Genomic DNA, 115343 nt, shown 5'->3' on the forward strand with positions numbered 1-115343 from the left:
TGGCCGCGTAGCTTCGACGCCAGCCGGGCGGAAAGCGTCGGCTTTGCCGCCGACAAGAGCTTTGCCGATATCATCCGCGCCCACATCGCCCACATCGCCGACGCGGCGAAGCGGGATTAGGGGCACCGGCCGGGGTGACATCCTTGTGGTCGAGACGAGGCGGCCCGGCGCACGCAAAGACAGGAAAGGCGAGATCATGACGGATCGTCCCAAGATCGGGTTCATCGGTGCCGGGCTGATGGGCCATGGCATGGCGAAGAACCTCGTCGAGGCCGGCTACGAGCTGACTGTGCTCGCCCATCGCAACCGCGAGCCGATCGAGGATCTGAAAAGCCGCGGCGCCCGCGAGGCGGCGGATGCTGCCGCGATCGCCAACGGCGCTGAGGTGGTGTTCCTGTGTCTGCCGGGGAGCCCGCAGGTCGAGGAGACGGTCTTCGCCATCCTGGCGGTTGCGGGGCCAGTCACGACCATCATCGACACGTCGACCGCCAATCCGGTCTCCACCCGGGCGCTTGCCGAGCGCTGTGAGGCGGCCGGCATCACGCTTGTCGACGCGCCGCTGTCGCGCACGCCGAAGGAGGCCTGGGCCGGCAATCTCGACATCATGGTGGGAGCGAGCGAGGCGGTGTTCGCGCGCGTCAAACCGCTGCTCGATGTGATCGGCGGCAAAGTGGTGCGGGTCGGCGACTGCGGCGCCGGCCATACGATGAAGCTCCTCAACAACTTCATTTCGCTCGGCTATGCCGCGCTTTATGCCGAAGCGCTGGCGATCGGTGCCAAGAACGGCATCACGCCCGAGGTCTTCCACAGTGTGATCGGTGGCGGGCGGATGGATTGCGGCTTCTACCAGACCTTCATGGACTATGTCGTCGGCGGCAATCCCAACGCCCATCCGTTCGCCCTCGCCAATGCCCATAAGGACATGCGCTATCTGGTGTCGCTGGCCAATGAGAGCGGCATTGCGAGCCACGTCTCGTCTGCGGTCAAGAACGGTTTTGCGACCGCCGAGGCGATCGGCAAGGGCAGCGACTATCTGCCGACGCTGGCCGACATCGTCGGCGGACTGAACGGGATTTCGGGACAGAAACTGTGAAAGGAGGGACGGCGGCGTCCGCGACGTCGGCCGCCCGAGCGATGCCATGGTGGAGATGAAGACGACGCGCCCAGACGACGAGAACGAGGCCCTGGCGACTGGTCCCTCAGAGGCTGCGCGCGGGCGAAAAGGCAGAGGAGCGCTGGCGCCGTCCGGTTCGCGGCCGCGTCCGACCTTGCAGGGCCTCGCCCGGCTGCCGGCCCGCGACCGCGCCTATCACGATCTGAAATTCCGTATCCTCGAAGGCCGGCTGCCGCCGGGGACGAAGCTCCTCGAAGCCGAAGTGGCCAATCTCCTCGGTCTGTCGCGCACGCCGGTGCGCGAGGCGCTGATCCGGTTGGAAGAAGAGGATCTCGTCGAGGTGCGGCCGCGCCACGGCATCACCGTCAAATCCCAGTCCCTCGACGATCTCGCCCAGATCTACGACATCCTCTCGCCGCTCGAGGTCAAGGCGGCCGCGCTGCTCGCCCGCCGCGGCCTCAAGCCGGATGAGGCGCGGCGGCTGTCGTCGCTGCTTGACCAGATGGAGCGCGAGACCGAGCGCGGCGACATCGTCCAATGGTCGCATCTCGACAATCTGTTTCACTCCGATCTCGTCAGCCTGTGCGGAAACGGCCGGCTGCAGGTCGCCCTGCGCCTGTGCTGGGACCAGCAATATCGGGCCCATATCGCGATCATCAAGCTGAGGCCCCGGCCGACCCAATCGGACCGCGAACATCGGGCGATCTTCGAGGCGATTCGTGAGCGCGACGAACGGCTGGCCGCCCATCTGCACGCCCAGCACCGCGAGCGCGCCGATCGCAATGTGCTCGCCATGCTGCGGCGGCAGGCGGCGGGCTTTGCTCCGTCGCCCTGAAGTCTCGGCGCGAGGGAGCGTGACGGCTGCGGGATCGCAACGGATAGGTGATTTGCGTCGACGGCGCGGTTCGGCCGGGAGGGCGTCGGGCGCGCCGGATTTGATGGGCGGCCGGGAGGACAGGGACCATGAACCGGATCGATCTTGAGGGCCGCAGAGCCGTCATCACCGGCGGGGCGCGGGGCATCGGCTTGGCGACCGCCGCGCGGATGATCGACAGCGGCGCGAGGGTGATCCTGTGGGACGTCGACGGGGCGGCGATCGACGCCGCCGTGGCCAGCCTTGGCGATCCAGCGAGCGGCACGGTGGTCGATCTTACCGACGAAATTGCCGTCGAGGCCGCGGCGACGGCGGCGCTCGCGGATGGCGCGGTGGACATTCTCGTCAACAATGCCGGCATTACCGGCGGCAACGGCAAGACCTGGGAGCTCGATCCGGCGATCTGGCGCCGGACCCTCGCGGTCAATCTCGTCGGGCCCTATCTGACCGCCCGCGCCCTGGTGCCGGCCATGATCGCCGCCGGCTACGGCCGCATCGTCAATGTCGCCTCGATCGCCGGCAAGGAGGGCAATCCCAACGCTTCGCATTACTCGGCCTCCAAGGCCGGGCTGATCGGTCTGACCAAATCGCTCGGCAAGGAGCTGGCCGGCGCCGGCGTCCTCGTCAACTGCGTCACGCCCGCGGCCGCCCGCACGGCAATCTTCGATCAGATGAGCCAGGAACATATCGACTATATGCTGTCGAAGATCCCGATGAATCGATTCGTCGAGCCCGCCGAGATCGCCGCGCTGATCGTCTGGCTGTCGTCGCAGGACTGTTCGTTCTCGACCGGTGCGGTCTTTGACATTTCCGGCGCCAGAGCCGTCTACTGACGCGGTCGCTGGATCCCGTTTCGTCTGCCTGAAAACTTTGAAAGGACACCATGAAACTCGTGCGTTACGGCCCGCTCGGCCAGGAAAAGCCCGGCATGATCGATGCCGACGGCAAGATCCGCGATCTCTCCAGCCATGTCTCGGACATTGCCGGCGACGTCCTCTCTCAGAAAGGCCTGCAGGCGCTGAAGGCGATCGACCCGGCCTCGTTGCCGGTGGTCGACGGCACTCCGCGCTTCGGGGCCTGCGTCGGCGGGGTATCGAAGATCCTCTGCATCGGCCTCAACTATTCCGACCATGCCGCCGAGACCGGTGCCGAACCGCCATCGGAGCCGATCATCTTCACCAAGCAGATCAATGCGTTGTGCGGCCCGAATGACGAGGTCGAGCAGCCGCGCGGCTCCGACGCTCTCGACTGGGAGGTGGAGCTGGCGGTGATCATCGGCTCGCGCGCCAAATATGTCTCGCAGTCGGAGGCGATGGACTATGTCGCCGGTTTTGCGGTGATGAACGACATTTCCGAGCGCAGCTTCCAGATCAAGCGTCAGGGCCAGTGGACCAAGGGCAAGAGCCACGACACCTTCGGCCCGCTCGGCCCCTGGCTCGTCACCCGCGACGAGGTCTTAGATCCGCACGATCTCGACATGTGGCTCGACGTCAATGGCGAGCGGCGCCAGACCGGCAACACCAACACGCTGATCTTCAATGTGCCGCATGTCGTGTCCTACGTCTCGCAATTCATGACGCTGATGCCGGGCGATGTCATCACCACCGGCACGCCTCCGGGTGTCGGCATGGGCATGAAGCCGCCGCAATATCTCAAGCCCGGCGACGTCATGACCCTCGGCATTGCCGGCCTTGGCGCGCAGAAGCAGACGGTCATTCCGGCCCGCGACTGACGGTTCGGCGGTGGGGCGCTTTGCGGGTTTTTTACGCCGGCAAAGCAGCGCCGCCGCTGTGACCCTGCTCGCGATGCTTGCCGGGCGCCTTGCACGGGCGTCCGACAGCGGGCTGATATGCCGTCGCTTTCCGCGCCCAAACGGGCACGCTGGTCGCAGGCGGAGTATCGCCGCCGGCCCGTGACGCCGCTTGGGCCGATGGCGGCGGCCTTTTCGAACGCACCATCAGGGACTTCTTTGCCATGACCAAGCCCGATCTTTTGCAAATCTGCCCCTATGCCGATCCGATCGTTCAGGCACTGGAGGACGACTTCACCCTGCACCGCTATTTTGCGGCCGAAGACAAGCCGGCGCTGCTTCAACGCTTGGCGCCGACAACTCGGTTCATCGCCACCGACGGCCATCACGGCGCCTCCAAGGCAATGATCGACGCCCTGCCGAAGCTCGAGCTGATCGCCTCCTTCGGTGTCGGCTACGACGCGGTCGACGTCACGGCGGCGAAGGCGGCCGGGGTGTCCGTCACCAACACGCCAAACGTCCTGAACAACTGCGTCGCGGAGGTCACCCTCGGCCTGATGCTGGCGCTGTGCCATCAAATCCCGCAGGCCGACCGTTATGTGCGCCAGGGGCGCTGGGCGGCGGAGGGGAATTTTCCGCTGACCGATGAGCTGACCGGCCGGCGGGTCGGCATTCTCGGCCTCGGCCGCATCGGCAAGGCGATCGCCAAGCTGCTGCAGGCGTTTCAGATGGAGGTGGTCTATCACGGCCGCAACCGGCAGGAGCACCAGCCTTACCCATATTATGCCGATCTCGAAGCGATGGCCCGCGACGTGGACTGGTTGATTGTTATCGCTCCCGGTTCGGCTTCGACCAAAGGCATCGTCGGCCGCGCGGTGATGACGGCGCTCGGACCGGCCGGCAAGCTCGTCAATGTCGCTCGCGGCTCGCTGGTCGACGAGGCGGCGATGATCGCGCTCTTGGAGGCCGGCGAGCTTGGCGGGGCGGCGCTCGATGTCTTTGCCGAGGAGCCGCAGGTCCCTGAGCGGCTGCGGACGCTCGACAATGTCGTCTTACTGCCTCACCAGGGCTCGGCCTCGCACAAGACGCGGAGCGCCATGGGCCAGATGGTGGTGCGCAATCTCAAGGCTCAGCTTCGCGGCGAACCGCTGATCAGCCCGGTGGTTTGAGCGCTTCGGCCGCTGAAATTGCCGATTTTACAATTTTTGATCGCATCACCGATAGAATACACGATAATTTATGGTCGCATCTTCGAAAAAACACTTGGATAAATAGTAGAATCATCTCATGTTCGGCCAAGCGTGGGGCATGGCATGGCGAAGGAGCGCAGTCGGAGTGAGCAAACGGACTCGGGTCGACATGATCCGCGAAGTCCTCGCCGAACGAATCGTTGAGGGAAAGATGAGGCCGGGCGAGGGCCTCGACGAAGTTGGTCTTGCAGCTGAATTCGGTGTCTCGAGAACCCCCATCCGCGAAGTGTTGCGGCAACTGGAATCGTTAGGACTGGCCTTTTCGCGACCGCATCGCGGCGCGATCGTCGCTCGTCTGTCGGCCCGGCAGGTCTCTGAGACCTTCACGGTTCTGGCCGAGCTTGAAGCGGTCTGCGCCAGGCTGTGCGCGCAAAACGAGGGCACGTTCGATGAAGCGGATTTTCGCGCCGCCTCTGAAGCCTGTGCGCAAGCTGCAAAAAGCGGCCAGATTCTTGTTTATTATAACTGCGATGACCGCTTTCACGGCTTGATCCACAGCGGGGCGGGCAATGGATTTTTGCGCGAAACGGTGATCGGCATCCGGCGGCGGCTGGTTCCGTTCCGCTATGCGCTGGCGCCGGCCGGTGATCCGTCGCTGATTTTCGAGGACGGTCATCCGCCGATCACCGAGGCGATCTTGCGCCATGACGGCGAAGCGGCCGCGACCGCGATGCGCGATCACGTTCTGTCCGTGCGCGACGCGGTCCTTGATCGTCAACCGCGCTTTCCGTTCGACTGAGCCTGGCAGGGCCTGACCGGCGCACGATCGCCGGCTTGCCATATCGCGCCGGAGGGGCCGGTCCATCGCCATCCCGATCGATGGGCCTCAAGGAAAACCACCGTGCATTGCAGACATGCGGATTCGATATGCTTTCGCAATTGACAGGACCACATATCTTGTGCGGCTTTGGCGGCATGAACGACGACAGCATCGGCGAGAAAATCGAAATCGATTTTCGGCAAAGCACGACGCGTCGAATCCATAAGAAAGCGCGTCCTTTGTGTCTCCTACCGGACATACGGCGCGCTAGGCGAAGGATCGTGACATGGGCGCGAATCAAGCGGACAAGCGCCTCGACATCCACAATTCCGAGGTGCCGGTCGTCTGCCGGGCCTGCGAAGCCCGTCATCGCGGCATTTGCGGGGCGCTGACGCCGGAGCAGCTCAGTCATCTCAGCCGCCACACCACCAGGCACCGACTGTCGCGAGACGTCGAGGTCACGGTGGCCGGCGAGGACGTTCATCACTATTCCAACGTCCTGTCGGGGGTCGTGAAGCTGACCCGGTTGATGGCCGATGGCCGCCAGCAGATCGTCGGCTTGCAATTTGCCCCGGATTTCGTCGGCCGGCCGTTTCGCCCGACAGGCGAGGTGACGGCGGAGGCGGCGACGAATGTCAGTCTGTGCAGCTTTCCCAGGGTGGTGATGGACGACATGATCGCCCGCTCGCCGGATCTCGAACGCCGACTTTATCAACAGGCGCTCGATGAACTCGACGAAGCCCGCGAATGGATCCTCACCCTCGGCCGCAAGACGGCCGCTGAAAAGGTGGCGAGCTTTTTGCTGATGATTGCCGAGAATATCGAGCCGGAAGCGGCCGAATCCAACGGTTCGATCTGTTTCGAACTGCCCTTGAAGCGGGCCGATATCGCCGATTTTCTCGGGCTGACCATCGAGACGGTCAGCCGCCAGATCACCAAGCTCAGAAAGGCCAGGGTGATCGTGGTCGAGAACAACCGCTCGGTGACGGTGCCGGATATCGAACGGCTGCGTGCTCGCTGCGAGGCCGAGTAGGGCTCGTTAACAGCCTCGGAGCAGGCTGGCGCTTGCGATGGGAGCTTTACCGAGCATCGGCAACAGACCGGCTGCGCCTTTTCGATTGGACGGCGTCTCAGACCGCTTTCGAATAGCGCGCTTCGCTTCGCTGCAGGTGGGCGTCGAACCAGGAGGCGACGATGCGGGTCAGGCTGCGCGCCTGCGGGCGAATGACGAAACGCCGCCTCTCGATCGTCACGAGCCCGTCCGGATCGCTCGCCGCCGGGCCGAACCGGCGTCTTCACGTCGAGCCCGGCGCAGAGTTCCGCTCGCAGCGCCGGTCCCGCGCCCAGGGTGAAATGCGGCGCCGTAGCGCTGGAGGACGGCGCGATGGTCGATCCGGTGCGGGGTCATGGCATCACCCGATCCTGGCGAGAAGCGGCATCACATGCTCTGACTCGAAGGCGATGTGCCGGCGCAGGCCCTCGAAGAAACCGCGCAGCATATAGCCCAGCGCCTCGGCATTTTGCGACGGCCGATGACGGATGTAATCGGCGAGCTTGTCGGCAAGTTCGTCGGCAAAGCTTTCGTCTTCCCAATGCTCGAAATGCAGCCGTTCGAGGGTCGCGCGCAGATCGGGATGGGCCGAAAAGTGCTGGGTGAGCAGCGGAAAAATCGTCTCTTCCTCGAAGGCGTGGGCGCGGCGAATGGTCGGACCGATCAGCCGCGCGACATGCAGCGCGCCTTGGGTATTGAGGTTATCCGGCAAAGCATCGGCGATCTCCTCCAAGGCGGAACACAGCCGGCGCTGGAGCGAGAGCTGCTGGCGCAGCGCGTCCTGAATATCGTGGCGCTGAAGCCGGTCGGTCGGTTCATCCGAGCCGATGGCGCCGGTGAGGGCGCTGACCATGTCGGGACGCGGCTGGATCGCCGGCCGCAACAGAACGACCGCGTGGGTTTCGTCGTCGTTCGAGATGATCGCCGACGGATCGGCGGAGCAGGCAGACCGATGGGGAAGCGGCATGGATCGACTCCGATAATCGTGACATTGCCAGGTCCGTTGTCGTCCGCCGGCCAGCGGGCCGCCTTGATTTATGTCAACGGCTTGAGATTCCCTGGCGTCTCGGGGTCCTCCGGGACAGGCCCGCCGCCTGCCTCGGCGACCAGCCAGTCGCGAAACCGCCGGAACGACGCATTGTCGGCCTGTTGCGGCGGAAAGATCAGCGCATAGGGCGATCCGCCGTCGATCGTCTGGGACGAGGCGCGCACCAGCCGGCCTGTCGCGATCTCCTCTTCGACAAGGATCGCCGGCACCAGCGCGGCGCCCAGCCCAGCCCTTGCGGCCGCCAGCACCATGCCAAAATGCTCAAAGCGCGGACCCCTCAGAATGCGGACCGCGTCGAGCTGCGCCTCCTGAAACCAACGTAACCAGAGATCGGGCCGGGTCGCCTGCTGGATCAGCGGCAGCGTGGCGAGCGCTTCGTCCGGCAGGTCTCCAGAGTCTCCAACGATGCGCGGGCTGGCGACGACGATCAGACTCTCATCAAGCAACGCGATCGCCTCGGCGCCGCGCGAGCGCAGCTCCAGCCGCTGGATCGCGGCGTCAGCGGGCGCGCGGGAAAAATCGACCGGCTGCAGCGCCGAGGTGACATCGACGGTGATGTCCGGCGCGAGTGCGGCAAAGCCGGCAAGCCGCGGGATCAGCCAGGCGCTGGCGAAGGTCGGCAATGCCACCAGGCGCAACAGCTTTTCCCGGCCGCCGAAGGACATGACGGTGAGCGCCGCGCCGTCGAGTTCGGCGAGGATGCGGTCGGCGTCGCGCAGGAAGGAGCGGCCGGCGTCGGAGAGGATGAGCCGCCGTCTAACCCGGTGGAACAATCGCACGCCGAGCCGCTCTTCAAGGCTCTGCAGCGACCGGCTGATGGCGCTCTGGGTGAGGCCGAGGGTCTGGCCGGCGCGGGTCGCCGATCCGGCTTCGGCAAGGGCGCGAAAGGCTTCGAGTTCGCCGATCGTCGGCGTGTAGGCGCGTCGCATGCGGATCGTTCCATGGCCAGCCAAAGCGGGCCCGACCGGCGCCGCCACTGATCCGCGCTTGGGCGCGGATCAGTGGCGATAGCGGGCTGAGCTTTGCTCGTACTTCATGAGAAATATTCATGAGACTGCAAGTCCAATGCGTTTGAAGCGCCTGGTATGCCGGTGCTATCACAAGGGCAGTTTTGGATGCATCTGGGAGAATAATCATGGCCCATACGCCCAAGGACGCGCCGGATCTGGGCCGCTTCGACTGGTCGGATCCGTTCCGTCTTGCCACTCAGCTCTCCGAGGACGAGCGGATGCTTGCCGAGGCTGCGGCGAATTTCGCCGCAAGCCGCCTCGCCCCTGCCGTCACCGATGCGGCGCGCGAGGAACGGGTCGACCCATCGGTGTTTACAGCGATGGGGGAAATGGGCCTGCTCGGCGTCACCATCCCCGAAGATTATGGCGGCATCGGCGGGTCTTACGTGGCCTATGGCCTCGTCGCCCGCGAAATCGAGCGGATCGATTCCGGCTATCGCTCGATGATGTCGGTGCAGTCCTCGCTGGTGATGTATCCGATCTATGCCTATGGCTCGCAAGAGCAGCGCCGGCGGTATCTGCCGAAGCTCGCCTCGGGCGAATTCATCGGCTGTTTCGGCCTGACCGAGCCCGATGCCGGCTCCGATCCGGGCTCGATGAAGACCCTCGCCAGGAAAACCGATGGCGGCTATCTGCTGAACGGCTCGAAGATGTGGATCTCCAACGCGCCGATCGCCGACGTCTTCGTCGTCTGGGCGAAATCGGAGGCCCATGGCGGCAAGATCCGTGGCTTTGTGCTCGACAAGGGCACCAAGGGGCTGTCGGCGCCGAAGATCGGCGGCAAGCTGTCCCTGCGCGCCAGCGTTACCGGCGAGATCGTGCTCGCCGACTGCGAGGTGTCGGAAGACGCGCTTTTGCCCAATGTCGAGGGGCTGAAGGGGCCCTTCGGCTGCCTCAACCGGGCCCGATACGGCATTTCCTGGGGCGTAATGGGCGCCGCCGAGGCCTGCTTTCAGGCCGCCCGCCAATATGGCCTCGACCGCAAGCAGTTCGGTCGGCCGCTGGCGCAGACCCAGCTGTTCCAGAAGAAGCTCGCCGACATGGAGACCGAGATCGCCCTCGGCCTGCAGGCGTCATTGCGGGTCGGCCGGCTGATGGACGAGGCGAATGCCGCGCCGGAGATGATCTCGCTGGTCAAGCGCAACAATTGCGGCAAGGCGCTCGACATCGCCCGTATGGCCCGCGACATGCACGGCGGCAACGGCATCTCCGAGGAATTCGGCGTCATGCGCCACATGGTCAATCTGGAGACCGTCAACACCTATGAGGGTACCCACGACGTTCACGCGCTGATCCTCGGCCGGGCGATCACCGGGCTGCAGGCGTTCTTCTGATGCCGGATGCGCCGCTCAAGGGACTGAGGGTCGTCGAGCTCGCCCGCATCCTCGCCGGGCCCTGGATCGGCCAGACCTTGGCCGATCTCGGCGCCGAGGTGATCAAGGTCGAGGCACCGGAGGGCGACGACACCCGCAGCTGGGGCCCGCCCTTCATCGAGGACGAGACCGGACGCAGCGCCGCCTATTTCCACGCGGCGAACCGCGGCAAGACCTCGGTCACCTGCGACTTCAAGGATGGCGCGCAGCTCGCCGCGCTGAAGCGGCTGATCGGCGAGGCGGACGTCGTCGTCGAGAATTTCAAGGTCGGCGGGCTGGCGCGTTTCGGGCTCGATTATGAGAGCCTGGAGGCGAAGCATCCCGGCCTCGTCTACGCCTCGATCACCGGCTTCGGCCAGACCGGACCGGAGGCGGCGCGACCGGGCTACGACTTTCTGATCCAGGGCCTTTGCGGGATTATGGATCTGACCGGCGAGCCCGACGGCGCGCCGCAGAAGATCGGCGTCGCCTGGATCGATATTTTGACCGGGCTTTACGGCGTCATCGCCGTTCAGTCGGCGCTGCTCGAGCGCCAGCGCTCGGGGCGCGGCCAGCATGTCGATCTGGCGCTGCTCGATTGCGGTGTCGCGGCGCTCGCCAATCAGGCGATGAACGCGCTGGTGTCGGGCCGCTCACCAAAGCGCATGGGCAATGCCCACCCCAATATCGTCCCCTATCAGGTCTTCGCCGCCAAGGACGGCCATGTCATCGTCGCCTGCGGCAATGACCGCCAGTTCGCGGCGCTCTGCCGAGTGCTGGATCTCGCGGCGTTGGCCTCCGATCCGGCCTTCGCCACCAATCCGGCGCGGGTGGACAATCGCGAGCGGCTGACGGCGCTGCTTGGGCCGGCGATCGGAAGGCTCGACCGGACCACAATCATCGCGGCGCTCGAAAGCGCGGGCGTTCCCGGCGGGCCGATCAACACCGTGGCCGAGGCGCTGGAGCAACCGCAGATCGCCCATCGCGGCCTGAAGATTATGGCCGGCGGCGTGCCGGGACTGCGCACCCCGATCGTCTTTTCAAGAAGCGCGCTGTCGACCGACAAGCCGGCCCCGGCGCTCGACCGCGCGGCGAGCATCGCCGCAGTTCGGTTTGGCGATTGATCCCGAAAACCCGCGCATTGAGGCGCGGCCGGTTTGCGGCCGGCCGCGCCGGCAGGACCGGAGCGGGCTCAGCCCTTGTCGGCCGCGTCGTTTCTCGTCACGGTCGGCTGGGGTGAAGCCGGCCGTCTCGGGCGGGGTGGAAGCGCAGCGTAAAGGTTGCGCATCGGCTCGCAGAGTTGTGCGATCAACTCATCGGGAAGCTTGGCGAGAATGTCCGCATAGCCGTCAAGCGTTGCCGCCGGCAGCTCTTCGAGCAGGGCGCTGCCCTTCGGCGTCAGGCTGATCAGCTTCTGGCGGCGATCGGCGGGATTTTCGACGCGGTCGACATAGCCGCCCTTGACCAGCCGGTCCACCATCCGGCTTGCCGCGGCATGGGTGAGTTCCACTTCCTTTGCGATACTCGCGACGCTCTGCGAGCCGGCGACCCGAATTTTGAACATCGCCACGAAGTGCAGGAACGAGATCTCCTGACCTTTTAGAATCCGCGCCATGTGGGGAAAGACGCGCGCCATCACATTCGCGTGGAGGCGGTGAAAGGCGGTCACGATTTCGCTAGGGGCGGGATTGTTCATCTCGTCTTTCTTGCAACATATGCAATCTTGCATGTAATGAGCCGGGCGCGCCGGTTCGTCAAGTCGGCGTCGCTGTTTCCGAAGGGGACGACAGGCATGAAGCGACAAGTCGTATCGAACAAATTCCACCCGGCGAGTTTGGCGCCGCGCCGCACGGGCCGCGTTCTCGCTGTCGCGTTGATGACGATGGCGCTTGCGGCCTGTTCGGAAAGCGGCGAGAGCGGCGGCAAAGGGCAAGCGGCGGCCCATGGCGGCCATGGCCGAAGCGGCCCGGTGAAGGTCGGCGTCATGACCATCGAACCGCAGCCGGTGGTGATCACCGCTCATGTCGCCGGCCGGGTGGTCGCCTTCAAGACCGCTGATGTGCGCCCCCAGGTCGGCGGATTGCTCACCGAGCAGCTGTTCGAGGAGGGCACCGAGGTCAAGAAGGGCCAGGTTCTCTATAAGCTCGACGACAAGAGCTATAAGGCCGAGGTCGATTCCGCCGAGGCGACGCTGCAGAAGAACGAGGCGGCCGCGGAATCGGCCAAGCTGCAATATGAGCGTTACAAGAACCTGTCGGCCTCCAATGTCGTCAGCAAGCAGAATCTCGACGATTCCCTGTCGACGTATCGCCAGGCCCAGGCCGATATCGCCGTGGCCCAGGCGGCGCTCGAAACCGCCAAGCTCAATCTCAATTACACCTCGATCGAGGCGCCGATTTCTGGCCGTGTCGGGACCAACACCGCCAATCCCGGCAATCTCGTCACTGCCAATCAATCGACCGCGCTGGCGACGATCCGCCAGATCGATCCGGTCTATGTCGATTTCACCGAAAGCTCCGGCAATTTGCTGAAATTCCGCGACCAGATCCGCAAAGGGGGTCTGCAGCCTCTGGTGGGGCCAGCCCACAAGGGCCATACCCAGGTGTCGATCCAGTTCGCCGACGGCTCGAGCTACAATGAGACCGGCACGATCGACGCCGCCGATCAGTTCGTTTCCCAGACGACGTCGAGCTTTACCGTCCGCACGCGCTTTCCCAATCCGCACAACGTCCTGCTGCCGGGCATGTATGTGCGCGGCACGATCCGGCTGGCGATCGATGAGAAGGGCTTGCTGCTGCCGCAGCGGGCGGTTTCGCGCAATCAGAAGGGTGATCCGGTGGCGATGTTCGTCAAGCCGGACGGCACCGCCGAAGAGCGGGTGCTCGACGCCTCCACCGATATCGGCACCAACTGGCTGGTGACCAAGGGCGTCGCGGCCGGCGACAAGCTGATCGTCGACGGGCTGCAGAAGGTCCGGGCCGGGGCGAAAGTCGAGACGGTCGCGGTGACGATCGACGCCAAGGGGCTCGCCGTTCCGGTGACGAAAGGCGACGGCAAGGCCGCGACGCCGGCGATGGCCACCGATGAGATGACGATGGACGAGACGCCCTCGGCGACGGCAGCCGCCTCAGCCGGCGCGGCGGCCAAGCCGTCGCCGCCGCAGCCGCGCGGCGAAGCGGCTGCGGCGACGCCGGCATCGGCCAAGATTGGGAATGCGCAAGGGGCCGGGAATGCGCAAGGCAGCGACACGGGCGGTGCCAAGTCAGCCGCCCGCGGAGCGAAGGAGTAGGGCGGATGGCGACATTCTTCATCCGCCGGCCGGTCTTTGCCTGGGTCATCGCTATCGGCATTATGCTGTTCGGCGTGTTGGCCCTGTTTCGCCTGCCGATCGCGCAATATCCGAATATCGCCCCGCCGTCGGTCTCGATCACCGCGAGTTATCCGGGCGCCAGCGCCGAGACGGTCGAAAATTCGGTGACCAAGATCATCGAGGAGAACATGACCGGCCTCGACGGCCTGATGTACATCTCCTCCTCCTCGACCAATTCCGGCCAGGCCAATATCCGTCTGACCTTCGAGACCGGGACGGATCCCGACATCGCCCAGGTCCAGACCCAGAACAAGCTGTCGATGGTCGAATCGCAGCTGCCGGAATCCGTGCAGCAGCAGGGCGTGACCGTCACCAAGGCCTCGGACGGCATCTTGATGGTCGCGGCGCTGACCTCGAAAAATCCGGACTACACCTCCACTGATCTTGCCGACATGGTCGCGACCCGGTTGGAAGACACGATCCGGCGGGTCGACGGCGTCGGCGACCTCAATATCTTCGGCTCCGGCTATGCCATGCGGATCTGGCTCGATCCGGCCAAGCTCGCCGAATTCCAGCTGACGCCCTCCGACGTCACCACCGCGGTGAAGGCACAGAACACGCAGGTGTCCGTCGGCCAGCTCGGCCAGCTGCCGCAGGTGGCCGGCACCCAGATGAACTACACGGTGACCTCCCAGAGCCAGCTGGAGACGCCGGCGCAGTTTCGTTCGATCATCTTGAAGACCGAGGCCGACGGTTCGCTCGTCACCCTCGGCGATGTCGCGCGGGTGGAGATCGGCGCCAAGAGCTATCAGAGCGAGGCGCGCTACGACGGCCATCCGGCGGCCGGCTTCGGCGTCTCGATGGCGACCGGGGCCAACGCCATCGACACCTCGGCCGGCGTGCGCAAGGCCTTGACGGCGCTGAAACCCTCGCTGCCGGCCGATGTCGACATCGTCTATCCCTACGACACGACGCCCTTCGTCCAGCTGTCGATCGACAAGGTCTACGAGACCCTGTTCGAGGCGATCGGGCTGGTCTTCCTCGTCATGCTGGTCTTCCTCCAGAACTTGCGGGCGACGCTGATTCCGACCATCGCCGTGCCGGTGGTGCTGCTCGGCACCTTCGGCGTATTGTCGGTCGCGGGCTTTTCGATCAACACGCTGACGATGTTCGCCATGGTGCTCGCCATCGGCCTGCTCGTCGACGACGCCATCGTCGTCGTCGAGAATGTCGAGCGGGTGATGTCGGAAGAGGGGCTCTCGCCGCGCGATGCGACGGAGAAGTCGATGGGCGAGATCACCGGCGCCCTGGTCGGCATCGCCCTCGTCCTGTCGGCGGTGTTCCTGCCGATGGCGTTTTTCGGGGGGTCGGTCGGCGTCATCTATCAGCAGTTCTCGATCACCATCGTCACCGCGATGCTGTTGTCGGTGTTCATCGCCATCGTTTTGACGCCGGCACTCTGCGCAACCATGCTGAAGCCGGTTCACGGCAAGAAGAACATCGTCTTCCGGATCTTCGACACCGGCTTTGCAAAGCTCACCAACGGCTATGTCGCCGGGGCGGGGGGCGTCGCGCGACGGCCGCTGCGGGCGCTGATCGTCTTCCTGCTGATCGGCGGCGGGACCTGGTGGTTGTTCACCAAGCTGCCGACCTCTTTCCTGCCGCAGGAGGATCAGGGCGTCCTGATGACGATGATCCAGTTGCCGCCGGGATCGACCCAGGACCGCACCAAGGCGGTCGTCGAAAAGGTCGAGAATTACTATCTCGGCAAGGAGAAGAGGAACGTTGCCAGCGTCTTTGCCGCCCTCGGCTTTTCCTTCTCTGGAACCGGGCAGAACAATGCACTCGTCTTCGTCAAGCTGAAGGACTGGGGCGAGCGGACCGGTCCGGGCCAGAGCGCCAGCGCGATTGCCGGCCGCGCCATGGGGGCCTTCTCGCAGATCCGCGACGGCACGGTGCTGGCGCTCTCACCGCCGGCGATCCGCGGTCTCGGCGCTTCGGGCGGCTTCGAACTCTATCTGAAGGACACCGGCAATGCCGGTCGGACCCAGCTGAACCGATCGGCCGAGGATCTGATCGCCAAGGCCAATGCCGATTCGGATTTGACGCAGGTGCGCCGCAACACCCAGGCCGATCAGCCGGAATTCAAGATCGACATCGACAATCGCCTCGCCGGGGCGCTGGGCGTCGGCGTGTCCGACATCAACGCGGCCCTGTCCACCGCCTGGGCCGGCAGCTACGTCAACGATTTCGATCAGGATGGCCGGATCAAGCCGGTCTATGTCCAGGGCGACGCACCGTTCCGTATGGTGCCGAGCGATATCGACCGTTGGTATGTGCGCAACGACAAGGGCGAGATGGTGCCGTTCTCGGCCTTTACCCGCAAGAGCTGGAGCGAGGGCGAGCCGCGGCTGGAGCGCTATAACGGCGTCGCCGCGGTGGAGATCCAGGGCCAGCAGGCCGACGGCGTCAGCTCCGGCACGGCGATGGACCGGATCAGCAGCCTCGTCTCCGATCTCGGCCACGGCATGACCATGGAATGGACCGGCGCCTCCTATCAGGAGCAGCTGTCCGGCTCGCAAGCGGGCCTGCTCTACGGTATTTCGGTGCTGGTGGTGTTCCTGTGTCTCGCCGCGCTCTATGAAAGCTGGTCGATCCCGTTCTCGGTGATTCTCGCCGTGCCGGTCGGCGTCTTCGGCGCCATGTTGGCCGCGCATCTGACCGGGCAGAGCAACGACATCTATTTCAAGGTCGGGCTTTTGACGACCATTGGACTCGCGGCGAAGAACGCGATTCTGATCGTCGAATTCGCCCGCGATCTGCGCGAGCGGGGCGAGGGGCTGGTGGAGGCGACGCTGCACGCGGCGCGGCTCCGGCTCCGGCCGATCCTGATGACCTCCTTCGCCTTCATCCTCGGCGTCACCCCGCTGGCGATCGCGACGGGGGCCGGTTCGGGCGCCCAGCGGGCGATCGGTATCGGCGTGATGGGCGGCATGATCTCGGCGACGGCCCTCGGCGTCTTCTTCGTGCCGCTGTTTTTCGTCGTGGTGATGGGCGTGACCGGCCGGCTGAAGCGGGACCGCAGCGCCGGCGACACGGACGCCGTGCCGGCCGAATAGTCGCGAAGGCGCCCACGTCGACATGTCAGCGCGCCGTGCGTCCGACAGAACGCACAAAGGACGCGCGATCTGACTGATTCAACGCATTGGCCCGAAAATCGATTCCGATTTTCGGGCCGATGGCCTTTTCAAGCCAGGCTTTGAAAGCTGATGGCCCCGGGGTGAGGCACTTCGGTCAGAGGTGGCTGTGCTCCTCGTCCGGGAAGACCGCGACGACATGCGAACTTGCGGCCAGTTCCGGCACGAATTGGCGGCGCCACGCCGACGACCCGGCGCGGTGCAGCTCGACCTTCAGGGGGCGCTGATTGCCGACGCCGTTCAAGACGATTCGCGTCGATTCACGGCGGCTGTTTGCCGAGCGGCCATGCAACAGCCGACCGATGCCCGCTTCCAGGGCATAGGTGTCCTCGCGATTGGCCAGCCGCAAATGGTCTTTTACGAAATTCGGGCGGAAATAGCGGGCCTCTTGATGCAAGGCTTCGGCGGCGACGTTCATCGCGCCGATCGACAATTCGGCGTCGAGCAGCATTGCCGGGGCCGGCAGCTGGTCCCAGACGTGTTCGATCAGTGTCCGGCTTGGCTGATCCGGGCTGCCGATCGCATGGGAGACGGTGAAGGCGTTCAAGAGATCGGGCGCCAGCCGCTGCAGGAAGATCATGATCGATGGCATGAGAGTGTGTTGCAGGCTGTCCGCGGCGCAAAGGGTCAGCACCCAGCTCTGCTGAACACAGTCATGCAGCACCAGTCCCGCCCCGACGACGCCGGCCGGTGGCGAAAGCTCGGGAAAGGCCGGATCATCGGTCTGATCGAGCCGCAAAACCACGCCAGGCTCGAAAGCCGGATAGCCATCGTCCCGATAGCCGTTTTCGGTGTATCGCAACCGTGCCCGGTTGGCCACGGACAGCGCCTGGCTGGATTTGAGGCCGCGAAGCGTCACATCCCTATCGATCCGCTCCAGCCGGGCCTCGACGCCCGGCAGGGTGGATTCCATCGCGCGCGTCAGGCGAGGCCAGGAACAGGGGCATAGTGAGGACTGGCAGACACGCTCGCGAACGAGGTCCAACCGACCTGGAAACTGAATTAACATTATTGCATGCCGTCAATAAGCCCCACGGGCATCATCCCACTCCCGACCGAAAATTACAAGTCGGTAATATTATGCCGGTTCGAATTCGTGTCGGTCGGTCGGCGCCGAGTTTGGGGCGCGATTTTTCGAGATTCAATGCATCATCCTGTCGCGGCCGCCGGGTCCAAAAACCTGCGCGGGCGCCCCGGAACGGGCCACGGTCGAGGGTCTGCGGCGGCTTGGCGGATCGGCAGGACAAGGCGATCGTCCGGTCTGACATCGACCGTGCAGAAAACCCGGCGGCGAGTCGGCGATCGAACGGCAAGGTCTTGATGGGGGTCTTGATGATTGACGCCAACCGGCGTATACCCGCCCCATATTCTCTGCGGTGATGTCGTGAGAGTGGGTCCTGCCGGTCCCGCTCTTTTTTGTTTCGTCAGACGTCTCATCACGGCAGTCATGCCTGGGTAAAAGTGCCCGGTGAAGACTTCGGTTGCGGTTTGCAACGGCTGCTTCAGCCGGTGGCGGCTCCCGATTGTAGCGAGTGAGGTAGCGTGAGCGAAAGCGAACCGCGCATCGTTGAGGAACAGGGCCTCGAGGCCAAGGTCGCGAGCGTCGTCGAGGCGGCGATCGAGCAGGCGGGATATCGCCTGGTGCGCATCCGCATTTCCGGCTTGAACGGGATGACCGTCCAGATCATGGCCGAGCGGCCCGACGGCACCATGACGGTCGAGGATTGCGAAGCCGTTTCGCGGGCGATCTCGCCGGTTCTCGACGTCGCCGATCCGGTGGATCGGGCATATCATCTCGAAGTCTCGTCGCCGGGAATCGACCGGCCGCTGGTGCGCCGCAGCGATTTGGAGACCTGGGCCGGCTTCCTGATGAAGCTGGAGACCAATCGGCTGATCAACGAACGCAAGCGCTTTCGCGGCAAGATCGTCGCGGTGACCGACGAGACGATCCGCCTCGAGCGCGACCAGCCGGCCTATGGCGAGCCCGCCGCGGTCGAGATTCCCCTCGATGCGATCGGCGAAGCGCGGCTCGTCCTGACGGACGATCTGATCGCTGCCTCGCTGAAGGCTGACAAGGCGGCGCGCAAGCGGCGCGGCGAGCCTGAGGACGGTGCGGATGGCGAGGACGCGGGGTCGGTGAAGGGCGCTCGCCCCCACTGATCCGGCGGGATACCGAAACAAACCGGCCGAAACGGATTGGCCGATATGAACTGGATTGCGGCGATCGGCCAAGATGGCGACGCGGCGGCGAAGAATGAGAGCGGCCGGGCGATCAGGGCGACAGCGGCGCGGCATCTCAGTCAGGAGAGATGAACCATGGCAGTCAGTGCGAACAGGCTCGAGCTTCTGCAGATCGCGGATGCCGTTGCGCGGGAAAAGTCCATCGACCGCGAGATCGTGATCGGTGCCATGGCCGATGCGATTCAAAAGGCCGCCCGCTCGCGCTATGGCCAGGAGACCAATATCCGCGTCGACATCAACACCAAGACCGGTGAGATGAAGTTGCAGCGGCTGCTCGAGGTGGTCGAGGACGTCGACAATCCGGCGACGCAGATCTATCTGGAGCTCGCCCGGGACAAGAACCCCGATGCCGAACCCGGCGACTTCATCGCCGAGCAGCTGCCGCCGATGGATTTCGGCCGCATCGCCGCCCAGTCGGCCAAGCAGGTGATCGTGCAGAAGGTTCGCGAGGCCGAGCGCGACCGCCAGTATGACGAATTCAGGGACCGGGTCGGCGAGATCGTCAACGGCTCGGTGAAGCGGGTCGAATACGGCAATGTCATCGTCGATCTCGGCCGCGGCGAGGGCATCATCCGCCGCGACGAGCAGATCCCGCGCGAGGCCTTCCGCTACGGCGACCGGGTGCGGGCCTATGTCTATGACGTGCGCCGCGAGCAGCGCGGGCCGCAGATCTTCCTGTCGCGCACCCATCCGCAATTCATGGCGAAGCTGTTCACCATGGAAGTGCCGGAGATTTACGACGGGATCATCACCATCAAGGCGGTCGCCCGCGATCCGGGCTCGCGGGCCAAGATCGCCGTCGTGTCGTCCGATTCCTCGGTCGATCCGGTCGGTGCCTGCGTCGGCATGCGCGGCTCGCGTGTTCAGGCGGTGGTCGGCGAGTTGCAGGGCGAGAAGATCGACATCATCCCCTGGTCGCCGGAGGCCGCGGCCTTCCTCGTCAACGCGCTGCAGCCGGCGGAAGTCGCCAAGGTGGTGCTCGACGAGGATGCTGAGCGGATCGAGGTGGTGGTGCCCGACGATCAGCTGTCGCTGGCGATCGGCCGGCGTGGCCAGAACGTGCGTCTCGCCTCGCAGCTGACCGGCTGGGACATCGACATTCTGACCGAAGAGGAAGAATCGCAGCGCCGCCAGAAGGAATTTCAGGAGCGCTCCGAAATCTTCATGGAGGCGCTCGACGTCGACGAGATGGTCGGCCAGCTGCTCGCCTCGGAAGGCTTCGCGACGGTCGAGGAAGTTGCCTATGTCGATCTCGACGAGGTCGCCTCGATCGAGGGCTTCGACGAGGATACGGCCCAGGAGATCCAGACCCGCGCCCGCGAGTTCCTCGAGCGCCGCGAGGCCGAACTCGACGCCAAGCGCACCGAACTCGGCGTATCGGACGACCTGAAGGCGATCGACGGCCTGACCACTGAGATGCTGGTGGCGCTCGGCGAGGACGATATCAAGTCGCTGGAAGATTTCGCCGGCTGCGCCGTCGACGATCTGACCGGCTGGAGCGAACGCAAGGACGGCGAGACCAAGCGCTTCCCGGGCGCCTTGAGCAATTTCGAAGTGTCGCGGGCCGATGCCGAACAAATGATCCTGTCGGCGCGCTTGAAGGCTGGCTGGATCACCGAAGCCGATCTCGCCGGGCCGGAGAGCGAGGACGAAGCCGAGGAGGCGGTCGAGGGCGCGGCCTGACGGCGATCGGCACGGGGGTTGCGACGTGATCGGCACGGCTGACAGTCACGAGCCGGCGATGCGCCTTTCTGAAGGCGAGTGGCCGGCGGACGATGGGGACGGAGACGAGTTGAACCCGCGCAGCTGCATCGTCACCCGGCAGGCCCTCGACGCCGATGCGCTGATTCGCTTTGTGCGCGATCCAAACAACCGGGTCGTGCCTGATCTGAAGCGGCGGCTGCCGGGACGCGGTGCCCACGTCTGCTTCAGCCGCAGCGCGGTCGAGGAGGCGGTGAAGCGGCGGCTGTTCGCCCGCGCCTTCAAGAGCGCGGTCGAAACCCCGGACGATCTCGGGGCGATGGTTGACGCGCTGTTGGTGCGTCAGGCGACCGGTGCCATGGGGCTCGCCCGCAAGGCGCGCCAGCTGGTGACCGGGGCGGCCAAGGTCGAGGCGGCGCTGCGCGCGGGCCAGGCGCTGGCCCTCGTCCAGGCGCAGGATGCGGCCGAGGACGGGCTGCGCAAGATCGACGCGGCTCGCCGCGCCGGTCAGCATGAAACTGCTCGCCCCGTTCCGGGGTTTCGTCTCTTGAGTGCGGACGAAATCAGTTTGGCGTTGGGCGGGTGGAATGTGATACATGCAGCCATCCTTGCCGGTGATGCAGGTTTGGCTGCGTTGAAGCGCTTCGAAGCGCTTGCGAAATATCGGGGCGAGGACCCCATTCAGATGATCGACGGCGCCGGATCCGGCGACGCGAGCGTCGAAAGTTGAGACCGCAAATGATCGGAAGCGCCTCATAAGCGACGCTTCCTGGCAAGACGAACGGCGCGGGGCCGATCCCGCGCAGGAAGTGGAAGCGTAGATGAGCGATACCAAGTCCGGCGACGACAAGACGCTCCATGTGAGCACGAAGAAGACCCTGAGCCTGAAGCCCCGCGCCGTCGAGCAGTCGACGGTGCGCCAGAATTTCAGCCACGGGCGCACCAAGAATGTCGTGGTCGAGACGAAGAAGCGGCGGATTCACAAGCCGGAGGAGACGCCGCAAAAGCCGGCCGTCGCCGGTGGCCCGAAGCCACGCGCTTCGGAGGTGGCGGAAACGCCCGCCGCATCGACGCCGGCCACGGCCGCTCCGGCGACCCCAGCTGCGGTGACGCCAAGCGTGGCGCCGGCCCAGCCGCCGCTGAACACCGGCGGCAAGCCGAAGCCGATCGAGTTCGGTCCGAAGCCCGGCGAGAAGCCGGCCGCAGAGGCCGCACCCGCAGAGGCCGCGGCTGATGCTGCGCCGGCGCCGGCGGCCGAAGCCACGGCGGCGCCGGTCGTCGAGACCCAGGCTGCGCCGGCACTTGCCGCCGAGCCGCTTGCCGAGGCGCCGCTCGCCGAAGCGGCCGCGCCGAAGGCGGCCGTCCCGGCACAGCCGCAGACGCCAGCGGCCCCTGCGGCTTCGGCCGCGCCGCAACGATCGGGCCAGGGCCAGCCGTCATCGGCGCCTCGAGGCCGCGAAGGCGGCCGTGACGGCGGTCGCGATGGAGGCCGTGACGGCAATCGCGGGGGGCGTGATCAGCGTGGCGGCGATCGGGGCGCCAACCGTTCCGGCGGCCGCGACGATCGCAGAGGCGGCGCGCCTGCCGCCGGCAATGGCCAGCGCCAGCCCCGCGGTGCTGTGCTCTCCGATCTGTCGTCGCGGGAAATGGATGCCCGCCGCCGGGCCTTGGAGCTTGCCAAGCAGCGCGAGGCCGAGGCCCGCCGGATCTTCCAGGAGGAAGAAGCCCGCCGCATTGCCGAGGACGAGCGGCGCCGCGCCGAGCGCGAGGAATCTGAACGCCGTCAGGCCGAGGAGCGGGCGCGTCTCGAGGCGGAGGCCGAAGCACGGCGCAAGGCCGAGAGTGATGCGGCCACCCGCCGCAGCAACAAGCCGACCGCCACGCCTGGCAAGGATGCCGCGCCGATTTCGCAGATCGATGCCGAGGTCGCGGCGGCGCGGGCCGAGCGCGGCGAGGGCCGTCGTCGTCCGGCCGGCGAAGACGAGGAGGGCGCGCGCCGCAGCGCCAGCAGCCCGCGGCGCAGCCCGCGCGGCGGTGCGGCCGGCGAGGCGCCGAAGCCGGCTCGCCCGGATCGTGACGATGGTCGCCGCCGCGGCAAGCTGACGCTCGATAAGGCCTTGACCGCCGATGAGGGCGGTCGCAGCCGGTCGCTGTCGTCGATCCGTCGCCGGCAGGAAAAGTTCAAACGCTCGCAGCAAAGCCAGCCGCGAGAGAAGATTGCGCGCGAAGTGGTTATTCCAGAGACGATTACCATTCAGGAACTCGCCAACCGCATGTCGGAGCGGTCCGTCGACGTCATCAAGTTCCTCATGAAAGAGGGGCAGATGATGAAACCGGGCGACATCATCGATGCCGATCTCGCCGAGCTGATCGCCACCGAATTCGGCCACACGGTCAACCGCGTGGCGGAGTCGGATGTCGAAGAAGGCATCTTCGGGGTCAAGGACAATCCGGAAAAGCTGCAGTCGCGTCCGCCGGTCGTCACCATCATGGGCCATGTCGACCACGGTAAGACCTCGCTGCTCGATGCGATCCGCCACACCAAGGTGGTGTCCGGCGAAGCCGGCGGCATCACCCAGCATATCGGTGCCTATCAGGTCGAGCAGAATGGCCAGAAGATCTCGTTCATCGATACACCGGGCCACGCCGCCTTCACCGCGATGCGTGCCCGCGGCGCGCAGGCGACCGATATCGCCATTCTCGTCGTCGCCGCCGATGACAGCGTGATGCCGCAGACGATCGAATCGATCAATCACGCCAAGGCGGCCAATGTGCCGATCGTGGTGGCGATCAATAAGATCGACAAGCCGAGCGCCGATCCGGCCAAGGTGCGCAACGCGCTCCTGCAGCACGAGGTGTTCGTCGAATCCATGGGCGGCGAGGTTCTCGATGTCGAGGTCTCGGCGACCAAGGGCACCGGTCTCGACAAGCTGCTCGAAGCGGTTCTCCTGCAGGCCGAAATTCTCGATTTGAAGGCCGATCCGCAGCGCACCGCCGAGGGCGTCGTCATCGAGGCGCAGCTCGACAAGGGACGCGGCCCGGTCGCGACCGTCCTCGTCCAGACCGGCACGCTGAAGCAAGGCGACATCGTGGTGGCCGGCGACGAATGGGGCCGCGTGCGCGCCCTCGTCGACGACAAGGGCGCCCAGCTCAAGGACGCGCCCCCGTCGATGCCGATCGAGATCCTCGGTATGCAAGGTACGCCCCAGGCCGGCGATCGCTTCGCCGTCGTCGAGAACGAGGCCAAGGCCCGCGAGATTTCGGAATACCGCCAGCGTCTCGCCCGCGAGAAGCAGGTGGCGAAGTCGGCCGGCCAGCGCGGCTCGCTCGAGCAGATGATGTCGCAGCTGCAGGACACCGGGCTGAAGCAGTTCCCGCTGCTCATCAAGGGCGATGTGCAGGGCTCGATCGAGGCGATCATCGGCTCGCTGGAGAAGATCTCCACCGACGAGGTTCGGGCGACCATCGTCCATTCGGGCGCCGGCGCGATCACCGAGTCCGACATCTCGCTGGCGGCCGCCTCCAACGCCGCGATCATCGGGTTCAACGTCCGGGCCAACAAGCAGGCCCGCGAAGCGGCCGAGCGCGATGGAATCGAGATCCGCTACTACAACATCATCTACGACCTGGTGGATGACGTGAAGGATGCGATGTCGGGCCTCCTGTCGCCGGAGCGGCGCGAGACCTTCATCGGCAATGCCGAAATCCGCGAGGTGTTCAACATCACCAAGGTCGGCAAGGTTGCCGGCTGTCTCGTCACCGAGGGCGAGGTCGAACGCGGGGCCGGCGTGCGCCTCATCCGCGACGACGTCGTCATCCACGAGGGCACGCTCAAGACCCTCAAGCGCTTCAAGGACGAAGTGCAGAAGGTCCAGAGCGGTCAGGAATGCGGCATGGCGTTCGAGCGCTACGAGGATATTCGCCAGGGCGACGTCATCGAGTGCTTCCGCGTCGAACACGTCGCACGGACGCTGTAAGGTCAGCGGAAAGGGAGACGTTCGATGGTTGGCGATGCAGCACGCGAGGATATGATTGGTGCTCGAAGCTTGATGACGCCCGAAGAGAAACTGTTTGCGGCGATGTTCGGCGAAACGACGCCCGAGGTCTCTCTGCAAGGAGCAAGAGAGAGCTCGGACGAGGCAGATCTTTTTGGTCAGCGTGAGCTTTGGAATGCCTTGGACGCGATCTCCGAGAACCTCGAGCATCATGTCGCGAACTGGAACCTCGAACTCGACGAAATCGAGGAGGATCTTGCTCGTTCGATCGCGCCAGGGCGGCAGATCGAAGTTGTCGCCTGACGAGTGACGATGATGATGTGCCTTCAAAAAAGTTGGATGAGGTGACAACCTGAAAGGCAGCGCGAGATCGTACCATTCGGTTTGCCGTCAATCTTTTCAATTGTGAAAAGCTGGTCGGACGCATCGTTCGTAATCAGAACGCCCATCAGAAACTTCTGAACGATCTTGATATCGCGTGGACCGTATCGAGGCACAGCAGGAAATCATCATACGGTTGTTGGAGCGTGACCTGAGGTCGTAGCCGAGCGTCTGCAGTTCCTCGTTTCTTGTCGCGCTGCAGCAGCGCTCCTCGACAGGTTATGCCACGGTGTCCGCAGCGAGCATGTTTGGACGAGGATGCTGTGTCCGAGGCGCGGATTCCTGCCAGCGACGATCTCACCTCTATGGGTGCGACCAGCGGTCATTCCTCGCCGGCTTGATTCGCGTTCTTCCTGAACGATTCCGATTTTCGGGCCGATGCTGTAGGAACTGGCGCATAAGCACGGCCTGCGACATCGGTCACTGCGCCGGTCAGGAGCGGCTGCCGAGGCTCGATTTCGAGCGAGCCTGCGTCATTCTCTGATTGAACGATAAGCCCTCTGGCCGCATTCGGCGCCTCGGGGCGCCGAGACAAAGCAAGGGGTGCCATCATGGCCCGCTCATCTTCATCCGCGCCTTCGCAGCGCATGCTGTCGGTCGGCGAAAAGGTTCGACACGCGTTAACGGAGATTTTCCAGCGCGGCGAAATCCGCGATCCGCTGCTCGAGCGCGCCGTGGTCTCGGTCTCCGAGGTGCGGATGTCGCCGGATCTGAAGATCGCGACGGCCTATGTCACCGTCCTCGGCCAGGACGCCGCCGACCCCTTTGTCGCCGCCCTCAACAAGAATGCCCGCTTCATCCGCGGCCGCCTGACCCCGGCGCTGAGGGGGATGAAATACATGCCCGAGGTTAGGTTTCGCCCCGACACCTCGTTCGACAATTTCGCCCGCATCGATGCGCTGTTGAAGTCGCCAGAGGTCCAGCGCGACCTCGATCCCGACGAGGACGGCGAAGCGCGGGCGGGCGACGACAATGGAGACAACGACTGATGGCGCGGCGCGGCAAGAAGCCGAAAGGACGGCCGGTGAATGGCTGGATGGTGCTCGACAAGCCGAAGGGCATGGGCTCGACCGATGCGGTGAGCAAGCTGAAATGGCTGTATTTCGCCCAGAAGGCGGGCCACGCCGGAACCCTCGATCCGCTGGCCTCCGGCATGCTGCCGATCGCGTTCGGCGATGCGACGAAGACCGTGCCCTTCATCATGGACGGGCGCAAGGTCTATCGCTTTGCCGTGCGCTGGGGCGCCGAGACAACCACCGACGACACCGAGGGCCCGGTGACCAAGACCTCCGAGCTGCGGCCGAACCGGGCCGCGATCGAAGCGATTTTGCCGAATTATGTCGGCGAGATCACCCAGGTGCCGCCGGCCTTTTCGGCGATCAAGATCGGCGGCGAGCGGGCCTATGATCTGGCCCGCGACGGCGAGGTGGTGGAGATGGCGCCGCGTACCGTCGAGGTGGTGCGGCTCGACATCGTCGAGGAGCCGGATGGCGAGACGACGGTGTTCGAGGCCGAATGCGGCAAGGGCACCTATGTGCGGGCGATCGCTCGTGACCTCGGCCGCGACCTCGGCTGCTTCGGCCATGTCGTCGATCTGCGGCGGATCTCGGTCGGAGCCTTTGCGGAAGACGACATGGTGCCGCTGGACGAGTTGCTCGAGGCGGCCGAAGAGGGGCGCGAGACGCTGGACGCCGAGGCGGTCGAGGCCGGGGTGAAGGCCCGCGTCGTCGATTTCAAGCCGCTCGATGAGTATCTGGTGCCGGCCGAGACCGCACTGGCCGATCTTTACGAGGTGATGCTCTCGGACGAGCAGGCGAGCCGCGTGCTCTCCGGCAATCCGGTGATCCTCAGAGGCCGCGACGCGCCGGTCTTTTGCGAGGAGGCGTTCGCCACCGGCCACGGCCGGCTGATCGCGCTCGGGGCGATCGAAGAGGGCTCGTTCAAGCCGAAGCGGGTGTTTGGCGGCCGCGGGTGACCGAATGGCCGCTCCGGCATCCCTCGTGCTGCATTCGCCAGGGCGCAGGCCGTTTTCAGTTGCGGCACCGTCATGGGTGTTGGAACCTCTGCGCCGCCTGTCCCTTCTTCGTCCCGGAATGAGCTTCGACTTGTCCGACGGATAAACGGATAGAACCGGCGCGCCGCATGATTGATCTGACCGGCCACAACAAGCGCAAGCGCAAACGCGAGGCCGCCAAGCGATCGGCGATCGGCGCGCCGCCCGGGCAACTCGTTGCTGATCCGCAGGCCTCCCAGTCGCGCCTGACGGCGATCGGCCTCGGCGATGGCGCGGCCAAGCGCCTCGAGGGCTGCACACTGGTCGAAGCGCTGGCGCTGCGCGAGACCTGTCCGAAGCTCTGGCTCGACTGTACCGGTCTCGCCGACATCGCCTTGGTCGAGCAGATCGGCGCGGCCTTCGGCCTGCATCCGCTGGCGCTCGAAGACGTGGTCAACACCGATCAGCGGCCGAAATGCGAGGTTTATGAGACCTACGCCTTCGTCGTCTTGCGCATGCTGGCCGGCGGAGAGGGCGAGCAGCTCGCCTTGTTCTTCGGCACCGGCTTCGTCGTCACCTTCCAGGAACGGGCGGGCGACGCCTTCGCGCCGGTGCGCAAGCGGATCGACAAGGGCGCCCCCCGCCTGTCCAGCGGCGGAGCGGACTATCTCGCCTATGCGTTGATCGACGCGGTGGTCGACGCCTATTTCCCGGTGGTCGATGGCCATGGGACGCGGCTCGACACGATCGAGGACGCGATCTTCGGCGACATCGACGCCGTTCAGGTGCCCGAGCTTCACGCCATGCGGCGCGAGCTCTTCGTCATGCGCCGCTATCTGCGGCCGACCCGCGACGCCTTGAGCGCGATCCTGCGCCTCGACCGGCCGTTTCTCACCACCGAGACCAAGATCTACTTCGCCGACGTCCAGGATCATTGCGACCAGCTGGTCGACCTCAACGACACCTATCGCGAAACGGCAAGCGGGCTGATCGATCTGCATATGACCTTGTCGGCCGCCAAGACCAATGAGGTGATCAATCTTTTGACCATCGTCTCGACGATTTTCATCCCCTTGAGCTTTCTGGCCGGTGTCTGGGGCATGAATTTCGATCCGAGCAAATCGGTCTGGAACATGCCGCTCACCCAGTCGCCGATCGGCTATCCAATCGCGCTGACGATGATGGCGGTGATCGCCGGCGGTCTCTTGCTGTTCTTCCGCAGGAAGCGCTGGATCTGAGCCGGCAAGGTTTCCGCCTGCTATCGTCATGCGACCTGGATCGTCCCACCATGCTGAGCCCCGACGCCCAAACCGTTCTCGACGATCTCGCCCGCAAGAAGGCGGTGCAGGTCGAGCCCCGCGATCCAGCCCAGACATTGGCTCAGGCGCGGGCGATGACCGGCTCGCTTGCCGACTATTCCGGTGAGCCGCCCGCCGACATCCGCAGCGAAATGATCGAGGTCGATGGCCCCGTCGGGCCGATCCCGGTGCGTCTCTATCGGCCCGCTGATGGCGGCCGGGCGATGCTCGTCTGGTATCACGGCGGCGGGGCGATGGCCGGTTCGCTCGCCAGTCACGACGTTGCGATGCGTCAGCTGACGCAGGCGACCGGCCGCCTCGTCGCTTCGATCGACTATCGTCTTGCCCCTGAACATATTTCGCCGGCACCGCAGGAGGACTGCATCGCCGCCACGAAAGCCCTGATGGCGAAGGCCAAGGATTTCGGCTGCGATCCGGCGCGGGTTGCGATCGGCGGCGACTCCATCGGCGGGCTGTTTGCCGCCGTCGTTGCCCTGTCGCTTCGCGATGCCAGCGCGGCCCTGCCGGCCGCGCTGGTGATGCTCTATCCGAACACCGATCTGCGGCCGGATCGGCCCTTCGCTTCGCTGAAGACCGAGTCCGGCCATGTCATGACCGAGGCATCGCTCGCCTATGAGAACGGGCTGTTCGTCCCCGATCCGGCGGCGCGCGCAAGGCCCGAGGTCTCGCCACTTCTGGCGCCGGATCTATCGGGCCTGCCGGCGACGCTGATCGTGACCTGCGAGCATGATCCGTTGCGCGACGAGGGCGAGGCCTTCGCGGCGCGGCTGATCGAGGCCGGCATCGCGGTCGAGGCACGGCGTATCGACGGAACGATCCACGGGATTTTGCAAATGGCCGGTTGGATCCAGGCCGGATCGCATCTCAGACTCGCAATTTCAGAATTTCTCGCGCGCTCATGTCACGAAAGCCCGCTCTCTTGTTCGATGCCGTAAGGTCGTAATGATTGACTATCGATAGATATTTTCGTGAAAGCGGCCGAAACCAAAGTTTGACTGTCAGACATTTCGTTTTGAAGCGACGGATTACGAGTTCTTCCCGTCCTTCCTATTTGACCGTGTACAATGCCGGTGCGTCGCCGATCGCCTGGTCGGCCCCGCTTGCCCATCCGCTGGACCTTGGTCGCTCGGGTGCGGATCCCTTTGAATTGATGTTTGCCGGAATCGCGCGCGCAGCTCGCGGCTCAGCGCCACGACGGTTGCGCTGTCACCGGGCGGTCCCAACGTCGCTTGGATGGGGTGACGCTCGGGCGGGGAGAGACGGCGCCTCGTCTTGTTGCTAAGTGCCTAATAAGACATCATTTGCTTATAAATTAAGCAGATATCCGAAGAAAAATGCCGTTACCGTCGTGATTGACGGTCGGCCGAACCCGCAAATCCGGCATTTTATCAAGGCAGCGTGCCTGATGCGGCATTTGGCACGCTCCTTGAATCTAGAGCTATCGTTACCGTCCGGATGGTTCGTCCGTCACGGAAAGCGGTTCAACACGGCGTCGACGCGCGATGCCGCCCAAGATTCGAGGTGAACATGAAAATCGTGATGGCGATCATCAAGCCATTCAAGCTGGATGAAGTTCGCGAGGCGCTGACCGGCGTCGGGATTCAGGGGCTGACCGTCACCGAGGTCAAGGGCTACGGCCGCCAGAAAGGGCATACGGAGATCTATCGCGGCACCGAATACGCGGTGAGCTTTCTGCCCAAGCTGAAGATCGAGGTCGCGGTGCCGGTGGACATGGTCGACCAGGCGGTCGACGCGATCCAGCAGGCGGCGAAGACCGGACAGATCGGCGACGGCAAGATCTTCGTCTTCGGCATCGACCAGGCGGTGCGGATCCGGACCGGAGAGACCGACGCCAACGCGCTTTGACGTTCGACAGATCAGGAGAACCACCGACTGTTGGCATTCAAGACAGTGATGTTTGCCGCCGGCCTCACAGCCGGTCTGGCCGCGACAGCGGTCCTGGTTCAGGATGTTGCACCGGCGGCTGCCGAGACTGTGGGGTCAAGCGCCCCAGCTGCCGCTTCCGGCGCATCAAGCCCTGAAGTTGCCTTTCTCTTCAACACTTTGCTCTTTCTCATCGGTGGCTTTCTCGTCTGGTGGATGGCGGCCGGCTTTGCTCTGCTCGAAGCCGGTCTCGTCCGCTCCAGGGCCGTTTCCATGCAATGACGCATGACTCAAGCGGCATGGAATGTCCTGCCACTGAGTTTTCCTCCACCTTGGATTAGATCCGCCCTGCGTCCTATCGGGCGCGACAGTGCGCGACTCAGCGATTTTGCGGGAGTTTTGGGCATGTTCTGAGCCATGCTTGGGTTGCCTTTCGGGGTCGTTAAAGAGCGATCTCCTGAGGGTGTCGAGGCCGAGGCGGAATCATGACTTTTCGCGTCTGCCGTGTGCCTTTGGTTTGATGGCTTTTTTGCCCATGAGGTCGGTGGCGCATCGATAGGCCCAGACGAGTGCGAGAATGAGGACGCCGAGCAGCGTTGCGAGCTTGTCTGGAGCAGTAAGTGAGGCGGGTGTCTTCGAGGTTGAAGCCGCGCCGCTTGAGGTCGGCGAAGAGGCACTCGATGCCCCAGCGCTTGCGATAGGTGCGCAAGGCTCTTTCGCCCTGGCCCGTGTTGGTAGCGACGATCAGCCACTCGTCGTCAGGAAGGCGCTTGGCGGCGATGGTGGTTTGATGCCGGTCTCAGGCAGGCTAGCTTTGAAAGGACGGCCCGCGCGGTGGCGGCGTAATAGAGCGCCCTGCATCCGATCGGACGCAGAAAGGTCGCTCCAACCCTTTGAGTCGACGCATCGTGCTTTGCCGAAAATCGATTCCAATTTTCAGGCCGATGCTGTAGCGCGCCGCTGGATGAAGGATCGGCGGCAGGTCAGTTTGCGCCAAGGAGCCTTTTCCGCGATCAATCCGCTTCCGCAAAGTTATGCGGTCTCGCCGCCGCTACTCGGCCAGTTTTCCTGAAATTTGATCGAAAGGGAACGAACGGGATGTCTCATTTCACCGCCGAAGAGCAGGCCGCCATGGAAGCCTTGGCCAGCCGCGTCTTCGAAGCTGCGCGGACGGGAGATACGGCGGGACTGGCGGCGTTTCTCGATGCCGGGCTGCCGGTTGATCTCACCAATGCCAAGGGCGACAGCCTGTTAATGCTCGCGAGCTATCACGGCCATTGGGAGGCAAGCGCGCTGCTTTTGGCGCGCGGGGCTGATCCGGAGCGGCGTAACGATCGCGGTCAGACGCCGCTGGCGGGCGCTGCCTTCAAGGGCGAAACCGCCATCGCTCGGCTGCTGATGGATCATGGCGCGGCGGTGGATGGAGCCGGCGGTGACGGCAGGACGCCGCTGATGACGGCGGCGATGTTCAACCGCGTCGCGATCATCGATCTGCTGGTCGAAAATGGCGCGCAAATCGATCGTTCGACGCCGGACGGCGTCACGGCCGAAGCGGCGGCCGTCGCGATGGGGGCGCAAGAGGCCCGCGAGCGGCTCGCATCCTTGCGTCGCAGGCAGGGTTAAGACCGGCGTGCGAGGCAGACCGCGTTCGCTCGGCGGGATTGGCGCGGGCAGCGCGGCGCGTCGGCGCTCCCCGGCTGACGGTTGGGCCGTCGCGGAGAGGCGCGTTTTTGCGCCATCGCCGGCTCTCGCTGTCGGCGCGCGACAGCAAATCCCGCGCCTCTCGCGGCTTCGCGTGGTGCGACATTGGGACACCTTGAGGTTTAGCGATCGCGCGACGAAATGCACGTAAAAGTCGAATATTGTGCCGAATTCGTGTCCGAACCTGATCTTCAGCACGGCTTTCATCCACAACTATGCGCAGCCTCGGCGAGGAATTGCATTACACTCGTTAAAATTTAAACTAAAGTTGTTAAGCTTATTGTTGCGATTTTGAGGGATGCCCCGGCCATGTCGCGTTTTTTGTTCGCCAAGTCCCTGAGTTGGTCGCCCACAATCGCCCTTTCCTGGATGTGGGGGCTCGGCTTTTTCTATTCGATGCATATCGTCTGGTTGCAAGGATGGCCCGGCTTCTGGATCTTCGCGCTCGCCAATTCGTGCGGCCTTGCCGCTTTCGGTTGTATCCTTGGCGCAGGCGGGCGTGATCCCGAAGCGCTGTTTGCAAAGGTGAAGACGCGTTTCGTTTCGCTGTTTGCGCTCTACCAGGTGGCCGCGGTGGCGATCACCCTTTACTCGCTTAGCGCCTATCTCTGGCCGCTGATGTTTCCGGGCCGTGGCCCGATGTTGACGGTGGCCCTTTCGGGCTTGGTCGTCGTCGCCGGCTGTGTGATCGGGCATCGCTTGTCGTTGGTCAGACTGCGCTTGTTCCATGGCGTCTATCTGGCCGTGGCGATCGTGGCGATCGCGCTCGTCATGCTGTTCATGCCGGGCGCCCACGTGCCGAAAGCGGCGATGACGGCGACCGATACCCAGTCCGTCTGGGCGTTTTTGTTGCCGACCCTTGTCGGTTTCGCGCTCGGCCCCTGGGGGGATCTCCAGCAATGGCAGCGGGCGATCGAGATCCGCCGCTCAGGGCAATCGCCGGCGATCGCTTATCTCGCCGCCGGTGCGCTCTTTCTGGTGCTTTTGACTGCCAATGCGATCTTGTCGAAAATGGCCGGCGCCAACGTCATCGTCGCCGCCGACGGCGCGCTGGGGGCGCAGAGTTCGGTTGCGGCGCGATTGGGCGCAGGCAGCGAAGGGATTGCCGCGGCCGCCTTCGTGATCTGGGCGGCGATCGCCGCTGTCTCGACAATCGACAGCTTTTATAATGCGATCCGCTGGTATTTCCGCTCGCTCCTGACCAACAGCCTGCACCCGGCGCTCGCCTTCGTGCCGGCGTCGGCGGCCGCGTCACCGATCTGGCTGCTGGTCGTGGCCGTTGCCGCCGTTTCGGCGATGCAAAGCCTCGATCTGTCGCAGACCGCTTACATGATGCCCTATGCGACGCTGCTCGTCGGCGCGATCATTTGCCTGATCGCAGCCTCGATGAAGACGCCTGTGGCGTTTGATCCGGTCTATCAGTATCTCGTCGGTCTGGCGGCGGCGATGGTGTTCTTCATCGGTTATCGCGAGGGCATTGCGGGCTTGATCCCGCTGTCGACGGCGATCGCGCTGCTCGGGGCGTTTCAGCCGTTGACTACACTCGTCGCTAGGTCTCGGGCGATGGGCGCGGTCGATCTGGCCGACTCACCGCCGGTGGTCGGCGCCTCGCAGGCCGATCGCCCGATCGGCGCCGAAGGCAAGCCAAGCACAAGCCTTGATGCCGGCGATGTCGATGAAAACGCGGTCGGGACGGTGCCGATCAGCGGCCTTTCGATCCGGGCCGAAAACCGCAATCTCGCGCCGAGCTCCGGCTTCGATGGACAGTGGTTCGTCATGCAGGTGACGCCGACCTATGACGACACCAATTCCGTCGGGAACGTCTATTTCGCCAATTACATCCGCTGGGTCGGCAAGGCCCGCGAGCTGTTCTTTTCCGCCTGCATGCCGAAATTCGATCTGGAGACGACGCGCTATTACGTTTTGACGCGCTCCTTCACCCACGATTTTCGCCGCGAGATCGCCGAGTTCGAGCCGGCGACGATCCGCATCCGCATCGCGAGCCACAATCGGAAATTCGTCACCCTCGGCCATGAGATCATCAGCGACCGTCACGGCCTGCTTGGGCGTGGCGAGCAGTCGCTGATGTTCGTCGACCGCGACAGTTTCCGGCCGCTCGACATTCCGGTCGACATCATCCGCGGCTTCCTGCCCTTCTGGCCTTCCGGCGCGCCCGAAAGCCGTTCGGATGGGGTCAAACGACAGGATCGTCAGGCGGTTTGACGGAACGCCATGGCGGCTGGACGGCTCGCGCGCCGGGCGTGCGACAGGACGCACAAAGGGCGCCCACCTGATTGCATCGACGCATCGCGCTTGCGCAAAATCGCTTCCGATGTCCGGACCGATGCTGGACGGCGGGTTATCCGGCGACAAGCGATACCGGCCGCTGGTCGCTTTGTTTGATCAGCGCCAGCGTCGAGTGTTCGTCCGCTGGTGGGCCGAAGAGATAGCCCTGCAATTCGGGGCAGCCAATCTGTCGCAGACAGTCGAGCTGCGCCCGGGTCTCCACACCCTCGGCGATTGTCGTCATTTTCAGCGTCCGGCCGAGCTCCACGATGGTTTTGACGATGCTGACATCGGAGGTCTTGTGCGGCAGGTCGATGATGAAGCTGCGATCGATCTTGATCTTGTCGATCGGCAGTTCCCGCAGATAGCTCAGGCTGGAATAGCCGGTGCCGAAATCGTCGAGCGCGAGGCGCACGCCGAGTTCGCGCAGCTGCTGTAGAGTCGCGCTGGTCTCCTTGTTGGCGGCGAGAAAGGCGGTCTCGGTGATCTCCAGTTCCAGCCTGGAGGCTTCAAGCTTTGAGACGGCAAGTGCACGGGAGACGAGATCGACAAGATCGGTGTGGCGGATCTGAACGGTGGAGATGTTGACCGCCACCGAAAGCGAGCGATCGGGCCAGCTGGCGGCGAAACAGCACGCGGTGAACAGGCCCCATTCGCCGAGCGCGATGATGGTGCCGGTCTCTTCGGCAAGAGCGATGAATTCGTTGGGCGGCACCGGCCCATGCACCGGATGGCGCCAGCGCATCAGCGCTTCGAAGCCGTGTAACTTGCCGGTTTTCGACAGCACGATCGGCTGATAGCTCAGGGTAAACTCACCCCGCTCGAGCGCCCCGCGCAACTCGCCCATCAGCGTCGCGCGCTCTTCCTTGTGCTCGTCCATGCTCGGATCGTAAACGCGATAGCTGCCGCCGCCGGCGCTCTTCATTCGGTAGAGCGCGGCATCAGCCTGGCGCAGGATCTCCAGCGCGCTGGTCGGCATGCGCGCGATGGCGATGCCGATGCTGACATCGATGTTGAGATAGAGGTCTTCGATCATATAGGGCTGGCGCAGGCTGGCGACGATCCGCTCGGCAAGATCGGCATTGGCCGTCAGCGTGCTGTCGGCATGCAGCAGCGCGAATTCGTCGCCGGCAAAGCGGGCGATGGTCCGGTCGGGGCCGCTGAACGCCGTCAGCCGTTTGCCGATCTGCCGCAGCAACTCGTCGCCGACGCTGTGGCCGAAGGTGTCGTTGACCTGCTTGAAGCGATCGAGATCGAGACACAGAACGGCGTAGTCGGCACCGGGTTGGCCGGCGGCAAGGCGGGTCTCCGCTTCGCTGACGATTTCCTCGAAATGGCGCCGATTGGCGAGGCGGGTGAGGACGTCGTGATTGGCGAGATAGTTCAGCCGGGCGATATACTCGTGTTCGAGCGTGACATCCGAGCCAACGCCGCGAAAGCCGAGAAAGACGCCGTCGGCGTCGTGGATCGGCTTGCCGGTGAGCGACCACCACCGTCTGTCGGTGTCGACGATCACGGGCATGCGCAGGCGCCGAAATGGTCGATGCTCCGCCAGCGCCAGGCGCAGCCGCTGCTCGGAGTCGACCGGCTCACTATCGACGGGCGTGAACAGCTTGATGAAGGGCAGGCCCTGAAGCTCGGCGCGGGCGAGCTCGGTGACCTCGGCGAAGCGGTTGGACGGGGTCCGAATCAGCCCTGCCGCATCGGTTTCCCAGAGCCAGTCGCTGGCATTTTGCTCGAAATCGTTCAGCAGCAGTCCGCTTAACTCGCGCTGCCGATCGAGATCGATCTGGACGATCGCTCGCAGGCTCACCAGCCGGCTGATCTGAACGATCGTGATCACGATGAAGCACGTGTAGATCGTCAATAGAACGGCGACGATCAGATAGAAATCTTCTCCCGTCCGCGCCAGGGCGACAAAGGAGCCGACAATGATGCCGCCGGAATAGACCAGCCCGGCCGCCGGGACGAAGCCGATACAGATTCCGGTGGCGATGAGCCCGGCGCAGGTCGAGGCAATCAGCAGCCGGCCTTCCGCGCCGGCGGCTTCGAACAGCATCAGCGGGATCGAGGCGAGGGTGATGCCGCCAAGAGCGGCGATGATGATCAGCCGCCGGCGGATCGTCCCGACGCAAACCCCGCGAGCCAGCAGCCGATCTTTGCGCCAGGCCACGCAGCCGGCGAGACCGAACGCGCCGAGGCCGGCAACGGCCAGCTCCTGGCCGACCAGATAGGTCATGGTCTGCCGCTCCCAGAAGAAGAAGCAGACGACGATCGAGACCGAAACGCCGGTCAAGATCGTGAACGGCGCAAGGCGCAACGAAAGGTCGAGCTGATCCAGCCAAACCTTTTCCAACTTTTCCCTGCTGCTGGCAGGCCAACTACGCGCGCCGCGAAAAGAGACCAAATTCTTCAACATTCCGGACATGGAGGGTCAGGACATTTGCGTCATGATAGCCAAGGAGCCTTAAGAGACCGAAAACGAGATAAGCTAACTTTTTTGTTTACCAATGGGAAATTCGGGGCACTATCTTACACCATCTGGTGGCATCTATGAATATACATGAGGCCGCCGAGGGGCTATTGGAATCGATGCGAGACAGAAATCGTTTTTCGCGACCGGTGACACGCCGTATCGCCTTGTGCGGTTGCGGTCATGACGTCAGACGGACGCTCGAACCGCGCCGGCGGACGCTTGGAACGCGCCGGGTGAGATGCCGTTTCGGGTAGGCAAACCTTGCAACGCGACGGCGCACGACAACACCAGCACACATTGAAAATCCAAAAACGCCGTGACGCTGACGTTATTATGGCGCGGGCAACATATTTTGATGGTCACGAAAGTGTGCTGCCGGTCATCGAGCAGGTCGATGCGCCTCACCGAATTCGGTCGCCGGCGATCGGCAGACTGGCGCAGTGGGCTCAGACAAAGCAGAGCCGTTTTCGTTCGATTCTCTTCGGAAAGGGGACGACGCCTCGTGACCGGCGAGCGCCAACGCAAAATAATGGCGGCCGGTGGGCCGCCATCCTCCGCCACGGGGTGTTGGGTCCGCTGGCGACGTTGGTGGCGTCAGACGAAGGCGCCGTGGCAGTGCTTGAACTTCTTGCCCGAGCCGCATGGGCAGGGCTCGTTGCGGCCGACGCGGCCCCAGGTCTCCGGCCGGCTGGGATCGAGCGTCGAACGATTGGCCGGTTGGCCGAGGGCACTGGTTGGATAGAAGCCGCCGCCCATCTCGTCGTATCCGGTGTCGGGATCGAGATGGTGACCTTCAACCGCGGGCGCCTGCGGCATCACCTGCTCGTCCGGCTGGACCAGTTCGACCCGCATCAGCTGGCTGGTCGCGCGTTCGCGCAGATTGCCGAGCATCGCCTGGAACAGCTCGAAGGCCTCGGACTTGTACTCGTTCAGCGGATCGCGCTGGGCATAGCCGCGGAAGCCGATCACCGAGCGCAGATGGTCGAGATTGACCAGATGTTCGCGCCACAAAGCGTCGAGAGTCTGCAGCACGATCGAGCGTTGGACGTAGGTCGTCACCTCGGGGCCGAAGCGCTCCGCCTTTTCGCTCGCGGCGGCGTCGGCGGCCTGGATGATGCGCTCGCGCACATCGGTCTCGTCGATGCCTTCCTCGGCCGCCCATTCGGGGATCGGCAGGTCGAGATTGAGGATTTCCTCGACCTCGAGCTTCAGCTCCTCGGTCGACCACTGTTCCGGATAGGCCTTTTCCGGAATGTGACGGGCGACCAGGGCTTCGATCGTTTCTTCACGCATGCCGGCGACGGTTTCGCCGAGATCCTCGGCGTCCATCACCTCGATCCGCTGATCGAAGATGACGCGCCGTTGGTCGTTCATCACGTCGTCGTATTTGAGCAGGTTCTTGCGGATATCGAAGTTGCGCGCCTCGACCTTTTTCTGCGCCTTTTCCAGAGCCTTGTTGATCCACGGATGGATGATCGCCTCGCCCTCTTTGAGGCCGAGCTTGGTTAGCATCGAATCCATGCGATCGGATCCGAAGATCCGCATCAGATCGTCCTGCAGGGAGAGATAGAATTTTGACCGGCCGGGATCGCCCTGGCGACCCGAACGGCCGCGCAGCTGGTTGTCGATGCGCCGGCTTTCGTGGCGTTCGGTGGCCAGCACATAGAGGCCGCCGGCTTCGAGCGCCGCAGCCTTCAGACGTTTCACGTCGGCCTTGATCGCCTCTTCCTTGGCGGTGCGATCCGGCCCTTCCGGCATGTCGGCGAGTTCGCGCTCGATCCGCATCTCGGCATTGCCGCCGAGCTGGATATCGGTGCCGCGGCCCGCCATGTTGGTGGCGATCGTCACCGCGCCGGGCACGCCGGCCTGAGAGACGATATAGGCTTCCTGTTCGTGATAGCGGGCGTTCAGGACCTGGAAGTCCTTGACGCCGTCGCGCCGCAGAAGATCGGCGAGAAGCTCGGATTTTTCGATCGAGGTGGTCCCGACGAGGATCGGTTGGCCGCGCGCGGCCGCCGCCTGGATTTCCTTCGAGATCGCCCGGAACTTTTCGTCGAAGGTCCGGTAGACTTCGTCGTCCTCGTCGATGCGCTGGATCGGCAGGTTGGTCGGGATCTCAATGACGTCGAGGCCGTAGATGTCGCCGAATTCAGCCGCTTCCGTCTGCGCGGTACCGGTCATGCCGGACAGCTTTTTGTACATGCGGAAGTAGTTCTGGAAGGTGATCGAGGCGAAGGTCTGGTTTTCCGGCTGGACGGTGACGCCTTCCTTGGCTTCGAGCGCCTGATGCAGACCTTCGGAATAGCGCCGGCCGGGCATCATGCGGCCGGTGAATTCGTCGATCAGCACGATCTCGTCGCCGCGCACGATGTAGTCCTTGTCACGCTGGAACAGCGTGTGTGCCTTCAACGCGTTGTTGACGTGATGAACGATGGCGACGTTTTCGATGTCGTAGAGCGAGGAGCCGTGGAGATGGCCGGCGGCTTCCAACAGCCGTTCCAGCTTCTCGGTGCCATCCTCGGTGAAGGTCACCGTGCGCTGCTTCTCGTCGAGCTCGTAATCGGCCTTGTCGAGCTTCGGGATGAAGCCGTCGATGGTCTTGTAGAGATCGGAGCGGTCGTCGAGCGGGCCGGAGATGATCAGCGGCGTGCGCGCCTCGTCGATGAGGATCGAATCGACCTCGTCGACGATCGCGTAGTGATGGCCGCGCTGGACCATCTGCTCGCGCTCATACTTCATATTGTCGCGCAGATAGTCGAAGCCGAGTTCGTTGTTGGTCGCGTAGGTGACGTCACACTGATAGGCGGCGCGGCGCTCCTCGTCGGTCAGGCCGTGGACGACGATGCCGACGGTGAGGCCGAGGAAGCGATAGATCCGGCCCATCCACTCGGCGTCACGCGAGGCCAGATAGTCGTTGACGGTGACGACGTGGACGCCTTTGCCTTCCAGCGCGTTGAGATAAACGGCGAGGGTGGCGACCAAGGTCTTGCCCTCGCCGGTCCGCATCTCGGCGATCGCGCCGGAATTCAGCACCATGCCGCCGATCATCTGGACGTCGAAGTGACGCATGCCGAGAACACGCTTGCCGGCTTCGCGGACCACCGCGAAAGCCGGGACCAGAATATCGTCCACCGACTTGCCGCCGGCCAGAAGCGCCTTGAACTCGTCGGTCTTGGCGATCAGCGCCGCGTCCGAGAGCGCCGCCATTTCGTCTTCCAGCGCGGCGATCGCCCGGATGCGGGACTGGAATCGCTTGACCACGCGATCGTTCGCCGACCCCAGTAACTTCTGGGCAAGCCCGCCAAAACTGACCATAAAAGGGTCCTTCCGAATGCTTTTTCGTGCGAGGCCACGCCACCGTTCGAACGTCGGCCACGGCCGCCGTCCCGGCAGATCGTGGCGAGGTCGGGAGCCTGCAATCTCAGCGGAAGGCGGCTGGACTTTCAGTTGGCGCGAGAGATAAGAGGGGGCAAATCCGATGTCAACGGCGCTTTGCGCCCGCGAGCCATACGGTGTTCGAAAGCTTGGCACCGTGAATGACGGATGCGCGCCGTTCGTCGGTCACACCCGTTTGCGTCAGAAGTCCCGAAAAGGAACATCCTCGATGACCAAAAACCTCATCGCCCTCTTGGCGGGCGGCGTTTTCATGACGTTCGCTGCCGGCCAGGTGGCGCAGGCCGCCGATAGCGACGTGGTCGCCAAAGTCGGCAAGTCGACGGTGACCGAAGCCGAGCTGAAAGCTGCCGAAGCCGAGCTTGGGCCGCAATTTCAGTCGCTGCCGGCAGACAAGCGGCAGCTTGCCGTGCTTTCGGCTCTGATCGACATCAAGGCTCTGGCGGCCGAGGCCGAAAAGGCCAAGATGCAGAATGATCCGGCGGTCAAGGCGCAGCTCGAATTTGACCGCGATCGGGCTCTTCACAATGCCTATTTCGCGAAGGAAGGCATCGCCAAGATCAGCGACGACGAGCTGAAGGCGCGCTACGATGAGGAAATCAAGGCGATGCCGCCGCGCAAGGAGGTGCATGCCCGGCATATTCTGGTGAAGACCAAGAAAGAGGCGGAAGACGTCATCAAGGAGCTTGAGGGCGGCGCCGATTTCCAGAAAGTCGCCAAGGAAAAGTCGACTGGTCCGTCCGGCCCGTCCGGCGGCGACCTCGGCTTCTTCAGCCAGGGGCAGATGGTCCCGGCCTTCGAGAAGGCGGCGTTTGCGCTGAAGCCCGGCGAATTCACCAAGGAGCCGGTGCAGACCCAGTTCGGTTGGCACGTCATCCAGGTGGTCGAGACCCGCGATGCGCCGCCGCCGAAGTTCGAGCAGGTCAAGGATCAGCTGCAGCAGCTTCTTCTGCGCGAAAAATACATGCAGATGGTCGGCAAGGCTCGCAAGGCGCTGGGTGTCGACTATGTCGATCCGAAGATGAAGAGTCAGGTCCAGCAGCTTGAAAAGCAGATGCTCGGCGAGCAGCCGGACAGTGGCGACGCCGCGGCTCCGGCGACGCCGGCGGCCACGGCGGCCCCGGCGGCGAAGAGCCAATAACCGATCTTCAGATCGGGGCGCCGGTTGATCCGGGGCCCCGATGTTCATCCCTCAGGAACCCGTTGCATGTCGCATCCAGTCTCCCCTCTCGCGCCCGCGACATTGGCTGAACTCCCGCCGATCGAGGGGGTCCGCATCGCCACGGCGGAAGCCGGCATCAAATACAAGAACCGCACCGATCTGATGATGATGGTGTTCGACGCGCCGACCGCGGTCGCGGGCGTCTTGACCCGCTCGCGATGCCCGTCGGCGCCGGTCGATTTTTGCCGCGCCAATCTCGCCGGCGGATCGGCTCGGGCGCTGGTCGTCAATTCCGGCAACGCCAACGCCTTTACCGGCCGCCGCGGCCGCGAATCGACGGCGATGACGGCCGAGGCGGCGGCAAAAGCCGTCGGCTGTTCGCCGAGCGAGGTGTTCCTCGCCTCGACCGGCGTGATCGGCGAGCCGCTCGATGCCGGCCGCTTTACGCATCTGTTGCAGAGCCTGGCCGACACCGGTGAGGCGGATCGCTGGCGCGAGGCCGCGCAGGCGATCATGACCACCGACACCTATCCCAAGGTCGCGACCCGCAGCGCCGCTCTTGGCGACGGCACGGTGACGATCAACGGAATTGCCAAGGGCGCGGGGATGATCGCGCCGGACATGGCGACGATGCTGTCCTTCCTCGCCACCGACGCGCCGATCGCCGCGCCGGTGCTGCAGGCACTGCTGAAGGCGGCCGTCGAGCCGAGCTTCAATTCGGTGACGGTCGACAGCGACACCTCGACGTCGGACACCTTGCTGTTTTTTGCCACCGGCGCCGCGGCGGCCCGCGGCTGCCCCGAGATCACCGACGCGGCCGATCCGCGACTGGGCGCGCTACGTTCAGCTCTCGGCGAGCTGTTGCTCGATCTCGCCCGTCAAGTCGCTCGCGACGGCGAGGGGGTTCGCAAGGAAATCCAGGTGACGGTGGAAGGAGCTGTCAGCGACCTCAGCGCCAAGCGGATCGCCCTGTCGATCGCCAATTCGCCGCTGGTCAAGACCGCGGTCGCCGGCGAGGACGCCAATTGGGGCCGCGTCGTCATGGCCGTTGGCAAGGCCGGCGAAGAGGCCGACCGCGACCGCCTGGCGATCCATTTCGGCGATGTGCGCGTGGCTGTCGATGGCGAGCGCGATCCGGCCTATTCGGAAGCGGCGGCCTCGGCCGTGATGCGCCGGGCGGAAATTTTGATCCGGGTGGATCTCGGTCTTGGAACCGGCCGCTGGACGGTCTATGGCTGCGACCTCACCAAGGACTATGTCGCGATCAATGGCGATTACCGAAGCTGAGAAAATGCGCCAATTCGCGGTGGTGCGGCGCCTCGAGGCGGCGGGCTTTCGCGCCTGGCCTGCGACTTCGACCGCTTTCGACGGCACCTGGGCGGTGCGGTTGACCCGCGCCTTTCCGGCCAAGCGTCTCAATTCGATCAATCCGCTCGATCCGTCCGACACCAAAGGCATCGCTGAGCGCTTGGCGCGGGCGCGCAAGACCTTTGCCGAGGCCGGCCGAACGCTCACCGTGCGCCAATCGCCGCTCGCCCCGCCCGAACTCGTCGCGCATCTTGACGCGGAGGGATGGTCGCGCTTCGCCGAATCGATCGTGATGACCTGCGAGATCGCGGCGATCGACTTTTCCGCGTCGGTCGACCGGATTCCCATCCGCGACATCGACCGCTATCTCGAAGCGAGCCTTGCCGTGCATGGCCGGCCGCCGTCGATGCGGGCCGGGCTCGGCGAGATCATCCGCGCGATCCGCCCGCCCTGCGGCATGTTCATGCGTGAAAATGACGGCGGCAAGCCGGTGGCCGTGGCCTTGGCGATCCAGGATAACGATCTGGCGGGGATCCTCGACGTCGCCGTTGCGCCCGCCTGCCAGCGACAGGGCATCGGGCTCGATCTGGTGCGGACGGCCCTTCGCTATTCGATGCACAAGGGCGCCACGACCGGCTGGGTCCAGGTCGAGGCCGACAATGCGGCGGGACTGGCGCTCTACGAGCGGCTCGGTTTCAGGCAAGCCTATCACTACGTCTATCGCACGCCACCGGGAGAGCGGCCATGAGCGGCGGGATCGATCAGCGAAAGCGCCTGCTGCTGGTGGTTGCCTGCGCCCTCGTCGATGCCGATGGCCGGATCCTGATCGCCCAGCGCCCCGAGGGCAAGTCGCTGGCCGGATTATGGGAGTTTCCGGGCGGCAAGGTCGAGCCCGGCGAGGCGCCGGAAGCCGCCCTGATCCGGGAACTGGCCGAAGAGCTTGGCGTGATGACGCAAGCAGCCTGCTTGGCGCCGCTGACCTTTGCCAGCCATGGCTATGACGACTTCCACCTGTTGATGCCGCTGTTCGTCTGCCGGCGCTTCGAAGGCACGCCGCAATCGCGCGAGGGGCAAGCGCTAAAATGGGTGCGGGCGAGGGCGCTGCGCGATTATCCGATGCCACCTGCCGACGCGCCGTTGATCGCCCATCTGATCGATCTTTTGGGCGCATAGCACCGCGCGCATTGGTTCGCGATGCTTTCCTGTTCTGAAAAATGCTCGGCGTCGCCGGCGGCGATCGGTCATTAACGTTGCGTGAACTGTAACGGGTTGCCGAGCTGGGCATTATCGGCGGATTAAAGCCTTGTTTAAACCTTTTGGTGACACTTCGGCCGGTGGATGTGCGGGGATCACGCGATGGATCATCGGGAACATGTCGAAGGCGAGGCCGTCTATGACGGTGATCTTCCCGCGCGGATGCGGCCTTCGTCCAGCGATATTCTGCTGCGCGGCACGATGCTGTTTGCGGCGGCGATCACCGCCCTGGCGCTGATCGCCGTTCCCGTGATCGACCGCAACACCGACGAGACGATGGTCGCGCGCGGCCCGGACATCGACATGATGATGACCGGTTCGATCCAGGCGCAGCCGCAGACCTACATCATTCATCGCAGTGTTCTCGAGGCACCCGGCAGCGGGCCCTGCACGCTATTTGCCTCCGGCGCGCGGCGGAGTGGAAGCTGCTGATGGGCCGATCCTTGTCACGGGCCCTGGCGACGGCCAAGCGAGTGGGCGGCGCTTTCTGGACTGGCTGCGATGGCGCGACCGCGATCGAATATACGCTGATCTGCGCGGCGATGGCCGCGGTGCTGGTGGGCGCGGTCTCCGCCCTGCGCGACCCGCTGGTCGAGACCTTGACCTTTGTCGCCAACCATCTCGGGCTGTGACCGTTTGCGCCATGGGCCTTGAAATTGGCGTTCGCCGGCCGACCAAGGCGGCGTTCTCACGAAAGATCTGACGAACGATCGTTCAGCGCGGCGGCGAGGCTGGCCTTGGCGCTGCCGGGGCGAAGCGGCTTCTGCTGGTTTTCGTGCGGTGCCCAGCCTGACAGATGCATGACGTCGAAGGTCGCCCGAATGCGGCCGTCGGCATCGGCGAAGCGCTCCGCATAAATCTCCGCGGCGCGCAGAAACAGGCGACGGCCTGCCGGCTTGCGCGAGCGCTCTTGCAGGATGTTCGCCGCGCCCATGGCGCGGATGTCGGCGGCCAGCGCGAACAGATTGTCGTAGCGCACCGTCAGCCGGTCGACGTCGCCGACGGGCAGGGCAAAGCCCGCCCGTTGCAGCAGGCCGCCGGCCTCCCGGATCTCGGCAAAGGGGGCGACCCGCGGCGAGACGCCGCCGGTGATCTCGCTCTCGGCGTGCAGCAGAGCGGTTCTCAGTTCGCTCAGCGTCTCGCCGCCGAGAAAGGCCGCCAGGAACAGACCGTCCGGCCGCAGCGCTCGGCGGATCTGCGCCAGCATCCCGGGCACGTCGTTGACGAATTGCAGCGACAGGCAGGAGACGACGAGGTCGACGCTTTCGGGCGCGAGCGGCAGACATTCTTCATCGGCGACCACCGCCAGCTCCGCGCCGTCGAGAAGAAACGGCATGCGCTCGATCCGCAGCACGGTGTCGCACCGCCCGCTGGCAATCATGCCGGCGGCCATTTCGCCGCGATGACCGGCGAGATCCACCGCGACGGCAAAGCGGCGCTCGACGACGGCGAGACGCTCGGTCAGCTCGGCGGCGACGGCCTTCATCAAAAATGCGGCACTGTCGTCGCTGGCCGCGGTGAACCACCGTTCGCGGCGACGGTCGAGCAGCGCGCGGTCGAAGGGCATCGAGGGGGAGGGATCGGACATGGGCCTATCGGTGTTCGCGTCGCGTCTTTCATCTTGACGCCGACGGCTGTCTGCAGGTGGAATGCCGTTTCGGCAAGCCAGAAAACGGACGCGTGGCGACATGTGGCCACGCCGGGCGGCGAATAAAAGCCGCTGCGCCATCGGACGCAAGAGCGATGCATCTCTTCAAGCGGGGCAGAACGGCGATTGCCAATTCGCTCGGCCGGCTGTTGTTTCCGGCCGTCTGCGCCGGTTGCGAGAGCGCGGTCACCCGCGCCGGCAGTGTTTGCCCCGCCTGCTGGGCGAAGCTGCGCTTCATCGAGCGGCCCTATTGCGAAGTGCTCGGCCTGCCCTTCTCCTACGATCTCGGCAAGGGGTTCTTATCGGCCGAAGCGATCGCCGAGCCGCCGCCCTTCGCCCGCTTGCGCGCCGCGGTGCTCTATGACGATCTTGCCGCCCATCTCGTCGGCGCCCTGAAATATGGCGACCGGACCGATCTGGTGCCGCTGATGGCGGGCTGGATGGGCCGGGCCGGGGCGGAGTTGCTGGCCGATGCCGACGTCGTGGTGCCGTTGCCGCTGCATGCCGGGCGGCTTTGGCGGCGGCGCTACAATCAGTCGGCCGAACTTGGCCGGCGGATCGCCCGCTGCGCCGGCGTCGCCTTCGCGCCTTTGGCCTTGAAGCGGATCAAGGCGACGCGCTCGCAGGTCGGTCTCGGCCAGAAGCAGCGCCGCGACAATGTCCGCGGAGCCTTCCGGGTGATGGATGCCCGGCGCTTCGAAATCGAGGGGCGGCGGGTCTTGTTGATTGACGACGTCTATACCACCGGCGCCACGGCGGCGAGCGCCACAAGGGCGCTGAAGCGGGCCGGCGCTGCCGATGTCGATGTGCTGGTCTTTGCCAGGGTTGGCGCCGGCAGCGGCTCCACTCTTGCGGCGGGACCGGCTTAAGGCCATATCCATCGCTTGAATTTGCAGTCAAAAGGACCGTCGATGACCGAGGTGACGATCTATACGCGCCAGTTCTGCGGATTTTGTTCGCGGGCCAAGCAGCTCTTGGAGGCCAAGGGCGTCACCTATCACGAGAAGGACGCGACATCCTCGCCGGAGCTGCGCGAGGAGATGCGTGATCGTTCCAAGGGTGGCGCGACCTTTCCGCAGATCTTCATCGGCGACGTGCATGTCGGCGGCTGCGACGATCTTTACGCGCTGGATCGGGCCGGTAAGCTCGATTCGATGCTCGCCGCCTGACGCCCTCGGGAGACCGATTTTGTGACGACTTTTCGCGCCGCCGTCCTGCAGATGCGCTCCGGCACCGAGCCGGCGGCCAATATCGCCGCCTTTTCGGCCCTGGTCGAGGAGGCTGTCGCCGCCGGCGCCGACTATGTGCAGTCGCCGGAGATGACCGGCATGGTGCAGCGCGACCGAGCAAGCCTGATGGCCAACCTGCGGCCTGAGGCGGACGATCCTTTGCTGTTGGAAGCCGCGCGGCTGGCCGGCCGGCATCAGATCTATGTCCATCTCGGCTCGACGGCGGTGCCGCTCGACGAGGGGCGGGTGGCCAACCGCGCTGTTCTGTTCGGCCCGGATGGCGCGCGGATCGCCACATACGACAAGATCCACATGTTCGACGTCGATCTCGACAATGGCGAGAGCTGGCGGGAATCGCGCACCTATCGGCCGGGCGGCCGGGCGGCGGTTGCCGATCTCGTTTTCGACGACGGCGCGGCCCGGCTCGGCTTTGCCGTGTGCTACGACATGCGCTTTCCGCATCTGTTTCGCGAAGAGGCGCTGGCCGGCGCGACGGTTCTGACCGCCCCGGCGGCCTTTACCCGCCAGACCGGCGAGGCCCATTGGCACGTGCTCTTGCGCGCGCGGGCGATCGAAAACGGTGCGTGGATGATCGCGGCGGCGCAGGGCGGCGTCCATGCCGACGGGCGCGAGACCTATGGTCATTCGCTGATCGTCGATCCCTGGGGGCAGATCGTCGCCGAAGTGGATGGCGACGAGCCCGGCGTCGCGATCGCAACGATCGACACCGCCGCCGCCGCGACCGCCCGGGCCAAGATTCCCAATCTGCAGAATGCGCGCGCCTTCGTCGTCGATGCTGGCGACGGGGCTGCAGGCGAGCCGATCCGCGTCACAGGCGCATGGGCGGCCGAATAATGATCCATTTCGATTTGCGATGCCGCTCCTGCGGCCATGGTTTCGACGGCTGGTTCCGTTCGAGCGAAGATTTCGACCGCCAGATCAGCGCGCGGCTTGTCGCCTGCCCGCTTTGCCAGGCAGAGGACGTCGAAAAGGCGCTGATGCGTCCGGCGATCGCCAAGGGTGGAGCAGCTCACCGCGACGCGCCGCGCGAGGCGGCCGACGGCCCGGCTGGGGCCCCAGCCGGGGCTGCAGGGTCCGCCGGGGCACCGGTCGCTCCGACGACGCTTGCCAACGTGCCCGCGCCCCATCCCGAGATCGCCAAGGCCTTTGCCGTTCTGCAGGAAATCTCGCGCAAGGTTCGGGCCGAAGCCGACTATGTCGGCGGCAAGTTCGCCGACGAGGCGCGGCGAATTCATTACGGCGAGAGCGATGCGCGTCAGATCTATGGCGAGGCCTCGCACAAGGAGGTCGAAAGCCTGGCGGAAGAGGGCATCACGGCCGTGCCGCTGATGCCGCTGCCCGAGGACAAGCAGTAGCGGGCAGCGGCCGCGTGGTGTTTGTCGCGGGTGACGTTCCTTGACCTTCCAGCCGCTGGAATACCCATCTGTGTCGAGACGAGGCGGATCCGGGTGCTGCGGCGGCCGTTTTCGCGTGACAATCCTGCAAGCGATGGCGGATCAACGGATGAGTTTGGAACAATCAAGCAAGGGTGAGCGCCGGGCCGTTCTCTATCGAATGGTCATGGAAAAGCATGTCTGCCCCTATGGCCTGAAGTCGAAGGATCTTCTGGAGCGGGAAGGCTTTGAGGTCGAGGATCACCATCTGACGACCCGCGAGGAGACCGATGCCTTCAAGGACAAACACGGTGTCGAGACCACGCCGCAGACCTTCATCGCCGGTGAGCGGATCGGCGGCTATACCGAGTTGCGAAAGCATTTCGGCAAGCCCCTCAAGGCGAAGGACGAGCCCACCTATCAGCCGGTCATCGCGATCTTCTCGGTCGCCTTGCTGATGGGGCTGGCGGTGTCCTATGCGGCTTATGACACGATTTTCACCCCGAGGGCGATCGAGTGGTTCTTCGCCATCTCGATGTGTCTTCTCGGCATTCAGAAGCTGCAGGATATCGAGAGTTTCTCGACCATGTTCTTGAACTACGATCTTCTGGCCAAGCGTTGGGTGCGGTACGGCAAGATCTATCCGTTCGGCGAAACGCTGGCCGGCCTATTGATGATCGCCGGAGCGCTGACCTGGATCTCGGCACCGATTGCGCTGGTCATCGGCACCATCGGCGCGGTCTCGGTCTATTATGCCGTCTATGTCCAGAAGCGGGAGCTGAAATGCGCCTGCGTCGGCGGGGGATCGAACGTGCCGCTCGGCTTCGTGTCGTTGACCGAGAATCTGGTGATGATCGGCATGGGTCTCTGGATGCCGATCCGCATGCTGATCTGGGGCGCCTGAGCGCGGGGGCGGGGTCGGCAAGCCGCGAAAATCGCCCGGCCGTATGGCCCTTCGACACCGATCGACAAGCTGCAGCGCCGCAAGGCGCTGCAGCTCGTTGACGATCAGCTTGGATAGCGGGCGTAGAGCGCGCTGGTGCCGTGCTTTTTGATCAACAGCACTTCGAAGGGCGTTGTGCCGGAACCCATGCCGGGGGCATCGCCCGGCATGCCGGGGACGGCGAGGCCGAGCGCGTCCGGGCGTTCGGCGAGAAGGCGCCGAATGTCCCGTGCTGGCACATGGCCCTCGATCGCATAGCCGTCGACAAAGGCGGTGTGGCAGGAGGCAAATGCCGGCCCGATGCCCGTGTCGGCTTTCTTGGCGTTGAGATCGGCATCGTCGAGATGCTGCACGCTCACCGCGAAACCCGCCGCTTCGACATGGCGCGCCCAGGCGGCGCAACAGCCGCAGCGCGGCGAGGCGTAAATTGTCATGGCCTGGCGGGACAAAGCGGCAACGGGACTGGCGAAGAGCGCAAGGCCCGCAACGCCGGAGAATGTCGCGGTCATGATCATTGTCCGTCGGTTCATCGCTCGATCTCCGGCTTAACTCTGGCTGGCGGCCGTGACCGTCAGCACCCCATGCATGCCGACCTCGTAATGGCCGGGAATGAGGCAGGCGAAGCCGAACGGACCCGGCTTGTCGAAGCGGAGGGTCACCGACCCGGACTGACCCGGCGCCAAACGCAGCTCTCCCGGATCGGTGTGCTTCATGTCCGGCATCTTCTCCATTTCCGCCTTGTGCTCCATCAATGCCTCATGGTCGCCAACGACGAATTCGTGATCGAGTGTGCCGGTGTTGTGGACCTCAAAGCGGATCGTTCGCCCGGCCGTGACCGTCACATGGTCGGGCGTAAATCCCATCGAACCGTCCGGCCGCTCGACCATGTTGATCGTGATCGTGCGGTCGGGTTTCGCGCTCGATGGCGCGATTTCGATGGACTCGGCGTGGTGATCCCCGGAATGGGACTCTGCGGCGGCGGCCACGCTGGCTGCGGGGACTATGGCAAGGGTTGTGGCCAGGGTTGCGATAAGGGCTCGTGACATCGGATCGTCTCCTCAAGATGCCTTGGTTTGAACGGATCAATCGTTCGGTCGAAGCCGGCGCGGGGCCGGTCGGCGGGACCTCAAAGACGGGGCGGCCCGTGGGCGGCCGGAAGGGCGCGAGCGGCGAAGGGAAGATCGATGGGGCGAGAATATGCGCTTCGCCTGGAGCGCTCCCGAACGGAGGGCGATGCCGGCAGGATCGGGGAACTGACGCACCGCTCGCCGCACGGCATGCGAGCGGCGGTGTGCTCGTGGCACCCGGCCTTGCGGGCTGCCGGCCATTCGAAGCCTGCTGAGATGGCGGCGCCAGATTCGGTGAGAGGGGTCGCGGCATTCGCGGTCGACATGCCAGACAGCGTCAGGACCGCCCACACGACGCGCACCATCGTGCGTTTGAACGGCTCTCGGAATATCGAGGTGAGCGACCGGATCATGCCCTCAATTTAACGCATCGGCGGCGGCGATGCGATGACTTTGTCGTCGCGCCGATCGGCGGGTGGCGAGGTCCGGCCCCGATGCCAAAATCGAATTGGAAGTTGTGGCACGCGGCATTTCGATATGTTATTTCATTACACATTGTTGCAAACGCGAGATCTCCCATGTGCCTTTTGTCCCGAGACACCTTCATTTCCGGCGGGCTTGCTCCGCTTGCCGTTTTCATGATGCTGGTCGCGCCGTCCGCCCAAGCCGCGTCGCCAAAGACCTTCTCGATCGTCGGCGTCGAGAATGAATATGCCAATGTCGCGGCGCAGATCGGCGGCAGATATGTCCATGTCACCGCGATCGAAAGCGATCCGAACACCGATCCGCATAGCTTTGAGGCCAGTCCGACGATCGCCCGTGATCTTGCGCGGGCTGATCTGGTCATTGAGAACGGCCTTGGCTACGACGATTGGGCCGACAAGTTGCTGGCGGCGACCAAAAGCCAGGATCGCAAGGTAATCAAGGTGCAGACGTTGCTTGGTCTGCCGGACGACACGCCCAATCCACATCTGTGGTACAAGGCCGACACGATGCTGAAGGTCGCTATGGCGGTCGAAAAGCGTCTGGCCGAGAAAATGCCGGCGCATCAAGCGGTGTTCGAGAAGAACTTTGCGCAATTCCAAGCCGCGATGGCGACGTGGTCCGGGGCAATTTCGGCGTTTTCCAAGGCGCATCCGAACCTTCCCGTCGCCGTGACGGAGCCGGTCGCCGACTATCTGCTTCAGGCTCTTGGTGCCAATATCGAGACGCCCGGGGCGCTGGAGATGGCGGCGATGAACGATACCGATCCCTCGCCGCAGGATATCGCCAAGGAGAACGCGCTGTTTGATGGTCACAAGGTCAAGGTGTTTCTCTACAACCAACAAGTGACGGACGCTTTGACCGACAATTTCCTGGCTCGCGCCAAGAAGAACGGCATCCCGGTGGTCGGCGTCTATGAGACCATGCCAACGCCGGGCTTCAATTATCAGTCCTGGATGATGGCCGAGCTTGCCGCTATCGAGGCGGCGGTGACCAAGGGCCAGTCGACCGAGCGACTGGTTGCGGCGAAATAGCCGGCGGTGACGGAGATCGATCCTTGGATCAGGATGCGCTGAGGGTCGACGGACTCTTTCTCTCCCGTTCAGGTCGAACGGTTCTCTCCGGGGTGAGTTTCGCTCTCGCCCCGGGGTCGTTTTGTGGGCTGATCGGTGTCAACGGGTCCGGCAAGACCACGCTGATCCGCGCCCTTTTGGGATTGCTCCCCGCCGATGCCGGAGGGATCGAGGGCGCGGCCCGTGGCCATCGGGCGCTCGGTTATGTGCCACAGAAGATCGATGCCGATCCCTATATGCCGCTGCGGGCGCGAGATGTCGTCGCGCTCGGCTTCGACGGCCACCGCTACGGCCTCCCGCTGCCGTCGCGCCGCCGCCGCGATCGTGTCGCCGCGATGCTGGCGGCAGTCGGTGCAGACGCGTTCGCCGATCGCCGTCTCGGCGACCTCTCCGGCGGTCAGCAGCAACGGATCTTCATCGCCCATGCCTTGGTGCGCGAGCCGCAACTGCTGCTGCTCGACGAGCCGCTCGCCAATCTCGATATGCCGAGTATCGCGGGCATCGTGTCGGTGCTCAAGCGGATCGCGCGCGAAAGCGGCGTGACGGTGTTGATTTCTTCCCACGACGTCAATCCGCTGGTCGGCGCGCTCGATCGGGTGATCTATCTGGCCGGCGGCGGCGCTGTCAGCGGTCGGCCGGACGAGGTGCTGCGATCCGGCGTCCTCAGCCGGCTGTACGGCCACCATATCGATGTGCTTCGGGTTCACGGCCGGCTGGTGATCGTGCCCGCCGGCGAGACCCATCCGATCGCGCCCGACGAGCCCCATGTCGAGCGTCTGGAGTGATTGGCGGTGACGCTTCTGTCTTTTCTGCCTGCGGGCTTTCTCGATAGCGGCCCGGTGCAACGGGCGCTGGTGACCGGCGCCGTGGCGGCAGTGATCTCTGCGATCGCCGGTGTCTTGACGCTGATCCGAGGCCAATCCTTTGCCGGCCATGCGCTGACGGATGTGAGCGCCGCCGGCGGTGCGGCTGCGGTGCTGTTCGGCGCCGGGCCACTGGCGGGCTTTCTGGCTGGCGCCCTGGTCGGCGGTTTCGGCATGGAGACCGTCGAGTTGCGCCGCAGGTCCGAGCGCGATCTCGTCGCCGGCATCATGCTGGGTCTTGGTCTTGGTGTCTCGGCGTTGATTCTCGGCCGGATCGTCAGTTCGGGCAGCAATGGCGGGGCGCCGGTCACGATCCTCTTCGGCTCCCTCTTCATCCTGCCGCCGGGTGTGATCCTTCCGGTGTCGATCTGCGGCGCTGTGGCTGTGGTGCTGGCGGCGCTGTTCACCCGCCCGCTTCTGCTCGCCGCCCTCGATCCCGACCTTTTAACCGTGCAGGGTGGCTCGCCCCGGCTGATGCGTCTCGTGCATCTGACGATGCTCGCTCTTGCTGTTGCGGTGTCGTCGCTGACCGTGGGTGCGATTCTGTCGACGGCGTTTCTGATCGGTCCCGCCGCGACGGCGACGCGTCTGTCGGCGCGGCCCGGCCGGACAATGGCGCTGGCGGCGATTCTGGGTCTGATCGCCGGCTGGGGCGGCATCTTGATGTCGTATAAAAGCTACGACTGGACCGATGGCCATGCCTGGCCGGTGAGCTTCTGCATCGTCGCGCTGATCGTCGCCGCCCATCTGCTGCTGCCGCCGGTGTTCGGGCGGCTGTTGAAGCCCCGGCAAAAGGGTTAGCGATGTTCGCCGACTACATGATCAATGCCTGGATCGCGACCAGCCTTGTCGCCGTCGCCGCCGGGATGGTGGGCTTCTTCGTTGTCGTCAGGGGCGCGGCCTTTGCTGCTCATGCCTTGCCGCTCGGGGCGTTTCCGGGTCTGGCCGCGGCATGGTTGCTCGGTATCGCGCCGTGGAGCCTGATCCTGGCCTTTGCCGGCCTTGGCGCCTTCGGCCTGGCGCGCAGCGGCGAAAAAGCCCCGCACCATACGGCGACGGCCTTGTGGCTGGTCAGCATGCTTGCCCTCGGCAATCTCTTGCTCAGCCGCATGCACGCTTATTCCAATGCGGTCTTCGCGGTGCTGTTCGGCGAGGTTTTGGGCGTTTCGAACACTCAGGTGCTGGCGGTCGCGGCGATCGTGGCTGTGACGGTGATCGCGATGGCGTTGCTCTATCGGCCGCTGCTCTTATCGACGCTATCGCCGGATCTGGCGGCGGCCGCCGCTCTGCCCGAGCGGCGGATCGCGACGCTGTTTTTGCTGATCGTCGCCCTCGTCACCTCGGCGGCACTGCCGCTGGTCGGGGCGAGCATCGTCTTCAGCCTGATGGTCGGGCCGGCCTCGGCCGCACGATTGATGACCGATCGGCCGGGATGGGCGCTCGGTCTGTCGGTGTTGCTTGCGCTGTCGACGGTGTGGAGCGCCCTGGCGCTGGCCTATGAGGCGGACTGGCCGATCGGCGCCTTTGTCGGCGTCATGGGGGCGGTTTGGTATGGCGTCGGCCGCATCGTGCGCTGGCAAAGCGGCCGTCTGCGGCGTGGCTGACCGACAGCTGCTGTCCAGCGTGACGCGAGATCGCTGACAAACCGAGCCGAGCAGCGACAGCTCTTGCTCGAGCACCTATCTTAAGGTCAGCCGTGCGCGGATCGCGCCAGGGTGATGCCGCGATGCTTGACGGCAACGCGATCCTGATCCTCGAAGATGCCGTATTCGGTTGCCTGTTGGTAAAGCAAATCGCCCTTCGCCCCGGCGAGGATCCGCAATTCACGCAGATCGCACAGGAGGGTGATGTGGAAGGCGAGCGCCCGCAGATGCACCCGATTGTAGCAGAAGAAGGCCAGTCGGGCCCGTTCCATCGGTGCGATCGCGCGGATCAGATCGTCCTTCAGGGGGCCGTCCGAGCGCAAGAGCTTCGCCAACAGATCGAGTGAAACCGGACAGGTGGTCTCATTGGGAATACCGTCGCGGTTGGCCGCCATCTGATCCTCTCTTTCAGGCTCCTCGCCTGTGATGCTCGGTTGAACCTCCTCGCCCGATTGCAGCACTTTAGCGCTGCGAGCTTGCGCTGACCTTAATCACTCGGCTGTGAGGATGGTATTTCGCGACATTAAACTTCTTGGCCGGCAGCCAAGCAAGTAAACGCAGCATATCATTGACTGCGATATTGTTTTCAATGCAACGGAAATCAGGCGGTTTCGCACACAGCGAAAACGCCCGTTCGGGAGGCGGGAGGTGGGACGTCCGCGGCGTGATCGTCATGATCATGCAGTGACGTAGACCTGAAAACGCGGCTCGGCGATTAAAGTTCCGAGCGGCGGGCCAAAATCATATAATTGACGTCGGTGTCGCGCGACAGGCGCCATTCGTCGGCAAGCGGGTGGTAGACCACGCCCTGCTCGTCGATCATTGACAGGCCGGCTGCGGTGACCGGCGCGGCGATTTCCTGCGGGCGCACCAGCTTGGAATATTGATGTGTGCCCTTGGGCAGCCAGCCAAGCACGTATTCGGCGCCGACGATGGCGAAGGTCAGCGCCTTGACGGTGCGGTTGATGGTGGCGACGAACAACAGCCCGCCGGGCTTCACCATGGCGGCGCAGGAGGACAAGAACAGGTCGACATCGGCGACATGTTCGACGATTTCAAGGGCGAGCACCGCGTCGAAGGTCTCGCCGCCGGCGGCGATCGCCTCGGCCGTCGTCGCGCGATAGTCGATATCGAGGCCGGAGCCGGCAGCGTGCAGCTTGGCGACCTCGATATTGGTGTCGGACGCGTCGGCACCGACGACGGTGGCGCCAAGCCTTGACAGTGGCTCGGCGATCAGTCCGCCGCCGCAGCCGATGTCGAGCACCGAAAGGCCGGCCAAGGGTTTCGGCTGCATGAGATCGCGGGAAAAATTCGCCGCAAGCTCCTGCCGGATATAGTCGAGGCGGACCGGATTGAACTTATGCAGCGGCTTGAACTTGCCCGCGGGGTTCCACCACTCCTGCGCCAGGCGCGAAAAACGCTCGATCTCGCCGGCGTCGATGGTGGATCCGTCCGAAGTGGTCATGGTTTTCGCAGTGCCCGTGTTGCAGCGTCGGCCGAGGGGATGTTCGCCCTTGACGATCAAAGTCAAGCGGTTGCCGTGGCGATTTTCGCATTCCGACCCGCAGAAAAAGCCGGTTGCCGGGGCAATTCGGTCACAAGGAATTGCGCCTCGCCTCGCCATCGGTTAGGGATCGCGCGCTGCGCCCAACAGGCGGTCACGTCTGCGCAGTTTCGATGACAAGAGGAATGGCCGGCCCTGTCTTGGGGCTTCGTGCCCCGTAGTGAACAATCGTAGCCAATGGCCCGTCTCGTCCTGAAATTCGGCGGAACATCCGTCGGCGACATCGACCGTATTCGTAACGTCGCCCGGCATGTCAAACGCGAGGCGGACGCCGGACATGACGTCGCCGTCGTGGTGTCGGCCATGGCCGGCAAGACCAACGAACTGGTGGGCTGGTGCCGGCAAGCCTCGCCGATCCACGATGCGCGCGAGTATGACGCCGTCGTCGCCTCCGGTGAGCAGGTGACCGCCGGGCTGTTGGCGATCACGCTGCAGGCGATGGGCGTCAATGCCCGCTCCTGGCAGGGCTGGCAGGTGCCGATCCGCACCGACGGCTCCCATGGCGCGGCCCGCATCCAGGACATTGACGCGGCGGAGATCGTGCGCCGTTTCGAGGAGAGGCAGGTCGCCGTCGTCGCCGGGTTCCAGGGACTTGCGCCGGACAACCGCATCGCGACCCTCGGCCGCGGCGGTTCCGATACCAGTGCCGTTGCCATGGCCGCAGCGATCGGCGCCGATCGCTGCGACATCTATACCGATGTCGACGGCGTCTACACCACCGACCCGCGCATCGAGCCGAAGGCGCGGCGAATGGCACGGATCTCCTTCGAGGAGATGTTGGAAATGGCCTCGCTCGGCGCCAAGGTGCTGCAGGTGCGCTCGGTCGAGCTGGCCATGGTGCATAAGGTGCGCACCTTCGTGCGCTCTTCCTTCGAGGATCCGGATGCGCCCGGGATGGGCGATTTCGATAATCCGCCCGGAACCCTCATTTGCGACGAGGACGAAATCGTGGAACAGCAGGTCGTAACGGGGATCGCCTACTCCAAGGACGAGGCACAGATCTCGCTTCGCCGGGTCGAGGACCGGCCGGGTGTCGCAGCGGCGATCTTCGGGCCGCTTGCCGATGCCGGCGTCAATGTCGACATGATCGTCCAGAACATTTCCGAATCGGGTGATGCGACGGACATGACCTTCACCGTCCCGGCCGGCGATCTCGACAAGGCGACGGCGATCCTGGAAAAGGCCAAGTCGCAGATGCGCTACGACGCGCTGCAGAGCGAATCCGGCCTGACCAAGGTGTCGGTGATCGGCATCGGCATGCGCAGTCACACCGGCGTCGCGGCGACAGCATTCAAGGCGCTCGCCGCCCGCGGCATCAATATCAAGGCGATCACCACCTCCGAGATCAAGATCTCGATTCTCATCGACGGCGACTTCACCGAACTTGCCGTCAGAACCCTGCATGGGGTCTACGGGCTCGACAAAGCCTGACCGGAGGCGCTACGGCCTGTGATTGAAAATGCGCGGAATCCTTGCTTCTCGGTGAGGCATTTCGCACGATGGTGTGAGCAGACTTTGGCAGGCGGCACGCCAGTGCTTTGGTATGATGACGATTTATGGTGAGATGGGTTGGAATCGCAACTGATTCCACATGGGCTTGGTTTCGGCGGAGAACGGAAGACAAGGGTTGAATAGGAGCGACACCTCAGGTCCGCGCGTTCTGATGCGCCGCATCCGGGAGCTGATGATCGAGCCCCTGGAGGCGCAGGTGCGTCTCGATCAGATCGTCAAGCTGATCGCCAAGCATATGGAGACCGAGGTCTGTTCGCTCTATGTGCTGCGGGCGGATGGCGTGCTCGAGCTGTATGCGACCGAGGGTCTGAACCCGGGATCGGTTCACTCGGCGCAATTGCGGCTCGGCGAGGGTCTCGTAGGCACCATTGCCGCCACCGCCCGGCCGTTGAACCTGTCCGAAGCCCAAAACCATCCCGCCTTCACCTATCTGCCCGAGACCGGCGAGGAGATCTATGCGACCTTCCTTGGTGTGCCGGTGCTGCGGGCCGGGCGCACGCTCGGCGTTCTCGTCGTCCAGAACAAGGCCGCCGGGCGGACCTATCGCGAGGAAGAATCCGAGGCGCTCGAGACCGTCGCCATGGTCGTTGCCGAGATGATCGCTGCCGGCGGGCTGGAGGGGCTGTCGCGGCCGGGTGTGACGCTCGATCTGACCCGGCCGGTGACGATCGCCGGCATCGCCCTTTGCGACGGCATCGGCATGGGCCAAGTGGTGCTGCACGAGCCGCGCGTCGTCGTCTCCAGTCTGTTCAACGAAGATGTCGAGAGCGAGGTTTCTCGGCTGACCGAGGCCCTGCAGTTCCTGCGCGCCTCGATCGAGGACATGCTGGCGCGGCGCGAGGTCGCCGACGAAGGCGAGCACCGGGCGGTGCTGGAAACCTATCGCAAATTCGCCCAGGATCGCGGTTGGGTGCGCCGGTTGGAAGAGGCGGTGCGCAACGGCTTGACCTCCGAGGCGGCGGTGGAGAAGGTGCAGTCGGACATGCGCGCGCGCATGATGCATCTCACCGACCCCTATATCCGCGAGCGGCTGCATGATTTCGACGATCTGGCCAATCGCCTGCTGCGCCAGCTGATCGGTGAGGACGGCGTCGGCCGCGATATCGCCGATGCGGTGGTCGTCGCCCGCAATATGGGCGCCGCCGAACTTTTGGATTACAATCGCGGCCAGATCCGCGGCCTGGTCCTGGAAGAGGGCGCGGCGACCAGCCACGTTGTCATCGTCGCCCGGGCGCTTGCCATTCCCGTCGCCGGCCAGGTCAAGGGCGCGGTGTCGATGGCCGAAAACGGCGATCGCATCGTCGTCGACGGTGAGAGCGGCGAGGTGCATTTGCGCCCGCCGCCGGAAGTCCATGATCTGTTTGCCAACAAGCTGCGCTTTCGTGAAAAGCGCCAGCAGCGCTATCGTTCGCTCCGCGAGGAGCCGAGCCGGACCCTGGACGGCACCGCGATCGGCTTGCAGATGAATGCCGGCCTTTTGGTCGATCTGCCGCAGCTTGCCGAGTCGGGCGCGGAAGGGATCGGCTTGTTCCGTACGGAACTGCAGTTCATGGTCGCCTCGACCATGCCGCGGGCGAGCGATCAGGAGCGGCTTTACCGCGCGGTGCTGGAAGCGGCCGGCGAGCGGCCGGTGACCTTCCGCACCCTCGATGTCGGCGGCGATAAGCTGTTGCCCTATCTCAGCCACACGCCGGAAGAGAACCCGGCGCTCGGCTACCGGGCGATGCGGCTGGCGCTCGACCGACCCGGCCTGTTGCGCACTCAGATCCGCGCGCTGCTGAAGGCCGCGTCCGGTCGGCAGATCCGGGTCATGTATCCGATGGTCACGGATCTTTCCGAAGTCCATGCGGCGCGGGCGCTGATTTCGCGCGAATTGAAGCTTCTGGCGCGGTTCGGCCACGAGCCGCCGGCGAGTCTGAAGATCGGCGCGATGCTGGAGGTGCCCTCGCTGCTCTACCAGCTCGATCCGCTGATGCGCGAACTCGACTTCGTCTCGATCGGGTCGAACGACCTGTTCCAGTTCTTCTTCGCGGTCGATCGCGGCAACGCCAATGTGGCGAACCGTTTCGACGACCTCTCGGTCGTCTTTTTGCGGGCGCTGCGCGATGTTGCGCGGGCGGGACACCGCCATGACGTGCCGGTGTCGCTGTGCGGCGAGATGGCGGGGCGTCCGCTCTCCGCCATGGCGCTGATCGGACTTGGCTTCCGCAACATTTCGATGGCGCCGCCCTCGATCGGGCCGGTCAAGGCGATGCTGCTCGGCCTTGATGCGGATGCCCTGGCGCGCGAACTCGACGCGCTGCTCGATGATCCCTCAGAGGCGGGCTCGGCGCGGGGTGTTTTGCAAGAATTCGCCGAGCGTCACGCGATCCCGTATTAGCCGGCGACGACGTCTGGCGAACCGTGTGCGTCGCCGCGCATGCCTCGTCACCCCCGGCGTCATGCGCTCGCCGGCGCGCCTCTTCCTCCGATTGCTGCTGAACCGTTGAGACATCGGGTCTGATTTCATGGCGACTCTGCCAAAGACAACCTTGAACGAGATCACCAACCGCTTCGCCTATCTCGAAAAGGAGATGGCCAAGGGCCCGGCTCACGAGGTCTATTCCAAGCTCGCCGCCGAATATGCCTCGCTCGAAGACGTCGTCGCGGCGATCGCCGCTTACCGGCGCGCGGAAGAGGAATTGCAGGGCTCGCGGGCGCTGCTCGCCGATCCCGCCGCCGATCGCGAGATGCGCGAACTTGCCGAACTCGAGATCGAGAGCCTGAAGGAGTCGATCGAGACGCTGACGCAGCAAATCCGTGTGCTGTTGTTGCCGAAGGACGCGGCCGACGAGAAGGGCGCGATCCTTGAAATTCGCGCCGGCACCGGCGGCTCCGAGGCCGGCCTCTTCGCTGGCGACTTGTTCCGCATGTATCAGCGCTATTGCGACCTCAATCGCTGGAAGCTGGAAACATTGTCGGCAAGCGAAGGCGAGGTCGGCGGCTATAAGGAAGTGATCGCGGCGATCCGGGGCGCCGGTGTTTTCTCGCGGCTGAAATTCGAATCGGGCGTGCACCGGGTGCAGCGTGTGCCGGATACCGAATCGGGCGGGCGCATCCACACGTCGGCGGCAACCGTCGCGGTGCTGCCGGAGGCCGAGGACATCGATATCGAGATCCGGTCCGAGGACATCCGCATCGACACGATGCGCGCTTCGGGCGCGGGCGGCCAGCACGTCAACACCACAGATTCGGCCGTCCGCATCACCCATCTGCCGACCGGCATCGTCGTCACCTCGTCGGAAAAATCCCAGCATCAGAACCGCGCCCGGGCAATGCAGGTCTTGAAAGCCCGGCTGTTCGATCTCGAACGCCAGAAAGCCGACGACGAACGCTCGGCGGCGCGCAAGAACCAAGTCGGCTCCGGCGACCGATCGGAGCGCATCCGCACCTATAATTTCCCGCAAGGGCGGGTGACGGATCATCGCATCAACCTCACGCTCTACAAGCTCGACCGGGTGATCGAGGGTGAGCTCGACGAATTGGTCGAAGCGCTGGTCGCCGATCATCAGGCGCGCCTGTTGGCCGCCGTCGGCGGCGAAGACGAGATCTGAGGCGCGCGGGTGGCCGTCGCCATCGATCTCGGCACGCTTTACCGTGAGTCTGCGGCACGCTTGCGGGCGGCGCGGGCGGACGATACGCCGGCCGCGACCTGCGACCGCGATGTGCGCCTGCTCTTGGCCGCCGTCATCGGCGCCCGGCCAGCCGAGATTCACCGGGCAAGCACGCGTCCGGTCGCGGCCGCCGCCGCCAGGGTTTTTGCCGGGTTTCTCGCCCGACGAATCGCTGGTGAGCCGGTTCACCGGATCATCGGCCACCGGGCATTTTACGAACACGATTTTGCCCTGTCGCCGCAAACGCTCGAACCGCGGCCGGAGACTGAAACCCTCGTCGAGGTGGCGCGCGCGCCTATCGAAGCCGCAATCGGCATGCGGGGCACCTGCGCCTTTGCCGACATCGGCACCGGCAGCGGTGCGATCGCGGTGTCGCTTTTGGCGCTCTATCCGGCGGCAACGGCGCTGGCCGTCGACTTGGCGCCGGGTGCCCTCGTGACGGCCCGCCGCAATGCCGAGACGGCGGGCGTCGGCGCGCGCTTCTGGCCGGTCTGCGGCGATCACTTGGCGGCGCTCGGCTCCAATCTCGATCTGATCGTCTCCAATCCGCCTTATATTCCAACCAGAGAGATCGCGACGCTCGATCGGGTGGTGCGGGATCACGATCCGCTCTTGGCCCTCGACGGTGGTGCCGACGGCCTTGATGCCTATCGCGCGATCGCCGCCGATGCGGCGCGGGTGCTGCGGCCGGGCGGGGTCTGTTGCCTGGAGATCGGCCGCGGCCAGGGCGACGACGTCGAGGCGATTTTTGCCGCTGAAGGCCTTTCGCCCTGCGGGCGGACGGCGGATCTCGCCGGGATCGAGCGAGTGCTCACCTTTCGCTTGGGCGCGGCGTGAACCGAAGCTTTCGCGAAACCCGTCACATGGGGCGCGAAATCGCGGAATTGGGGAATTAAGGCTTGTCGCTGAGGGGTTTCCTCTCTATTGTCGAGCTTATACGGAGGATTCGAGGGGGACATCTCAGTCGGCATCGCCGAGAGATGCTCGAGATGGCCGGCAGGCCGTCCGTGACACTGGCAGATCAGATCGCCAGTCGAAACCGACTTTTGACAATTTCCATTGCCGGCCCTGATTGCCACGGGCTGTGTCCAGGAGTGGTTTGCGCGCTCCCGAAGCGGGGCATCGAGGATGATGCGCCCGATATACAAGAGACAGGAAGAGTATGAGGCCAGGACAGCAGAAGAACCGTATGCGCGGACGTGGGCGCAAGGGTCCGAATCCGCTTTCGCGCAACTACGAGTCAAACGGCCCTGACGTCAAGATTCGTGGCTCCGCCCAGCATGTTGCCGAGAAATACGCGATGTTGGCGCGCGACGCCGCTGCGGCCGGTGATCGGGTCATGGCGGAGAATTATCTTCAGCACGCCGAACACTACAACCGCATCATCGCTGCGGCGCAGGCGCAGTTCCAGCAGCCGCGCGACGAGCGCGATGACGACGATGATGAGGACGATGTGCCGGAGCATGTCGTGCGCAACGACCGGCATGATCGCGGCGAGCGCAACGATCGCCATGAGCGCAACGACCGCAACGACCGCCGGCAGCCTCACAATAACGGCCGCGACGGCGGATCCCGCGATAACCGCGACAATAATGGCCGGGATCGCAACCGCGATGACCATGGCCAGCGCGACCGCCGCGACCGCCACCAGAATCAGCCGGCGGGCACCGGCCCGCAGCCGATGATGATGCGCGACCAGTCCGAGGACGGCGAAGCCAATGGCAAGTGGCAGGGCGATAGCGGGGCTTCGGCCCGCCGCGCGGCGTCGGCCAACACCGGTGCGGCTGAGCCTGTCGAGGCCGCAGATGCGGTCAATATGACCGCCGCCGAGGCCGAGGCCGAGACCGCTAACCGGGCCAAGCGCCGAAGCCGCCGTCCGCGCCTGGCCGATAAGGTCGATGCCGCCAGCCAGCCGAGCGAGACGGCGGTTGCGGGGGCGGCTGAAGCTGTCGAGGCCGCAGCGGACGCCGTTGCCGAAGACAAGCCGAAGCGCGCGCCCCGTCGCAAGGCCAAGGTCGAGGATGACGGCGCCGGGGAAAAGCCGAAGCGCAAGCGTACCACCCGCTCGTCCAAGAAAAAGGACGAGGCGGAGGGTGATACCGGAAGCGATCTGCCTGATTTTCTAATGGCGTCGAACGGCTGATCGCCGGCGCGTGTCCCATTGCAATGCTGCGGCGTCGCTTGTCTGGAGCGGCGCCGTTTGCGTTTGATGATCCGGTGATTTGAATGCTGTCGGCGGCGACGCGTCGCCGTTGGTGTGACTGCCCCAGCGCCGGGCCACACACTTGGGCCCCGCGCTGGCGGGCGAAAACGGCATATGGTTCCTTGCGTTGTCCGGGCTTTTGCCACATTGCCATGGTGGCAGGAGACAGGAGCGCCTTGCGTCCGCACGGACGCACAAAGAACGCTCCATCGTGTTACAGCATCGGTCCGAAAATCGGAACCGATTTTCGGACCGATGCAAGAGGGCGCGGGAATGCAAAGGGGGTATCGGTGAGCGATTACAATCCGCAGGACGGTCAGCGTGAGAGCTATCGTCGCGGCCGCGACTTCAAACCGTCGCCGGCGCCCGAGCCGCCGAAGCGCTCCCGCCATGCGCGCAACCAGCTGGTGATCTTCCTCAATTTCTGCCTGTCGGCGGTGTTCTTCCTGACGCTGACGGTCGGCGCCGTGCTCTATTGGGGCAAGCTCGAATTCGACGGTCCCGGGCCGTTGACCAAGGAGGCGACCTATGTCGTGCCGCGCTCGACCGGTGTCTCGACGATCGCCGACGGCCTGGAGCGCGACGGGATCATCTCCAACGCCTCGATCTTTGAATTTGGCGTGCGCCTGTCGCGCGCCGGTGGCCAGTTGAAGGCCGGCGAATACGCCTTTGCTCCCGGCGCGTCGATGCGCGACATCATGAACAAGCTGAAGAGCGGCGATTCCATCATGCATTCCGTCACCATCCCCGAGGGGTGGACGGTGCATCACGCCTATGAGCGGATCGAAAGCGCCAATTTCCTCAGCGGTCCGATGCCCGGCGAGGTGGCGGAGGGCACGCTGCGGCCGGATACCTATCTCGTCCAGCGCGGCACGACCCGCAAAGAACTCGTGCACCGGATGCAGGCCGCCCAAAACCAGCTGGTCAAGACGATCTGGGAAGGCCGCGACAAGGATCTGCCGATCAAGGATATCGGCCAGTTCCTCACACTCGCCTCGATCGTCGAGCGCGAGACCGGCATCGACGGCGAGCGCGCCCATGTCGCCTCGGTGTTTTTGAACCGGCTGAAAAAGGGCATGCGGCTCGATTCCGACCCGACCTTTCTCTACGGCGTCTATGGCGGCGGCGGCAAACCGTCGGACAAGCCGGTCACCCAATCCGACAAGGACAGCGACACGCCGTATAACACCTATCGTATCCGCGGCCTGCCGCCCGGACCGATCGCCAATCCGGGCAAGGCGGCGCTGGAGGCCGTCGCCCATCCGATGCAGACCGACGATCTTTATTTCGTCGCCGACGGCACCGGCGGCCACGTCTTTTCCGCGACGCTGAAGGAGCACAACGCCAACGTCGCCAAATACCGCCAGCTGGAGCGCGAGCGTCAGGCCCAGCAGGATGGCGCCGGCAATGACGGCGGCTGATCGCTGCGGCGCCAGCAATCCCCGACTTTCGCCGAGAAAGGCTTGATCCGGCGGCCGCAATGGGACACTCCAGGAACGAGGAGCAACGTCCCCCTGCCGGTCTGGCGTTGCATCACGGGGTCGAAAGGCGCGCGAAATGGCGGTCAGGAGCATGACGGGCTTTGCCCGCGCCGACGTCGAGACCGAATCGGGCTCCTTCGTCTGGGAACTGCGCGCCGTCAACGGCAAGACCCTCGACGTTCGCTTTCGCCTGCCCCAGGGCCTCGACCACCTCGAAGCCGATTTGCGCCGCCGTATGGCGGCGGTCGTCTCGCGCGGCAACGTGCAGGCGAATCTGCAATGGCGGCGCGAGGCCGGGGCGCCGGCGCTTGTCGTCAACGAGGAGATGCTCGCCCAGATCCTCGCCATGTCCGGCAAGCTCGTCGCCGATGGCCACGCCGCGCCCCCGACGGCCGACGGGCTGTTGGCCATCAAGGGGCTGATCGACATCGCCGAGGAGAGCCTCGACGAGACCGGCGCCAAGGCCCGCGATCAGGCAATCATCGCCGGCTTTGAGGCGGCGGTCGCCCGGCTGGAGGTCGTGCGCCGCGACGAGGGCACGGCGCTTGCAAACGTCCTTGGCACTCGGCTGGAGGAGATTGCCGCGCTGACCGATCGCGCCGATGACGATCCTGCCCGCACCAGCGAGGCCATTCGCGCCCGCCTCAAGGACCAGGTGCAGACGCTCATCCAGGCCAACAGCGATTTCGACGAAGCGCGCCTCCATCAGGAAGCCGCGCTGATCGCCGCGCGGGCCGACATTCGCGAGGAGATCGATCGGCTACGCGCCCATGTCGTCGCCGCCCGTGCGCTGCTTGCCGAGGGCGGCGTCATCGGCCGGCGCCTTGATTTCCTGTCACAGGAATTCCACCGCGAATCGAATACGATTTGCTCGAAGTCCAACGCATCCTCGCTGACCGCGATCGGCCTCGATCTGAAGATCGTGGTCGACCAGTTCCGCGAGCAGGTTCAGAATATCGAATGACCGTCTCGAACGACCTCGGCTCGACGCCGGCGATCAGCCGCCGCGGCCTCATGCTGGTTCTGTCCTCGCCGTCGGGGGCGGGCAAGTCGACGATTGCCCGCAATCTCCTGGAATCCGATATCGGCTTTTCGCTGTCGGTCAGCGTCACCACCCGCAAGCGGCGCACCAGCGAGATCGACGGGGTGCATTATAAATTCGTCGAAAAGGCCGAATTCGATCTGCTGCGGGCCGGCGACGGCCTGCTCGAATGGGCCGAGGTGCACGGCAATTTCTACGGCACGCCGCGCGCGCCGGCCGAAAAGGCGATGCAGGAGGGCCGCGACATGCTCTTCGACATCGACTATCAGGGCGCCCTGCAGCTGCAACAGCAGGCCAAGCACGACGTCGTCTCGATCTTCATCCTGCCGCCCTCAATGGAGGAGCTGAAGACCCGCCTCAACCGCCGCGCCGAAGATTCCGCCGAGACCATTGCCGTGCGGCTGAAGAACGCCAAGATCGAGATCGAGCGCTGGCGCGACTATGACTATGTCGTCGTCAATGACGACCTCAACAACGCTTTCCAGGCGGTGAAGGCGATCATCACCGCCGAACGCCTGAAACGCGACCGCCGCCCGGGGCTGGAGGCGTTTACCGCTGAGCTGTTGGGGCAGACGGTGGTGTGAGGGCGGGGGGGTGCGGCGCGCCTCGGCTTGTGACGTGCTTTTCAGGATCTTGCCCGTGTTTTGCCTGACGAGGCTCGGCAGATGACCGCGCGGGACGATCGCGCTTCAGATCGGCCGTACGAGCCGTGTCTATGATGCGGTCGGCCAAAGTTCCGCAGGGGTGCCGCCGGTATAGGCTCGATGGCTCATCGCCGCGCCCATCATCCGGTCAAATGACGGCCCGGGCAAATCGGTAGGAGGGATGATTGGTCCCTCTCAAATTGCATTCGCCAGCCGAACGAACTCGCCGACGGACAGCGTTTCCGCACGGCGTTGCGGGTCGATGCCGACGCGGGTGAGGAGGGCTTCGCCGCCGAGGCGTTTGAGGCTTTGGCGCAGCATCTTGCGGCGTTGGCCGAAGGCGGCGGCGGTGACGTTTTCCAGCGCCGCAAGGGGCGCGGGCTCGGGATTTTCACGCGGGATCAGCTGGACGATCGCCGACGTCACTTTGGGCGGCGGGGTGAAGGCTGCGGGCGAGACGTCGAACAGGATGCGCGCCCGGCTGCGCCAGCCAGCAAGAACGGAAAGCCGGCCGTAATGGCTGGTGCCGGGCGCCGCGACGATCCGCTCGGCGACCTCCTTCTGGAACATCAGCGTCAGGCTTTCCCAGGCGGGCGGCCAGACGGCGGGCGTCAGCCAACCGAGCAGCAGCTGCGTGCCGACATTATAGGGAAGGTTGGCGACGATCTTGATCGGCCCGTCACCGGCGACGGCGGCAAGATCGACGGTCAGAGCATCGGCGGCGATGACCGCAAGCCGGCCCGGATAATGGGCGGCGATCTCCTCCAGCGCGGTGATGCAGCGTGGATCCTTTTCGATCGCGATGACTGTCTTCGCGCCCTCGGTGAGCAGGGCACGGGTGAGCCCGCCGGGGCCGGGACCGATCTCGACGACGGTGGCGTCGTCGAGCGGCAGCGCCTGGCGGGCGATCCGGCCGGTGAGATTGAGATCGAGCAGGAAATTCTGGCCGAGGCTCTTTTTCGGCGCGAGACCATGGGTCTCGATGACCGCCCGCAGCGGCGGCAGTCCGTCGGCCGACGCCATCAGGCGGTCGCCTCGACGGTAGCGGATTCGGCCCGCAGTCTTGCCATCCGCTCGGCAAAGGCGATCGCCGCGCGAAAGCTATCCGGCCGCGCCTTGCCGGTGCCGGCGATCGCCGCGGCGGTGCCGTGGTCCGGCGAGGTGCGGATGATCGGCAGGCCGAGCGTGACGTTGACGGTGGCGTCGAAGGCGAGGGTCTTGGCCGGGATCAGCGCCTGATCGTGATACATGCAGATCGCGACGTCGAAGCCCGCCCGTGCCTCCGGGTGAAACATCGTATCGCCCGGCAGCGGGCCGAAGGCGTCGATTCCCTCGGCGCGCAGCATCGCGACCGCCGGGGCGATCACCGCCTCGTCCTCGTTGCCGATCGCGCCCTTTTCGCCGGCATGCGGGTTGAGACCGGAAACCGCGAGGCGCGGCTTCGGCACGCCGAGGCGCTGGCGATAGTCGGCCGCGGTGATGCGGCAGGTGGCGACGATGAGATCGGTCGTCAGCGCCTCTGGCACGGAGCGGATCGGGATGTGGATGGTGACCGGGACGCAGGCGAGATCCGGTCCGGTCAACAGCATCACGGGCGTGACCGGTGCGCCGGTTCGTGTGGCGCAGAGTTCGGCGAGATATTCGGTGTGGCCGGGATGGCGAAAGCCGACGTCGTAAAGCGCCTTCTTGTCGATCGGCCCGGTGACGACGGCGCTGGCGCGACCGTCGAGGGCGCATGCGACGGCGCGCTCGATCGCCTCGATGGTGCCGGCGCCATTGGCGGGATCGGGCCTTCCCGGCGCTTCGTCATGCCGATTGGCGAGCGGCAGCACCGGCAGGGCGGTGGCGAAGGCGCCAGGCGCCTCCTCGGGCGCCGCGATGCGGGCGATCGGTACGTCAAGTCCAAGCCGCGCGGCGCGCGCGGCCAACATGTCAGGATCGGCAAGAACGAAGAAGCCCGGCAGATCCGGCACCCGTTTGGCCGCAAGAGCAAGCAGAATGTCCGGCCCCACCCCCGACGGCTCACCGATCGAGACCGCCAGCGGCGGCCCTTCCCGCGTCGCGGCGCCGCCGGCTGTCGTCATTTGCGGATGATCCGGGCGCTCTTCCGCAGCTTTTCCAGGAGTTTCGCGTCCGGCCCGGACTTTTCCTTGCCAAGCTTGGCCAGCTCACGCGACTGGAAGACCATGGCGGCCGTCTGATCGTCGTCGACCTGGCGGCTGTCGCAGACAGCGATGAACTCGACGCCGCGATCGGTGGTCTTGACCGGGGTGGTCCTGCCGACCGGCGTGTTCTCGATCGCATCCTTCCACATCGACGGCAACGCCGGCTGCACCACGCGGCCGAGGTCGCGCACCGTGACGTCGCGCAGCTGCTTGGCGATGTCATAGGTGCTGGCGCAGGAGCGGAAGCGCGAGCGCATGCCCTCGGCTTCGCGCTTGCGCCGAGACAAGAGCGCGCCACGCTGGTCGCTCGGCACCACGAAGATCACCTGCTGCAAGGTGTATTCGGTCGATTTCGGCTTCTTGCCGCCCTGTTCCAGCATGCGCTGAACGGCGTCCTGCTCGCTGACCGCTTCGCTGTGGCGCAGACTCGCCTGGACAGCTTGGCCCCAGCTCATCTGGGTGTGGATGTACGCCTTGAAGCCTTGCGCCGAGAAGCCGGCGCGCGCGAGAACCTGGGTGAGCTGCGCGGTGGTCAGCTTGTTGCTGGCGGCAAACTTCTTGAACGCCTCTTCGACGGCGTCATCGGGGATCTGAATGCCGAGCTGGCGGGCTTGCTGCTGCTTCAGTGCATCGTCGATCAGCTCGTCTTCGGCTTTCTTGCGCAGATTGCCCTTTTCACGCCGCAGCCGCAGAAAGGCTTCGCGCTCGCTGATCTGATAGGTCGTGATCGGCTGGTTGTTGACGACGATCGCGATCGAGGTCGCGGCGGCCGCCGGCGTCGGACGCAGCGGCAGATCGTTCGGAAGAGCAACGGAAAGGGCTGCGACGACAGCCAGTCCCGACATCAATCTGATGAGGGTCATCGAGGCTTGAACTCCCCCCTTTTGGAGTGTTGTGGCGCTCGACCGGGCCATCGGCCGCGAACGCCAAGGATCGCCCCGCACAATGGCCACGGGTCACCCTCGTGTAGAAGACTTCCCTTCGCAAGAGAAGAGACCTTCACGCAAAAGGGCAGGGTCCGTGAATCCAAGACGGCGTCACAGTCCTACCAACATCAACGCTTTGGCGAAAGCATGATGCGTCGACCTGATCCGGGGCGCGTCCATTGCGCATCCTGTCGGACGCGCGGCGCGCTCGAGCTTAATGCGATGAACCGGAATCGCCATTCCGCTCCAAGTCTTGTTGAGCCTCATGATGGCGTTCGAAACGTCATGCAACGTTTCGGCATCATGCTCTAAAGCCCGATGTCGTAGGGCTCGTTGAAGCTCGTCAGGGTCCGCAGGCCGAGTTTGAACATCACCGTGCTCGACCCCCCACTCGACGAATAGCTCGAATTTTCGTCCTCATAGGACAACAGCATCGAGTAGCAGTCGTTTGCCCAGCCAAGAGCAACGCCCTGCTTGACCACCGCCTTGTTCTTGATGTCGTAGCCGATCAGGCCGTAGGCGGTCCAATTCTCGGCGAATTTCAGCGAGGCGCCGGCATTGATCTGGTTCTGATCCTCGATCGAGCCATAGGTCGGCTGGGCGGCGATGAAGGAGTAGGAGAGATAGCCGGAGGCGCGCTTGCCCTCATAGGAGCCGTAGAAATCGGCCCGGCGCAGCGAAAAATCCTTCTCGTCGAAGCGCCCTTGCGTGCCGAGCGACAGTCCGTTCGGTGCATTGAACGACACGGAGGTCACGTAGTCCGAGCGGGCGGTTTCCAGGCCCGAATCATAGCCGACGAGGCTGAGATCGCGTTGGGCGTAGGAGTTGAGGCCGGCGAGTTGGTACGACTGGCCGATCACGGCGTCGATCGAATAGCCGCCCTCGAAGGTGCCGGCATAGCGAATGCCGAGATTGGCGCGGGTGCCGCCCTCGATTCGATCGTAGCCGGAGAACTTGTCGAGCGAGAACAGATTGGCGGTGTTGAACACCAGCGTCTGGGCGTCCTCGTTCGGCAGTGTCCCGATCTGGGTCTCGTTCGGCCGCACGATGATCTGGGCGATCGGCTCGATCACATGGGTGCCGTAGGCAGTTTCGATGACGTATGGATAGCGCGCCTCGAGCGCGCCGGTCGCCATGGCGCGACCGCCATTCTTGTCGATGTCGATGGCGCCGAAGGAGTCCGCGCTGACGAGGCTGCCGCCGGCATAAAGCGGCAGGGTCGACCCGTCGCTCGACATGTTGGCGCTGTAGAGATCGCCGCGCACCGAGGCGATCGGCGTCAGCACCAGGCCCGAGGGCAGAATGTAGCTGTTGCGCCATTCGAGCGATGTGGTGGCGCGGGTGTAGCTGCCGTCGAGGCCGTTGTAGCGCAGATAGTCCGGATTGAACTGATAGCCGGCGAACGGGCTGACGCAATCGTCCTCGGGATCGGTGCCGTTCGACAGATAGGTGTTGCAGATCCGGGTGACCGAATCGCGACTTCGGTGGATCGAGGCGAGGTTGGCATCGAACTTGATCTCGCCGCCGAGCGGCGATTCCTGCTCGATCCGCTCATAGTCGAAGGAGGGCAGCACATAGGGCTGCTGCTTCGACAGCCGCGTGTCCGTCGACTGGTAATCGAACTTTTGCGCTCTGAGATCGAAGAAACTCTGATCGCCGAGGCCGGTCAGATAGATCTCCGAGGTGTGGACGGAGCTGGAATAGCCCGAAATATCGTAGGTGGCGGCGAAATTCTCGTCGCTCTGCAGCAAAACGTCCCAGCCGAAGGTCCAGCGGTCGGACAGCGCGAAACGGCCAGTCGTCGAAACCATGCCGCGCGCTTTGTTGGCGTAGTCCGGTGAGACGCTGACGAGATTACCGTTCTCGTAGACCTTGTCCTGCGAGAAGGCGTCTTGATCCTGCTGGACGATGCCGGCCGTGTTCAAGGTGAACATGCCGTTGTCGAAGGCCTTGCGATATTCCGCTTCGCCGAGGAATCCCTGCTTGGTGTAGTAGGTCCCGGCGACGGTGACGTCGCTGCTGTCGTCGATCACCATGAAATACGGCACGCGCACGCCGTAGCCGAGATCGCTTGAATTCTTGAAGCTCGGGGCGAGGAAGCCCGACTGGCGCTTCACCGTCGGATCGGCCGACTGGAAATAGGGCAGATAGGCGATCGGCGCCCCGAACAGCTCGAACCGGGCCCCGTAATAGCGAATCACCTTTTCCTTCTCGTCCCAAACGATCTTGCGCGCCTTGATCTGCCAGAGCGGCGGGCGTTCGGGATGGTCTCGGCAGGGTTTGCAGGCGGTGTAGACGCCGCGATCGAAGGTGGTGACGGTGCCGTTCTGGCGGGTCGCCTGGGCGGCGGCGAGACGGGTGTTGTCGGGGGTTTCGAGGCGCAACGCCTCGATGAAGCCGTCCCGGAAGTCATCGGTGACGTCGATCTGGTCGGCATAGACCAGATTCCCGTCCGGCTGTTGCAGCTGAACATCGCCGACGGCGATCAGGCGACGGGTCTTCTGATTGTAGATGAGTCGGCGGGCGACGAGCTTGTATTTGCCGTAGTCGATCTGCACGCCGCCCGACGCGGTGACGCCGCCGCCGTTGCGATCATACGTGACCGTGTCTGCTTCCAGGAACAGCTTGGCTTTGTCCTGCTTGAAGGCCGCAGTGCCGGGCACGGCCAACTGGGCCTGCGCCGCCATTGGCGCGACCAAGCCGCAAAGCATTGTTCCGAAAAGAAGAATTGTTCGCACCCAAAACCAGGCCGCGACCGGTCCAGCGGCGAACGTCCCCCTCGAAATCATCGACTACCCATCCTCCTGATGGAGCAGAATCGTTACCCCCAACGATCCCGCGGCCAGCACTGGAAACCATGCCGCCACCACCGGCGGAACAATGTCGTTGCTCCCCAGTGCCTTGGCCAAATACGTTATCACGTAGAGCGTAAAGCCCGCCAGCACTCCAGCCGCGATCGCCCGGCCTGGATGCGATGTTCTTGAGAACCGTGTCCCAACGGTCGCAGCCACTAAGGTCATGGCCAGAAACAACGCCGGCTGCGCCAGAAGCATCTCGAACTGCATGGCGAAGGCCATTGGATTGAGGCCGAGACTGCTGGCGACCTTGATCTCCGAGGGCAGCGACCAGACCGAAATCGCCTGCGGATCGGCAACCCGTTGTTCGATATAGGCCGGTTTCAGCGTTGTCGGCAGGCGATATTCCTGTGGGTAAGACGGCGGATAGCCGATGCGGGTGACCCGCGGCTTGGACAGAACCCACTGGCCGTTCTGCAAGGTCGCCCGATCGGCGTCGATTCGCTGGGTGATCGCGCCGTCGTTCCCGAACAGGAAGACGCTGACCTGTCTGAGTTCGGTGCCGCCCTTGGTCACCGCCGCGCCGCCGATGATCGAGCGCACGCCGTTGGCATTTTGGCGCAGCCAGATCTCCTCGTTGGAATTCGACGAGGAATTGCCGAAGACGTTGGTTTCGATGCTTTGCGCGTGGGCCTTGGTCCAGGCCGCCAGCGGATTGTAGAGAAAGGTCGCGGCAAGACCGAGCATCACCGAGCCGATCGCAAAGGGCAGGATGATCTGCCAGATCGAGACGCCGGCGGCCCGTGCCACGACCAGCTCAAGCCGGCGGTTGAGATTGAGCAGGGTGAAGATCGAGGCGAACAGGATGATGAAGGGCAGCGCCTGTTCCATGAAGGTCGGAATGCGCATCGCCGAATAGGCGACGGCGCTTTCGAAGCCGAGAACGGCGACGCGGCCGCGCCGACTGAGCTCGATCATGTCGACCAGGAAGATCAGCGCAAACAGCGCCAGAAGCGTCGAAAAGAACGAGGTGAGATAGAGCCTTAGAAAATAGAGGTTGAGTGTCCGGTTGATCATTGTCCGGCCTCCGTCCTCTGCCGCTTCCGCGGCGCGAACAGCCGGCCGATGGCCTCGCCGAAGCGTTGCAGGCCCTCGCTCGATTGCCGGTAGATCCGCCATTGGGTGAGGTCGGCGTCGATAGCGATCAGCCAGCTGTCGAGGAGAATGGCACTCAAGGGCAGGAGGTAGGTGATCAAGGTCCAGCCGGTGTTGTCGTCGGATTTGATCTGGGCGAGGGCGACGAAGCCGAGCGCTTTCAAGCCGAGGCCGCCGACGAGACCGAGGGTCATCGCCGCGGAGGTGGCCTGGCGGTTGGTCCGCGGTTGCGCTGCCACCACCACGGCCCAAAGCGCGAAGGCGATCGCATAGAGCCAGTTGGTCATCCTGTCGGTCAGCTCGGAGCTGAGGGCTCCCGGATCCTCGCGATACAATTTGTCGGCCGGATTGGGCGAGATCAGATCGGTCGTCGAGCGTTCGGAGGGGCGGATCCAGTCACCGGTGTTGGCCGGCTTCAGATCGGCGAGATCGAAGGCGTAGGACTGGAACTGGACGACGGCGACAGAGCCGTCCTTCTTGTCGCGGCGATGCAGCTGGCCATCGCTCAGCAAAAGCAGCGAGCGACCATCCTGCTTGGAAATCCGTGCCTCGCGGGCGAAATACACCAACTCGACATTCGGATCGCGCGAATCGGCGATGAACAGGCTCTGGATGTTGTTGCCGCGCGCGGCGCCGATCGACAATTCGAGGCCGTTCTGCACCTTCTCGAAGCGGCCGGGCTGGAGAAACAGCGTAATCGTGTCGGCGTTGATCGCACGAATACCGTAGCGGAAGCCGCGTGACGCGGCCGGGCCGATCACATGGGCGACGAGCAGAATCACCACGCCGCCGAGTACGCCGAGGATGACGATCGGCTTGGCGACGACCTTGGGCGAGGCGCCGGCGGCGGCCATTACCGAGCGTTCGGAATCGGCGTTGAGCGAATTCAGCGCCTGAACGGCGCCGATCAGGACGGCGAAGGGCACGATGCCGGCGGCCAGGTCCGGCAACAGCATCAGCGCGATCCAGAAGACATTGCCGGCGGCTGAGGCCGTCGACTTGACGATATCGATCCGCGACAGCGCCTGGACGATCCAGACGATCAGCACCAGCGAGGCGAGGGCACCCAGGGCGTTGGCCAAAGCGCGCCGAAAGACATAGCGTTCGAGGAGCGTCATCGCGGTGGGCGTCCGTCGGTCAACAGGCGGGTTCCCTCACAGATCAGCGCCGACGGGCGGAAACAATGCCGCGCGCGAAATTGCGGCCTGGCGCGAGACTTGGGCAAGGTTGCGCAGGCAATAGCCGCCGCGAGCCGGCTTGTCGAGAAGCGCCCGATCACTGCGCCCAGAGATTGGCGCTCTATCGCCGTTGTGCGTGGCGCTCGTTCGAATGCCGTCATCCTCCTGCCTGACCAAGCCTGCAAAGGATAAGGCTGACCCGTATCGTGGAAAGACTGCCGCAGTTTGGCTAAAGAACGGCGAAGCGGAATGGTTAACGGCGATGGCCGCTTGCGGCCCTTGCAAATCTCAGCTTGTCATTCAAATTCCCCGTCAGCTTTTGACGCTGACGCGGGCCGGTGGAGCGGTTCTGCGGATCGGCGTTGGCTTATCGGCATGCACGCAGGAACGACTCGGTTCATAAGCCTGCGATCGAATCAGGAGACATCATGGCCACGCTTCCCACCATCGAATTTGCCTCGCCCAGCGGGTCTGCCGGCGACATCCTGGTCGTTCTGGCCGGCGAGGGGGGATCGGTGTCGCCGCATCTGCCGGAGGGGCTGAAAAAGGCCGTGGCCAAGGCGGCCGGCATCGCGAAATTCAAGGGCAAGGCGCTCGCCATCCTCGACCTCATCGCGCCGCAGGACGTCGAGGCCGATCGGCTGCTGGTGATCGGCACCCATGCCAAGGAGCCGCGCAGCGAGGAAGATCATTTGAAACTTGGTGGCCTCGTCTTGGCCAAGTCCAAAGGCGCCGGCCGGGTGACGATTCGCGCCGAATGGCCAGACGGTTCGGCGATCGCGCCGGCCGACGCCGCGCGCATGGCGAGCGGCGCGGTCCTGCGGGCCTATGAATTCGATCTCTACAAAACCAAATCGTCGAAATCCGGCGAAGAGGCCGAGACCGAAACGGACGCGCCGTCGACCCTGACCTTCGCACTCGCCGACCCCGATGGAGCCCGCGCCGCCTATGCCGTCGAGAACGCGATCGCCAGCGGCACCATGCTCGCCCGCGATCTCGTCAACGAACCGGCCAATATTCTCGGCCCGGTCGAGTTCGCCAAGCGGATCGAAGAGCTGTCGACGCTTGGCGTCGACGTCGAGATTCTCGACGAGAGCAAATTGCAGGCGCTGAAGATGAACGCGCTGCTCGGTGTCGCGCAGGGTTCCCCCCGGCCGCCGCGGCTCGCCATCATGCGCTGGAACGGCGCGGGTGACGATGAGCAGCCGGTGGCCTTCGTCGGCAAGGGCGTCGTCTTCGATACCGGCGGCATCTCGATCAAGCCCGCCGCCTCGATGGACGAGATGAAGGGCGATATGGGCGGCGCGGCGGCCGTGGCCGGCCTGATGCACGCGCTCGCCAAGCGCTCGGCGAAGGTCAACGCCATCGGCATCGTCGGTCTCGTCGAAAACGCCGTCGACGGCAACGCTCAACGCCCCGGCGACATCGTCACCGCGATGTCCGGCACCACCATCGAAGTGCTCAACACCGACGCCGAGGGCCGGCTCGTGCTGGCCGACGCGCTCTGGTACTGCCAGGAGCGCTTCAAACCGAAATTCATGATCAATCTGGCGACGCTCACCGGCGCCGTCATCGTCGCACTCGGCAATCACCATGCCGGGTTGTTCTCCAATGACGACACGCTCGCCGAGCAGCTGTCGGCGGCCGGCAAGGTCAGCGGCGAGAAGGTCTGGCGGCTGCCGCTCGGGCGCGAATACGACAAGATGATCGAGGGTAAGTTCGCCGACATCAAGAATATCGGCGGCGGCCGGGCGGCCGGCTCGATCACCGCCGCGCAGTTCCTCCAGCGCTTCGTCAACGACGTGCCCTGGGCGCATCTCGACATCGCCGGAACCGCGATGGGCTCACCCGCCAACGAATACAACCAGTCCTGGGCTTCGGGCTTCGGCGTGCGGTTGCTCGACCGGCTGGTGGCCGATCACTATCAGTCGGCCTGATCTGAAGGCACGAAGGATCGAGGGGAATGACGGAAGTCCTGTTCTACCATCTGACCGAAAGCCGGCTGGAACAGGCACTTCCGGACCTCCTGGAGAAGTCGCTGGCGCGTGGCTGGCGGGTCGTCGTGCAATGTTCGAGCGAAGAGCGGCGCGACGCGCTCGACAACCACCTTTGGACCTATCGCGAGGACAGTTTTTTGCCCCATGGCAGCGACCGGGAGAGTTCGGGAGCGCTGCAGCCGATCCTCCTCACCGTCGATCCGGCCCAGCGGGCGAATGATCCGCAGGTGCGGTTCCTGGTCGACGGGGCGGTGCCGCGATCGCTCGCCGACTATGTCCGGGCGGTCTATCTCTTCGACGGTCACGACACCGATCAGCTCGACACCGCCCGCGCCCGCTGGACGGCCGAAAAGGCCGCCGGTCACGCCGTCACCTATTGGCAGCAGACCGAGGAAGGCCGCTGGGTGAAGAAGGCCTGATCGCCGTGTTTCAGCGGCCGGGGTCACTGGACCGGGATCAGTAATGCGGCGGCTTGGTCGCTTCGGGTTTGGGCAACGCCACCTCCTCGACTGCCCCCAAACGCTCGCCGAGCGCTTGGCCGAGGTGCTGCAGCCGCTCGATCATCCGGAAGGCGCGGGTCAATTCCTCCGATAGTTCCTCGATGATGCGAGCCTGATGGGCGACCATCACCTCGAGATCCTCGATCCGGCTCGCCTCGCCGTCCTTCGGCTCGCTCATAGTAACATCTCCTCGAATTTCGATCGCATCTTCGGCCCGATCGCCACCGGTTTGCGGGTTTGCCGGTCGACATAGACGTGGACGAAGAACCCTTCGGCCGCCGCGGTGTCACTGTCGCCGCGAAACAGGGCGATCTCGTAGCGGACCGAAGAGCGGCCGAGCCGGCTGATCCCGATTCCTGCCGTAACGAGATCGGGAAAAGCCAGTTCGCCATGGTAGCGGCAGGAGGTCTCGACCACGAGTCCGATTTCCGGGCTCGCCTTCAAATCGAGCAGGCCCTGCTCGATCAGCCAGCCGTTCACCGCACTGTCGAACAGCCCATAATGCACGACGTTGTTCATATGACCGTAGACGTCGTTGTCGGCCCAGCGGGTGGTGAGGGTGCGAAACTGGCGAAATTTTGCGCGCCGGGCCGGCGCGGGCCGGGCCTGTGTCGCCGGTGGAGGCGTCCGCGTCACGTCATCTCCTTTTGTCCCCTTCGAATTTCCTATGGTCTTCGAAGGTTTGGCTGATTACTCTGACGAAAACAACGTGAGACATTCTGGACAAACATGGCCGAACCGGCGATCGAACTGATCGGCATCGACAAGAGTTTTGGTGTCGTTCGCGCCAACCGATCCATCGACCTTCGTGTCGAACGGGGCACGATTCACGGCATCGTCGGTGAAAATGGCGCCGGCAAATCGACCCTGATGTCGATCATCTACGGTTTTTATCAAGCCGATTCCGGTGAAATCCGCGTCGGCGGCAAAAAAGTCGAGATCGCCGATCCGAACGCCGCGATCACCCACGGTATCGGCATGGTGCATCAGCATTTCATGCTGGTTCACAATCTCACCGTGGTCGAGAATGTCATGCTCGGCGCCGAGCGCTCGCCGCTGCTGGGCTCCGGCATTGCCAAGGTGCGCGCGGAGCTGAAGCGGCTGGAAACGGACCACGGGCTCGAGGTCGATCCCGACGCGATCATCGAGGATCTCTCCGTCGGTCGCCAACAACGCGTCGAGATCCTCAAAGCGCTCTATCGCGGCGCCGACATTCTCATTCTCGACGAGCCGACGGGCGTTTTGACCCCGTCCGAGGCCGATCATCTCTTCGCGGTGCTGAAGCAGCTGCGCGACGAAGGCAAGACGATCATCCTGATCACCCACAAGCTGCGCGAGATCATGGCGATCACCGACACGGTTTCGGTGATGCGCCAGGGCGAGATGGTCGCCACCCGCCCCACCGCCGAAACCTCGGTCGGCGAGCTGGCCGAGCTGATGGTCGGCCGCCGGGTGCTGTTGACGGTCGAAAAGGGGCAAGCCGCCCCCGGCGGGCCGACGCTGTCGGTGACGAACCTGACGGTCAAGGATTCGCGCGGTGTTACCATGGTCGACGACGTGTCCTTCACCGTGCGCGCCGGCGAGATCGTCGGCATTGCCGGGGTCGCCGGCAACGGTCAGAGCGAACTCCTCGAAGCCTTGTCGGGCATACGCAGCGCGACGCGCGGCGAGCTGGTCCTGTGCGGGCGAGAGATCGATCCGGTGGCGGAGAACGATCCGGCCGAGATCCGGCGGATCGGCTGCGCCCACGTGCCGGAGGATCGCCACCATATGGGGCTCGTTCTGCCATTCGAGGAAAACGAGAACGCCATCCTCGGCTATCACGACGATCCGCGCTTCAACAAAGGCTGGCTGCTCGACCGCGACGCGATGCGGCGAGACGCCAGGTCCAAGATCGAGGCCTATGACATCCGGCCGGACAACTGCCGGCTGAAGACCGTCAATTTTTCCGGCGGCAATCAGCAGAAGATCGTGCTCGCCCGTGAGATGGAGCGCGATCCGGACTTGCTGTTGATCGGCCAGCCGACCCGCGGGGTCGATGTCGGCGCGATCGAATTCATCCACAAGCGCATCGTCGCGATGCGCGATGCCGGCAAGGCGGTGCTGCTGGTTTCGGTCGAACTCGACGAAATCCGCGCGCTGTCCGATCGGATCCTCGTCATGTTTGCCGGAAAGATCGTCGGCGAGCGCGGGCCGGGCGCGTCAGAGGGCGAACTCGGCCTGTTGATGGCGGGCGTCGACGGCACGGAGGCGGCAGCGTGAAGACCGCCCGAATCTCGCTCGTGACCCTCGGTGTCGCCGACGTCGCCCGGGCGGTGCGGTTTTACGAGGCGCTCGGCTGGTCGAAGGCTGCCGAAAGCGTCGAGCGCACCGCCTTCATGCTCGGCGAGGGCATCGTCCTGTCGCTGTGGCATCGTGACGACATGATCGCCGATGGCGGCGAGGGCGCGTTGCCGACGGGCTCCGGCTCGGCGGCGCTGGGGATCAATTTTGAGACGCCAGAGGCGGCGGATGCCTTTTATGCCCGGGCGGTTACGGCTGGCGCCGATCCGGTGAAGCCCCTCCAGACGGCGTTCTGGGGCGGCTATTCCGGCAATTTCCGCGACCCGGACGGTCACCTTTTCGAGGTCGCCCACAATCCCTTCTGGCGGCTTGACGCGGACGGCCGCCTCATTCTCCCATCATCTGAGGACTGACGCGCCGATGAGCCGTCCCTATGCCAAGCTGCCCGGTTGGATCGACTACGGGCTGATTCCCTTGATCAATCTGGTGGTCGCCTTTCTCGTCGCCGGGCTGGTCGTGCTCGTCGTCGGAGAGAGCCCAATCCAAGCGGCGGTCCTGATGATCCGGGGCGCCTTCGGCTACGCGGAGGGTGTCGGCTTCACCCTCTATTACGCCACCAATTTCATGTTCACCGGGCTCGCCGTGGCAGTCGCCTTCCATGGCGGGCTGTTCAATATCGGCGGCGAGGGTCAGGCCTATGTCGGCGGCCTCGGCGTCGCGGCGGTGGCGCTGTCGCTCGGCGCGATCCTGCCCTGGTGGCTGAACCTGCCGCTGGCGATCGTCCTGTCCTTCGCCTTCGGCGCGCTGTGGGCCTTGATCCCGGCCTATCTTCAGGCCAGGCGCGGCAGCCACATCGTCATCACGACGATCATGTTCAACTTCATTGCCGCCGCCCTGATGGTCTATCTCCTCGTCGGCGTGTTGAAGCCGGTCGGCTCGATGGCGCCGGAAACCCGCACCTTCGACATCGGCGGCCAGTTGCCGAAGTTGAAAGGGCTGTTTCATCTCCTCGGCTTTAATCTCGGCGGCGCACCGCTCAACGTCTCGATCTTTGTCGCGCTGGTCGCGGCCGTCCTGGTCTGGTTGCTGATCTGGCACACGCGCCTCGGCTACGAAATCCGCACCCTCGGCTTTTCGCCGCGCGCGGCCCGCTATGCCGGCATGTCGGAAACAAGGGTGATCATCGTCACCATGATGATCTCCGGCGGTCTCGCCGGGCTGATGGCGCTCAACGTCGTCATGGGGGACCAGTACCGGCTCGGCATCGACTTTCCGCAAGGGGCGGGCTTCGTCGGCATCGCCGTCGCGCTGATGGGGCGCGGCCATCCGGCCGGCATCATTCCCGCGGCGATCCTCTTCGGCATGCTTTATCAGGGCGGGGCCGAGCTCTCCTTCGACATGCCGGCGATCTCGCGCGATATGATCGTCATCATCCAAGGGTTGGTCATCCTGTTTGCCGGCGCGCTGGAAAACATGTTCCGCCCGGCGATCGGCGCGGCCTACCAGCGGGTGCGGTTCCGCGCCAGTGAGCCGACGGGTGCTCCGGTCAAGGAGGCGCGCTGATGGATTCGGCCGCACTTCTCGACCTCGTCGATTCCACCATCCGCCTGTCGACGCCGCTGCTCTTTGCCGCCTTGGCGGGGCTTTATTCCGAGCGCTCCGGCATCTTCGACATCTCGCTCGAGGGCAAGATGCTGATCGCCGCCTTTGCTTCGGCCTCGGCCGCCGCCGTCTGGGGCTCGGCCGCGATCGGCTTGTGTTTCGGCATTCTCGCGGCGGTCGCCTTCGCGCTCGTCCATGGGGTGGCCTCGATCACCTATCGCGGCAATCAGATCGTCTCCGGTGTGGCGATCAACTTCATCGCCGCCGGGCTGACGATCATTCTCGGCCAGAGCTGGTTCGGGCGCGGCGGCAACACGCCGAGCCTGTTTTCCGCCGGCCGCTTCCTGCCGGTCCATCTGCCGGGCGCCGATGCGGCGGCGAGCGTCCCTATCCTCGGGCCGATCTATTCCGGCGTCCTGTCCGGCCAGACGGCGCTCGTCTATGTCGCCTTTCTGATGGTTCCGCTGACCTGGTGGGTTTTGTTTCGCACGCGCTTCGGTCTGCGTCTTCGCGCCGTCGGCGAAAATCCGGCGGCGGTCGATACCGCCGGCATCTCGGTCACCTTCCTGCGCTACCGGGCGGTGATCATCTGCGGCGTCCTCTGCGGCTTTGCCGGCTCCTATCTCGCCACCGGTCAGGCGGCGGGCTTCACCCGCGATATGACCGCCGGCAAGGGATATATCGCGCTCGCCGCGCTGATCTTCGCCAATTGGCGGCCGGTGCGGGTGATGTTCGCCTGTCTGCTCTTCGGCTTCCTCGATGCGATCTCGATCCGGGTGCAGGGCGTGTCGTTTCCGCTCGTCGGACAGGTCTCGGTGCAGTTCGTCCAGGCGCTGCCCTACATCCTGACGGTGGTGCTGCTCGCCGGCTTCGTCGGCAAGGCGACTCCGCCGCGCGCCGGCGGCGTGCCCTATGTGAAGGAGCGATGATGGCGATCACCGACACGCTGTTTTCGGCCGCCAAGGCGGCGATGGAAAAGGCTTATGCGCCCTATTCGCGCTTTCCCGTCGGCGCGGCGATCCTTGCCGAGGACGGCCGGGTCCATGCCGGCTGCAACATCGAGGTGGTGAGCTTTCCCGAAGGCTGGTGCGCCGAGACGACGGCGATCGGCCATATGGTGATGGGCGGCGGCGGCCGGATCGCCGAGGTCGCCGTGGTCGCCGAGAAGCTCGTCGCCTGTTCGCCCTGCGGCGGCTGCCGCCAGCGGCTTGCGGAGTTTTCGACCGCTGAGACCAAGGTGCATCTGTGCGATGCGACCACCGGTGTCGTCGAGACGGTGACCATGGCCGATCTCCTTCCCTATGCCTTCGACACCGATGCTCTCGACGACAGCCTCGCCGAGGCTGGCGACGCGGGCCAGCTGTGAGCGAGGCGGCGGCCTTTTTGCGCGCCCGGATCGGCGATCTGCGGCCGGTCGCGGCGATGGTGCTCGGCTCCGGCCTCGGCGATCTCGTGGCCGCGGTCGCGGTCGACCAGCGCATTCCGTTCGCCGAAATTCCGGGCTTTCCGGTCAGCACCGTCAGCGGCCATGCCGGCGAGCTCGTGTTCGGAACGCTCGCGGGCCGCAAGGTGCTGATCGTCTCCGGCCGCGTCCATTATTACGAGCACGGCGACGCGGCGGCGATGCGCCCGGTGATCGCGGCGATCGCCGATCTCGGCATCGGCTCGATCCTGCTCACCAATTCCGCCGGTTCGCTGCGCGAGGACATCCCGCCCGGCTCGGTGATGGCGATCCACGATCACATCGCCTTTTCCGGCGCCAATCCGCTGATCGGCGAGCCGTCGGACGCCCGCTTCGTCGGCCTGACCAACGCCTATGACAAGCCGCTTGCACAAAGCATGGCGGCGGCCGCGTCCCGGCTGTCCGAGCCGCTTTCGTCGGGCGTCTACATGTGGTTTTCCGGCCCTGCCTTCGAAACGCCGGCGGAAATCCGCATGGCCCGCATCCTCGGCGCCGACGCGGTCGGCATGTCGACCGTGCCGGAGACGATTTTGGCGCGGTTCTTCGGCCTGAGGGTCGCGGCGGCTTCGGTGATCACCAATTTCGGGGCGGGCATGACCGGCGCCGAACTCTCCCATCACGAGACCAAGGACATGGCGCCGAAGGGCGGTGCGCGGCTGGCGCGGATCGTGGAAACCATGTTGGCCGATGGGGCGTTCGATGGCTGAGACCGTCGGCGGAGGAGCAAAGGATGACTGACGCGACGAGCGCGCAGCGGGCGCGGGCGCTGATCGCCCGGCTCGATCTCACCAATCTGGCGGAGGACTGCACCGAGGCCGATGTCGCCGCGCTCTGTGTCCGGGCCGAAACCGCCGCCGGACCGGTGGCCGCGATCTGCATCTGGCCGGATTTCGTCGGCTTTGCCCGCCGCGAATTGTCGGCGCGGATCAAGGTGGCAACGGTGGTGAACTTTCCCCTGGGCGGCAGCGATGTCGAGGCGACGCTGATCGAGACGCGCCGGGCGATCGCCGACGGGGCGGACGAGATCGATCTCGTCATCGCCTATGACCGGCTCGCCGATGACCCGGGCTTCGTCGAGGCGCAGGTGCGCACGATCCGCGCGATCTGTGGCCATGCGCGGCTGAAGGCGATCCTGGAAACCGGCAAGCTCTACGATGAGGCGACGATCCGCAGCGCCTGCCGCGCGGCGCTCGCCGGCGGCGCGGATTTTCTCAAGACGTCGACCGGCAAGGTCGAGGTCAACGCCACCCCCGGTTCGGCGAAAATCCTGCTCGAAGAGATCGCCAAGGCCGGCGGTACGGTCGGGTTCAAGCCGGCCGGCGGGATCAAGACCTTCGAGGATGCCGACGGCTACATGCGGCTCGCCGAGACGATCTGCGGCCTCGACTACCCGGCGCCGGAGCGCTTCCGCCTCGGCGCCTCGGGCGTTCTGGCCGATCTTCTGGCGATTGCGCAAGGAGCCGAGCGGCCGGGCGGCGGGGCCTCCTACTGATGCTGCCGCAGGAGGTCATCGCCCGCAAGCGGGACGGTCTGACCCTTTCCGCAGGCGAAATTCGTGATTTCGTCACCGGCTTTGCCGATGGCACCGTCGGCGACGCGCAGATCGCCGCCTTCGCCATGGCGGTGATCTTTCGCGGGCTTGCCCGCGAGGAGACCGTCGCGCTGACCGAGGCGATGCGCGATTCCGGCGCGGTGATGGCCTGGCCCGGCCTCGACAAGCCGGTGGTCGACAAGCATTCCACCGGCGGTATCGGCGACAATGTCTCTTTGATGCTGGCGCCGATCCTGGCGGCGTGCGGGGCCGCCGTACCGATGATTTCCGGCCGCGGACTCGGCCACACCGGCGGGACGCTCGACAAGCTGGAGGCGATCCCCGGCTATCGGGTGGTGCCCGATAACGCGACCTCTCGCCGGACGGTGAGCGAGGTCGGCTGCGCCATCGTCGGGCCGACCGCCGAACTCGCCCCGGCCGATGGCCGCTTCTATAGGGTGCGCGATGTCACCGCGACGGTGGAATCGGTGCCGCTGATCGTCGCCTCGATCCTGTCGAAGAAGCTCGCCGAGGGGCTGTCGGCGCTGGTCCTCGACGTCAAGACCGGCTCCGGCGCCTTTATGGTTGAAGAAGCCGCCGCTCGCGATCTCGCCGAGCAGCTCACCTCGGTCGCCAACGGCGCGGGGCTGAAGACCCGGGCGCTTCTGACCCGTATGGATCAGGCGCTGGCACCCTGTGCCGGGAATGCGGTGGAGGTGAAGAACGCCATCGACTTTCTCACCGGCGCCCATCGCGACAAGCGGCTCGAAGCGGTGACGCTGGCGCTCGCCGCCGAGCTGTTGACGCTATGCGGCCTGGCCGGTGACATCGACGCGGGGCGAGCGATGGCCAACCGAGCGCTGGATGGCGGGGCGGCGGCGGAGCGTTTCGGCCGCATGGTCGCCGCGCTCGGCGGGCCGACGGATCTCATCGAGCGGGTCGGCGATCATCTGCCACGGGCGCCGCTGCTGCGCCCGGTCGCAGCGGCGGGGGGTGGGGTGGTGCAAACCGTCGACGCCAGGGCGCTCGGCCTCGCCGTGGTTGAGCTGGGAGGCGGCCGACGGCTGCCCGAGGATCGGATCGACCCCGCCGTCGGTTTGAGCGCGTTGGCCGCAATCGGCCAGAGACTTGCTCCAGATGAACCGCTGGCGCTCGTTCATGCGCGCGATGAGGCCGGCTTCGAGCGTGCCGCAGCGCGGGTTCGGGCTGCCTACCGTTTGGCAGAGGCGGTGCCGCCAGCCCTGCCGCCGGTGCTGGAGCACATTAGAGCATGGTGCCGAAAAGTTGCATGACTTTTCGGGTCACATCATGCGGCAAAACAATGGCTTAGAGCGGAATGGCGATTCCAGTTTATCGCATTCCGCTCTAGCTGAGCCGTCAGTTGCGCAGCGTCAACGCGCCATTTTCCACCGAATAGCCTTTCAGCCGCTGCAAAAAGCTCATGCCGAGCAGCGCGCGGGGCAGAGCAACCCCTTTGATCACCATCGCATCGACGTCGCGAAGGGTGATTCCACCGACGGCCACCGCGTCTATCGAGGCCCGGGCGGCACGTGCGACGCCGTTGGCCGTCTGCACTGGCTGAACAAAATCGCTCGCCGCCGGTCGGATGCCGAGCCGGTCAGCGGTATCCTCGTCGAGCGCGACGACGCTCGCGCCGGTATCGACGATCACCGGAACCGCCTGGCCGTTCATCGCCACGTCGGTCATGAAATGGCCGGAGCGGTCGCCGGTGATGCGGATCTCGCTGGCAAGGGCGGGTGCGGCGGCTTCGACCACGTGCGGCGCCGGACGAACGATCTCCGGTGTGCCAGCGGCGATCTCGCTTTGATAGCGCTCGAACAACGACGGGGCCGCCAGCGCCGCGACCGAGGCAACCACCAGCAAAACCAGGTAATTGTGCATCGCGCACCTCGTATCCCTGCCGCGTCGGGGCGAAAGCCTAGCGTCGTGAGCCTTTCCTTGCCGTTAAGCTATGTTGAGCAATCTGCCCGATCACGTCGCGCAAGCTTTTGCTTCCGTCCGGGATCGGCGCTATGGACGAATCGGAAGACACCGGGAGGGCCGCACGCTTGGCCGACGACGAAAGCGCCGAAACCTTCGATTATGTCATCGCGGGGGCCGGCTCGGCCGGCTGTGTGCTCGCCAACCGGCTCTCGGCGGATCCCGGGCACCGGGTTCTCCTGCTCGAGGGCGGCGGCAAGGACAACTGGATCTGGTTCCATATCCCGGTCGGCTATCTTTTCGCCATCGGCAATCCGCGCTCCGACTGGATGTTCAAGACCGCAGCCGAACCGGGGCTGAACGGCCGTGCGCTCGCCTATCCGCGCGGCAAGACGCTAGGTGGGTCCTCGGCGATCAACGCCATGATCTATATGCGCGGCCAGGCTGCCGACTACGACCACTGGCGCCAGCTCGGCCTTGTCGGCTGGGGCTGGGACGACGTCTTGCCGGTGTTCAAGCGGGTCGAGGATCACGGCGACGGGGCGAGCGCGTTCCATGGCGCCGGCGGTGAGTGGCGGGTCGAGCATCCGCGTGTCAGATGGCAGATCCTCGACAAACTGCGGGAGGCCGCCGCCGAGGCGGGGATTCCGAAGATTGCCGACTTCAACACCGGCGACAACACCGGCTCGTCCTATTTCCAGGTCAATCAGCGCAGCGGCCGGCGTTGGAGTGCCGCGCGGGGGTTTTTGAAGCCAATCCTGAACCGTCCCAATTTGAAGGTCGAGACCGGCGTCTCCGTCGATCGGGTGGAGATCCGGGACGGCCGCGTCGTCGCCGTCCATTACCGCAAGGACGGAGCGATGCACCGGGTCGCGGTGCAAGGCGAGGCGGTGCTGTCGGCCGGCGCCATCGGCTCGCCGCTGATCCTCGAACGTTCAGGCATCGGCGACGGCGCCCGCCTCGCCGGCCACGGCATCACGGTCGTCCAGCATCTGCCGGGCGTTGGCGAAAATCTCCAGGATCACCTGCAGATCCGGCCGATCTATAAGGTCGACGGCATCAAGACCCTCAACACCGAGTACTGGAACCTCTTCAAGCGGGCGATGATGGGCGTCAATTACGCGCTGTTTCGCAAGGGGCCGCTGACCATGGCGCCGAGCCAGGTCGGCGCCTTCGTCAAATCCTCGCCGGACTATGCGACCGCCAATCTGGAATTCCACTTCCAGCCGCTTTCCCTCGACGACTGGGGGCACGGCCTGCACCGCTTCTCGGCCTTTACCGCCAGCGTCTGCAATCTGCGGCCGACCAGCCGCGGCTCGGTCCATGCCTCGGGGGCGGCGATCGAGGATCCGCCGGATATTCGCCCGAACTATCTGTCGACCGATGCCGACCGGCAGGTCGCGGTGGATTCGCTGAAATGGGCCCGCCGGATCGTCGCCCAGTCGGCGCTCGCCTCCTATCGGCCGGAAGAGTTCAAACCCGGCGCCCACATCGCCTCGGATGAGGACATGTTGGTCGCGGCGGGCGATCTCGGCACCACCATCTTCCATCCCGTCGGCACCGCCAAAATGGGAACGGCCGACGATACGATGGCCGTCCTGGACGCGCGGCTTCGCGTTCGCGGGATCGAAGGGTTGCGGGTGATCGACGCCTCGGTGATGCCAGCCATCACCTCCGGCAACACCAACTCGCCCACCATCATGATCGCCGATAAGGGCGCGGAGATGATGCGTCAGGATGCCAAGGGATCCCCAGATATGACGTTACGGTAAAAGGTTCGGCTTCGGACAAGGCCCATCTGCTTTCTGAGCATTTGCCTGCATCGATCGGTCGCAGGCGACAGCGCAGCGGAGATGGGCATGCCGAAGACCGCCCTTTCGCCGGAACAGGCGATCCGGAAGGTGAAGAGCTTCGTCAAGACTGGCAACGCCGAGAAGGCGTTGGTTCTGTGCAACGCGGTTCTCGAACGCTTTCCGGACAACCGTCGGGTGATTAGCGAGATTGATGCGATTGCCCGGCGCGCCGGCGCGGAGGGTCAGGGCACGGTCTTTCTCCAGGCGCAGATCGTCAAGCTGGCCGCCCATTATCACGCGGGGCGCTTCGATGACGTTGTGACATTGGGCGAGGCATTGTTGCGGGTGGCCCCCGGGACGGCGCTGATCCATAATCTCGTCGGTGCCGCGTTGCAGGCGCTCGGGCGTCACAGCGAAGCGGTGGAGGCGTATCGTGCCGCTCTCACCCACAAGCCCGACTATGATGAGGTGCAGCGCAGTCTCGGAGACGTCCTTGTCAAACTCGAGCGCTACGGCGAGGCGTCGGCGGCGCTCGACGCGGCGATCGCGGCACGTGGCGAGGAGGCGGAGACGTTGACCTGGCGGGGCGACGCGCTGTCGGGTCTCGGCCGCGATGCGGAGGCGCTTGCCGCCTATGATCGGGCGCTGGAGGTCAATCCCAAGCATGCGATCGGCTGGAACGCGCGCGCCCTGTGCCTGGAGCGTCTTGGCCGGATCGACGAGGCCGTCGCCAATCTGCGCAAGGCGCTGGAGATTTTGCCGGACTATATCGCCGCGCGGCTCAATCTCGCCCGTGTCCAGACCTTTGAGGAGATCGATCAGGACGTCGCCCAGATGGCGAAATGGTGGGCCGGTGCGACATTGTCTCACGACGATCGGATGATTCTCGGCTTCGCCCTCGGCAAGGCCTATGACGATATCGGCGAGGTCGACAAGGCCTTCGCCGTGCTGCGCGAAGCCAACCGTCTGCGCAAGCAAGCGCTCGGCTACGACATCCAAGCGCATAAAGATCTCGTGGCGACTGTCGCCATGCTGCATCGCGAGCGTTTGGCCGATGCGGCCAGCTGGTTTCAGCCCGAGGACCAAATCGCCCATCGGCCGGTCTTCATCATCGGCATGCCGCGTTCGGGCACGAGCCTCGTCGAGCAGATCCTCGCCAGCCACTCGGCCGTCTTCGGGGCGGGCGAATTGTCGGTGCTCGACAAGGCGGTGCGGCCGGCGCTGCCGCTCCTTGCATCCGAGGATATCGCTCTTCGACGGCAGGCGCTGCGGGCCATTCGCGACGCCTATGCGGGCTTTCTCGCCGGCTTTGCAACCGATCGGCCGCTGATCAGCGACAAGATGCCGGTCAATTTCCTCTGGGCCGGGATCATCCACGCGGCCTTTCCGGAAGCCATTTTGATCCACACCATCCGCGATCCGGCGGCCGCGTGCCTGTCGAATTGGAAGCACAATTTCACCGATGACGGCCTCGGCTTTTCCTTCGATCTTGAAGACGTTGCGCGCTTTCACCGGCTGAAGGACGCGCTGATGGCGCTCTGGCACGCTGCGATGCCGGGTCGGATCTATGATCTGAACTATGAACGGCTGACCGAGAACCAGGACGGCGAGACCCGGGCGCTGCTTTCCCATTGCGGCCTCGACTTCGAGGCCGCCTGCCTGGACTTCCACAAGACCGAACGCTCGGTGCGCACGGCGAGCGCCCGCCAGGTGCGCCAGACGATGTATCGCGGGAGCTCCGAGGCCTGGCGCGCCTATGAGGCTTATCTCGGCCCGATGCTCGACATCTTGAACGGGCCGTTGCCGCGGATCTGACCGCCGCGTTGCCTGCGAGGGTCAGGGCTGTTCAGCGGCTTGCCGATCGGCGAGGGCCATCATCGGGGACAACAGGACGATCACGCCGAGCAGGCCCGCCATGGCGAGATAGACCGTCGAGAGGCCGACATGATCGGCCAGGAAGCCGATGATCGACGGCGCCATCAGCCCGCCGGAATAGCCGATCGCGGTGGCGATGGTGATGCCGGTGCCGTCCGGCAGCCCCTTGACGTTGCCGGCGGCGGAAAAGGCGATCGGGACGATATTGGCAAGGCCGATTCCGGCAAGCGCAAAGCCGAACAGCGCGGCGAGGATGTGGCCGGCAAGGCCGGCGACGATCAGGCCGCAGGCCGCGACCACGGCGAACAGCCGCACGGTTTTGACCGCGCCGAGCCGGTTGCGGATTCCGTCTCCGAAAAAGCGGAAGGTCGCCATGGTGATGGAAAAGGCTGCAAGGCCGAAGCCGGAGGCCGCAATGTCGGCGTTGAGTTCGGTTCGAAGGTAAAGGGCGCTCCAATCGATCGCCCCACCCTCCGGCAACATGGCGAGGAGGGCAAAAAGGCCAATGGTGAACGCGCTGATCAGCCCCGCGGCTTGCACGGCAGAAGCCCGCTTCGGCTGAGCGCCGCCGGCGACAACATTGTCGGCGGTAGGCCCATCGCCGGCCGCATCGCGGTCATCGCGGGCCATGCGCTGGACGAAGACGAAGCAGGAGAGGATCACCGCCGCGACGATCCCGGCATGGGCGGCGGGGCCGAAGGCGGCGATGATCGGTCCGCCGAAGCCTGACCCGACGAAGCCGCCGATCGACCAGAAGCCGTGGCTCGACGACATGATCGCCCGGTCCATATGCCGCTCGAGCGTGATGGCGCCGGCATTCATCGCCGCATCCATGCCGCCGAAGGCCGCCCCGAAGAGGAAGATCGCGACGACAGCCATCGCCAGATCCGGCGCCAGAATGAGGCTCGGAAAAGCAACGGCCGCGGCGAAATGGGTGACAAGCAAAGGTGGGCGGGAGCCGACGCGGCCAATCGCCCGGGCGATCAGCGGCATCGTCAAAATCCCGCCGAGCCCGAAGACGAAGATCAACAGGCCGATGGTCTGGGCGCTGATGTCGAGGCGAGCGGCGAGCACCGGCACCTGCGGTGCCCAACTGCCGATGCCGAAGCCGTTGACGAAGAATGCCAGCGCCACCGCGCGCCGGGCGGGTGGGAATTGCTGGCTGAGGATCGGGCGTGCATGCGTTGCGGGGGACGTTGGGGCCGTCATCGGGAACTTTGGGCTGGTGAGGATCTGGCGCCTTTGACGCCGGGGCGCCGACGGTTGGATGGTGATTAGTCGCTTGCGGTTTGCTCCGCCACAGGTCGATCGGCTTGGGGCGGTTCGGCGGGACGCTCCGCTGAGCGGGCCGCGGCGTCGGCTTGCAAGCGATAAAGGGTAACGATCCGCTCGGCGAAGGTCTGGGCGCTGTCGACGAGCAGTCGGCGGGCGCCGACGAGGCCGCGTTCGCGCAGCTCGTTTTGGCGTCGATCGAGGAGGGCAAAAAGCCGCGACAAGGCGGCGTCGTTGCCGAAGCCTGCCGGATCGGCCCGGACCGCTGCCCGCAAAACAGCGAAATCGTGGTCGCGCCCGAGATCGTCCGAGACCGCCTTGGCCGTCTCGATCAGCGGCTTGGTCTGTTCCGGCCAGGCCGGGGCGAGCAGCCGCAGATGCATCCAATGATATTTCATCCGCTTGCGCAATTCGTGGAGGTCGTCGGCGTCGCGGGTCTTCGTCGCGCGCTTCAAGGCTTTGCGGGCTCGGCCATAGGTCTTGGCGGCGCCGGCCGCGAGGATCCGGCTCGCCTTTTTCGCCGAATGGGTGCCGCCATCGATGTTGAACGCCTCGATCTTGGCACGGGCCTGTTCCAGCGCGGTGAGTACTGGCGGAATCGCCTCGGTAAGGTTGCCGCCCTCTTGCGTCTCCGCATCGCGCATCGCGGTGAGTTGCCGGCGCACCGAGGCGAGCGGCGAGGGCGTCTCCAACGGGCTGGAAAAGCTTTCCTCAAGGTCGTCAAAGGCCTCGATCAGCGCTGCCTTGTCGCGCATGCCCGAAAGATGTTTGGCACCGTCGCGAAAGGCGGCGTTGAGCTCGGCATAAAGCGCTTCGTCGCTTGGACGGATCAGCCGGATTAGGCCGCGCAGCTTCTTGAAGCGCTTGCGGGCTTCGTGGATTGCGGCATGAACGTCGCCATCGGTTTGGCGCAGATCGGCCAGGGCGCGGTCGATCTGCGCCGCCGCGATCTTGCGAAACTCGGCATCGAGCGGGCGAGTGGGGCGGATCTGATAGGCCAATGCGTCGGGTCTTTCGGTCAGCGGGGCGATGTCAGCCGGATGGCAGGCCGTGAAGGGAAAGGCTGCGGTTGAGATAGCGTGGATCGCCGCTGACTTCTTTCCCGAGAAAGCGGGGCCGGGTGAACGCCTCGGCTTCGTCAGACAGTTCGATCTCGGCAACGATGAGGCCGGTGAGCCCGCCATGGAAGACGTCGACCTCGATGGTGTGCGGTCCGTTCGGGACGAAATGCCGGGTCTTCTCGATCAAACGGCCGACCGCCGAGGCGCGCAGAGCCTTCGCATCGTCGAGCGGGATGTCATATTCGAATTCGCCGCGATCGATGCCGTCGCCGGTCTTCAGCGTCAGGCGGGCGAACTGACGGTCGACGATCCGGACCCGGCAGGAGCGATCCGCCTCGGCGAAGAGGTAGAATTGCGAGAAGGCGTTGGAGCGGGTCGCAAGCGGGAGCCAGCTCTCATCGGTGACCAGGAATTTCCGTTCGATCTCGCGCCCCATGTCTCCCCACGTCGTCGGTCACGACCTCAGGCCGTCGAGGCTTGTCACCGATCGAAACGGTTGCAGCGTCGAGCAGCCGCATGGGCAGATAGCGCGAGCGATCCGAATGGTTACCATCGGCGTCTCGCCGGACTGGCTCGGCCCGCAATCGCGATGGTCGGCCTTAGGGCGCCCAGGCGAGAAAGTTGGCCAGCAGGCGCAAGCCGAGGGTCTGGCTTTTTTCCGGATGGAACTGGGTGCCGGCAACATTCTCCCGCGCGACCATCGCGGTGACCGGTCCGCCATAAGTCGCCGTCGCCACCATCGTCTCCGGATCGGTGGCGGCGAGGTGATAGGAGTGGACGAAATAGGCATGAAGCCCCTCCGGGCCGGTCTCGATGCCGGCCAAAAGCGGGTGGTCGACGCGTTTTTCGATGGTGTTCCAGCCGATCTGCGGAACCTTCAATGTGGGATCGGCAGGCTCGATCCTGACGACGTCACCCGGTATCCAGCCAAAGCCTTCGGTAACGGCTTTCTCCAGCCCCCGCTCAGACATCAGTTGCATGCCGACGCAGATGCCGAGAAACGGCCGGGCGCGGGTCTCGACCGTTTCTGTCAACGCGTCGATCATGCCTGGCACGGCGGAGAGCCCCGCCCGGCAGTCCGCATAGGCGCCGACGCCCGGCAGGATCACCCGGTCGGCTGCGCGCACGATCTCAGGGTCGTCGGTGAGAACGACCGCCACATCGTGACCGCCCTCGCGTGCGGCCCGTTCGACCGCCTTGGTCGCCGAACGCAGATTGCCCGAGCCATAGTCGATGATCGCGACACTCGTCATGCTCTACAGCCTTCCCACCGGTTTGCGTCGCCCGCCGGGAACCCGCGCCAGCTCGACGCCGGGCCGGTTCCACCGTTCCGCCCAGCCTTCCACCTTCGCGGTGCGCTCGATTTCCGATCGCAGGCGCTCCGCATGGTCGCCGGCAACGAAGGGCGAGCGGGGGGCGGTGGGGTTGACCCGGGTGATGGCCGTCGCCTGGACGGGCTGGTCCCCGTCGATCGCGCCCTGTTCCGGCGCCGAGGGCGATGCGTCCTTCGCTAAATCTTCGGTTTGATCCTCGCCACCAGGCGATGGCGATACTGCCGGCGCCGAGGGCGATGCCGGGCTTTCGGAGACATTGAAGGTCGAAGATGCGGCAGGTGTCGACGGCGGCGAGGGCTGCGTCGGCAGGTCGGTCGGCACGGCGTGATAATAGATCAGCTCGGCGTCATCGGTGTCCTCCGCCTCGAAGATCGCCGCGTCCTGCCAGCCCTTTTTGCGCAGATCGGCGGCTCTGAGATGCGGGCCTTCGAGACCGATGAGGACCGCCAGCAGCAGCGCGATGATCGCCGCGCTCGTCTGAAAGCCCGCAATCATGCCGATGAGATTGGCGATCACGATTCCGGCGAGGCTCAAAAGGCCCCATCGCCAGAGGCCGTGGCGGAACATCCAAAGAAAGGTAAAAAGGAAAGCGAAGACCGAGAAGCGGTCGCGCACGAAGACCGCTTCGCCGCTCGGCGCGGTCGCTTCCGGGGGTTCGAAGACGAGATAGCGTGTCACCCGCGCGGCGCCTCCCTGCGCCGTGTTATGCCAACAGGCCCTTGGTCGAGGGCACCAGGTCGGCCTGACGTGGATCGATCTGGATGGCGTCGCCGAGCACCCGCGCAGCCGCCTTGAAACAGGTCTCGGCGACGTGATGGGCATTGGCGCCGTAGAGATTTTCGACATGCAGCGTCACGCCGGCATTCTGGGCGAGCGCCTGGAAGAATTCGCGCACCAGCTCGGTGTCGAAGCTGCCGATCTTCGGCCGCGAGAAATCGGCCTTGAACACCAGGAACGGCCGGCCCGACACGTCGATCGCGGCCCGGGTCAGACACTCGTCCATGGCCAGATCTAGCGACGCGTAACGGCGGATTCCGCGGCGTTCGCCGAGCGCCTGGCGAATGGCCTGGCCGATCGCGATGCCGGTATCCTCGACGGTGTGATGATCGTCGACATGCAGGTCGCCATCCGTGGCGATCTCCATATCGATCAGCGAATGCCGGGAGAGCTGCTCCAGCATGTGATCGAAGAAGCCGACGCCGGTGGCGATCGTCGAGCGGCCGGTGCCGTCGAGATCGACCTTGACCTTGACCTTGGTTTCCTTGGTCGCCCGTTCGACCACGGCGTCGCGACGCCCGGCGGTTTGAGCCATGTTTCCAGAGCCCTTGATGGTGGATGTTTGCCTGTGTCGGCTTCTACGCTGGATCATCGATCGTGAAAAGCCGTGTGTCGCAAGAGCGTCGCGATCGGTCGGCGGGCGTGGCTTTCGCGCCGACCGTGATCGTCGGCGATGAGGCTGTGCGGTGTTCGTCTGGCCGAAGAAATCGGCCTGAAAGCCTGCGCGTCCGACGCTCGCCGGCTTGGCAAGCGCTGCCTTTGGGCCCACATGGGAGACGCAATCGACGGCCGGCCGGCTGCCGCGATGGGTTCGAGTGGCCGGCTTTCGTGAAAAGGAAGCGCGATGAATTTCGAAACGCACGATCCCGACAAGATCTACGGCACCACCATCGTCACCGTGCGCAAGGGTGGCAAGGTGGTGATCGCCGGCGACGGTCAGGTCTCGCTCGGCAACACGATGATCAAGGGCAACGCCCGTAAGGTGCGCCGGATCGGCAAGAACGGCCAGGTGATTGCCGGCTTCGCCGGCGCGACCGCCGACGCGTTCACCCTGTTGGAGCGGCTCGAGGGAAAGCTCGAGCAATATCCCGACCAGCTGATGCGGGCCTGCGTGGAACTCGCCAAGGATTGGCGCACCGACCGCTATCTGCGCCGGCTGGAGGCGATGATGATCGTCGCCGACCGTTCGGTGACGCTGACGCTGACCGGTACCGGCGACGTTTTAGAGCCGGAGGGCGGGCTGATGGCGATCGGTTCGGGCGGCAATTATGCGCTGGCGGCAGCGCGGGCGCTGTCGGATACGGAGTTCGGCGCCGAGGAGATCGCTCGCCGGGCGATGAAGATCGCCGCCGAGATCTGCATCTATACCAACGACAATCTGGTGGTCGAAAGCCTCGACGAGGCGTCGTGAGCCGCGCCGCACCACGCGGATCACAATCAGGCACTGCTGTGAAACGACAGAACCGCGGGCGTTGCTGAGACGCCCGCGGTTCTTGGCATTTTGCGACGGCGAGGCGGACGCGGGGCCCGTCTCGAGAGGGTCAAGCCTACCAGTCGAAGCGCAGACCAGCGGTGACGCTGTTGGTCTTTTCGTGGCTGCCGAAGGCGCCCTGGTAGCTGGCATAGAGGCTGATGTCCTTGCTGGCCTTCAGCTCGGCGGCAACGCTGACCAGCGCGGCATCGCGGTTTCTCGCGGCGCCGACGGTGGTGAAGGAGGCCGTCGACATGCCGACCAGCGCCGCGTTCACCGAACCGTTGGTGTCGGAGAATTCGTGGCTCCAGCCGACCGTCGCCGAGGGCGTCAGGCTCATGCCGTTCTTCAGCTTGAATATATGCTTGACGCTGACCGCGGCGACCGATTGCAGGCTGCCGAATGTGGCGTCCTTGGTGGAGACGGCGAGGGCGCCGTTTTCCGTGGTGCCGTCGAGGCTGACACGCACGCCGCGCAGAGCGATGCTCGGCTCGAAGATCGTGCCGCTTTCGTCGAAGTGCAGGCCGGCGCGCAGCTCGCCGCCGTAAGAGGTGGCGTTGGCCTTGCCGGTCATCGCCTCGCTCGCCCCGGCGATGCCGCGAGCGATCTTGCCATCGGTATAGCCGATGCCGAACTGGCCGTCGACGAAGGCGATGCCGCTCTGGTAGCTGCCGTAGATCCGGGCCTGCAGCGCGTTGCCGGTGAAGGACGAGCCGCTGTCGAGCTTGGCGTCTTCGTAGACATAGCCGAGCGAGGCGCCGAGGCGGAAGCCTTCGCCCGCCATGCCGTCGATGCCGACGACGAGGCCGCCGAGCGTCTGGTCGTAGCCTTCGGCGTCGCTCGCCTTGACCGTGCCCTTCTGGCCGAGGGAGGTGAACCAGAAGTTCATGCCGTGGTGAGTGGCCATGCTGAGGGTCGGGTTGACAACCGCACCGCGGGTTGAAGCCATCGCCCCGTCGACTGCGTCACCGCCGAGATACCAGGCATCGCGGTCGACGATCATCGAGTCGGCATAGGCGGTCGGCGCGAGGTCGGAGAGACCCGACGAGATGGCGCCGGCCGGCAGGGTGTAGAGCGCGTCGTAGAGATCGGCGAGCGAACCGGTGGTGCGGATGCCCGCCTCCGGACGCTCGGCGTCGAGCGCCGCGGCCATGATCTTGGCGTTGCCGGTCTTGGCATAGCTGGCATAGCTGGTCGGCGTCGCCACGAGGCGAATGGACTTGGCGCCATAGATCGTGTCGAAGCGGGTGCCGTCGGCCAGGCCGTCCGGCTGGGTGATGCCGGTATAGCTGCCCGTCACGCCGCCATCGGCCGAAACGATCTTGAACTGGCTTCCGATCGCCGGGGTATAGGCGTTGGTGGCGTTGCCGGTGATGCCGCGCAGCAGCGGCTCCAGCGTACCGTTGGCGCTGTAGACGGCGTTCTTGCCGGTCAACAGCAGACGGCTGTAGTTGCCAGCGCCCGTTCCGGTGCCGGTGCCGTCGATGTCGAACTCGCTGATCGCGTCCGGTGCCAGCGTCACGGAATTGGAGACGGTCAGGGTGCCTGGGCTGTTGCCCGGCGCCAACCGGCCGCCGTCGGCGACATTGACCGCACCGCCGATGGTGCCGGTTCCGCGCAGCGTGCCGCCGTCGTTGACGTCGACGTCGGAAACGATCGAGCCGTTCACCGACAGGATGCCGCCGTTGACGACGGTCTTGCCGGTATAGGTGTCGGTGCCCGCCAGCGTCAGCTTGCCGGTGCCGTCCTTGGTCAGACCGCCGGTACCGCCGATGTCGTTGCGCCACGTATCGGCGGCGTTATAGCCCCCTTTCGAGGCGTCCATGGTCACCGAGACGTCATTGGCGAAATAGCCATAGCCGTCGGCGGCGGCGAAGAGGTTGAGCTTGCCCCAGCCGTCATAGGTGTTGCCGCTGATCAACGGATAGTCGTTGCTGAGGGCGGTCGATGCGAGAACTTCGCGGCGCTGTTCGTCGGTGAGGTAAGGCAGCCGGGTGAGCAGCAGCACCTGCGCCTGAACCGGCACGTCGGCGACGGCCATGCGCTTGGTCGCGCTGGTCGGCGCGAAGCCGTAGGTCATGCGATAGAGAAAGTCGGCTTTGTTCTGCGCGTAGGTGCCGAACGCCTCGCTGTTGCCATCGCCGCCCTTGGCAACGCAATCCTCGACAGTGGCGGTGCCGCAGGCCTTGGCGAGATAGGTCTGCGTCTGCGTGTAGGCCTGATACACCGCATAGGCGTCGGCATTGTTCGGATCGGTCCAGTCGAGCCGGTTGCCGTTGGCGTCATAGAGCGCGGCGTAGATGTTGGTGGCGGCGATCGCCTCGGCGATCATCCGGCCGCCGATGACGTCCAGCGGCGAATGCATGCCCGCCAGGATCCGGTCGTAGCCGAGCTGTGAGGCGCGGGTCAGCTGGCTTTGATATTCCTGCGGCACCAGGAATGCGAGGCCGAGCGAGGCTGTCCATGCCGAATTGGTGTGGCCGCTGGGCATCGAGCCGTCGGAATAGGGGTTCCAGCTGTTCTTAATCTTCACCAGCTGTGTCGGCACCTCGACGTTCTGGCCGTTGATGCGGTAGGGGCGTGGCGACGTACCGATGCCCGGGACATATTCGCCGACGCCGAAGGTCGCCGGGGTGAAGTGGCCGGCCTCGTCGAAGGTGCCGACATCGGGCACGGAGATCGGTTGGCCGCCATTGGCGTCGATCATCGCCTGAGTCACGGTGAAGCCGCGAACCCAGTTCTCGATAGTGCCGTAGCCCTTCGGGACCTGATAGTGCTGGAAGAAGGTCGGGATGACGAAATCGGCCGTGTCGGCTGCGGTCAGCGCACTGCGATTGGTGTCGGCCCGGTAGTCCTGATACTTCGTGTCATACTGGTGATGCGCGGTAAAATTATCCGGCATGTAGCGGTCGAAGGTCCGTTTCGACGGCTCGGTCGAGGAATTCGCGCGGACGATGTTTTCGAGGAAGTACATGGCATCGGCGAGCGGCGTTTTCGTGCCGTTTGCGAACGTCTGTGTCCCCCAACTCGCGTCGTTCAGATAATTGATGTCGTTGTCATAGTCTTGCAGCGTCGAGGTCGCGTAGGCGGTCTTGGTGAGGTGGTCGGGAGTGGTGCCGTCAGCTGACGCGCCGGATCCGGTCAGAAACAGCGAGGTCAGAACGCCAAGCCCGTTGGTGACGCTGTATTTCTGATCGGTGCGATCGTCATGGATCGCCGCGAGCGTTTGGGCATCAGTGCGTCCGTGGGTGATCTCGGCCGAGAGGTCGAAATTCCGGTCCATCACCGTCGGATCACCTTCAATCAGATTGACGAAGGAATCCATCAGATACGGAAGCTGTGACGGATCCTGCGCGGTTCGGCCATTCGAAAAGCCGACCGGTGGCGAATTCGGAACCTCCTGGGCGACTGCGGGAACGACGGAAAGCGCGCTACTTAATAGGAGCAGGCCGGCGAGACGTTTGAGTGGCATGGAAATTCCCCCTTGGCTTGATGCGGAACGCGGTCCGTCAGGAATGGCCGCAACAGCCCATGCAGCACGCTCTACGGCGCCGTCGCATGGACCGATCCGTCCCAAGATGATCTCAGTGTCGATGGCGCAGGAGCGAGAAAAAGAACCGGCAATATTTTGCCGATAAGTGCCTTTCTGTCGCCACATTTCTCTAGAATTCAATTATGAAACTAAAATGAACTTATTATAAATTAAAGAACGGGATGGTAGCGCCTAAAAGTCGTAAACCTCTGGAAAATCAAAGCCAAATATGATTGTTGTTAATTTTGATTCCGTTCGTTTTTCCGTGGATAGAACCCAAAAGCCCGTTTTTTGCTGAATTTGACGACAAATCGACTCGAAGCCGCGTTCATTCGCAAACGCGGCGGAAAGATTTGACGTTACGAAACAAATAGTCGTCGTCGTCTGGATAAAACTCTGTTTTCCTTCAGAAGTATCGGTCAAGCGGCGACGGATACGCTCTCCAGACGCGCCAGTGCCTGCTTCAAGGCGGCGACGCAGTCACCGTCGACGGCGGTGCCGATGTCCGCATCGAGGATCGCCAAGGCTCTCGACAGCGGCATGGCCGGACGATAGGGGCGGTCGGCGGTCAGCGCGTCGAAAATATCGGCGACGGTGACGATGCGGGTGTCCATGCTGATGTCGGCGGCGCTCAGGCCATAGGGGTAACCGCGTCCGTCAAGGCGCTCATGATGGCGACCGCCGATTGCCGCCAGTTCCGCAAACGCGGTGATCTGCGACAGAATCGCTTCGGAATGGACGGGGTGCTGGCGGATTACCGCGAATTCGTCGTCGTCGAGCTTGCCCGGCTTGTCCAAAATGGCATTGGAAACCCCGAGCTTGCCGATGTCGTGGAGAAGCGCGGCCCGCCTCAGGCGGCGCCGTTGGGCGGGCGTATAGTCCATTGCCTCGGCGATCATGTCGGTAAAGAGTGCCACCCGTTCGGAATGACCGCTGGTATAGGGGCTCTTGGAATCGACCACTTCGGCGAAGGCTTCGGCGATATCGTCGAGATAGTCCTCGTCGACGTCGCGGCGGTCTTCGCCGGGCTCCAGTGTCAGCACCAGATCGGACAGGTCGTCTTCGCGCAGGGCGGCGGCAAAGTCCGGATCGCCGGTCAGTGCCTCAAAGGCCGCGACCAGGGCCGGATCGAACCAGATGCCGGCGCGCGCCTTGAGTTCCCCGAGCGCCGCTTCGAGGCCGCCGATCCGCAGAAAGACATCGGAGACCTGCGCGAGCAGCGCGATGCGGGAGAACAGCGGGATCGCCTCGCCCGTTAGCCCATTCGGACGCCCGCCGCCGTCGAAATGCTCGTCGAGACTGTGAATGCCGGCGGCCACCGTCTCCGAGAAGCGCATCTTGCGGGCGATCACCGCGCCGCGCTGACAGCGGGTCTCGATCAACTCCTGGGCGATCTTGCCGCCATTGCACACGATATGGACCAAGGCGCGAAACCGCTCCGCCAGGCCAGCCTTCAGGCCGGTCTGCTGGAGGATGAAGCGCAGGATATGGGCGAGGCTGTCATCGATCTCCTTAAAGTTTCTTTTAAAGGAAAGATCGTCGGTCAAATAGAGCTCGCAGATCCGGGCTGCATTCGACGAGCAGCCGAGATCTTTCAAAAGCAGCGTGTAATAGAGGTCGCCGAGCACGGTGGGCGCCAAGCCGATCTGCTGACCGATCCGGACGCCGATATAGCAGCAGCGCACACAATGGCCCGCTGGCTGCCCTTCCGTCATGTCGAGGGCTTTCGACAGCGCCGCCAGAATTTCGGCAAGCCGGAGGGTGGTCTTCGGGGGAACGTTCGGGTGCGCTGTCATCAATGCCTCAAAGCTCCGTATGGCCGCGAGGCGGCAACAGCCTTGATACGGCAGTTGTGGGTAGGAATCGTAAAGGCATGAACGATTTTCTTAGAAATCGTTGGAGATTGTGATTTTTCAGGCATGAACTTAAAATCGTATCGAGGCCGTCAACGGTCTGACCGCGCGGTCGTGGCGGTTGGTGGCGCGCGGCGGAAATCTCCGGACCGACGATCTGAAAAACGGCATCGCTTTTCGGTCCGTCCGATGCGTAGACTTCACCCATGCTGAGACCCAGAAGATCAGAGCGGTTTCTCTGCGTTCTGATGGGGCATGGGCGAGGAGGAGACGGCGATGTTTGCGAACCGGTTGAAGCAGCTTTGGGCGGAGGATCGGCCGGCGGCCAATGGTTGGCTGTCGATCGCCAGTCCCTTCGTGGCTGAGATCATGGCGGCGCAGGGTTACGACACGCTGACCATCGACGTGCAGCACGGGGCGCTCGACTATTCGGCCATGCTGGTCATGCTGCAGGCGATGCGCGGCTCCCACGTCACCCCGCTGGTGCGGGTGCCATGGCGTGAGCCGGGGATCGTGATGAAGGCGCTCGATGCTGGCGCGATGGGGATCATCTGCCCGATGATCAACAACGCCGTCGAGGCCGCGGAATTTGCCAGCTACATGCGCTATCCGCCCCGCGGGACGCGCAGCTATGGCCCCACCCGCGCGACGGTGGCTTATGGCGGATATGGCCTTGCGGCCAATGACGAGGTGCTGGCGATCGCGATGATCGAGACCCGCGACGGCGTCGAGAATGTCGAGGCGATCGCTGCGACCGAGGGAATCGACGGGATCTATATCGGCCCCTCGGACCTCACCCTCGGCACGACGCAGGGGCGCCTGCCGCCGGGCTTCGACCGGGACGAGCCGGAAATCGTCGATCTCATCAAACACGTGCTGGCGGCCGCGAAGGCGAAGGGCATTCGCGCGGGGTTGCATTGCGGATCGCCCGATTATGCCGCGATGGCGATCAAATGGGGCTTCGATCTCACCACGGTGGGTGGCGATACGACGCTGCTCGCCAAGGCCGCCGCCACCGCGGTGGGGCGATGGCGCGAGCTGACCGGAGCAGGATGCATGGCGCGCTAAGTGTCGGGCTTTGCCAGTGCGGTTGACCGGCCACGGAGCGGACGGTGTCTGCGTCGGGCGATTGACGTTCTCGCCGAAAGCGGCAGGATGCCGGAGCGAATCGGGCCGCCTGGCCGAACAGGCCGGCGAATGGGCCGGTTTGCTCTCCCGGACGCTGCTTCGGTGGGCGTCCGGCAACGACAAGCCTGCCCGACGAACGGGCGGTGCGGAGAAAGACAAGAAAGGGGCGGGAATTGAAGACAATCGACGCCCACCATCATTTCTGGCATCCGGCGCGGGGCGACTATGGCTGGATGCCGCCGGATGATCCGGTGCTCGCGCGGCCCTACGGTCCCGCCGATCTGGCGCCGGCGCTTGAGGCCACCGGCATTTCGCGGACGATCCTCGTCCAGGCGGCGCCGACGACCCATGAGACCGAATATCTTCTCGGCCTTGCCGACGGCACCGATCACGTCGCTGGCGTGGTTGGCTGGATCGATTTTGAGCGGCCGGAGGAGATCGAGACGATCAGACGCCTCGCCGCCCATCCGAAATTTCTCGGCTTGCGTCCGATGATCCAGGACATCGTCGACGATGCCTGGATGCTGCGCGACGATCTCGACTGGGCGTTCCGCGCCATCTGCGATCTCGATCTGACCTTCGACGCGCTCGGTTTTCCCCGGCATATCGAGCACTTCAACACGCTTTTTGCCCGCTATCCGTCGATGAGGGCGGTGCTCGACCATTGTCTGAAGCCGACGATCGCGGACGAGAGCCCGGAATGTTTCGACGAATGGGCGCGGGGCATTGCCCGGCTCGCCAGTGGCTCGACCGCCTATTGCAAGCTGTCGGGCTTGGTCACCGAGGCGATGGAGAATTGGCGCGATGAGGATCTGGCGTTTTACTCCGATCATGTGCTTGAGGTTTTCGGCGCCGAGCGGGTGATGTGGGGATCGGACTGGCCGGTTTGCCGGTTGCGCTGCAGTTATGAAGATTGGCACAGGACGGCGCGCCAACTCGTTGACCATCTGGGAGAGGCCGAGAAGGCGCAGGTCTTTGGCCGGAGCGCTGAAACCTTCTACCGGCTGGCCTGACATCGGGACTTGGGAGAGGACACGAACATGAAACGCAATCCGATCGGTACGACCGGCCTGTCTGTCGCCGAGATCTGTTTCGGTGCTTCGGCGCTTGGCGATATGCCGGATACCTACGGCTATGACGTCGATGCCGCACGCGCGGCCAAGACGATTCAGGCGATCTTCGATGGGCCGTCGAACTTTCTCGACACCTCGCGAATCTATGGTTTCGGCCGCAGCGAGGAGCGGATCGGCGCGGTGATCCGCGAGCGCGGGGGTTTGCCTGCCGGCTTCGTCCTGTCGACCAAGCTCGACCGCGATTTCGAGACCGGTCGCTTCGACGGTGACCGGGTGCGCCAGTCGTTTGAGGACAGCTTGAAAGCGCTCGGCCTCGATCGCATCCCGATGCTGCATCTTCACGATCCCGAATATGCTCGCGACCTTTTTGAGGTAACGGGCGAGGGCGGCGCGTTCGACGCCTTGTTCCGGCTGAAGGAGGAGGGCTTGGTCGATGCGGTGGGGCTTGCCATGGGGCGCCTCGATCTGATGTTTCCGCTGTTGCGAGAGCGGCCCTTCGACGTTTTGATCAGCCACAACCGCTACACGCTGCTCAATCGCTCGGCCTCCGCGATGTTCGATTATGCCCATGACAAGGGCATCGCGATCCTCAACGCCGCGCCTTATGCCGGCGGCGTCTTGGCCAAGGGCAGCGCGGTGATGAAGCGCGTCACCTATCAGGAGGCGAGTGAGGCCGATTTGCAGCCGGTGCGCCGGGTTGAGGAGGCTTGCGCCCGTTATGGCGCCGCGCCGGGCGCGGCCGCCCTGCAGTTTTCGATGCGCGATCCGCGGATTGCCTCGACGGTCGTTGGTGTCTCCAAGGCCGAACGGGTGGCCGAGACGCTGGACTGGGCGAGCGCCGAGCTTCCCGACGCACTGTGGCAGACGCTGGCCGAGCTGCCTTTTGCTAGCGACGATCCGGAATCCAATCGGGATTACAAGCCGGGCTGATCCCGGCAGGGCGGGTCGCCGTCGTCGCGCCGGCAGGGAACCGGCGGGCGAGCAGGCGGGCACCGCCGAACCGGATCAAAGGCAAAACGGCGGCGCCCGATCGGGTCGCCGCCGTTTCTCATGCCGGGTGGGGCCGTCGTCTCACATCTGTTCGAGCAAGGCCTCGGCGCTCGATTTGTCGGCTTGGCCCGGGCTGTCTTCGACATTGAGCGTCTTCACCACGCCGTCCTCGACCAGCATCGAATAGCGCTTGGAGCGGGTGCCGAGACCGGCGACCGACAGGTCGATGTCGAGGCCGAGGGCCTTGGTGAATTCGCCATTGCCGTCGGACAGGAACTGGATCTTGCCGGCGGCCTCGGTCGCCTTTTCCCAGGCGCCCATGACAAAGATGTCGTTGACCGCCACCACCGCGATGATGTCGACGCCCTTGGCGCTGAACTCGTCGTGATGGGTGAGGAAGCCCGGCAGGTGGTTCATCGAGCAGGTCGGGGTGAAGGCCCCGGGCAGGCCGAACAGCACCACTTTCTTGCCGGCGAAGAGATCGCCGGTCGACAGGTCGGCCGGGCCGTCCTCGGTGCGGGTTTTCACGGTGGCGTTCGGAATTTTTTCGCCGACGGCGATGGTCATATCGAAGACTCCCCTCGATCAGGAAACGGGACCGGCGGGCGCTCAGCGTCGCAATGCCGGTTGATGCTTGAGATGTGGTAATGTAGCCACCTTTGTAAAGCGGCCACCGGCTATCATTTGTTCGACCCGCTGATCAACTTTCCGGAGCGACCGGGATCGCCGTCGCTTCGAGGGCCGTCTTGCCCTTGGTGAACACGAGATCGACCTTCGACGGGATCTTGGCGCCAGTGCCCGGATCTTCGACGATCGGGACGTTGAAGACGACCGTATCGCCATTCGCCGCGCTTTTCGTCGGCTTGTCGAAGAACCATCCATCAGTGGCGGTCACGAACAGATCGGGCGCGGCATCCCGGGCCGCGCCGTCCGCTTTTGCGGCGGGCGCTTTGACCGCGATGCGAAGAGCCTTGCCGCCCGCTTCGGCCGAGACGGCGAAACTGCCGGCAGGCGCCGGTTTCGGCAGTGCCGCAAATGCCGCGGCGACGGCGCTGTCGTCGGCAGCGCTCGCCGGTACCGTCAATTTCGCCGAGACCGGAATGCAGATCTCCTTGCACACACCCATGAAAATCGATGCGTCGATGGCGTCGATCATTGTGCCGGATTTGGGCGTCAGCGCAATGGCGAGGGCGGCCTTGCCTTTGTAGCCGTTGGCCGCAGTCTCGTTCGCGCCATAGCGGTGCGGCGCTGGGAAGCGGATCCTGCTTGTCTCGACGCCGTCAGTCTTCGAAAGATCGATCGTCGGCGGAATGCCGGAGGCGCCGGGATCGATCCAATAGGTCTTCCAGCCCGGCGCGAGATCGACGAGCAGCGCGGCGTGAACGGCGCCGTCGACCGGCGTCTTGGCGCGGACCAGCTGGAGCGTGACTTCGTCGTTATGAAAGCGGCTCATGCTTGGCGCTGACGAAGCGTCCGCAGCCGCGGCCGGCGCGGCGCCGAAAAGAACAGCGGCCGCGAGCACCGTCAAAAGACGCAAAAACCGACGTTCCACGTTGCCGACAGATCGCCGCAAAGCCATTTGAGAATCGAATGGCTCAAGCTGCCGCACGGCAATCTGATGAAATTGTTGCGGCTGCTCGAGCAAGACTGGATGGATAGTCGATCTCATTTCACAAGTCCATGACGTGATAGGGGCCCGCCGCGATTTTCGAGGGTGCCGTGACAATTCTGCTCTGGTCATTCTTCGGCGTGGATGCCACTTTTGGTGTGGAGGTTTTCGTTCCGTCGCATCGGCGGCGGTTCCGATGTCAAACTGCGCGGTGTGGAAAGATGAAGCTCGATATCGATCTCGACTCCGTCGACGGTGACGTCGCCCATTCGCTGGAAGGCCATTTTCTGATCGCTATGCCGACGATCAGCGACGAGGCTTATGCCCGAACCGTCATCTATGTCTGCGCCCATTCGCCAAACGGGGCAATGGGATTCATCATCAACAAGCCGCAACCGATGAGTTTTCCGGCCCTGCTCACCCAGCTCAGCATTGTCGAGAGCGAGGACGACATCCGGCTTTCGTCGGGCGGTCACGAGGTGTCGGTCTGCGTTGGCGGCCCGGTCGAGAAGGGCCGCGGCTTCGTGCTGCATTCGGACGACTATGATTCCGACTCCACCGTCCAGGTCGCCGACAAGATCGCGCTGACGCCGACGGTCGACATCTTGCGCGCCATGTCCGAGGGCATCGGTCCGCGCACGGCGATCATGGCACTCGGCTATTCCGGTTGGGCGCCCGGCCAGCTCGAGGAAGAGATCGCCGCCAATGGCTGGCTGACCTGCAAGGCTGATCTCGGCATCGTCTTCGACAATGATCTCGACGCGAAATACACCCGTGCGCTCGGTTTGCTCGGCATCGAGCCGGCGTTTCTGGCGGGAGAAGCCGGCCACGCCTGACCGTCGAGCCCGACCGCCGGAACCAACGCATCGGCCCGAGTATCGGAATCGATTTTCGCAAGGCACGATGCGCCACTTCAATGAGTGAGAGCACCGTGCGTTCTGTCGGACGCACGGTGCTTGAAGCGCTTTTACCGGTCGCGATGAGCCATGGTGCCGTCGGAGAAAGCAAGCCTTTGGCGGCCGCCTCAACTTGCTCGTTTGAGGCTTGCCGAGCGATCGACCAGCAGCCGGCGGGCCATCTCGAACGGGATCGGTGGCGAGAAGGCGAAGCTTTGCGCCCATTCGCAGCCAAGATCCCGCAACTGAGTGATGTCGCTTTCGCTCTCGATCCCCTCCGCCACCACCTTGAGCCCCAGATCATGAGCCATGGTGACGATCGAATGGACGATGATCGGCCGCTGCGGTTGGCTGTTATTGCGCAGGAATGACTGGTCGAGCTTGAGTGTGTCGAAGGGAAACCGCATCAGATAAGCGAGGGACGAGTGGCCGGTGCCGAAATCGTCCAGCGATAGGCCGACGCCAAGATCCCGCAACTTGGCGAGCAGTTGCGCCGAGCGCTCCGGATTGTCCATCACCATCGACTCGGTCAGTTCGAATTTCAGCGTCTGCGGCGCCAGCTTGTAGCGATCGATGACGCTGCGCACGTTGGCGATGAGATCTTGGCGGATCAGTTGCCGGCTGGAGATGTTCACGGACATGAAGAAGCGGTTGTCACCGGTCGCGCGATGCAGGTCCGACAGGCGCTTGGCGGCTTCTTCGAGGGCAAACTGGCCGAGGGTGACGATCAGGCCGGTGTTTTCGGCGATCGGGATGAATTCGGCTGGCGAGATCGAGCCGCGGCGCGGATGCTCCCAGCGCAGGAGCGCTTCGAAGCCCGCCACCTTTTCGCTCTGAAGGTCGACGATCGGCTGGAAGGCGAGGGAGAGTTCGGAACGCTCGAAGGCCCGGCGCAGATCGGATTCGAGCTGCAGGCGGCCGGAGCCGATGGTCTTATAGGCCGGCCGGAACGGCTCAATGCGGTCGCCGCCGAAGCGCTTGGCCTGGTACATCGCCAGTTCGGCTTCTTTCAGCGTCTCCTCGCTGGTCGCCCCTTCCGCCCAACCCGACAGGCCGACCGAGCCGGTGAGGACGATCTCGCGACCGGCGAGCGCGATCGGGGCCTTGATCGCCTCGCGCAGCGAGTCGGCGAAGCTTGCCACCGCCGCGACGTCGCTTTCGGAGACGAGGATCAGGCCGAACTGGTCGCCGCCGAGGCGGGCGAGCGAATCTTGCGGCTTGAGGATTCGTTTCAGCCGCCGGCCGACCGTCAAAAGGATGGTGTCGCCGACGGCGAGGCCGAAGTCGTCATTGACCTGCTTGAAGCGGTCGATGTCGATGACAAAGATCGTCGGCCGCACGTCCTCGCGGGTGGCGGCGAGGATGCCGATCGCCTCCAGCCGGTCGTTGAACAGCTCGCGGTTCGGCAGGCCGGTCAGCTGGTCGTGCAGCGCATCGTGCAGCAGCCGCTCTTCGGCCTTCTTCTGATCGGTGACGTCCTTCAGCGTGCCGACGCAGCGCACCACTTCGCCGGTCGAGCCGAGCATCGGGCGGGCGCGCAGCTGCATCCAGTGGTAATGGCCGTCCTCGTCGGCGACGCGAAATTCCTGGACGATCCGGCCGCGGCGGTGCTCGATCACGGTGTCGAAGGTCAATTTGAAGCGATCGCGGTCGTCGGGATGGAGGATCGGCAGCCAGTCGCGCGCCGCGCCGTTCATCGCCGCGACCGGCATGCCCGACAGGGTATCGCCATCCGAGGCGACGAAGATCCGGTCGCGCGAGACGTCCCAGTCGAACACCGAATCGCCGGCGCCGGCGAGCGCCAGCGAGCGCCGCTCCATGTCGGACAGCAGGCCTTGCGCGAACGTGCCGCCGGCAAAGGCATGCTGCATGACGGTAAAGCCGATGAGCAGCACGATCAGCACCAGTCCGCCGCCGAGTGCCGGCTGGATGATGTCATTGTCGATCCGCCCGGTGACGGTCATCCAGCTTGCCACCAGCCAGAGAATGATCAGGCACCAGGTGGGGATCAGCATCACCGCCCGGTCGAAGCCCTGAATGGCGAAGCCGATGATCAAGGCCAGGCCAATGCCGGCCGTCGCGGCAAGCGACAGGCGGGCGATGCCGGAGGCGACCACCGGTTCGAAGGCGGCCAGCGCGCCCAGCGCGCCGAGCAGCGCCAGCCAAACAAGCAGCGTGATCGACAAAACGCGGTGCCAGCGATTGATGTTGAGATAGGCATAGAGGAACATCGCCAATGTGAAGGCGAGCGCCACCTCGGTGCCGGCGCGCCAGATCGTCTCCTGCCCGGGCTGCAGCGGCATCAGCTTCTGCCAGAAGTCGAAGTCGATGCAGATATAGGCCAGCACCGCCCAGGCCAGCGCCGCCGCCGCCGGGAACATCGCTGAGCCTTTGACGACAAACAGGATCGTCAGGAACACCGCGAGCAGGCCGGCGATGCCGAGGACGATGCCGCGATAGAGGGTGAAGGCGTTGATCGTGTCCTTGTAGGCGTTCGGCTGCCAGAGCCTGAGATCGGGCAGTTTCGAACTCGTCATCTCGGCGACGAAGGTGACGACGGTGCCGGGATCCAGGGTGACGAGAAAGACGTCGGCGTCGGTGCTGCGCTGGCGCTCGAGGGCAAAACCCTGCGACGGGGTGATCGAGGCGATGCGCTGGGAGCCGAGATCGGGCGAGAGAATGCCCGAGCCGACCAGCCGGAAATGCGAGGCGACGACCAGCCGGTCGAGCTGTTCGTCGGTGTCGTTGGCGAGCGCGAAGACCGCCCAGTTGCCCGATGCGTGAGGCGATTTCGCCTCGACCTCGATGCGGCGCACGATGCCGTCGGCACCCGGCACGGTGGTCACCTGAAAATTGCGGCCGCGATGATGGTAGATGTCGGTGGCGGGCTTGAGATCGATCGCCTGATCGTCACGTGAGATGCTGACCGGCTCCAAGGCCAGGGCCGGCGCCATCCAAGCGAGGATGGGTGCGAGCGCGAGCAGCAGGATCAAGGCGCGAAAAAGATTGAACCGCATGCCCCCCGGCGCTTTCCTTTGAGCCGCGCGCGACCCGTCCGACGGTCGGATGGCGCGCATCTCGGCCACAGTTTCGATCCCGCCGCGGCCGATTGTTGCAGTTTTTGGCAGGTTGGTGAAGTTGCGATCACGCACGGCTCACACGATATCCGCATAGGCCGTCGGCCGCTTCGAAGCGCTATCCACCGATCGCGACCATTCTTCGGCAAGCATGGCGTAGAGGCAATGGTCTTCCCACTTTCCCGCAATCTTGAGATAGCCACGCAAAAGCCCCTCACGGGAGAAGCCGCAGCGTTCGAGCAATCGGATCGAGCGCTGATTGCTGGGCAGGCACGCGGCCTCGATCCGGTGCAGGCCTTCGACCTCGAAAGCGAACTGCTTCACCGCATCGACAGCGTGGCGCATGTAGCCGTGGCCAGCATAACGCTCGCCCATCCAGTAACCGAGCACGCAGGACTGGGCAACGCCTCGGCGAATATGGCCGACGGTGATCCCACCGAAAAGCGTCTCGCTGGCCGCGTCGAAAATGAAAAAGCTGTAGCCGCTGCCGTCCCGGGCATCCTGGTTGTAACGGGTGATTCTGCGGCGAAAGGACGCTCGCGAAAGCTCGTCCGCCGCCCAAAGCGGCTCCCATGGGCGCAAGAAGGTGCGGCTCTCCTCCCGCAGGACGCGCCAGATCTCGTAGTCGGAGCGCCGCGGCAGCCGCAACACGATGCCATCGCCCAAAAGGACGGGGACGTTCGGCCGGGTGAGTTGATCCAGCACACTCATCACCAGCCTGCCGATCAGTAATCGTCGAGGCGGCGCGTCTCGCCCGTTCGAAACACCGGGATCGGAAGCGCAAGGGTCTTAAAGCTCCGTGTCTCGGCCATGGGCGGTGCCGTCCTTCGCGCTCTAGCGCCTGGTCGCGGCGATCGCGGGATTTTTGGCGTAGAGCCGGTCGGCGAGCGCCTCGGCGGAGGGCAGGTGCGAGACCGGACCGATGGCCGCGAGCGTCGGCACCGAGCCGGTGAAGATCCGCTCGGCGAGATCGGCGAGGCGCGGCGCGGTGATCGCGTCGAGCCGCTCGATCAGCTCTTCGTTGGCGATGATCTCGCCGTTGAACATCAGCTGCCGGGCGATCTGGCCGGCGCGCGAGGCGGGGCTTTCCTGCGACATCAGCAGGCTGGCGCGCATCTGCGCCCGCGCGCGTGTGACTTCCGCCTGGGTGATGCCATTGGCCGCCTCGACGAGTTCGTCGACGATCACGGGGGCGAGTTCGGCCAGTTCCTCTTCGCCGGTCGCGGCGTGGATACCGAAGATACCGGAATCGGAGAAGCTCCAGTGGAAGGCATAGATAGCGTAGCACAGGCCGCGCCGTTCGCGCACTTCCTGAAAGAGGCGCGAGGACATGCCGCCGCCAAGGATCAGCGAGAGCACCTGGCTCGCATAGAAGTCACGGGCGTAATAGGGCCGGCCCTCGAAGCCGAGCACCATCTGGGCGTCCATGAGATCGCGGGTCTGGCGAAATTCGCCGCCGACATAGCTTGCGGCGATCCGTGCCTCGGTGTCCGGCGGCGCCGGGGTGGCGTTGCTGCCAAGCGCGGCGGAGACCTGATCGACGACCGCCTGATGGGACACCGCGCCCGCCGCCGAGACCACCATCCGATCCGGGCCGTAGTGGCGGGCGAGATAGGCCCGCAGATGATCCGGGGTGAACGACTTCACCGTGTCGCGCGTGCCAAGGATCGGGCGGCCGATGATCTGACCCTTGAAGGCGGTTTCCTGGAAATGGTCGAAGACGATGTCGTCGGGCGTATCCTCGGCGGCGCCGATCTCCTGCAGAATCACCTGCTGTTCGCGCTCGAGTTCCTGCTCGTCGAAGCGCGAGTCGACCAGAATGTCGGTGAGAATGTCGAGCGCGAGCGGGACATCGTCCTTGAGGGCACGGGCGTAGTAAGAGGTGGTCTCGACGCTGGTGGCGGCATTGAGATCGCCGCCGACATCTTCGATTTCCTCGGCGATCTGCCGGGCGGAGCGCCGGCTGGTGCCCTTGAAGGCCATATGTTCGAGAAGATGGGCGATGCCGTGTTCGTTGGCGTGCTCGTCGCGCGCCCCGGCCTTGACCCAGACACCGAGCGCCGCGCTCGAGAGCGACGGCATCGTATCGGTGGCGATGGTCAAACCATTGGCAAGCCTGGTGATCTCGACGCTCATGCCTCGTCTTTCTCAGCTGCCGCGCGGGTGCGATCGCGGATGTAGGTCTCGACGGCGTTCAGTTTCGCCGGCAGTCGGTCGAATCGTTCCGCGCGCTCCATCAAGCCGGCGTGAGCCGGGGGCAAAGTGGGCTCGGTGCCTGTTGCACGCGCGACGGCGTCGGGAAATTTCGCGGGGTGAGCCGTGCCGAGAACGATCATCGCGCTCGCATCGCCGCGATCGCTCATCCGCTCGGCGACGCAGACGCCGACGGCGGTGTGCGGATCGAGCAGATAGGCGTTCGCCTCCAGCACCCGGCGGATCGTCTGGGTGGTATCGTCCTCGCTGGTCACGTCGGCGTTAAAATTCGCGCGGATCGCCGTCAGCACGTCCTCGGGCAGGGTGAAGGCCCCGGACTGGGCGAGTTGCTGCATCATCCGGCGCACCGCCGCCGCGTCTCGCCCCGAGGCCTCGAACAGCAGGCGCTCGAAATTCGACGACACCTGGATGTCCATCGACGGCGACATGGTCGCGTGCACGGTGCTGGTCTCGTAGCGGCCGGTGGCGAGCGTGCGGGCCAAAATGTCGTTGGCGTTGGTGGCGATGATCAGTTTCTCGATCGGCAGGCCCATGCGCATCGCGGCATAGCCGGCGAAGATATCACCGAAATTGCCTGTCGGAACGGTGAAGGCGATCTTGCGCTTCGGCGCGCCGACGCTGGCGGCGGCGGTGAAGTAATAGACGATCTGGGCCATGATCCGGCCCCAGTTGATCGAATTGACGCCGGAGAGCCCCACCTCGTCGCGGAACCGGGCGTCGTTGAACATCGCTTTCACCAGCGCCTGGCAATCGTCGAAATTGCCGTCGACGGCGACGGCATGGACGTTGTCAGCGCCGGAGGTCGTCATCTGGCGCTGCTGGACCGGCGAGACGCGGCCATGGGGGAAAAGAATGAAGAGATCGGTCCGCGCGCTGCCGGCGAAGGCGGCGATCGCCGCGCCGCCAGTATCGCCAGACGTCGCGCCGACGATCGTCGCCCGCTCGCCGCGCGCCTTCAAGACGTGATCCATCAGCCGAGAAATCAGCTGCATGGCGACGTCCTTGAAGGCGAGCGTCGGGCCATGAAAGAGTTCGAGAACGAAATCGGAGGGCCCGATCTGCACCAGCGGCGCCACCGCCGGGTGGGCGAAGGTGGCATAGGCCTCGTCGATCATCTTGCGCAGCACCGCGGGCGCAATGTCGTCGCCGACGAAGGGCCGGAAGACAGCTTCCGCGACATCGGCATAGGGCTGGCCGGCAAAGCCTTCGATGGTCTCCCGGGAAAATTCCGGCCAGCTCTCGGGCAGATAGAGGCCGCCGTCGGCCGCGAGCCCTTTCAAAAGGGCGTCGGCAAATCCGAGCGTCGGCGCTTCGCCGCGCGTACTGACATACTTCACGTCTTCAAAACTCCCTCCCGTACCGTCTCCGAGCATGCGCGGATCCACCGTGCGGGTTCTTGGTCGTGTCGCATAACCGGCACCGGGCTGATATAGAACGGCGCGTCACAGTAAGGGAAGAACCCAGCGATGCATATCGTCTCGGCCATGCGCAATCTATCCGTTGCCGCGCTTGCGGCTGCCCTAGCGGCCTGCTCGACGACGTCAGCCACCAACGACGTCTCGCTTGATCCTCCGAAGGACGCCCTGACGCAGACCGCCGATGGCCAACCCGAAGCGAGCGCGATGCGGGCGCCGGTGATGGTCGCCCACGAGGACGGCACCGAGGCGCCCTATTGCCCGCCCGTCTCGATTCGCGAAGGAACCGGGACCCTGCAAAAGCAGGTCGGCGAAGCTCTCGATTATCAGGCCGTGCTCGTCAAGACCACGCGCGACTGTAAAATCGTCAATGGCAAGCTGAAGATCGCCGTCGGCGTCGAGGGCCGCGTGATGCCGGGCCGGGCCGCCAAGGACCGCACGGTGAACCTGCCGATCCGCATCGCCGTTCTCGGCCAGAGCGGCGTTGTCTATTCCCACCTCGGCAACCAGCCGGAGGTGATCAAGAAGGGCGCGAGCGCCAAGCTCTTTCGCTATGTCGACAAGGACGTCGCGGTCGATGCGGCCAGCACCAGTATCGTGATCTATGCCGGCTTCGACGAAGGCCCGACGAAGCCCGAGGGCTGAAACGGGGCGTTCAAAGCCGTGCCACCGCCCAAAAACGTCGCCCCGGAGCCGGACGCCGGCGTCGGGGCGAATGGTTCGTGCGGTGTCTCTTGATCGATGGCGCCGCCGCCGTGATCAGAACGCCTCCCAGCTGTCCTCGGCGTGGGCGGCCTTCAGTGCGTTGTTTCCGGCCGTTCGTGGCTGTGCCGCGGCGGCTTTCGCGGGCGTGGCCTTGGCCGGCGCCGCCAGAGACACTGCAGCCTTGCCGGCGGGGCGGGCGGCTGACCGGCGCGGCGTATGGCCGCCACCGGTGACCTCGAAGCGCTGCATCAGATTTGCAAGGCCCTCGGTCTCGACACTGAGATTTCGGGCGGCTGCCGTCGTCTCTTCGACCATTGCGGCGTTCTGCTGGGTGACCTTGTCCATCTGATCGGCCGCCGTCGACACCTCCCGCAGCGTGCCGGCCTGCTGCTTGGCGCTGCGGGCGATCTCGCTGACGAGAGCGCTGACTTCCTGAACGCGGGAGACAATTTCCTCCAGCGACTTGCCGGAGGCGCGGGCAAGCTGCACGCCGCTCTCGACCTGCCGCGAGGAGGTGGTGATCAAGCCCTTGATCTCCTTTGCCGCTTCCGCTGAGCGTTGGGCAAGCGCCCGCACTTCCTGGGCAACCACCGCAAAACCCTTGCCCGCCTCGCCGGCGCGGGCGGCCTCGACGCCGGCGTTCAGGGCCAGAAGATTGGTCTGGAAGGCGATCTCGTCGATGACGCCGATGATCTGGTTGATCTGCTGCGACGACGCCTCGATTTCGTTCATCGCGGCGACGGCCTTGGAGACGACGGTACCGCCGTTTTCGGCGTCGTGCAGGGCGGTGGCGGTGGCCTGATTGGCTTTGTTGGCGTCGCTGGCGGTATCGTTGACGGCCTTGGTGATCTCCGACAGCGAGGCGACCGTCTCTTCGAGGCTGGCAGCCTGCTGCTCCGTGCGCTGCGACAGATCGGCCGCGGCGGTGTTGATCTCGTTCATGCCGTCGCCGATCGTCGCGGTCGCCGACTTCACCTGCTGCATGGCGTCTTCCAGACCGTTGACGGCCTGATTGAAGTCGATGCGCAGCTGGTCGATTTCCGGTGGCAGCGGCTGCTCGATCCGCCGGCCAAGCTTGCCGCCGGCCAAATCACTGAGCGCTGCGCCGAGTTCGCCAACGGCGTTGACGCGCGCGGTAACGTCGGTCGCGTATTTGACGACCTTCATGACCTTGCCGTTGGCATCGAGGATCGGGTTGTAGGAGCCCTGGATCCAGAGCTCGCGGCCGTTTTTGCCGAAGCGGCGGTATTCGGACGCCTGGAATCGGCCGGCGCGCAATGCCTCCCAGAACTGACGATATTCGGAACTTTCGCGCATCGCCGGTTCGACGAAGATCGAGTGGTGCTTGCCGACGACTTCGGACAGGCTGTAGCCCATCACCTTGAGAAAATTGTCGTTGGCCGAGACGATCGTGCCGTCGATCTTGAACTCGATGACCGCCTGGGAGCGATGCACGGCGGCGATCTGTCCCGCATAGTCGA

Annotated in this window: 104 protein-coding genes and 2 pseudogenes (2 of these 106 cut by a window edge); 69 read left to right on the plus strand and 37 right to left on the minus strand. The window is 64.7% G+C overall.

The window, feature by feature from the left end:
- The 8 genes from denD to J1C48_RS05020 form a co-directional block, all read left to right on the plus strand.
- Positions 1-120 carry the 3' end of a D-erythronate dehydrogenase gene (denD, locus tag J1C48_RS04985; protein ID WP_207256695.1) on the plus strand. Its footprint begins 864 nt before the window's first position, so 120 of the gene's 984 nt are visible here — the last part of the coding sequence; its start codon lies beyond the left edge, outside the window; its stop codon occupies positions 118-120.
- Between the two features lie 76 nt (positions 121-196).
- Positions 197-1093, plus strand: a complete 897-nt coding sequence (locus J1C48_RS04990) for an NAD(P)-dependent oxidoreductase (protein ID WP_207256696.1) — start codon at positions 197-199, stop codon at positions 1091-1093.
- Between the two features lie 55 nt (positions 1094-1148).
- Positions 1149-1949: a GntR family transcriptional regulator gene (locus tag J1C48_RS04995; RefSeq protein WP_207256697.1), complete on the plus strand. Its 801-nt coding sequence runs from the start codon at positions 1149-1151 to the stop codon at positions 1947-1949.
- Between the two features lie 128 nt (positions 1950-2077).
- Positions 2078-2821 (plus strand): SDR family NAD(P)-dependent oxidoreductase, encoded by a 744-nt coding sequence (locus J1C48_RS05000; RefSeq protein ID WP_207256698.1) that lies wholly within the window; start codon positions 2078-2080, stop codon positions 2819-2821.
- A 50-nt stretch (positions 2822-2871) separates the two neighbouring features.
- A complete protein-coding gene (locus J1C48_RS05005; RefSeq protein WP_207256699.1) occupies positions 2872-3720 on the plus strand; it encodes a fumarylacetoacetate hydrolase family protein in 849 nt (282 codons plus the stop codon).
- A gap of 242 nt (positions 3721-3962) precedes the next feature.
- Positions 3963-4907, plus strand: a complete 945-nt coding sequence (locus J1C48_RS05010) for a 2-hydroxyacid dehydrogenase (protein ID WP_207256700.1) — start codon at positions 3963-3965, stop codon at positions 4905-4907.
- A gap of 232 nt (positions 4908-5139) precedes the next feature.
- Positions 5140-5727, plus strand: coding sequence for a GntR family transcriptional regulator (locus J1C48_RS19230; protein ID WP_425523486.1), 588 nt, complete (start codon positions 5140-5142; stop codon positions 5725-5727).
- A gap of 307 nt (positions 5728-6034) precedes the next feature.
- The gene (locus tag J1C48_RS05020; RefSeq protein WP_207256702.1) at positions 6035-6781 is read left to right on the plus strand and encodes a Crp/Fnr family transcriptional regulator; all 747 of its coding nucleotides are present in this window, start codon (positions 6035-6037) and stop codon (positions 6779-6781) included.
- Positions 6782-6878: 97 nt separating this feature from the next.
- Here J1C48_RS05020 and J1C48_RS19090 read toward each other — a convergent pair whose 3' ends face one another.
- From J1C48_RS19090 to J1C48_RS05030, 3 genes are all read right to left on the minus strand, one after another.
- The gene (locus J1C48_RS19090) at positions 6879-7001 is read right to left on the minus strand and encodes a hypothetical protein (RefSeq protein ID WP_255679404.1); all 123 of its coding nucleotides are present in this window, start codon (positions 6999-7001) and stop codon (positions 6879-6881) included.
- A 159-nt stretch (positions 7002-7160) separates the two neighbouring features.
- Entirely contained in the window at positions 7161-7766 is a 606-nt protein-coding gene (locus tag J1C48_RS05025; RefSeq protein WP_231081617.1) for a hemerythrin domain-containing protein, read from the minus strand.
- A 68-nt stretch (positions 7767-7834) separates the two neighbouring features.
- Positions 7835-8776 carry a LysR substrate-binding domain-containing protein gene (locus J1C48_RS05030; RefSeq protein WP_207256703.1) on the minus strand — a complete coding sequence of 314 codons (942 nt, stop codon included), beginning with the start codon at positions 8774-8776 and terminating at the stop codon, positions 7835-7837.
- A 206-nt stretch (positions 8777-8982) separates the two neighbouring features.
- On the opposite strand from J1C48_RS05030, the gene J1C48_RS05035 reads away from it, so the two are divergent.
- Both J1C48_RS05035 and J1C48_RS05040 read left to right on the plus strand, forming a co-directional pair.
- On the plus strand, positions 8983-10191 hold the full coding sequence (locus J1C48_RS05035) for an acyl-CoA dehydrogenase (protein WP_207256704.1): 1209 nt from the start codon (positions 8983-8985) through the stop codon (positions 10189-10191).
- Positions 10191-11333 (plus strand): CaiB/BaiF CoA transferase family protein, encoded by a 1143-nt coding sequence (locus tag J1C48_RS05040; RefSeq protein ID WP_207256705.1) that lies wholly within the window; start codon positions 10191-10193, stop codon positions 11331-11333. The genes J1C48_RS05035 and J1C48_RS05040 overlap by 1 nt, the downstream gene beginning before the upstream one ends.
- Positions 11334-11401: 68 nt before the next feature.
- Here the strand turns inward: J1C48_RS05040 and J1C48_RS05045 are convergent, their stop codons facing one another.
- On the minus strand, positions 11402-11905 hold the full coding sequence (locus tag J1C48_RS05045; protein WP_207256706.1) for a MarR family winged helix-turn-helix transcriptional regulator: 504 nt from the start codon (positions 11903-11905) through the stop codon (positions 11402-11404).
- 96 nt (positions 11906-12001) lie between these two features.
- Here J1C48_RS05045 and J1C48_RS05050 point away from each other — a divergent pair, with 96 nt between their 5' ends.
- Both J1C48_RS05050 and J1C48_RS05055 read left to right on the plus strand, forming a co-directional pair.
- Positions 12002-13498: an efflux RND transporter periplasmic adaptor subunit gene (locus J1C48_RS05050; protein ID WP_207256707.1), complete on the plus strand. Its 1497-nt coding sequence runs from the start codon at positions 12002-12004 to the stop codon at positions 13496-13498.
- Positions 13499-13503: 5 nt separating this feature from the next.
- Positions 13504-16638 carry an efflux RND transporter permease subunit gene (locus tag J1C48_RS05055; RefSeq protein WP_207256708.1) on the plus strand — a complete coding sequence of 1045 codons (3135 nt, stop codon included), beginning with the start codon at positions 13504-13506 and terminating at the stop codon, positions 16636-16638.
- Between the two features lie 175 nt (positions 16639-16813).
- On the opposite strand, the gene J1C48_RS05060 is transcribed toward J1C48_RS05055, so the two are convergent.
- Positions 16814-17629 carry a hypothetical protein gene (locus J1C48_RS05060; protein ID WP_207256709.1) on the minus strand — a complete coding sequence of 272 codons (816 nt, stop codon included), beginning with the start codon at positions 17627-17629 and terminating at the stop codon, positions 16814-16816.
- A gap of 629 nt (positions 17630-18258) precedes the next feature.
- Here J1C48_RS05060 and rimP point away from each other — a divergent pair.
- From rimP to J1C48_RS18865, 12 genes and pseudogenes are all read left to right on the plus strand, one after another.
- Entirely contained in the window at positions 18259-18876 is a 618-nt protein-coding gene (gene rimP / locus J1C48_RS05065; RefSeq protein WP_207256710.1) for a ribosome maturation factor RimP, read from the plus strand.
- A 156-nt stretch (positions 18877-19032) separates the two neighbouring features.
- Positions 19033-20640 (plus strand): transcription termination factor NusA, encoded by a 1608-nt coding sequence (nusA, locus tag J1C48_RS05070; protein ID WP_207256711.1) that lies wholly within the window; start codon positions 19033-19035, stop codon positions 20638-20640.
- A gap of 58 nt (positions 20641-20698) precedes the next feature.
- Complete coding sequence (locus tag J1C48_RS05075; protein WP_207256712.1) at positions 20699-21388, plus strand: RNA-binding protein; 690 nt, start codon at positions 20699-20701, stop codon at positions 21386-21388.
- Between the two features lie 91 nt (positions 21389-21479).
- Positions 21480-21626: pseudogene (locus J1C48_RS19235) on the plus strand (translation initiation factor IF-2 associated domain-containing protein); the annotation flags it as partial.
- Positions 21627-21797: 171 nt separating this feature from the next.
- Positions 21798-24635, plus strand: a complete 2838-nt coding sequence (gene infB, locus J1C48_RS05080; protein ID WP_425523487.1) for a translation initiation factor IF-2 — start codon at positions 21798-21800, stop codon at positions 24633-24635.
- Positions 24636-24659: 24 nt separating this feature from the next.
- Complete coding sequence (locus tag J1C48_RS05085; RefSeq protein WP_207256714.1) at positions 24660-24956, plus strand: hypothetical protein; 297 nt, start codon at positions 24660-24662, stop codon at positions 24954-24956.
- A gap of 629 nt (positions 24957-25585) precedes the next feature.
- Positions 25586-26023 (plus strand): 30S ribosome-binding factor RbfA, encoded by a 438-nt coding sequence (gene rbfA / locus J1C48_RS05090; RefSeq protein ID WP_207256715.1) that lies wholly within the window; start codon positions 25586-25588, stop codon positions 26021-26023.
- A complete protein-coding gene (gene truB / locus J1C48_RS05095; RefSeq protein WP_207256716.1) occupies positions 26023-27009 on the plus strand; it encodes a tRNA pseudouridine(55) synthase TruB in 987 nt (328 codons plus the stop codon). The genes rbfA and truB overlap by 1 nt, the downstream gene beginning before the upstream one ends.
- 167 nt (positions 27010-27176) lie before the next feature.
- Positions 27177-28265 (plus strand): magnesium/cobalt transporter CorA, encoded by a 1089-nt coding sequence (corA, locus tag J1C48_RS05100; protein ID WP_207256717.1) that lies wholly within the window; start codon positions 27177-27179, stop codon positions 28263-28265.
- A gap of 50 nt (positions 28266-28315) precedes the next feature.
- Positions 28316-29281: an alpha/beta hydrolase gene (locus J1C48_RS05105; RefSeq protein ID WP_207256718.1), complete on the plus strand. Its 966-nt coding sequence runs from the start codon at positions 28316-28318 to the stop codon at positions 29279-29281.
- A gap of 592 nt (positions 29282-29873) precedes the next feature.
- On the plus strand, positions 29874-30212 hold the full coding sequence (locus J1C48_RS05110) for a P-II family nitrogen regulator (protein WP_207256904.1): 339 nt from the start codon (positions 29874-29876) through the stop codon (positions 30210-30212).
- Positions 30213-30242: 30 nt separating this feature from the next.
- On the plus strand, positions 30243-30512 hold the full coding sequence (locus J1C48_RS18865; protein WP_425523484.1) for a hypothetical protein: 270 nt from the start codon (positions 30243-30245) through the stop codon (positions 30510-30512).
- Between the two features lie 160 nt (positions 30513-30672).
- Here J1C48_RS18865 and J1C48_RS19240 read toward each other — a convergent pair whose 3' ends face one another.
- Complete coding sequence (locus J1C48_RS19240; RefSeq protein WP_369413339.1) at positions 30673-30912, minus strand: hypothetical protein; 240 nt, start codon at positions 30910-30912, stop codon at positions 30673-30675.
- Between J1C48_RS19240 and J1C48_RS05120 the strand changes: the two genes are divergently transcribed.
- The 3 genes from J1C48_RS05120 (at position 30808) to J1C48_RS05130 (ending at position 34154) form a co-directional block, all read left to right on the plus strand.
- Positions 30808-31302, plus strand: coding sequence for a hypothetical protein (locus J1C48_RS05120; RefSeq protein ID WP_207256719.1), 495 nt, complete (start codon positions 30808-30810; stop codon positions 31300-31302). The genes J1C48_RS19240 and J1C48_RS05120 overlap by 105 nt on opposite strands.
- Before the next feature lie 26 nt (positions 31303-31328).
- The gene (locus J1C48_RS05125) at positions 31329-31853 is read left to right on the plus strand and encodes an ankyrin repeat domain-containing protein (protein ID WP_207256720.1); all 525 of its coding nucleotides are present in this window, start codon (positions 31329-31331) and stop codon (positions 31851-31853) included.
- Between the two features lie 387 nt (positions 31854-32240).
- Positions 32241-34154 carry an acyl-CoA thioesterase gene (locus J1C48_RS05130; protein ID WP_207256721.1) on the plus strand — a complete coding sequence of 638 codons (1914 nt, stop codon included), beginning with the start codon at positions 32241-32243 and terminating at the stop codon, positions 34152-34154.
- A gap of 136 nt (positions 34155-34290) precedes the next feature.
- On the opposite strand, the gene J1C48_RS05135 is transcribed toward J1C48_RS05130, so the two are convergent.
- Both J1C48_RS05135 and secA read right to left on the minus strand, forming a co-directional pair.
- A complete protein-coding gene (locus tag J1C48_RS05135; RefSeq protein ID WP_207256722.1) occupies positions 34291-36573 on the minus strand; it encodes a putative bifunctional diguanylate cyclase/phosphodiesterase in 2283 nt (760 codons plus the stop codon).
- Positions 36574-37287: 714 nt separating this feature from the next.
- Entirely contained in the window at positions 37288-40008 is a 2721-nt protein-coding gene (gene secA / locus J1C48_RS05140) for a preprotein translocase subunit SecA (RefSeq protein ID WP_207256723.1), read from the minus strand.
- A gap of 289 nt (positions 40009-40297) precedes the next feature.
- On the opposite strand from secA, the gene J1C48_RS05145 reads away from it, so the two are divergent.
- The 6 genes from J1C48_RS05145 to J1C48_RS05170 all read left to right on the plus strand — a co-directional run bounded on the left by J1C48_RS05145 (position 40298) and on the right by J1C48_RS05170 (position 44442).
- On the plus strand, positions 40298-41227 hold the full coding sequence (locus J1C48_RS05145) for a peptidylprolyl isomerase (RefSeq protein WP_231081616.1): 930 nt from the start codon (positions 40298-40300) through the stop codon (positions 41225-41227).
- 66 nt (positions 41228-41293) lie between these two features.
- A complete protein-coding gene (gene argJ / locus J1C48_RS05150; RefSeq protein WP_207256724.1) occupies positions 41294-42535 on the plus strand; it encodes a bifunctional glutamate N-acetyltransferase/amino-acid acetyltransferase ArgJ in 1242 nt (413 codons plus the stop codon).
- Positions 42516-43304: a GNAT family N-acetyltransferase gene (locus J1C48_RS05155; RefSeq protein ID WP_231081615.1), complete on the plus strand. Its 789-nt coding sequence runs from the start codon at positions 42516-42518 to the stop codon at positions 43302-43304. Before argJ ends, J1C48_RS05155 begins: the two co-directional genes overlap by 20 nt.
- Complete coding sequence (gene mutT, locus J1C48_RS05160; protein WP_207256726.1) at positions 43301-43729, plus strand: 8-oxo-dGTP diphosphatase MutT; 429 nt, start codon at positions 43301-43303, stop codon at positions 43727-43729. Before J1C48_RS05155 ends, mutT begins: the two co-directional genes overlap by 4 nt.
- 183 nt (positions 43730-43912) lie before the next feature.
- Positions 43913-44242: a hypothetical protein gene (locus tag J1C48_RS05165; protein WP_207256727.1), complete on the plus strand. Its 330-nt coding sequence runs from the start codon at positions 43913-43915 to the stop codon at positions 44240-44242.
- Positions 44242-44442: a Flp family type IVb pilin gene (locus J1C48_RS05170; RefSeq protein ID WP_207256728.1), complete on the plus strand. Its 201-nt coding sequence runs from the start codon at positions 44242-44244 to the stop codon at positions 44440-44442. The genes J1C48_RS05165 and J1C48_RS05170 overlap by 1 nt, the downstream gene beginning before the upstream one ends.
- 56 nt (positions 44443-44498) lie before the next feature.
- Here J1C48_RS05170 and J1C48_RS05175 read toward each other — a convergent pair whose 3' ends face one another.
- Complete coding sequence (locus tag J1C48_RS05175; protein ID WP_207256729.1) at positions 44499-45398, minus strand: methyltransferase domain-containing protein; 900 nt, start codon at positions 45396-45398, stop codon at positions 44499-44501.
- Positions 45399-45553: 155 nt separating this feature from the next.
- Here J1C48_RS05175 and J1C48_RS05180 point away from each other — a divergent pair, with 155 nt between their 5' ends.
- The 5 genes from J1C48_RS05180 (at position 45554) to J1C48_RS05200 (ending at position 48985) form a co-directional block, all read left to right on the plus strand.
- A complete protein-coding gene (locus J1C48_RS05180) occupies positions 45554-46327 on the plus strand; it encodes a ComF family protein (protein WP_207256730.1) in 774 nt (257 codons plus the stop codon).
- A 42-nt stretch (positions 46328-46369) separates the two neighbouring features.
- Positions 46370-46627 (plus strand): glutaredoxin 3, encoded by a 258-nt coding sequence (gene grxC / locus J1C48_RS05185; RefSeq protein WP_207256731.1) that lies wholly within the window; start codon positions 46370-46372, stop codon positions 46625-46627.
- 21 nt (positions 46628-46648) lie between these two features.
- Complete coding sequence (locus tag J1C48_RS05190) at positions 46649-47542, plus strand: carbon-nitrogen hydrolase family protein (protein WP_207256732.1); 894 nt, start codon at positions 46649-46651, stop codon at positions 47540-47542.
- A complete protein-coding gene (locus J1C48_RS05195) occupies positions 47542-48063 on the plus strand; it encodes a DUF1178 family protein (protein WP_207256733.1) in 522 nt (173 codons plus the stop codon). The genes J1C48_RS05190 and J1C48_RS05195 overlap by 1 nt, the downstream gene beginning before the upstream one ends.
- Positions 48064-48211: 148 nt before the next feature.
- Positions 48212-48985: a glutaredoxin family protein gene (locus J1C48_RS05200; RefSeq protein ID WP_231081614.1), complete on the plus strand. Its 774-nt coding sequence runs from the start codon at positions 48212-48214 to the stop codon at positions 48983-48985.
- 104 nt (positions 48986-49089) lie between these two features.
- On the opposite strand, the gene J1C48_RS05205 is transcribed toward J1C48_RS05200, so the two are convergent.
- Together J1C48_RS05205 and J1C48_RS05210 are read right to left on the minus strand one after the other, a co-directional pair.
- Positions 49090-49533 (minus strand): DUF411 domain-containing protein, encoded by a 444-nt coding sequence (locus tag J1C48_RS05205; protein ID WP_231081613.1) that lies wholly within the window; start codon positions 49531-49533, stop codon positions 49090-49092.
- A 36-nt stretch (positions 49534-49569) separates the two neighbouring features.
- Complete coding sequence (locus J1C48_RS05210; RefSeq protein ID WP_207256734.1) at positions 49570-50070, minus strand: cupredoxin domain-containing protein; 501 nt, start codon at positions 50068-50070, stop codon at positions 49570-49572.
- Positions 50071-50669: 599 nt separating this feature from the next.
- On the opposite strand from J1C48_RS05210, the gene J1C48_RS05215 reads away from it, so the two are divergent.
- From J1C48_RS05215 to J1C48_RS05230, 4 genes are all read left to right on the plus strand, one after another.
- Positions 50670-51608 carry a metal ABC transporter solute-binding protein, Zn/Mn family gene (locus J1C48_RS05215; RefSeq protein ID WP_207256735.1) on the plus strand — a complete coding sequence of 313 codons (939 nt, stop codon included), beginning with the start codon at positions 50670-50672 and terminating at the stop codon, positions 51606-51608.
- Positions 51609-51700: 92 nt separating this feature from the next.
- Complete coding sequence (locus tag J1C48_RS05220; RefSeq protein WP_207256736.1) at positions 51701-52432, plus strand: ATP-binding cassette domain-containing protein; 732 nt, start codon at positions 51701-51703, stop codon at positions 52430-52432.
- Positions 52433-52438: 6 nt separating this feature from the next.
- Positions 52439-53311 (plus strand): metal ABC transporter permease, encoded by an 873-nt coding sequence (locus tag J1C48_RS05225; RefSeq protein ID WP_207256737.1) that lies wholly within the window; start codon positions 52439-52441, stop codon positions 53309-53311.
- Between the two features lie 2 nt (positions 53312-53313).
- Positions 53314-54114 carry a metal ABC transporter permease gene (locus J1C48_RS05230; protein WP_207256738.1) on the plus strand — a complete coding sequence of 267 codons (801 nt, stop codon included), beginning with the start codon at positions 53314-53316 and terminating at the stop codon, positions 54112-54114.
- Between the two features lie 86 nt (positions 54115-54200).
- On the opposite strand, the gene J1C48_RS05235 is transcribed toward J1C48_RS05230, so the two are convergent.
- Positions 54201-54548, minus strand: a complete 348-nt coding sequence (locus J1C48_RS05235; protein WP_207256739.1) for a hypothetical protein — start codon at positions 54546-54548, stop codon at positions 54201-54203.
- A 320-nt stretch (positions 54549-54868) separates the two neighbouring features.
- Positions 54869-55618, minus strand: coding sequence for a bifunctional 2-polyprenyl-6-hydroxyphenol methylase/3-demethylubiquinol 3-O-methyltransferase UbiG (gene ubiG, locus J1C48_RS05240; RefSeq protein WP_207256740.1), 750 nt, complete (start codon positions 55616-55618; stop codon positions 54869-54871).
- Between the two features lie 276 nt (positions 55619-55894).
- On the opposite strand from ubiG, the gene J1C48_RS05245 reads away from it, so the two are divergent.
- The 9 genes and pseudogenes from J1C48_RS05245 to gmk all read left to right on the plus strand — a co-directional run bounded on the left by J1C48_RS05245 (position 55895) and on the right by gmk (position 66192).
- Positions 55895-57148, plus strand: a complete 1254-nt coding sequence (locus tag J1C48_RS05245) for an aspartate kinase (protein WP_207256741.1) — start codon at positions 55895-55897, stop codon at positions 57146-57148.
- Between the two features lie 160 nt (positions 57149-57308).
- Complete coding sequence (ptsP, locus tag J1C48_RS05250; RefSeq protein ID WP_207256742.1) at positions 57309-59609, plus strand: phosphoenolpyruvate--protein phosphotransferase; 2301 nt, start codon at positions 57309-57311, stop codon at positions 59607-59609.
- Between the two features lie 127 nt (positions 59610-59736).
- On the plus strand, positions 59737-60822 hold the full coding sequence (gene prfA / locus J1C48_RS05255; RefSeq protein WP_207256743.1) for a peptide chain release factor 1: 1086 nt from the start codon (positions 59737-59739) through the stop codon (positions 60820-60822).
- Between the two features lie 9 nt (positions 60823-60831).
- On the plus strand, positions 60832-61719 hold the full coding sequence (gene prmC / locus J1C48_RS05260) for a peptide chain release factor N(5)-glutamine methyltransferase (RefSeq protein WP_207256744.1): 888 nt from the start codon (positions 60832-60834) through the stop codon (positions 61717-61719).
- Between the two features lie 352 nt (positions 61720-62071).
- A pseudogene (locus J1C48_RS05265) lies at positions 62072-62227 on the plus strand (DUF4167 domain-containing protein); the annotation flags it as partial.
- Between the two features lie 336 nt (positions 62228-62563).
- The gene (locus J1C48_RS05270) at positions 62564-63025 is read left to right on the plus strand and encodes a hypothetical protein (RefSeq protein ID WP_207256929.1); all 462 of its coding nucleotides are present in this window, start codon (positions 62564-62566) and stop codon (positions 63023-63025) included.
- Between the two features lie 350 nt (positions 63026-63375).
- The gene (gene mltG / locus J1C48_RS05275) at positions 63376-64506 is read left to right on the plus strand and encodes an endolytic transglycosylase MltG (protein ID WP_231081612.1); all 1131 of its coding nucleotides are present in this window, start codon (positions 63376-63378) and stop codon (positions 64504-64506) included.
- A gap of 136 nt (positions 64507-64642) precedes the next feature.
- Complete coding sequence (locus tag J1C48_RS05280; RefSeq protein WP_207256746.1) at positions 64643-65530, plus strand: YicC/YloC family endoribonuclease; 888 nt, start codon at positions 64643-64645, stop codon at positions 65528-65530.
- The gene (gene gmk, locus J1C48_RS05285) at positions 65527-66192 is read left to right on the plus strand and encodes a guanylate kinase (protein ID WP_207256747.1); all 666 of its coding nucleotides are present in this window, start codon (positions 65527-65529) and stop codon (positions 66190-66192) included. The genes J1C48_RS05280 and gmk overlap by 4 nt, the downstream gene beginning before the upstream one ends.
- Before the next feature lie 255 nt (positions 66193-66447).
- Here the strand turns inward: gmk and rsmA are convergent, their stop codons facing one another.
- The 6 genes from rsmA to J1C48_RS05315 form a co-directional block, all read right to left on the minus strand.
- A complete protein-coding gene (gene rsmA, locus J1C48_RS05290) occupies positions 66448-67275 on the minus strand; it encodes a 16S rRNA (adenine(1518)-N(6)/adenine(1519)-N(6))-dimethyltransferase RsmA (RefSeq protein WP_207256748.1) in 828 nt (275 codons plus the stop codon).
- Positions 67275-68336: a 4-hydroxythreonine-4-phosphate dehydrogenase PdxA gene (gene pdxA, locus J1C48_RS05295; protein ID WP_207256749.1), complete on the minus strand. Its 1062-nt coding sequence runs from the start codon at positions 68334-68336 to the stop codon at positions 67275-67277. Before pdxA ends, rsmA begins: the two co-directional genes overlap by 1 nt.
- Positions 68333-69280, minus strand: a complete 948-nt coding sequence (locus J1C48_RS05300; protein WP_231081611.1) for a SurA N-terminal domain-containing protein — start codon at positions 69278-69280, stop codon at positions 68333-68335. The genes pdxA and J1C48_RS05300 overlap by 4 nt, the downstream gene beginning before the upstream one ends.
- Before the next feature lie 371 nt (positions 69281-69651).
- Positions 69652-72030, minus strand: coding sequence for an LPS-assembly protein LptD (locus J1C48_RS05305; protein WP_231081610.1), 2379 nt, complete (start codon positions 72028-72030; stop codon positions 69652-69654).
- Between the two features lie 105 nt (positions 72031-72135).
- Entirely contained in the window at positions 72136-73215 is a 1080-nt protein-coding gene (gene lptG, locus J1C48_RS05310) for an LPS export ABC transporter permease LptG (RefSeq protein ID WP_207256751.1), read from the minus strand.
- Positions 73212-74411: an LptF/LptG family permease gene (locus tag J1C48_RS05315; protein WP_207256752.1), complete on the minus strand. Its 1200-nt coding sequence runs from the start codon at positions 74409-74411 to the stop codon at positions 73212-73214. Before J1C48_RS05315 ends, lptG begins: the two co-directional genes overlap by 4 nt.
- A 488-nt stretch (positions 74412-74899) precedes the next feature.
- Between J1C48_RS05315 and J1C48_RS05320 the strand changes: the two genes are divergently transcribed.
- Together J1C48_RS05320 and J1C48_RS05325 are read left to right on the plus strand one after the other, a co-directional pair.
- Complete coding sequence (locus J1C48_RS05320) at positions 74900-76408, plus strand: leucyl aminopeptidase (RefSeq protein WP_207256753.1); 1509 nt, start codon at positions 74900-74902, stop codon at positions 76406-76408.
- A gap of 26 nt (positions 76409-76434) precedes the next feature.
- On the plus strand, positions 76435-76887 hold the full coding sequence (locus tag J1C48_RS05325; RefSeq protein WP_207256754.1) for a DNA polymerase III subunit chi: 453 nt from the start codon (positions 76435-76437) through the stop codon (positions 76885-76887).
- A 37-nt stretch (positions 76888-76924) separates the two neighbouring features.
- On the opposite strand, the gene J1C48_RS05330 is transcribed toward J1C48_RS05325, so the two are convergent.
- Both J1C48_RS05330 and J1C48_RS05335 read right to left on the minus strand, forming a co-directional pair.
- Positions 76925-77146 carry a SlyX family protein gene (locus J1C48_RS05330; protein ID WP_207256755.1) on the minus strand — a complete coding sequence of 74 codons (222 nt, stop codon included), beginning with the start codon at positions 77144-77146 and terminating at the stop codon, positions 76925-76927.
- On the minus strand, positions 77143-77604 hold the full coding sequence (locus J1C48_RS05335; RefSeq protein ID WP_231081609.1) for an acyl-CoA thioesterase: 462 nt from the start codon (positions 77602-77604) through the stop codon (positions 77143-77145). The genes J1C48_RS05330 and J1C48_RS05335 overlap by 4 nt, the downstream gene beginning before the upstream one ends.
- A 93-nt stretch (positions 77605-77697) precedes the next feature.
- Here J1C48_RS05335 and J1C48_RS05340 point away from each other — a divergent pair, with 93 nt between their 5' ends.
- The 8 genes from J1C48_RS05340 to deoA are packed head-to-tail and all read left to right on the plus strand — an operon-like array spanning position 77698 to position 85138.
- Entirely contained in the window at positions 77698-79230 is a 1533-nt protein-coding gene (locus tag J1C48_RS05340; RefSeq protein WP_207256756.1) for an ABC transporter ATP-binding protein, read from the plus strand.
- The gene (locus J1C48_RS05345) at positions 79227-79664 is read left to right on the plus strand and encodes a VOC family protein (RefSeq protein WP_207256757.1); all 438 of its coding nucleotides are present in this window, start codon (positions 79227-79229) and stop codon (positions 79662-79664) included. Before J1C48_RS05340 ends, J1C48_RS05345 begins: the two co-directional genes overlap by 4 nt.
- A gap of 7 nt (positions 79665-79671) precedes the next feature.
- Positions 79672-80814 (plus strand): ABC transporter permease, encoded by a 1143-nt coding sequence (locus J1C48_RS05350; protein ID WP_207256758.1) that lies wholly within the window; start codon positions 79672-79674, stop codon positions 80812-80814.
- Positions 80814-81782 (plus strand): ABC transporter permease, encoded by a 969-nt coding sequence (locus tag J1C48_RS05355; RefSeq protein WP_207256759.1) that lies wholly within the window; start codon positions 80814-80816, stop codon positions 81780-81782. The genes J1C48_RS05350 and J1C48_RS05355 overlap by 1 nt, the downstream gene beginning before the upstream one ends.
- Positions 81782-82219, plus strand: a complete 438-nt coding sequence (locus J1C48_RS05360) for a cytidine deaminase (RefSeq protein WP_210345325.1) — start codon at positions 81782-81784, stop codon at positions 82217-82219. Before J1C48_RS05355 ends, J1C48_RS05360 begins: the two co-directional genes overlap by 1 nt.
- Positions 82216-83022 (plus strand): purine-nucleoside phosphorylase, encoded by an 807-nt coding sequence (locus tag J1C48_RS05365; RefSeq protein ID WP_207256760.1) that lies wholly within the window; start codon positions 82216-82218, stop codon positions 83020-83022. Before J1C48_RS05360 ends, J1C48_RS05365 begins: the two co-directional genes overlap by 4 nt.
- Before the next feature lie 23 nt (positions 83023-83045).
- Positions 83046-83807, plus strand: a complete 762-nt coding sequence (deoC, locus tag J1C48_RS05370; protein WP_207256761.1) for a deoxyribose-phosphate aldolase — start codon at positions 83046-83048, stop codon at positions 83805-83807.
- Positions 83807-85138, plus strand: coding sequence for a thymidine phosphorylase (deoA, locus tag J1C48_RS05375; RefSeq protein WP_207256762.1), 1332 nt, complete (start codon positions 83807-83809; stop codon positions 85136-85138). The genes deoC and deoA overlap by 1 nt, the downstream gene beginning before the upstream one ends.
- Positions 85139-85223: 85 nt before the next feature.
- Here the strand turns inward: deoA and J1C48_RS05380 are convergent, their stop codons facing one another.
- The gene (locus J1C48_RS05380; protein WP_207256763.1) at positions 85224-85748 is read right to left on the minus strand and encodes a retropepsin-like aspartic protease family protein; all 525 of its coding nucleotides are present in this window, start codon (positions 85746-85748) and stop codon (positions 85224-85226) included.
- A gap of 167 nt (positions 85749-85915) precedes the next feature.
- Here J1C48_RS05380 and J1C48_RS05385 point away from each other — a divergent pair, with 167 nt between their 5' ends.
- Entirely contained in the window at positions 85916-87559 is a 1644-nt protein-coding gene (locus J1C48_RS05385) for a GMC family oxidoreductase (RefSeq protein ID WP_231081608.1), read from the plus strand.
- Positions 87560-87646: 87 nt separating this feature from the next.
- The gene (locus J1C48_RS05390) at positions 87647-89395 is read left to right on the plus strand and encodes a tetratricopeptide repeat-containing sulfotransferase family protein (RefSeq protein WP_207256765.1); all 1749 of its coding nucleotides are present in this window, start codon (positions 87647-87649) and stop codon (positions 89393-89395) included.
- A 21-nt stretch (positions 89396-89416) separates the two neighbouring features.
- Here the strand turns inward: J1C48_RS05390 and J1C48_RS05395 are convergent, their stop codons facing one another.
- The 6 genes from J1C48_RS05395 to hisB all read right to left on the minus strand — a co-directional run bounded on the left by J1C48_RS05395 (position 89417) and on the right by hisB (position 94434).
- Positions 89417-90664 (minus strand): MFS transporter, encoded by a 1248-nt coding sequence (locus tag J1C48_RS05395; RefSeq protein ID WP_207256766.1) that lies wholly within the window; start codon positions 90662-90664, stop codon positions 89417-89419.
- Between the two features lie 65 nt (positions 90665-90729).
- Complete coding sequence (locus J1C48_RS05400) at positions 90730-91728, minus strand: CHAD domain-containing protein (RefSeq protein ID WP_207256767.1); 999 nt, start codon at positions 91726-91728, stop codon at positions 90730-90732.
- Positions 91729-91759: 31 nt separating this feature from the next.
- Complete coding sequence (locus tag J1C48_RS05405; protein ID WP_207256768.1) at positions 91760-92224, minus strand: CYTH domain-containing protein; 465 nt, start codon at positions 92222-92224, stop codon at positions 91760-91762.
- 163 nt (positions 92225-92387) lie between these two features.
- Entirely contained in the window at positions 92388-93041 is a 654-nt protein-coding gene (gene hisH / locus J1C48_RS05410; protein ID WP_207256769.1) for an imidazole glycerol phosphate synthase subunit HisH, read from the minus strand.
- Between the two features lie 3 nt (positions 93042-93044).
- The gene (locus J1C48_RS05415) at positions 93045-93800 is read right to left on the minus strand and encodes a DUF2628 domain-containing protein (RefSeq protein ID WP_207256770.1); all 756 of its coding nucleotides are present in this window, start codon (positions 93798-93800) and stop codon (positions 93045-93047) included.
- Positions 93801-93825: 25 nt separating this feature from the next.
- A complete protein-coding gene (gene hisB / locus J1C48_RS05420) occupies positions 93826-94434 on the minus strand; it encodes an imidazoleglycerol-phosphate dehydratase HisB (RefSeq protein WP_207256771.1) in 609 nt (202 codons plus the stop codon).
- Between the two features lie 309 nt (positions 94435-94743).
- On the opposite strand from hisB, the gene hslV reads away from it, so the two are divergent.
- Positions 94744-95310, plus strand: coding sequence for an ATP-dependent protease subunit HslV (hslV, locus tag J1C48_RS05425; protein ID WP_207256772.1), 567 nt, complete (start codon positions 94744-94746; stop codon positions 95308-95310).
- 136 nt (positions 95311-95446) lie between these two features.
- Here the strand turns inward: hslV and J1C48_RS05430 are convergent, their stop codons facing one another.
- Positions 95447-98842, minus strand: a complete 3396-nt coding sequence (locus J1C48_RS05430) for an autotransporter domain-containing protein (protein WP_207256773.1) — start codon at positions 98840-98842, stop codon at positions 95447-95449.
- A gap of 479 nt (positions 98843-99321) precedes the next feature.
- On the minus strand, positions 99322-100698 hold the full coding sequence (locus J1C48_RS05435; RefSeq protein WP_207256774.1) for an HD-GYP domain-containing protein: 1377 nt from the start codon (positions 100696-100698) through the stop codon (positions 99322-99324).
- A gap of 333 nt (positions 100699-101031) precedes the next feature.
- Between J1C48_RS05435 and J1C48_RS05440 the strand changes: the two genes are divergently transcribed.
- From J1C48_RS05440 to J1C48_RS05450, 3 genes are all read left to right on the plus strand, one after another.
- The gene (locus tag J1C48_RS05440) at positions 101032-101823 is read left to right on the plus strand and encodes an HpcH/HpaI aldolase family protein (protein ID WP_207256775.1); all 792 of its coding nucleotides are present in this window, start codon (positions 101032-101034) and stop codon (positions 101821-101823) included.
- 233 nt (positions 101824-102056) lie between these two features.
- A complete protein-coding gene (locus J1C48_RS05445) occupies positions 102057-102896 on the plus strand; it encodes an amidohydrolase family protein (protein WP_210345326.1) in 840 nt (279 codons plus the stop codon).
- A gap of 27 nt (positions 102897-102923) precedes the next feature.
- The gene (locus J1C48_RS05450; protein WP_207256776.1) at positions 102924-103886 is read left to right on the plus strand and encodes an aldo/keto reductase; all 963 of its coding nucleotides are present in this window, start codon (positions 102924-102926) and stop codon (positions 103884-103886) included.
- A gap of 141 nt (positions 103887-104027) precedes the next feature.
- Here the strand turns inward: J1C48_RS05450 and J1C48_RS05455 are convergent, their stop codons facing one another.
- Positions 104028-104513 (minus strand): peroxiredoxin, encoded by a 486-nt coding sequence (locus J1C48_RS05455; protein WP_207256777.1) that lies wholly within the window; start codon positions 104511-104513, stop codon positions 104028-104030.
- A 133-nt stretch (positions 104514-104646) separates the two neighbouring features.
- Positions 104647-105399, minus strand: a complete 753-nt coding sequence (locus tag J1C48_RS05460; RefSeq protein ID WP_207256778.1) for a protein-disulfide reductase DsbD domain-containing protein — start codon at positions 105397-105399, stop codon at positions 104647-104649.
- Positions 105400-105776: 377 nt separating this feature from the next.
- Between J1C48_RS05460 and J1C48_RS05465 the strand changes: the two genes are divergently transcribed.
- Positions 105777-106391: a YqgE/AlgH family protein gene (locus tag J1C48_RS05465; RefSeq protein ID WP_207256779.1), complete on the plus strand. Its 615-nt coding sequence runs from the start codon at positions 105777-105779 to the stop codon at positions 106389-106391.
- Between the two features lie 188 nt (positions 106392-106579).
- Here the strand turns inward: J1C48_RS05465 and J1C48_RS05470 are convergent, their stop codons facing one another.
- From J1C48_RS05470 to thrC, 4 genes are all read right to left on the minus strand, one after another.
- On the minus strand, positions 106580-109468 hold the full coding sequence (locus J1C48_RS05470) for an EAL domain-containing protein (protein WP_207256780.1): 2889 nt from the start codon (positions 109466-109468) through the stop codon (positions 106580-106582).
- Between the two features lie 138 nt (positions 109469-109606).
- Entirely contained in the window at positions 109607-110239 is a 633-nt protein-coding gene (locus J1C48_RS05475; protein ID WP_207256781.1) for a GNAT family N-acetyltransferase, read from the minus strand.
- A gap of 123 nt (positions 110240-110362) precedes the next feature.
- Entirely contained in the window at positions 110363-111664 is a 1302-nt protein-coding gene (locus J1C48_RS05480; RefSeq protein ID WP_207256782.1) for a M16 family metallopeptidase, read from the minus strand.
- Positions 111661-113079 (minus strand): threonine synthase, encoded by a 1419-nt coding sequence (gene thrC, locus J1C48_RS05485; protein ID WP_207256783.1) that lies wholly within the window; start codon positions 113077-113079, stop codon positions 111661-111663. Before thrC ends, J1C48_RS05480 begins: the two co-directional genes overlap by 4 nt.
- A 129-nt stretch (positions 113080-113208) precedes the next feature.
- Here thrC and J1C48_RS05490 point away from each other — a divergent pair, with 129 nt between their 5' ends.
- Positions 113209-113802: a hypothetical protein gene (locus J1C48_RS05490; protein WP_207256784.1), complete on the plus strand. Its 594-nt coding sequence runs from the start codon at positions 113209-113211 to the stop codon at positions 113800-113802.
- Between the two features lie 114 nt (positions 113803-113916).
- Here J1C48_RS05490 and J1C48_RS05495 read toward each other — a convergent pair whose 3' ends face one another.
- Positions 113917-115343: the 3' portion of a methyl-accepting chemotaxis protein gene (locus tag J1C48_RS05495; RefSeq protein ID WP_207256785.1), read on the minus strand. The gene runs 391 nt beyond the window's last position; 1427 of the gene's 1818 nt are visible here — the last part of the coding sequence; its start codon lies beyond the right edge, outside the window; its stop codon occupies positions 113917-113919.

The organism is Jiella flava (genome assembly GCF_017349315.1).
In the GTDB taxonomy this organism is placed as follows: Bacteria; Pseudomonadota; Alphaproteobacteria; order Rhizobiales; family Rhizobiaceae; genus Jiella; species Jiella flava.

Excerpts from the sequence above, each read along its gene's own strand:
- J1C48_RS04990 (WP_207256696.1), top strand. The coding sequence starts at position 197 with ATGACGGATCGTCCCAAGATCGGGTTCATCGGTGCCGGGCTGATGGGC.
- J1C48_RS04995 (WP_207256697.1), top strand. The coding sequence starts at position 1,149 with ATGAAGACGACGCGCCCAGACGACGAGAACGAGGCCCTGGCGACTGGT.
- J1C48_RS05000 (WP_207256698.1), top strand. The coding sequence starts at position 2,078 with ATGAACCGGATCGATCTTGAGGGCCGCAGAGCCGTCATCACCGGCGGG.
- J1C48_RS05005 (WP_207256699.1), top strand. The coding sequence starts at position 2,872 with ATGAAACTCGTGCGTTACGGCCCGCTCGGCCAGGAAAAGCCCGGCATG.
- J1C48_RS05010 (WP_207256700.1), top strand. The coding sequence starts at position 3,963 with ATGACCAAGCCCGATCTTTTGCAAATCTGCCCCTATGCCGATCCGATC.
- J1C48_RS19230 (WP_425523486.1), top strand. The coding sequence starts at position 5,140 with ATGAGGCCGGGCGAGGGCCTCGACGAAGTTGGTCTTGCAGCTGAATTC.
- J1C48_RS05020 (WP_207256702.1), top strand. The coding sequence starts at position 6,035 with ATGGGCGCGAATCAAGCGGACAAGCGCCTCGACATCCACAATTCCGAG.
- J1C48_RS05025 (WP_231081617.1), bottom strand. The coding sequence starts at position 7,766 with ATGCCGCTTCCCCATCGGTCTGCCTGCTCCGCCGATCCGTCGGCGATC.
- J1C48_RS05030 (WP_207256703.1), bottom strand. The coding sequence starts at position 8,776 with ATGCGACGCGCCTACACGCCGACGATCGGCGAACTCGAAGCCTTTCGC.
- J1C48_RS05035 (WP_207256704.1), top strand. The coding sequence starts at position 8,983 with ATGGCCCATACGCCCAAGGACGCGCCGGATCTGGGCCGCTTCGACTGG.
- J1C48_RS05040 (WP_207256705.1), top strand. The coding sequence starts at position 10,191 with ATGCCGGATGCGCCGCTCAAGGGACTGAGGGTCGTCGAGCTCGCCCGC.
- J1C48_RS05045 (WP_207256706.1), bottom strand. The coding sequence starts at position 11,905 with ATGAACAATCCCGCCCCTAGCGAAATCGTGACCGCCTTTCACCGCCTC.
- J1C48_RS05050 (WP_207256707.1), top strand. The coding sequence starts at position 12,002 with ATGAAGCGACAAGTCGTATCGAACAAATTCCACCCGGCGAGTTTGGCG.
- J1C48_RS05055 (WP_207256708.1), top strand. The coding sequence starts at position 13,504 with ATGGCGACATTCTTCATCCGCCGGCCGGTCTTTGCCTGGGTCATCGCT.
- J1C48_RS05060 (WP_207256709.1), bottom strand. The coding sequence starts at position 17,629 with ATGGAATCCACCCTGCCGGGCGTCGAGGCCCGGCTGGAGCGGATCGAT.
- nusA (WP_207256711.1), top strand. The coding sequence starts at position 19,033 with ATGGCAGTCAGTGCGAACAGGCTCGAGCTTCTGCAGATCGCGGATGCC.
- J1C48_RS05075 (WP_207256712.1), top strand. The coding sequence starts at position 20,699 with ATGCGCCTTTCTGAAGGCGAGTGGCCGGCGGACGATGGGGACGGAGAC.
- J1C48_RS05085 (WP_207256714.1), top strand. The coding sequence starts at position 24,660 with ATGGTTGGCGATGCAGCACGCGAGGATATGATTGGTGCTCGAAGCTTG.
- rbfA (WP_207256715.1), top strand. The coding sequence starts at position 25,586 with ATGGCCCGCTCATCTTCATCCGCGCCTTCGCAGCGCATGCTGTCGGTC.
- truB (WP_207256716.1), top strand. The coding sequence starts at position 26,023 with ATGGCGCGGCGCGGCAAGAAGCCGAAAGGACGGCCGGTGAATGGCTGG.
- corA (WP_207256717.1), top strand. The coding sequence starts at position 27,177 with ATGATTGATCTGACCGGCCACAACAAGCGCAAGCGCAAACGCGAGGCC.
- J1C48_RS05105 (WP_207256718.1), top strand. The coding sequence starts at position 28,316 with ATGCTGAGCCCCGACGCCCAAACCGTTCTCGACGATCTCGCCCGCAAG.
- J1C48_RS05110 (WP_207256904.1), top strand. The coding sequence starts at position 29,874 with ATGAAAATCGTGATGGCGATCATCAAGCCATTCAAGCTGGATGAAGTT.
- J1C48_RS05120 (WP_207256719.1), top strand. The coding sequence starts at position 30,808 with ATGAGGACGCCGAGCAGCGTTGCGAGCTTGTCTGGAGCAGTAAGTGAG.
- J1C48_RS05125 (WP_207256720.1), top strand. The coding sequence starts at position 31,329 with ATGTCTCATTTCACCGCCGAAGAGCAGGCCGCCATGGAAGCCTTGGCC.
- J1C48_RS05130 (WP_207256721.1), top strand. The coding sequence starts at position 32,241 with ATGTCGCGTTTTTTGTTCGCCAAGTCCCTGAGTTGGTCGCCCACAATC.
- secA (WP_207256723.1), bottom strand. The coding sequence starts at position 40,008 with ATGGTCAGTTTTGGCGGGCTTGCCCAGAAGTTACTGGGGTCGGCGAAC.
- J1C48_RS05145 (WP_231081616.1), top strand. The coding sequence starts at position 40,298 with ATGACCAAAAACCTCATCGCCCTCTTGGCGGGCGGCGTTTTCATGACG.
- argJ (WP_207256724.1), top strand. The coding sequence starts at position 41,294 with ATGTCGCATCCAGTCTCCCCTCTCGCGCCCGCGACATTGGCTGAACTC.
- J1C48_RS05155 (WP_231081615.1), top strand. The coding sequence starts at position 42,516 with ATGGCGATTACCGAAGCTGAGAAAATGCGCCAATTCGCGGTGGTGCGG.
- mutT (WP_207256726.1), top strand. The coding sequence starts at position 43,301 with ATGAGCGGCGGGATCGATCAGCGAAAGCGCCTGCTGCTGGTGGTTGCC.
- J1C48_RS05165 (WP_207256727.1), top strand. The coding sequence starts at position 43,913 with ATGGATCATCGGGAACATGTCGAAGGCGAGGCCGTCTATGACGGTGAT.
- J1C48_RS05170 (WP_207256728.1), top strand. The coding sequence starts at position 44,242 with ATGGGCCGATCCTTGTCACGGGCCCTGGCGACGGCCAAGCGAGTGGGC.
- J1C48_RS05175 (WP_207256729.1), bottom strand. The coding sequence starts at position 45,398 with ATGTCCGATCCCTCCCCCTCGATGCCCTTCGACCGCGCGCTGCTCGAC.
- J1C48_RS05180 (WP_207256730.1), top strand. The coding sequence starts at position 45,554 with ATGCATCTCTTCAAGCGGGGCAGAACGGCGATTGCCAATTCGCTCGGC.
- grxC (WP_207256731.1), top strand. The coding sequence starts at position 46,370 with ATGACCGAGGTGACGATCTATACGCGCCAGTTCTGCGGATTTTGTTCG.
- J1C48_RS05195 (WP_207256733.1), top strand. The coding sequence starts at position 47,542 with ATGATCCATTTCGATTTGCGATGCCGCTCCTGCGGCCATGGTTTCGAC.
- J1C48_RS05200 (WP_231081614.1), top strand. The coding sequence starts at position 48,212 with ATGAGTTTGGAACAATCAAGCAAGGGTGAGCGCCGGGCCGTTCTCTAT.
- J1C48_RS05205 (WP_231081613.1), bottom strand. The coding sequence starts at position 49,533 with ATGACCGCGACATTCTCCGGCGTTGCGGGCCTTGCGCTCTTCGCCAGT.
- J1C48_RS05210 (WP_207256734.1), bottom strand. The coding sequence starts at position 50,070 with ATGTCACGAGCCCTTATCGCAACCCTGGCCACAACCCTTGCCATAGTC.
- J1C48_RS05215 (WP_207256735.1), top strand. The coding sequence starts at position 50,670 with ATGTGCCTTTTGTCCCGAGACACCTTCATTTCCGGCGGGCTTGCTCCG.
- J1C48_RS05230 (WP_207256738.1), top strand. The coding sequence starts at position 53,314 with ATGTTCGCCGACTACATGATCAATGCCTGGATCGCGACCAGCCTTGTC.
- J1C48_RS05235 (WP_207256739.1), bottom strand. The coding sequence starts at position 54,548 with ATGGCGGCCAACCGCGACGGTATTCCCAATGAGACCACCTGTCCGGTT.
- ubiG (WP_207256740.1), bottom strand. The coding sequence starts at position 55,618 with ATGACCACTTCGGACGGATCCACCATCGACGCCGGCGAGATCGAGCGT.
- J1C48_RS05245 (WP_207256741.1), top strand. The coding sequence starts at position 55,895 with ATGGCCCGTCTCGTCCTGAAATTCGGCGGAACATCCGTCGGCGACATC.
- ptsP (WP_207256742.1), top strand. The coding sequence starts at position 57,309 with ATGGGCTTGGTTTCGGCGGAGAACGGAAGACAAGGGTTGAATAGGAGC.
- prfA (WP_207256743.1), top strand. The coding sequence starts at position 59,737 with ATGGCGACTCTGCCAAAGACAACCTTGAACGAGATCACCAACCGCTTC.
- J1C48_RS05270 (WP_207256929.1), top strand. The coding sequence starts at position 62,564 with ATGATGATGCGCGACCAGTCCGAGGACGGCGAAGCCAATGGCAAGTGG.
- J1C48_RS05280 (WP_207256746.1), top strand. The coding sequence starts at position 64,643 with ATGGCGGTCAGGAGCATGACGGGCTTTGCCCGCGCCGACGTCGAGACC.
- gmk (WP_207256747.1), top strand. The coding sequence starts at position 65,527 with ATGACCGTCTCGAACGACCTCGGCTCGACGCCGGCGATCAGCCGCCGC.
- rsmA (WP_207256748.1), bottom strand. The coding sequence starts at position 67,275 with ATGGCGTCGGCCGACGGACTGCCGCCGCTGCGGGCGGTCATCGAGACC.
- pdxA (WP_207256749.1), bottom strand. The coding sequence starts at position 68,336 with ATGACGACAGCCGGCGGCGCCGCGACGCGGGAAGGGCCGCCGCTGGCG.
- J1C48_RS05300 (WP_231081611.1), bottom strand. The coding sequence starts at position 69,280 with ATGACCCTCATCAGATTGATGTCGGGACTGGCTGTCGTCGCAGCCCTT.
- J1C48_RS05305 (WP_231081610.1), bottom strand. The coding sequence starts at position 72,030 with ATGGCGGCGCAGGCCCAGTTGGCCGTGCCCGGCACTGCGGCCTTCAAG.
- lptG (WP_207256751.1), bottom strand. The coding sequence starts at position 73,215 with ATGATCAACCGGACACTCAACCTCTATTTTCTAAGGCTCTATCTCACC.
- J1C48_RS05315 (WP_207256752.1), bottom strand. The coding sequence starts at position 74,411 with ATGACGCTCCTCGAACGCTATGTCTTTCGGCGCGCTTTGGCCAACGCC.
- J1C48_RS05320 (WP_207256753.1), top strand. The coding sequence starts at position 74,900 with ATGGCCACGCTTCCCACCATCGAATTTGCCTCGCCCAGCGGGTCTGCC.
- J1C48_RS05325 (WP_207256754.1), top strand. The coding sequence starts at position 76,435 with ATGACGGAAGTCCTGTTCTACCATCTGACCGAAAGCCGGCTGGAACAG.
- J1C48_RS05330 (WP_207256755.1), bottom strand. The coding sequence starts at position 77,146 with ATGAGCGAGCCGAAGGACGGCGAGGCGAGCCGGATCGAGGATCTCGAG.
- J1C48_RS05340 (WP_207256756.1), top strand. The coding sequence starts at position 77,698 with ATGGCCGAACCGGCGATCGAACTGATCGGCATCGACAAGAGTTTTGGT.
- J1C48_RS05350 (WP_207256758.1), top strand. The coding sequence starts at position 79,672 with ATGAGCCGTCCCTATGCCAAGCTGCCCGGTTGGATCGACTACGGGCTG.
- J1C48_RS05355 (WP_207256759.1), top strand. The coding sequence starts at position 80,814 with ATGGATTCGGCCGCACTTCTCGACCTCGTCGATTCCACCATCCGCCTG.
- J1C48_RS05360 (WP_210345325.1), top strand. The coding sequence starts at position 81,782 with ATGGCGATCACCGACACGCTGTTTTCGGCCGCCAAGGCGGCGATGGAA.
- deoC (WP_207256761.1), top strand. The coding sequence starts at position 83,046 with ATGACTGACGCGACGAGCGCGCAGCGGGCGCGGGCGCTGATCGCCCGG.
- deoA (WP_207256762.1), top strand. The coding sequence starts at position 83,807 with ATGCTGCCGCAGGAGGTCATCGCCCGCAAGCGGGACGGTCTGACCCTT.
- J1C48_RS05380 (WP_207256763.1), bottom strand. The coding sequence starts at position 85,748 with ATGCACAATTACCTGGTTTTGCTGGTGGTTGCCTCGGTCGCGGCGCTG.
- J1C48_RS05390 (WP_207256765.1), top strand. The coding sequence starts at position 87,647 with ATGCCGAAGACCGCCCTTTCGCCGGAACAGGCGATCCGGAAGGTGAAG.
- J1C48_RS05395 (WP_207256766.1), bottom strand. The coding sequence starts at position 90,664 with ATGACGGCCCCAACGTCCCCCGCAACGCATGCACGCCCGATCCTCAGC.
- J1C48_RS05405 (WP_207256768.1), bottom strand. The coding sequence starts at position 92,224 with ATGGGGCGCGAGATCGAACGGAAATTCCTGGTCACCGATGAGAGCTGG.
- hisH (WP_207256769.1), bottom strand. The coding sequence starts at position 93,041 with ATGACGAGTGTCGCGATCATCGACTATGGCTCGGGCAATCTGCGTTCG.
- hisB (WP_207256771.1), bottom strand. The coding sequence starts at position 94,434 with ATGGCTCAAACCGCCGGGCGTCGCGACGCCGTGGTCGAACGGGCGACC.
- hslV (WP_207256772.1), top strand. The coding sequence starts at position 94,744 with ATGAATTTCGAAACGCACGATCCCGACAAGATCTACGGCACCACCATC.
- J1C48_RS05430 (WP_207256773.1), bottom strand. The coding sequence starts at position 98,842 with ATGCCACTCAAACGTCTCGCCGGCCTGCTCCTATTAAGTAGCGCGCTT.
- J1C48_RS05435 (WP_207256774.1), bottom strand. The coding sequence starts at position 100,698 with ATGACAGCGCACCCGAACGTTCCCCCGAAGACCACCCTCCGGCTTGCC.
- J1C48_RS05440 (WP_207256775.1), top strand. The coding sequence starts at position 101,032 with ATGTTTGCGAACCGGTTGAAGCAGCTTTGGGCGGAGGATCGGCCGGCG.
- J1C48_RS05450 (WP_207256776.1), top strand. The coding sequence starts at position 102,924 with ATGAAACGCAATCCGATCGGTACGACCGGCCTGTCTGTCGCCGAGATC.
- J1C48_RS05455 (WP_207256777.1), bottom strand. The coding sequence starts at position 104,513 with ATGACCATCGCCGTCGGCGAAAAAATTCCGAACGCCACCGTGAAAACC.
- J1C48_RS05460 (WP_207256778.1), bottom strand. The coding sequence starts at position 105,399 with ATGAGCCGCTTTCATAACGACGAAGTCACGCTCCAGCTGGTCCGCGCC.
- J1C48_RS05465 (WP_207256779.1), top strand. The coding sequence starts at position 105,777 with ATGAAGCTCGATATCGATCTCGACTCCGTCGACGGTGACGTCGCCCAT.
- J1C48_RS05470 (WP_207256780.1), bottom strand. The coding sequence starts at position 109,468 with ATGCGGTTCAATCTTTTTCGCGCCTTGATCCTGCTGCTCGCGCTCGCA.
- J1C48_RS05475 (WP_207256781.1), bottom strand. The coding sequence starts at position 110,239 with ATGAGTGTGCTGGATCAACTCACCCGGCCGAACGTCCCCGTCCTTTTG.
- J1C48_RS05480 (WP_207256782.1), bottom strand. The coding sequence starts at position 111,664 with ATGAGCGTCGAGATCACCAGGCTTGCCAATGGTTTGACCATCGCCACC.
- J1C48_RS05490 (WP_207256784.1), top strand. The coding sequence starts at position 113,209 with ATGCATATCGTCTCGGCCATGCGCAATCTATCCGTTGCCGCGCTTGCG.